This is a genomic window from Methylobacterium sp. D48H, from assembly GCF_053345715.1.
Genome location: NZ_JBKFAP010000003.1, coordinates 111,941 through 219,376 on the forward strand (window position 1 = coordinate 111,941; position 107,436 = coordinate 219,376).

Genomic DNA, 107,436 nt, shown 5'->3' on the forward strand with positions numbered 1-107,436 from the left:
GGACAATTCGCCGGCGAGGTTCCGACGCTTCCACTTCGCAGATCTTCGTGATCCAATACGCTTCGAGCGCATCGCGAAGTCCCTTCATGGCCGCCACACGCCGCCCGCCCGTTCCGAGGTCGAGGGTCCGGAAGTCCCGCACCGTGCCTGGGACGGGATGGGGACGCGCGATGCTGGCGGCGCTCCTCGGAGGCCTGCTCGCGGCGCCGTTCGCCCACGGACAGGGCGCCGATGATCTGGAGGCCGAGATGCGGGCGCGGGTCGCCGCGGCCTTCCCGGATGCGGGCCTCGTGAGATTCCGCAAGATCCGACCTATCCCCGCCGAGGCGGAGTCCGCCGTGGCGTTCTGCGGCCAGGTCAGCAGCGGCCCCGTCGGGCAGGGGCGGTCGGATTTCCAGGTGTTCCTGTACGACCGCACCGCGTCGGCCGAGACCGTCCGCATCCTCGGATCGGAATCCCTCAACGGCTACCGCGTCGGCCGGAAGCTGATCGGCGCCCTGCGGCGGGTCGGCTGCCTGTGAGGCGTGCGGCCGGGGTGGTCTGTCTCACACGTGACGAAAATGTGGCAGAAGCTTGACTATTGCTTCAAGGTCGGTTTATAGCTTGACCGTGGCGTTGCGGTTACATCCCCGAGTCCCATGGAGGTTCGGATGTGCGCGCGGAAGACCTTCTACATTTTCATCTCGGCCTCGGACGGGGAACAGTTCTGCGCCGTCCGACAGGACCAGCCCATCCCGTCGCTCATCGACGGTGTCCGATGGATGTATGTCGGCTGCATCGATACGACCCGGGACAGGCCGTACGGATTCGACGTGGACGCGGCGCACGCGGCGATGCGGCACCGCGGCGTCTACTTCTACCGGCGCGAATTGATGTTCCGCCGGGCCAACTTCCTCCTCGAAGCCGCCTGATGGTGGCTGCCCCCGGACCGATCCTGGCCGGCGCCCTGTTGGTCGCCGGTCTCGGGTTCGCGTCCGCCGCCGAGGCGCAGGTGCCGACGCGGGTCGGCACCTGCGCGGCGACCACCATCGCGCGGATCGGGACCCGGTTCAGCGACACGCTCGTGAAGCCGAAGGGCGACGGGATCGGGGACGGGACGAGCGTCGATCTCAAGAACGGCGTCTACGGCGTCTCCTACGCGTATGTCGAAGCGGTCGCGCGGTCGCGGGTCGGCGACCGGGTCATGACCTGCCTCGTACTTCTGCCGACGGGCTGCCCCAAGGGCGACGATCGCGGCAAGATGTACACGACGACCAACCTGCGCACGCTGGATTCCTGGACTTTGCCCGACTCCCAGCACATGTGCGGCGGGGCCTGATCGGGCGTCCGTGAACCCGCCGCCCGGAGGGGCGTGCTGCCTCAGGGGGTGGGATCCGGGTCTCGGTGAAGAGGAGAGGGATCCGTGTCGCTCAGGAACGCTCTTGCCGCCCTCGCGCTGGCGGTGGCGGGCTCCGCGCCGGTCCCCGCCTGGGCGTGGGGCGTCCCCGGATGCATCAACCTTCCCGAGTACAACCGCGCCCTGGGCGCCCTGCAGGGCATGACGAGCGCCTGCGACATGAGCGTCGAGGAAGCCCGCCGGATCGTCGCCGCCCGTGACGGCTTCGTGCCCGGGCCCCCGGTCGCCGCCGCGGAGCCGCCGGCGCCGCCGCGGGTCGCGCCGCGGCACCGCAGGGCGCGGGCCCACCCCAGCGCGCGGCCGCGGCATCACCGCTGAGCCGGCCGACCGGCGCTCAGGTCCCGTCCTCCGGCGCCCCCGGGGGATCCGCGCGGGTGCGCGCCCAGTCCCGGTCGCGCTCCGCCTGCCGGGCGCGCTGCTCCGCCACGTAGGCCTCCTGGTCGGCGCGCTCCCGCTTCCGGCGGCGGTCGGCGGCGGCCGCGCTGCGCTTGCGCCACGCCTCCGTCTCGGCCTTCTGGCGCAGCAATTCCTCGACCGTGACGGGTGTCACCGGTTCCTTGGGTTGCGCCCAGGGATAGGACCGCCGGGGCGGGGGCGGGCGGGTCGCCCGATCGGCGGAGGCCTGCCCGCTCCGCCGGAGCGCCTCGGCCGCCGCCGCGAGGGTCAGCCCGGCACCCCGGGCGATGCGCTCGGCCGCCGCCCGGGCAGCCGCGCGCTCGCCCGCCGTGGCGCCCTGGTCGGCGAGCGCGAGGCACTTCTCGAACCGGTCCCGGTCGGCGGGCGTCATGGGCGACGTCATGGGCAGCGTCTTATCGCCGAGTCGACCCGCCTGTCCCGTCGCACCGGATCCGTCGATCCGGTTTCGCGCCAGCCTCCGTGCCGGTCGGGCCGCCGCGGCCGCGCGTCTCGCCGGCCGTCCGGCGCCGCGACCCGCGCGGCTACGTCTGGGCGCGTCCGTTCCCGCCCGGACCGATCGCCGGCAGTCCGGCCCCGTCCGGCAGGCCGCCGAGCACCACGAGGATCCGTCCCAGGAGCACCCGCGAGTGCCGCGCACCGCTGCCGATGGCCGTGAGGTCCGGCCGGCCCGCGCGGGCCTCGTAGGCCGCGCGCAGCCGGTCGAGCTGCCGCCTGCGCGTCTCGGGATCGCTGGAACCCATGGCCCATCCTCCCGGCGGGCCCTGGCTCGCGGTGCGCCCCCGCGAGCGAGCCTTCGACCATCCCGAGTCGGGGAGTTGGAAAACCGTGTCTGAACGGTCCCTACGACCTTTAGCGCCGGAACGCCTGGACATACGCCGCAGGCTCCCCGACCGTGTGGCCAAGGATACGGGTGCCGTTGTGGTCGGCACCGACCATCAGACAGGGGGTTCCACGCCCCAGGGCCGCGCGTACGGCCCCGCTGGCCTTCTAGTCGCCTCTAGGAAGGAAATCCAGCCCGGCGTGCCGCGCCGCGCTCGAGTCGGCGGAAACCGCCGTCGATCAGGAGCGCCAGCGCGGACACGACGAGGCCGCCCTGCAGGACGTAGGCGGTGTTGCCGGTCAGCAGGCCGGAGATGATCACCTCGCCGAGGGTGCTGGCGGCGACCGTCGAGCCGATGGTCGCCGTCGCCAGCCCGATGATCGCGGCGAGGCGGATCCCCGACAGGATCATGGGCAGCGCCAGGGGCAGCTCGACGCGGACGAGTCTCTGCCGGTCGGTCAGCCCCATGCCGCGGGCGGCCTCCATCAGCGCCGGGTCGAGATCCTCGAGCCCGGTGAGCGCGGTCTCGAAGATCGGCAGCAGCCCGTAGAGGACGAGGGCGATCAGGGTCGGGACCGCGCCGAACCCGAGGATCGGCACGGCCAGGGCCAGGACCGCGACGGGCGGGAAGGTCTGCCCGATTCGGGCCACCGACCGGGCGAAGGGCAGCACGTCGCGGCCGGCCGGCCGCGTGGCCGCGACCGCGAGGCCGAGGGCGATCACGGCCGCGGTCACGGTCGCGGCGGCGGCGAGCAGGAGGTGGTTGACGGCGAGCGTCAGCAGCGGCGTCTGGGCGTAGATCGGCGGCGTGTCGCCGGGGGCGAAGGGCCGGAACAGGGGCGCGAACCACCCCGGGGCGACCAGGAACGCCCCGAGCAGGGCGAGGAGCGCGGCCCGGGCGATCTGCGGGGCGCGGATCACGGCCGGGCGCCCCGCGCCTCGAGGGCCTCCCGCGTCACCCGGCCCAGGACGACGCCGTCGCGGCTGACCGGCAGGGCCGGGCGCCGGGACCACAGGCTCTCGGCGAGGGCGGCCCGCACCGTGGTTCCGGCCGGGATGGGCGGGCCCGGCGCCGGGCCGGGCTCGATCAGATCGTCCACGGCGCGCAGGGCCATGAGCTGGAAGGCCCGGTCGCCGCTGCCGAGGAGGGCGCCGACGAAGGCGGTGGCGGGCGCGCCGACGAGGTCCGCCGGGGCGGCCTCCTGCACGAGGCGCCCGCCATCCATCACGGCGACCCGGTCGCCGAGATGCAGGGCCTCGGTCATGTCGTGGGTCACCAGCACGATCGTGGTGCCGTAGCGCGCCTGGATCGCCAGCAGATCCGCCTGCGCCCGCCCGCGGATGATCGGATCGAGGGCGCCGAAGGGCTCGTCCATGAGCAGGATCGGCGGCTCGGCCGCGAGCGCCCGGGCGACGCCGATCCGCTGCTGCTCGCCGCCAGAGAGCGCCGCCGGCAGGCGGTCCCGGTAGATCGCCGGATCGAGGTTGAACAGGCCGAGGAGCTCGTCGACCCGCGCGGCGATCCGCCGGCGGTCCCAGCCGACGAGCCTCGGCACCACCGCGATGTTCTCCGCGACCGTGCGGTGGGGGAACAGCCCGTGGCCCTGGATGGCGTAGCCGATCCCGCGCCGAAGCAGGTGCGGCGGCACCTCCCGGACGTCCCGGCCGGCGATCCGGACCGTCCCGGCGCTCGGCTCGATCAGGCGGTTGATCATCCGCAGCAGGGTGGTCTTGCCCGATCCCGAGGTGCCGACCACCGTCAGGATCGCCCCGGTCTCGACCCGCAGGGTGACGTCCGCCACCACCGTGCGCCCCTCGAAGACGCGGCTCACCCCGGCGAGGTCGATCATGGGATCCGCTCCGCCGCGCGGCCGCGGCTCAGGTCGATGACGGCGTCGAGCAGCACCGCGGCGCCGGTCGCCATGGCGACGGTCGGCAGCGCGCCGAGCAGGACGAGGTCGCCCGCGTTCTGGCTGATGCCCTGGAAGACGAACACGCCGAGGCCGCCGCCGCCCACGAGCCCCGCGATCACCGCGAGGCCGATATTCTGGACGAGGACGATCCGGATCCCGGTCAGGATCGCCGGCAGGGCGAGGGGCAGGTCGACCTGGAACAGCCGCTGGCGCGCGGTCATGCCGACGCCCCGGGCGGCGTCGCGCACCGGCCAGGGCACCGCGTCGAGGCCCGCGACGGTCGCGGCGGCCACGGGCAGGAGCGCGTAGGCGAACAGCGCCACGAAGGCCGGCGCGGCGCCGATCCCCGCGATGCCGAGGGCGGCCGCACCCGGCACCTCCCGGCCGATCCAGGCCAGGGGCGCGATCAGCATGCCGAACAGCGCCATGGACGGGACGGTCTGCACGACGTTGAGGCCCGTGAGCAGGCCCGTCCGCGCGGGCGCGACCGGGCGGGCCAGCACGGCCGCCGGGATCCCGACCAGGGCGGCGGCCGCCACCGAGGCGAGGGCGAGGGCGGCGTGGGTCCTCAGCTCCCGGCCGAACGTGTCGGAGCGACTGGCATATTCCCGCAGGACCGAGAGGTTGTCCCAGAAGCCGGTGCGCAGGGCGAGCCCCGTCGCGGCGACCAGCAGGGCGAGCGCGGCGATCCGCATGACCGGTCCCGGCCGCAGCCGCGCCAGCCCGTCGCCGGCCGCGAGGGCCGCCGTGACGAAGGCGAGCCACCAGCCCGCGTCCGGCGAGACCCGGCCGTACCGGTCGCCCGGCGCGGTCAGGTGATCGGCCGCCCAGCCGGCCGCGAGGCCGAGCAGCAGCAGGATCGCGGCGGCGGCGGCCAGCCGCAGGATCGGCGCCGACCGCAGGACCAGCGGCGGCAGCGCGAGGGCGACGACGCCCCCGAGGAGGAGCGCCGCGCCGGGGGGGAGCGCCGACCACGCCGTCAGCGCGGTGCCGGCCGCGATCCGGTTCGGCCGGGTCGTCATCAGCGGCAGGGCGAGCAGGCTCAGTGCCAGGACGGCCGCGAAGGCCGCGCCCAGCGGATCGACGCCCGGGCGAAACCGCCCGGTCGCGAGGGATTCCCCCATCCTCACGCTGCGGCGGCGCCCGGGGGCGCGACGATGGACGGAAATGCGGCGGGTCTCATGAGGCGGGTCACCGGCGTCGCGACGCTCTCGGGCGCCCCGCCGCGCATCCTTGCCGGCGGAGCCCCGGCTTGTCGACGCGGGATCCCGCGGGCCGCGGACGGCTCCGCCGGTGAGGGCGCGTCGCGCCGCGCTGTCCGCGCGGCCGGCTCACCGCACGAACCCGTTCCGCCGGAGGAAGTCCGCCGCGACCGCGGAGGCCGGCTCGCCGCCGATCTGGACCCGGCCGTTGAGATCCCGGAGCGTGGCCAGATCGAGCTTGCGAAAGATCGGGTCCAGCACCGCGGCGATCTCCGGATGGGCCTTGAGGACCGCGCCGCGGACCACCGGCGCCGGCTGGTAGACCGGCTGGACGCCCTTGTCGTCGTCCAGCATGACGAGGCGCGCGACCGCCATGCTGCCGTCGGTGCCGAACACCATGGCGGCGTTCGTGCCGGAGGTGCCCCGCGCCGCCGCCGCGATCGTCGCGGCCGTGTCGCCGCCGGCCAGGATGACGAGCTGGTCCGGCCGGAGGGTGAAGCCGTAGGCCCGGCCAAAGGCCGGCAGCGCCCCCGGGCTGGTCACGAATTCCGATGAGGCGGCGAGCTTGATCGCGCCGCCGCCCGCCACGTAGCGGCCGAAGTCGCTCATGGTCCTCAGGCCCGCGGCCCGCGCGATCTCCTCGCGCACCGCGATCGCCCAGGTGTTGTTGGCCGAGGCGGGCGTCAGCCAGACGAGGTCGTTGGCCGCGCGATCCAGGTCCCGGGCCGTGCGGTAGGCCGCCTCCGGGTCCTTCCAGACCGGGAGATCGGCCTTCCCGAAGAAGAACGCCGCGTTACCGGTGTATTCGGGATAGATGTCGATCTGCCCCTCGATCAGGGCCTGGCGGACGATCGCGGTCGCGCCGAGCTGGATCTTATCGACGGTGGGCAGGCCCCGGGCCTGGAGCGCCTGCAGGATGATGTTCCCGAGCACCCCGCCCTCCGTGTCGAGCTTGGAGGCGACGACGATCCCGGCCGCCGGCGCGCCGGGCGTGGGCGCGCACTGGGCTGTCAGCAGCGCGAGCCCTGCCGCGACGAGCCCCGCCCGGATCCGCTTCACCATGGCCTCCGGCTCTGCCCTGCGCCCCGTCGGTCCGGTCGGGCGCCCGCTTTCCGACATCTAGGGCCGGTCCCGGTCAAGTTGAGGCGGAGGCGCACCGAGCCTGTGCCGCACGGGAGAGGGGGCAGGGCGCGACTGACTCCGCCCGAATCGTCGTCCGTCGAGACCGCTGCGACACGATCGGGAACAGCTCTCGGGCCGGCGCCGCAGCGTGATTCGGTGCCCGAACCCGGTCGACAGCCGCGTCTCCCGAACCGGACCGCTCCGGCGTCGCGGGCCGCGCGACCCCCGCGAAGACCTGCGCGCCCGGCGAGTCCAACCGGGGCCGTATCAAATCAACACATTCCCGTTAACGTTGTTTAACCTTTACACGATCCTTCCGCGAACGATCCTGGCTTTGGCGATATAATCTTGAGTACATGCTTTGTGTCGAAAGGAGGGGGGATATGTCGTATTCGATTCTGGTTCGCGATCTCACCCGCGAGACCGACGGTACTCCCAAACTTCTGGCCTACGACATTCACGACCGCTCGGCGGCCGAGACTCTCGTGTCGGTGATCGCCACTTCGTACCAGGATCACGGTTTCAATCCAGCGACCCGCGTCCACTGGTTTCGCCACGCGGGCGGGCTGCGCGAGATCTTCACGTGGCCGCGGTCCTGACCGGCGGCGCGCGGGCTCAGGTGCCGCAGAAGGTCCGGTAGCCGACGCCGCCGCCCGCGGGCGCCTCCGCGAAGGCGGCGTGGTCCGGCTGGTCGTCGTAGGGGCGGGCCAGGACGGCGAGGAGCGTCGCGAACGGCGCGAAGTCGTCCCGCTCCACGGCGGCCTCGATCATCGCCTCGACCCGGTGGTTGCGCGGGATGAAGGCCGGGTTCTCCCGGCGCATCGCGGCGGCGGTCTCGCCCGGGTCGCGTGCCTCCTGCGCCAGCCGCGCGCGCCACGCGGCCGACCAGGCATCGTAGCGCGTCGGGTCGACGAACAGGTCGCGCACGGCCGCGTCGGCCTCAGGCCGCGCCGCCGCGTCGCAGAGCCGGCGGAACGTCAGGGTGAAGTCGGCCTGGTTCTCGGCCATGCCCTTGAGGAGGTCGCCCGCCAGCTCGGCGTCGCCGTCGCGGGTCTCGGCGAGGCCGAGCTTGCGGGCGAGGCCGCCGTGATAGGCCGCCTCGAAGCGCGGCGCGTAGGTGGCCAGCGCCGCCTCGGCCTCGGCGACCGCGGCGTCCTCGCCCTCGGCGAGGAGCGGCAGCAGGGTCTCGGCGAGGCGGGTCAGATTCCAGAGCGCGATCCGCGGCTGCTGGCCGTAGGCGTAGCGGCCGTTGCGGTCGATGGAGCTGTAGACCGTCCGGGGATCGTAGGCGTCGAGGAACGCGCAGGGCCCGTAATCGATCGTCTCGCCCGCGACCGACATGTTGTCGGTGTTCATCACCCCGTGGACGAAGCCGACGTGCAACCAGCGGGCGACGAGGGCCGCCTGGGCCGCGACGACGCCCTCCAGCAGCGCCCGGTAGGGATTGCCGGCCCCGGCCGCGTCCGGATGGTGCCGGGCGACGACGTGGTCGGCGAGCGCCCGCAGGCCCTCGACGTCGCCCCGCGCCGCGAAGAACTGGAAGGTGCCGACCCGGATGTGGCTCGCCGCCACGCGCGTGAGGACCGCGCCCGGCAGGAGCGTCTCGCGCACCACCGGCTCGCCGGTCGTCACGGCGGCGAGGGCCCGGGTGGTCGGGATGCCGAGCGCCGCCATGGCCTCGCTGACGAGGTACTCGCGCAGGACCGGGCCGAGCGCCGCCCGCCCGTCGCCCCGCCGGGAGAACGGCGTCGGGCCCGCGCCCTTCAGCTGAATGTCGCGGCGGCGCCCGTTCCGGTCGACGACCTCGCCGAGCAGGACCGCGCGGCCGTCGCCGAGCTGGGGCACGAACTGGCCGAACTGGTGCCCGGCATAGGCCGCGGCGATCGGGTCGGCGCCGTCCGGGACCGCGTTCCCCGCGAGCGCCGCGACGCCGTCCGGGCCGGCGAGCCAGTCCGGATCGAGACCGAGCTCCTCGGCGAGCGCGCGGTTCAGCCGGACGAGGCGCGGCGCCGCCACGGGCGTCGGCGGCCGGCGGGCGTAGAAGCGCTCCGGCAGGCGGGCGTAGCTGTTGTCGAAGGGGAGTGCCGTCATCGTCGGGATCTATGGAGCGCGGGGTTGGGGGGCAAGCGGGGCCGTCGGGGCCGCTGGATCCGGGCGGTGCCGTCGGCGCCCGTGGGCGTCTCGGACATCGACCGGAGCCGCGCGGCGGCGACGGAACCGCGGATCGTCTACCGGGTCCGGGTCATCGTCGCGCCTTCCCCGCTCCCTGGCCCATCCGCCGGGCGCGGGGATGTTCGCGGCCCGACTGGTTCTCAGGCGTCGGCGGGCCGGATCGCCTCGAGCGCGTCGATCCTCCGGGTGGCGGGATCGCGCGCGGCGGGATCGGCCGTCGACCCGCGCCGCCGGGCGCGGCAGGCCAGGGCCGCGAGGGCCAGGAGGCCGCCCGCCAGCACGTCCGGCAGGTAGTGACCGCCCGACCCGACGGTCGCGACGATCACGGCGGCGTTCAGCAGGACGGCCAGGGGGCCGAGGAGCGGCACCGGCGCCAGCGCCCAGGCCGTGAGGACCGCGAGGCACACGTGGAAGGACGGGAAGGTCGCGAGGCCGCGCAGGTCACCGAGCGCCAGCGTGTGCAAGGTGCCGGCCCGCAGCCGCGCCACCGGCTCCAGGTGCCAGAGCGCGCCGACCGTCTCCAGGGGCTCGGACGGGACGACCCGCGGGGCGTAGTGGGCGTAGGGGCCGAGGGCCGGCAGCAGGGCGGCGAGGACGATCACGCACAGCAGCGTCGCGGAGAACAGCCGGATGTAGGTCCAGAGCCGGCCGAGGCGGCGGGTCGCGCTCAGCGCGATCACCACGAGCCCGACCTGCGGGCCGCTCGAATGGTAGGCGAGCGCCAGCCACCACGACAGCGTCGGGTGCCGCGCCAGGAACGCCACGTGACCGGTCCAGTCGAAGCCGAGGGCGGTCTCGATGCGGGCCAGCGCGGGATCGACGAAGGGCAGCCCGATCCCGGCGGCGAGGAAGTGCAGGACCGCCACCGGCACCGTGAAGGCGATGAGGAACGCGCTCGCCAGGGCCATGCCGCGCAGGGGCGGGTCGGACTTCACCGTGCTCAGGCAGGCGGCGGCGCTCAGCAGGACGAGGGCGGCGAGGCCCGCGAGCGCGAAGCCCAGGGGCGCGGCGGCGATGCCGGACGCGGCCATCCAGACGACGTCGACCGCGACGATCGCCAGGGTCAGGACCCAGAGACGCGGGTCCGGCGCGGCGATGCCGGTGCTGTGCCGGCGCAGCAGGCGCCACCAGGGACGTGCCGGGTTTCGAGCGCGGACGATGGGCGCGCGGCCGGCGTGAACGGCCCGGTCTGGACGCATGATCCGGCTCACCTCGCCCGACAGGGCCGATGCGCGGCCGGGACGAGGCTCGGCCGCGACGGGGATGCGGCCGCCGGCCGGGGGTGGCGGCGGGCGGACAGGGTTGGGGGTGCGGGGGCGGACTCTACCGGCCGGTCGTCGGGGCGTCGCCCGTGGCCGGGGGCTTGCCGGTACCGACCGCGCCCTCCGTCGGCGGCACGGCGGAGGGATGCGTGACGGCCTCCGTCGCGGTCTTGCCCGGGTCCTTCGTGTCGGCTGCCGGCTTCGGCGCGGTCTCGGCCGGTGGCGCCGCCCCGGGGCCGGGCCGATCCTGCGCCCGGGCCGCGGCCGGAAGGGCGGCCAGCGTGGCGGCGGCGAGGACGAGGGCGGGGATCGATCGGGTCAAGCGTGGCTCCGTCGGGCGGTCGGGTGTTCAACCGGCCCAACGGCTGGCCGCTGGGGTCGTTCCGACGCGCGCCGGTCCGGGACCGGCCGGGAGGTGACGGGTGGGTCCGGCGAGGCCGTACCCGGTCCCGTCATCTCAGGTCCTGACGCGCGGGGCGCCGGCAGTGCGCGCCGGAGCGCGCGGCCGGGGCCTCACGCCTCCGCGGCGGCCTTCCGGGTCTTGCGGCTCTTGGGAGCCTTCGTGCCGGCGCCGGCCTCCGCCGCGACGGTCTCCGCGGGCTCGCTCCGCTTGGCGGCCGGGCCGCGGCGCTTGTGGCCGAGGCCGGCGTTGCGGGCGAACTCGGCGCGCATCGCCGAGTAGTTGGACGCGGTCGTCGGGTAGTCCGGCGGCAGCCCGTAGCGCTGCCGGTACTGCTCGATCGTCATGCCGTTGCCGGTGAGATGCCGCTTGAGCGTCTTGTACGGCTTGCCGTCGATGAAGCTGATCAGGGCGTCGGGCGTGATCGACTTCTTGATCTGCGCGGGCGTCGCCTTCTTGAATTCGGGCTCCGACGTGACCGTCGCGTGCCCGAGACCGGCCAGCGCGGCGTGGACGCCCGACAGCAGCGACGGGAGGTCGGGAACCGGAACGGAGTTGTTGGCGACATAAGCCGAAACAATATCGGCGGTCAGCTCGACGAAATCGATCGGGTCCTGATGCGGTGCAGGATTGCTATCTTCCATGGGCGCCTCTCACGTGGGAGTGATCCATGAACGTGCATTCGCTTCTCGACAGTCAAGTCCTTATCTGCACGAAGATAACCCATTATGCCTGTTATCTACCGAATGGAGTCGCGAATACCAACATAGATCAGTGACGCATTTCGTGCCGGATCTTTCGCCCGCCGGCACCCCGACTGCCGGATCCTCGGGCGCCTCCGGCCGCAGCCGACCAGCCGGACCGGGCGGGGCTCTTCACAAAGCGTTAACCCTGACCGTGGTCACTGACAGGGTCGCTCCGGCTTTGGGGGTAAGAAGCCGAACGACAGGCGGGCCGAGCCCTGCCCCTCCATGCTCGGCCCGCGCCCTCGCGCCGCGGCGACGCTCAGGCGTTGGCCGCGGTCCCGATCGGCGTGGCGATCGCGCCGCGCGTCCCGGGCGGGATGACGGCCTGCAGGACCCGCGCGGGCCCGGCCGCGTAGTCGGCGCGGTAGCTGCGCTCGAGGGTCATCAGGGTGCGCATCGGCGCCTCGGCCAGGTCGAGCAGGCGGGCGTCGCGCCAGCGGAGCTTGGTGAGGCCGGTGCGGCTGAACCACCGCGGCCTCTCTTCCTCGACGAGCAGGACCAGCTTGCCCGTCCACGTCTTGCGGAACCAGAACCGTCCCGTGAGCTTGGCCGCGCCGAACATGCAGCACCTCGCGTGAGAGCCCCTTCAAGGCAACGCGGGTCAAGCTCGGCGGTTTCCGCGCGCGGCCCGTCGTCCGGCACCGGACCGGCGCCGCGGCCATGCGCCGGCGGCATGGGCGGGACGGCGCGACGCGGCTCAGCCGCAGGTGCGGTCGCCCAGATCGCGGCCGGCCAGGGTGGTGCCGGCCGCGGTGCTGCCGGCGAGGGCGCGGTCGGCCAGGATCGCGAGCGGGCGGCCCGCCAGGGCGCCGACGAGCCCGGCGGCGGCCTTGATCAGGAAGTCGTCGAACCGGCCGTGGCGGGTCCCGGTGAGGGTCTGGCCGGCTTCCAGACCGCCGGCCAGGACGACGCTGCCCGCCAGGATCCAGAGCCAGTGCCGCGGGTAGGCCACCGTCATGAGCAGCCCGGCCAGTGCGTAGGCCGCGACGCGCTCGTAGCTGGGATTGGCCGTGACCACCGGGCGGAGGCCGATCGGCACCAGCGTGATCGCGGCGATCAGCGCCACCAGGATCCAGGCCGCGACCCGTATCAGGCCGTGCCACTGCGCGTTCGATCTCAGCATCGCGGAAACGTAACCTCGCGGCGACGGCGGCCGCGTACAACGATGGCGCGCCGCCCGACGTATCATAACGCCGGCCGGGGACCGGAACATCTGATCATGCGTGGTACTCTGGTCGTCGCGACCCTTCTCGCCTTCTCGGTGATGCCGGCCGCCATCGCGGCCAATCCGGTGCGGGACGTGCTCTGGGTGGCGCTGCAGGGCTGCGTGCTCGCCAAGAAGGCCGCGGGCCGGAGCTTTCCCTGCCTCGCGGTCGATCTCGGAGACGCGGCGCGCCCGGGAACGGCGGTGCTGCGGGCGCCGGGCCAGCCCACCCACACGGTGGTGATGCCCACCGACAGCGTCTCGGGCATCGAGGCCCCCGTGCTCCAGGGCCCGCGGGGAGCGGCCTACTGGCGGGCGGCGCTCGCGGCCCGGCACTACGTGTCGGACGCGCTGCAGGGCCGCCTGCCCCCCTCCGCGGTGGGCCTGGAGGTGAATTCCGTGGGCGGCCGCAGCCAGGATCAGCTGCACATCCACCTCGACTGCATGCGCCGGAGCGTCACGGCGGCCCTGAAGGCCCATGGCGACGCCGTCGGCGACAGCTGGGCTCCGTTCCCGGTGCCGCTGGCGGAGGTGTCCTACCTCGCCATGCGGGTCCCGGCGGACGCGGTCGCGGCGTTCAACCCGTTCGCCGCGCTGGCCCGCGTGCCCGGCTGGCAGGGCCACCTGCACGACGCGAGCTTCGCGGCGGTGGAGGCCGATCCCGGGGATCCGCGGGGCGGGATGATCCTGCTCGCCTATCGGGAGCCTGAGGCCAGCGCCGAATACCTGATGGATCACGGCTGTCGGGTGGCGAGGCACGGCCGGGCCGGCTGACCGGCCGCCGAGCCGAGCCGAGCCGGGGCCACTGTTGCTGCTACGTTCTATCCCTCGGGGGCACGAATCGGGCATAGAGCGAGCATGCGCATGCCGGTGTTCAGCTTGTCCGCGATGCTCCTCCTGACCACCGGACCTGCGGTTGCGGGGCCGGCCGCCGGAGCCACCGATCCGGCCGAGCTGGAGCGCGCGTGGCACCGCTGCCTGCGGGACGCCACGGGGCATCAGCCGACGGGGCAGAGCCGCGCCGGCGACGAGCGCAACGCCCTCGACGAGTGCAAGGCCCGCGAGGATGCCCTGGTGGCGGCCCTGATGTCCGGCGCGCGCCCGGCGGACGCCCGCACCGGCACGGTGTGGTCACGGACCTGGGCGGCGTTCGTGGAGCCGCTCACCGCGTGGATCGGCGCGCTGCGGCGCTGAGCGCGTCGCGGTCCCCGCGCCGATCGTGCCGGGTGATACGGCGTCAGGCGCCGCCGATGCCGGTCGTCACCGTGCCGCTGCCCCGGCAATCGGAGCACTGCGCGTCGGCGACCTTGCCGGTGCCGCCGCAGGTCCGGCACAGGTTCTCGCTGGTGCCCGGCGTGCCGGGCGGGGCCTCGTCCTCGGGTTTGGGCGGATCCGCCTCGGCCATCGACAGCCCTCTCCGGACGCCCGTTCCTGACCGGCAAACCGTGTCGGCCCGGCGCTGTTCCCGGTCGCGTGCGTCGTCGAGGCTCGGTGCCGTCCGCGGCGTCGCACCGCGCACAGCCCGGCGAACCGCGGCCCGCGCGGGCCGTTGGCCGACCATGAGCGATCAGACCTCCAAGCCGCACCCGGATCCCGTCACCGAGGCGCGCCGGCGCGAGATGGCGACCGAGCATCTCCTGTTCGGGACGATGCGGTTCCTGGCGCGGCAGAACCCGGAACTGCTGGACGAGCTCGAGGGCAGCCTCGTCCACCTGTGGGATACGGTCGAGGGCGAGGCGCGGGACGATGAGGCCGTGCGGACCATCGCCCGGCGCATGCTCAAGGGGCTGCGGGCCGAGCGATGATCGGCCCGGCCCGGCTCACCGCTGGGCGGCGTCGGTCACCTTGATAGTCGGGATCATCGCCACGGCCTGCGCGGTCACGCGGTCGAACGTCTCCCCGGTCAGGCCCCGCTCCGTCGCGAGCTTCCGGATCCGGTCCGCGTGCTGCGAGAGGGTCAGGCCGAAATAGGTCTTCTCTGCCGCCTGTTCGACAGACTCGTTTGCCACGTGTTCACTCCTGTTCATGGTCGGTGAGGCGCGCTGATTTGGGCCAGGGCCGCCGGGGCTTCAACCCCCGGCCGCGGCCACCGCACCCCGGCCATGAACCGCGGTCATGGCCGGGGCGCCGTCAGGACTACCGTCTTGCCGACGCCCTGCCGCCGCCGGGCCACCTCTCAGCGGTTGCAGCCGATGCAGATGCCGCGGGTGATCGCGTCGTTGCGCTCCTCGACGGCGTCGCGGCGCTCGATGCTGCCGGTCTCGTTCGGGCCGAGGGCGCCGGGATTGGGCACCGTCTGGCCGGTCGCGGCGGTATGGGGCGCCTTGGCGGTGGTGGCGGGCCCGCCGCCGGTGCCCGTCTGGCTCACCGGGTCGGCCCAGGCGGTGACGGAGGCCAGGGTCAGGGCGGCGGCCATGGCGAGAGTCGCGGATCTGCGCATGTGAAGCTCCCAGCACTGCGTGCGTCGGTCTGTGCGAAACTGACGCACGCGCGCGCGAGAAGTTCCCGCCTTCGCGCGCGATCGGCACCCCGGCGCGAGTCGTTCGGCGGCTGAATGCGGCCGTTCACCTTCGGGCGTAACGGCTAAGCCATTTTGAGAACTGTCTTCGCTTCCGAATTCGGGAATCGTGGTGCTGTAACATTCGGAGGCGTACGTCATGAACCCGACCGTCAAGGCCGTGCTGCTGAACGAACGGGCCTCTGTGCTCTCGGCGATCGCGGCGCGTCAGGGCACCGTCTCCGACCTCCTCGTGCAGATCAACGGCGTCGAGAACGATATCTGGCGGCTGCGCCACCGCCTCATCGACATCGAGGCGTACCTAGTCGGGCATCGTGTCGAACTGCCGGATCTCGGCGAAGGGCAGACGGAGAGTGCGAACGGGACGGAGGTTCTCGTTCCGCGCAATGCGGCGCCGCAGGCCCCGACCCGGTCGGTCGAGGTGATCGGCCTGCCGACCTGCAAGCCCCTCGGCGATTTCGTCCGCCCGAAGACGTCCGCGCGGAAGGCCCAGGCGGCCGCCGGGCCCCGCCAGGTCGAGACCGCCTGAGGTCGTCCGGGGATCACGCCCATGCACCGCATCCGCCTCGCCCTTCGGCGGAGGGCCCCCGTGCCGCCGGCGCCGGCGCTGCCCGAGAGCCTGACCCGCTACGTGTCGCCGCCGGCTCCCGAGGCCGGCTTGATCACCGCGCCGCTCCGGGACATCGGCATGGCGCTGCTCGTCGGTGTCGTCGTCGCGCTCGTCGGCGGCCGGATTCTCGAAGCCTGGTAGCCGGTCCTGACTGTGTCCCGGCCATGGCCTATGAGGATCGGTGAGGATCCCGAGGGGGTGGACGGATGGGCAACGGCGACGGCAGCGGCGCGCCGAGCGCGAAGATCGCGGAGGTTCAGCGCCTGGCCACGGCGCTCGCGGCGCGCGTGCGCTACGCGCAGCTGGTAGGCCGGCCGGTCTACGAGGCGCAGATCTCCGCGCTGGTCGGCGCGGCCCGCCTGATGGATGAGGAGAGGGCCCCCTGGCCGCCGATGGTGGAGGAGGTGCTGACCGAGCTCGCCCGCGCGATCGAGGGGACCGAACCCGCCGCGGAAGGCGAGGTGGACGATTCTGGGGGAGACCCGGCGAAGGACGCGCCCGGACATCCCTGAGCGCACTGCTCCCGTCGCCACACCCCCATCGCCACCCCCGTCGCCACCCTTGTACCGGTCATCGCGCGATCGCGCCGGACCTCCGGCCGGGATCGCCCGGAGATGGGCCGCGCCTGTCGCGCGCCCTCAGCCAGATGGCGGCATCCAGCATGACGACGGGCGCCACCGCCAGGGCCGCGGCCAGGGTACGGTTGCGCCGCGGGTTCGAGGGCGTGGCGCGGGCCGCCAGCAGGCCGGCATCGAGGAGATCCCCGCCCACCCGCAGGCCGAGATGCCGCTCCGGCTCGGCGGCAGCCAGGATCGCCGCGCCCGAGGCGATCTCGCGCAGGCCGTAGAGCTGGATCAGGCCCTCGTGGCCGTCGAGGCCGGTCGCGGCGGCGACGCGCCGGGGCGCGAAGGTCTCGGCGAGGCCGAGCCCGATCCCGAACCAAGCCAGCCCGCGGGCCATCTGCCTGTCATCCATCTGCGATCCTGCTCCGCGCGGCCACCGGTCCATGGTTGGCCAACCGGGCGGTCCCGGCCGTGTTCCGGACCGCCGCGAAGCCGGAACTTCGGGGCGAAGGGCTGATTGATCAGTGTGCCGGCACGGAGATCCGCGCCGTCGCCGCGGTGCGACGATCGCCTCCGGTCGCACGCCCTCAACCCGCTCGCGTCGTGAAGGCGATGGCCGCATGATCCTGAGCCTGCAGGCCGTGCAGGTCGCGACCGGCAGCGACGATGCCGAGAGTCAGCTCGTCTTCGCCGACGGGTTCCTGGTCGCGGTCCTGGTCCGTCTCTCGGCGCAACACGGGGCCGATGCCGGGAAGTGGTTCCTCGAAGCCGGGTTCGGCCCGATCGATCCCCTCGCGCCGCCGCTGTTCGCGGACCTGCCGGCGGCCCGGGCCTGGATCATGCGGAAGCTGATCGCCGCGGCCTGACGGCGGCGACGGCGATTCTCGGGGCGATCCTCAGGACGGCGTCCCGAGCCAGCGGAGCGAGCGTCTCAGCCGGGCCGCACCGTCCGCGGCGAACCAGAGTCCGTGCGCGAACACGACCCGTTCCGGCGCCAGGCCGACGAGCTCCGCGGCCGCCCGCGCGGCGTCGCGCCGCCGGAGCCTGATCACGAGGCGCAGGTAGGGCGGCGTCTCGCCGTGCGGCGGCGTCATGCGGGCGAGGCGCAGGAGCGGACGCAGCAGCGCCGGCATCTTCGCGGGCTCCAGGTTGAGGACGAGGTCGGTCAGGATCAGCGTGCGGCTCGCGCCGTGGAAGAACGCGACCTCCCGGAAGCCGAACCCGCCCGGCACGACGACCTGACGCAGGTCCGCCGCCCAGTCGGGCGGCGGCGCATCCTCCAGGACCCGGTCGACGCGCAGGCCGGCGCGGCGGACCTGGCGACGCTCGCGGAGGTTGGGGGCTGCCCAGGTCAGGGCCTCCGGACACTGGGTCTGCCAGTCCTTCAGGAAGGTCCAGTGGGCGATGTTGGGCGCGACCAGGTGGCGGATCGGTCCGAGCGCGGCGATCGCGCGGTGCAGGCCCGCGTCGTAGCGCGTGGGGGAGTGCAGCCAGACCGATCCGTCCCCGAGACGGACGACGGTCATCCGGACGGGCAGGGGGATGCCGAGGGCGCGGAGCGGCCCGCTGTCGACGATCCAGACGCCCTCGGCCACCGGCTTGAGCACGTCGAGGGGTGGATAGGTCGCGTCCGGCAAATCCCGCTCTCTTCCTCGGCCGCGGAACGTCACGCGCCCGCACTTGTGCAACGGCGGGGCCGCGGCGGATTTCCCGGATCGATCGCCGCAGGGCCGGGGCGTCTCACGCCCGCGCGCAGTCGGGCGCGATCGGCTCCATCGGCGGGACCGGGGCGGCGCGCAGCAGCGCGATCGCGAGGCCGAGGATCGTCAGCACGTCGCAGGTCAGTCCGAAGACCGAGCCGACCAGGAGATTGTGCCCGGCCCAGCACAGCGAGGCGCCGAGGAAGAGCTGGCGCATCGCCTGCGGCGCCGCCTGGAGCCGCGCGCCGGTGGCGAGCAGCGAGCCCGCGGCCGCGCAGGCCGACGGCCAGCCGTTCCACGTGGCCGCCGTCAGGCACGCCGCCGCGAGGGTGCTCGCGGCGAAGACGGGCGGCACCCAGCCGCCCCGGCCGGGCGCGCCGACGCAGCGGAGAGAGACGAGGCTCTGCAGCACCGAGATGGCGCACATCGCCGTCCCGGTGAGCGCCCCGAGCGTCAGGTAATGCGCGCCGAAGCAGGCGGCACAGGCCGCCGAGGCCGCGAGGATCCAGGCGCGCCGCGGCATCACCCCCGCTGTAAAGCCCAGGATCAGGCCCAGCGACCCGAACAGATCGAGGTGCGTCGCGGCGGCGGCGGACCAGGAATACAGGAATGATGCGGCGTTCATCGTGCGCGACCGGCCGGCGCGGGGGCGCCGTTTCAGTCGATCGCGCTAGGATCGCACGGTAATCGGATGGTTAACGCCGCCTCCGGCGACGATCGCGACCCGGCGAGCGTGGCCGCGCCGCCGCACCGCGGTCCCGCGCGGCGACCCGCCGTGCCCGCATGTCGGTGGGCCCGATCATCGGTCATTCCGTGTGTTGATCGGCATCATGTGAGTATTCAATCAAAACAAGATGTTTGAACTCCGGGATTAACATAGATCATGGGCCGATTCGCGCGTATTGCGAAGGGAACAATGCCTGCGGCTTCCGGTTCTCCGGGCATTCGAGTCGGGACGACACCGCGGCCGGTCGGGCGGGGGTGCGCGCGCCCGCTACCGGTGGTGTGAACCGACGCTCAGATGCAGCTTCCCACGTATGACGATCATCATCCCGTCGCCGCGCGGTTCCGGGACTTCATCGGGCTTGGACGACGCCCGCATCTACCTGGCCCTGCTCGCCTTACTCTGTCGGTACCGCGCGGTACCGCGCGCAGCCGGGCCTGTTCCGGATCTTCGCGGTGCTGTTCGATTTGGGACGTCCGGCAGGTCGCCGCCGGTCGCGCGTCGGGCGCCTTCGTGATGCGCCGGATGGACAGCTGAGGGCCGACCGATGACGCGTTCCGTTCCGATTGCCGTTCCGTTTCCCGAGGACGAAGAGGCGGTGCTGGCGCTGGCGCGCGCCCTGCGCGAGACCGGCTACACCTTCACCACCGTGACCCCGGCCACCCACGCCCACGTCAATGCCCGGCCGCGGCACGCCGAGGCGCGCAGCCTGCGCGACGTGTTCGGCTGGAGCCGGCCGTTCCGCGCCGACCTGGTCCCGGAGCCGATCCTGCGCCTGATGCGGGCAGCCGGCGCCGTGATCGAGGACGGCCCGCTGCTGCGGCCGACGCTGCGCGTCTCCAGCCTCGACGGCGAGCTGTTCGCCCATTCCGCGTATCCCCCGAGCGCGGCCGACGCGGTGTTCTTCGGGCCCGACACGGCGCGCTTCGCCGCGGCGGTGATCGCGCATCTCGAGGCGCGGTCGCGGCCGGTGCGCCGCGCGGTCGATATCGGCTGCGGCTCGGGCGCGGCGGGGATCTGCGTCGCCAAGCGGGCGCCGGGCGCCGAGGTGGTGCTCGTGGACATCAACCCGGCGGCCATGCGGGCGGCGCGCGTCAACGCCCGGCTCGCCGGGACCGACGGGGTCGATGTCCGCCGCAGCGACCTGCTGCGCGACGTCGAGGGCCCGTTCGACCTCATCGTGTCGAACCCGCCCTTCATGATCGACACGGCGGAACGGGCCTACCGGCACGGCGGCGGCCCTCTCGGGGCCGGGCTGCCGCTCGCGGTGGCCGAGCAGGCGGCCGGGCGGCTCGCGCCCGGCGGCAGCCTCGTCCTGTTCACCGGCGCGGCCATCGTCGACGGGGCGGACCCGTTCCGCGACGCCGTGGCCGACCTCTGCGACCGGGCCGAGCTGGAATGGACCTACCGCGAGTTCGACCCGGACGCGTACGGCGAGGAACTCGCGACGCCCGCCTACGACGCGGTCGAGCGGCTCGCCCTCGTCGTCCTGACCGCCACGCGCCCGGTGACCCGGCCATGACCGACAGCATGACCGACAGCTCGACCGACAGCTCGACCGACACCTTCCTCCGGGACGCCCTCGCGGGCCTCTCCGCCGAGCCGAAGACGCTGCCTGGAAAGTATCTCTGGGACGAGACCGGCTCGGACCTGTTCGACAGGATCTGCCACAGCGCCGACTACTACCCGACCGCGCAGGAGATGACCGTCCTGCCGCAGGTCGCCGCCGACGTGGCGCGCCGGGTGACGCCGGGGGTGACCGTCGTCGAGTTCGGCAGCGGCGCGAGCCGCAAGATCCGCACGCTCCTCGACGCGCTGCCCGAACCGGCAGCCTACGTGGCGATCGACATCTCCGGGGCGTACCTGGAGGCCGCGATCCGGCGGCTCGCCGCCGATTACCCCGGCATCCCGATGATCCCGGTCTGCGCCGACTACTCGCAGCCGGTCCAGCTGCCGCGAGGTGCCGGGCCGGGGGGCATCCTGGGCTTCTATCCGGGAACGAGCATCGGCAACTTCGACCCGCGCGGGGCCCGGCAGTTCCTCGAGCGCGCGCGCGCCACGCTCGGGCCGAGCCTCTTCCTCGTCGGCGCGGACGGCACCGCCGACCCGGACCGCCTGCAGCGCGCCTACGGGCGCGCCGACGGCCTCATGGCCGCGTTCCACCGCAACATCCTGACGCGGCTGAACCGGGAACTCGGCGCCGATTTCGACAGCGACAATTTCCGACACGCCGTGCGGATCTGCCCGGACCCGCTGCGGGTCGAGGCCCACCTCGTCGCGACCCGGCCGGCGACCTACCGGCTGGGGGGCCGGACCATCGCGTTCGCGGCCGGGGAGAGCGTCCGGACCGACACGTCGCACAAGTACCCGGCGGACGCCTTCCGGGCGCTCGCGGCCGAGAGCGGCTGGCAGCCCCGCGCCCTGTGGACGGGGGAGGGCGGAGATTTCAACCTCCACCTGCTGCAGGCGGAGGCCTGACCCGGCGCGGAACTCTTCTCGCGACACGCTCGCGCGCGCCGGGCCAGTAGTTAATCCGGCGGCGGGCGCTCTAGACGGCCTCGATCGGCGCGTGCTTGCCGTCGTGGGCGGAGCCCGACTCCATGCTCCGCGTCTCGCCGGCCTGCCGCTGATCCCGGGCCGGCGGCGGGTAATCCGTCAGCGGGCGCCAGGGGGCGGACGGAGTGCCGAGGCGCGCGCCGGACGGCCGCATCGACATCCAGATCGCGACGGCCATCCACGGGACGACGAAGAAGACGAAGGCGGCGAGCCCCACGGCGATCCTCCTTAGGTACGGTGACGCCGGGAGAACGCCGGAACAGCGGCCGCGGATCCGACGCGATCGGGCCTGGAGCCCGGCGCGGTCAGAACCTACAAGGATGGGCCGCTCGGCCGGGCCCACCGGACCTGATCGGCGGCCCCGCCGGGCGCGGCCCGGTCCGGACGCCCGCGCGGCGCCGCGCAGCCTGCTGGAGCGAGCAATGGCAGATCTTTCCGGAAAGACGGTCCTGGTCACGGCGGCGGGTCAGGGGATCGGGCGCGCCAGCGCGCTCGCCTTCGCCCGCGCCGGGGCGCGGGTCCACGCCACCGACATCAACGCGGACGCCCTCGCCGACCTGCGCGCCGACACCCTCAGCACCGCGACCCTCGACGTGCTGGACGCGGAGGCGGTCGGGGCCCTGGTCGCGCGCATCGGCGCGGTCGACATCCTGTTCAACTGCGCCGGCACCGTCCACGCCGGCACCATCCTGGAGATGCGCGACGACGAGCTCGACTTCGCCCTCGACCTCAACGTCAAGGCGATGATCCGCACGATCCGGGCGGTCCTGCCCGGCATGCTGGAGCGCCGCGACGGCGCCATCGTCAACATGGCCTCGGTGGCCTCCTCGGTGAAGGGCGTGCCCAACCGCTTCGCCTACGGGGTGACGAAGGCGGCGGTGATCGGCCTGACCAAGGCGGTGGCCGCCGACTATGTCGGCCACAACATCCGCTGCAACGCCATCTGCCCCGGTACGGTGGAGAGCCCGTCGCTGCAGGAGCGCATCCGCCAGCAGGGCGACTACGAGCAGACCCGCGCGGCCTTCATCGCGCGCCAGCCGATCGGCCGGCTCGGCACGCCCGAGGAGATCGCCGAACTCGCCGTCTACCTCGCGGGCGCGACCTACACGACCGGCCAGGCCGTCGTGATCGACGGCGGCTGGACGATCTGATCCGCCGGGGCGGGCCTCAGAACCGGGCGACCAGCGCCACGCCGCCGATCATCAGGGCGCCGCCGAGGATGCGCCACAGGCCGGTCTCGTGGACCTTGAAGCCCACGAGGCCGAAATGGTCGAGCAGGATCGACGTGACGACGCCTGCGGTCACGATCAGTCCGAGAAAGGTGGCGGCCCCGATCCGGGCGGAGACGGAGAGCTGCGCCATCGTCAGGCCCGCGCTCATCACGCCGCCGAGCCACGCCTACCAGGGTACTTGCGCGAGGCGTTCCAGCGTCGGCCACCCGTACTGCCCCGTCACCAGCATGGCGACGCAGATCGCCGCGACGCTGACGACGAGGCTCACCACGCCGGCGAGCAGCGGCCGCGCGAGGGACTTGGCGAGGCCCGCGTTCTGGCCCGGTTCGATCGCGGTGGCGATGCCCGCGAGCAGCGCGAAGCCGTACAGGAAGAGCATGCTGGGATCCTGAGGGTGCGAGGCGTTCGGATCGACGGTCCCGTTAGAACGCCGCCACGAGGGTGACGCCCGCGACCATCAGCGCGCCGCCGAGGATGCGCCAGCGCCCGGCGCGGTGGCGCGCGAAGCCCACGAGGCCGTGATGGTCGAGGAGGATCGAGCCGACCACGCCCGCGGTGATCACGCAGCCCAGGAACGGCGCCGCGCCGACTTTCTCGGAGATGTAGAGCTGCGCCAGGACGACCGCCGCCCCGAGCACGCCGCCCGGCCAAGCCCACCAGGGCACGGGCGTGGCCGCTTCGGCCTGGGAGCGGCCGCGCAGCCGGGCGACGGCCATCGCGGCGAGGAAGCAGGCGATCGCGAGGCCGAAGCAGAACAGGCCGGCCAGCATCGGCTGCCCCGTGACCTTCGCCAGCGTGGCGTTCTGGCCCGGCTCGATGGCGTTCGCGACGCCGGCCACGAGGGCGATGCCGTAGAGATACCACTTGGACAAGGCGGCGCCTTCCCGTCGAGGAGCGGATCGCACCCGGACGGGGCGGTCTGTTGCCAAACCCGCCGCCGCGCCGGGTGACTGCATCACAGGCCCGGTCGGCGCCGGGACAGATCGCCCCAGGGCGGGGCGGGGCAGGGTGAGGCCGGGCGGGCCGGGCGCGGCGCGGGAACGTTTCCGGCCCCTCGCGTGCTGTGCCTGTGGCAGCCCGAGTGGACGATGGACGCCCGCAGCCCGACGATCACGCCGACGACGCAGGACCGTCAGGCCGAACTCACCCTGCGGGGGATCGCGCTCGGCGCGGCCATCACGGTCGTGTTCATGGCCGCCAACCTCTACATGGGCCTGAAGACCGGGATGACGTTCTCGTCCTCGATCCCGGCCGCGATGATCTCGATGGGCGCGTTCCGGCTGATGGGCGGCGCCGGCATCCTCGAGAACAACATCGTGCAGACGCAGGCCTCGGCGGCCGGCACCCTGTGCAACGTCATCCTGGCGCTTCCCGGGCTCGTCCTCGTCGGCCACTGGCACGGCTTCCCGTTCTGGCAGACCACGGCGGTCTGCCTGTTGGGCGGCCTGCTCGGCGTCGCCTTCTCGATCCCGCTCCGCCGCGCGCTCGTGTCGGGCAGCGATCTCCCCTATCCCGAGGGCATCGCCGCCGCGGAGGTGCTCAGGACCGGCCACGAGGAGCAGGGCGGCCACGGCCTGCGGGACCTGCTCGGGGCCGCCGCGGCCGCCGGGACGATCGGGCTCGCCACCACGGGGCTGAAGGTCCTGGGCGAGGGGCTCAACGGCGCGGTCAGCCTCGGCGGCGCGGTGTTCCGCACCGGGACCGGCTTCTCGCTGGCGCTGGTCGGCGTCGGCTACCTCGTGGGCATCGGCGCCTGCCTCGCGCTGCTGACCGGCGTCCTGATCGCCTGGGGGATCGCGGTCCCGATCCTCACCGCCCTGTCGCCCGATCCCGCCAAGTCGGCGGGCGCGGCCGCCGAGGCGGTCTGGTCGGGCCAAGTGCGCCTCATGGGCGCCGGGATCATCGCGGTGGGCGGGCTCTGGACCGTGGGATCGCTGGCGCGCCCGATCCTCGGGAGCATCCGCGCCGCCCTGTCGGGCAGCGGCGGTCTCGGCAAGGATCACCCGCGCGAGGACCGCGACCTGCCGATCACCTGGGTGGCCGCCGCGACCCTGGGCCTGTGCGTGCCGCTCGCGCTGCTGTTCTGGGCCTTCGCCGGGGCCGCCGACCTCGGCGGCCTGACGATCGTGCTGGCGGTGGCCGCTACCCTGTTCACCGTCCTGTTCGGCTTCCTGATGGCGGCGGCCTGCGGCTACCTCGCGGGCCTGCTGGGCTCCTCGTCGAGCCCGATCTCGGGGATCGGCATCCTGACCACGATGGCGACCGCGCTGCTCCTGCCCCTGGTCCTGGGGCATTCCGCCGGGCCGGAGGGAGACCGGTTCGTCACCGGCATGGCGCTGCTGCTGACGTCGGTCATCATCACCACCTCGTCGATCGCCAACGACAACCTGCAGGACCTGAAGACCGGGCAGGTGCTCGGCGCCACGCCCTGGCACCAGCAGGTCGCGCTCATCCTCGGCGTCGGGGTCGGCGCCGTGGTGATCGCCCCGCTCCTGTCGCTGCTCTACGAGGCCTACGGCTTCGTCGGTGCCCCGGCGCGGGACGGGCAGGACGCGGGGAGCGCCATGCCGGCGCCCCAGGCGGCCCTGATGACCCAGATCGCCAACGGCATCACGCACGGCGAGTTGCCCTGGACCATGGTGCTGATCGGCGCCGGGCTCGGGGTGGTCCTGGTGGCGGCCGAGACGTGGCTGAAGCGGCGCGACCTCACCTTCCCGGCCCTGACGGTCGGCATCGGCATGTACCTGCCGCTCTCGGTGGAGATGACGATCGCCATCGGCGGCATCCTCGGCTGGGTCGCCGAGCGCCGGCTGCGCGCCCGGGTCGGCGCGAAGGGCGACGCGAAGGCCGACAGGACGGTCGGCACCGCCCGCCGCCGGGGTGTCCTCCTCGCGTCCGGGTTCCTCGTCGGCGAGAGCTTCGTGGGCGTGCTGCTCGCCGGCACCGACCTCCTGGCGGGCCACAGCTCGGCGATCGCCGTCGCAGGCAAGGATTTCGCGCCCTACGCCACCGGGCTCGGACTCGCGGTCTTCCTGGCGGGGCTCGCCGTCTACCTGCGGATGGTCTCGCGACCGGAAGCGGTCCCGCGGGAGGCGTGACGGATCCGCCGGCGCCCCGGGCGGGTTCCCCGCAGGACGCCGTCGCCCGCGCGGCCGCGGCCTCCGCCACGCCGGAGTTGCGCATGAGAGCGGCTGACAGAGCGGCTGACAGGGCGGCTGAGAGAGCGGCCGACACCCGGGAGCGCGTCTTCCCCGTGAGCGCCGGCATCCTGTTCGGGCTCGGCCTCGGCGGCTTCTTCGACGGGATCGTGCTGCACCAGATCCTGCAATGGCACCACATGCTGAGCAGCTGGTACCCGATCGACACGATCCCGAACCTCGAGCTGAACACCCGCTGGGACGGCCTCTTCCACAGCGCGACCTACGTCTTCGTGGTCCTCGGGCTGTTCCTCCTCTGGCGCGCCGCGCACCGCACGCACCTCTACTGGTCCAGCAAGCTGCTCGCCGGGTCGCTCCTGATCGGCTGGGGCCTGTTCAACCTCGTCGAGGGCCTGATCGACCACGAGATCCTCGGCGTGCACCACGTCAACGAGCGGGCACCGCCGGAGCAGTGGCTCTACTGGGACATCGGCTTCCTGCTCTGGGGCGGCGCCATGCTGGCCGCGGGCCTGGGCCTCGTGGTGGTCGGCAAGGGCGAGGAGGCGTCGCTGGCGCGGAATCCCGCGTGAGGGCCGCCGGTCCCGGCCTGCGCCCGGTCCTGCCCTGGCTCGCCCTGGCGGCCGGCCTGATCCTCGCCACCCTGCCGGCCTGGCGGCCCCTGGTCTTCGGGACCGCGCTCACCGTCGAGGATCTTCTCACGCTCCGCTGCCTGACGCGCTGAATCCCGCGTCCCGGCCCGTTCCGTAGGCCCCTTCTCAGGCCTCTTTTCACGCCCCTTCGGCCGCCTCGCCGAGCAGCGTCCGGACGAACCGGCGGGTGCGCGGGTCGGCCGGCCGGGCGAAGACGTCGGCGGCCGCGCCCTGCTCGACGATATGCCCCCCTTCCAGGAACACCACCGTGTCGGCGACGCGCCGCGCGAGGCGCAGGTCGTGGGTCGCCATCAGCATGGTCGTGCCCGCGTTCGCGAGGCCGGCGAGTACGTCCACCACCTCGGCGGCGAGTTCCGGGTCGAGGGCCGAGGTCGGCTCGTCGCAGAGCAGCAGGCGCGGGGACGGGGCCAGCGCCCGGGCGATCGCCACCCGCTGCTGCTGGCCGCCCGACAGGCTGGCGGGCCAGTCCGCGGCCTTGTGGGCGAGGCCGACGCGCTCCAGCAGTTCCAGGGCCCGCGTCCGCGCCCGATCCTGCGGCCACTTGCCGACGGTGACGAGCCCCTCGGTGACGTTCTCCATCACGGTCCGATGGGGGAAGAGCTGGAAATTCTGGAACACCATGCCGGTCTGCCGGCGCACGGCGAGCACGTCCCGCCGCGCCGGCGGGCTGCCGGGCCGGAAGGTGAGGCGTATGTCGCCGAGGGTCAGCGTCCCGGCCTGCGGGACCTCCAGCAGGTTCACGCAGCGCAGGAGCGTCGACTTGCCCGAGCCCGACGGGCCGATCAGCGCCGTGACCCGCCCCTCCGGCACCGCGAGGTCGACGCCCCGCAGGACCGGGTTGTCGCCGAAGCGCTTCTCGATGGCCGACAGGGCGATCACGCGCGGGCCTCCAGGTAGCCGCCGTAGCGCCCGAGGCGCCGCTCCAGCAGCGTCTGGAGCCAGGACAGCAGCGTCGACAGGACGAGGTAGATCAGCGCCACCTCGATGTAGAGGATCAGCGGCTCGTAGGTGACGGCGACGATGCGCTGGGCCGCCTGGAACAGCTCCGGCACCGTGATGGCGGCCGCGAGCGACGTGTCCTTCACCAGGGCGATGAAGGAGTTGGCGAGCGACGGCACCGCCACCCGCGCCGCCTGGGGCAGGATCGTGCGGCGCAGGGCCTGGACCGGTGTCATGCCGGTGGCGTAGGCCGCCTCCCACTGGCCCTTCGGGATGGAGGCGATGGCGGCGCGGACGATCTCCGACGTGTAGGCGCCGACGTTGAGGGTGAACCCGATCACGGCGGCCGGGAAGGCGTCGATCAGGATGCCGGCGCTCGGCAGGCCGTAAAAGATCACGAACAGCTGCACGAGGAGCGGCGTGCCCCGGAAGATCCACACGTAGAACCACGCCAGGGCCGCCAGGGGCCGGGGCGCGAACAGGCGCACGAGGGCGGTCCCGAGCCCCAGCGCGAGGCCCAGCACGAAGGTGATGAGCGTCAGCGGCACGGTGAAGCGCAGGCCGGCCGCGAGCAGCGGCCCCAGCGACTGGAGCATGAGGTCGAGCCAGTGCGGCACGGGGTGGCGTCTCCTACCGGGCGATCGAAGCGTGGGGCTGTACGGGGCGGCGCCCGGGCGGGATCCGTCCGGGCGGGCCCTCTGCGGACGGTCTACTTGGAGACGTCGGCCCCGAAGTACTTCTGGGCGATCGCCGCGTAGCTGCCGTCGGCCTTGATCGCCTCCAGCGCCTTGTCGATCGCCGCCTTAAGGGCCGGGTTGTTCTTGCGCATGATGATCCCGGAGGCGTCCGCGTCGGCCTGCTCGGCGGCGATCTTCACGGGGGCGCTCGGCTTCTGCTTGTGGAAGTCCAGGAACGACAGGCTGTCGTTGACGGTGGCGTCGGCGCGGCCGGTGAGGACGAGCTGGATCGACTGGTCGAAGCCGTCCGTCCCGACGAGCTCGGCGCCGGACTGCTCGGCGAGGCGCGCGAAGTTGCTGGAGAGGCTCTGGGCGGCCTTCCTGCCCTTGAGATCCGCGAAGGACTTGATGTCGGACCGGTCCGCCCGGGTGATCAGCACGGCCCGCGCGCGGATGTAGGGCTCGGAGAAGTCGAACTTCGCCTGCCGCTCCTTGGTGATGCCGACTTGGTTGATCACCACGTCGTAGCGCTTGCCGTCGAGGCCGGCGATCAGCCCGTCCCACTTGCCCTCGAGGAATTGCGGCGTGACGCCCAGCTGCTCGGCGACCTTGCGGCCGATCTCGACGTCGAAGCCGACGAGCTGCCCGGACGCGTCGTGGAACGTGAAGGGCGCGTAGGTGCCCTCGGTGCCGATGCGCAGGGTCTTGGCGGCGCGAATCGCGTCGAGATCGTCGGCCCGCGCCGGCGCGCCGGCGATTGCGCCGAGGAGCGTCGCCGCGACGAGCGCCGCGACGCGGCTCGCAGAGAAGAATCGCATTACAGTAGCTCCGAAAAGAAAACGCCGTTCTCGTGCGGCCGCCGCGCCCGATCTCGGCTGTCGATGGACAAAGCAAAGAAGATCTCGGCCGTACAGGAAAGCCGGTGGGCTTGTCGACAGCGCGTTGCGCGCCCCGAACGCGCCAGGATCGCGGCCGCGTGCTAAGAGGCGGCCGGATCCCGCCCGCGGACACGGTCGTCCGCCGGGATGCGCGATCCCGGCAGAAGGACCGCGCATGACCTCGTCCGTCCCCGCCTATCGCGGCGTCTTCCCGGTCGCCCCCACGGTCTTCGACGCGTCGGGCGCCCTCGACCTCGACGGGCAGCGCCGGGCCGTCGACTTCATGATCGACGCCGGAAGTCAGGGCCTGTGCATCCTGGCCAACTTCTCCGAGCAGTTCGTCCTCACCGACGACGAGCGCGAGCGGGTGATGCACGCCGTGCTGGAGCACGTGGCCGGCCGCGTTCCGGTGATCGTGACGACGACGCACTTCGCCACGCAGGTCTGCGCCGAGCGCTCGCGCCGCGCCCAGGAGGCCGGCGCCGCGATGGTGATGGTCATGCCGCCCTATCACGGCGCCACGATCCGGGTGCCGGAGCTCGGCATCGTCGACTTCTTCCGCGCGGTCTCGGACGCGATCGCGATCCCGATCATGATCCAGGACGCGCCGGTGGCCGGCACGCCGCTCTCGGCACCGCTCCTGGCGCGCATGGCCCGGGAGATCGCGAACGTCGCCTACTTCAAGATCGAGACCACGGGCGCCGCGGCCAAGCTCCGCGAGCTGATCGCGCTCGGCGGCGACGCGGTCGTGGGCCCCTGGGACGGCGAGGAGGCGATCACCCTGATGGCCGACCTCGACGCCGGCGCGACGGGTGCGATGACCGGCGGCGGCTACCCGGACGGCATCCGCCAGATCACTGACGCCTACGCGGCCGGGCGTCGCGACGAGGCGATGGACGCCTACGCGCGCTGGCTACCGCTCATCAACTACGAGAACCGGCAGTGCGGCCTGCTCGCCTGCAAGGCGCTGATGGCCGAGGGCGGGGTGATCGCGAGCGAGACCGCGCGGCTGCCGATCCAGCCCCTGCACCCGGCGACGCGGGCCGGCCTGATCGAGCTCGCCCGGCGGAACGACGCGCTGGTCCTGCGCTGGGGCCGCTGAGCCGCCCCCGCCCGACTCAGTGCGCCGCCGCGGCCGGCGCCCGGGTCCCGAGCACGCCCGCGAGCCGGCGCACCGCCTCCCGCGCCAGGTCCGGGCTGATGGCGAAGCACATCCGCACCAGGCCCTCGCCCTCGGGTCCGAAGGCGGTGCCGGGCGCCACGCCGACCTTGGCCTCTCGCAGCAGACGCAGCGCCAGGTCGAGACTCGGCTCGTCGCCGCCCATCCGGGCCATGAGGTAGAACGCCCCGTCCGGCGGCGCGACCGTGACGCCCGGCAGGCGCGACAGCCCCTCCACCAGGATCGCCCGGGCCTCGGCGCAGCGGTCCACCATCGTGCGGATGAAGCCGTCGCCCTCCTCGAGGGCCGCGATGCAGGCGTGCTGGACGAAGGTCGGGATCGAGGTGGTGCTGTACTGCCCGAGCTTGGCGAAGGTCGGCGCGAGGCCGCGGGGATAGATCACCCAGCCGGCCCGCCAGCCGGTCATCGCCCAGTTCTTCGAGAAGGTGTTGGTCACGATCAGACGGTCGTCCTCCGTGCAGATCTGCAGGAAGGACGGCGCGATCCGGTTGCCGTAGGTGAAGTGGGCATAGACCTCGTCCGAGAGGATCCAGAGGCCGCGCTCCCGGGCGAGGTCGCGCAGGGCCGTCATCTCGGCCAGCGGCATGGTCCAGCCCGTCGGGTTCGAGGGCGAGTTCACCATGATCACCCGGGTGCGCGGCGTGATCGCCGCCGCGATGTCGGCGAGCGGCAGCGCGAAGCGCCCGTCCGGCAGGCGGCGGTACGGCACCGTCACGGGCACGCCGCCGGCGATGCGGACCGCCTCGCCGAGATTGGGCCAGGCCGGGGAGGGGATGATCATCTCGTCGCCCGGCTCCAGCAGCACCTGGGCCGCCTGCATGATCGCGTTCATGCCGCCCGCCGTGACGCCGAACCGGTCCGGCGGAATCTCCACGCCCCAGTGGCGGGCGTGGTAGGCGCCGAGCGCCGCGCGCAGCGCCGGCAGCCCCAGCGACGTGGTGTAGCGGGTGTGCCCGTCGAGCATCGCCCGGTGCGCGGCCTCGACGATGAAGGGCGGCGTCGGCAGGTCGCCCTCGCCGATCCACAGCTTCACCACCTCCGGGTCGTCCCGCCCGCGATCCGCCACGAGGCCGATCTGGCTCGTGCCGATGCCGCGGATGCGCGCCGACAGCGCGGCGGCGAGATCGACGGGCGCGGCGGAGACGAGGGTGTCGGCCATGGCGGCGCGTGCTCTCCGTGCGTCGGGACGCGGCGTCCCGTCGCGCGGCGCGCGTCCAGGGGCCCGCGTGGTCCCGACCTGTGAGGAATCCGGCGACCCTGACGCGTTCGGGCGCGGACGTCCAGACCCCGAGGCCGGATCGACCCCGGACGCCGGCGCATGACCGGGGCGCCGCACTGGCGACACAGGATGTTTTGACTTTTCAGAAATTTCTGAAATTGCTATACGCCGAGTCGCGCACAGAGCCGGAGGCACGACGTGCTCGCCAACCTCGATCCCCTCATCCTCGCCCGCATGCAGTTCGGGTTCACGGTGGCCTTCCACATCGTGTTCCCGGCCTTCTCGATCGGCCTCGCGAGCTTCCTCGCCGTCCTGGAGGGGCTCTGGCTCGCCACCGGGCGCCAGGTCTTCATGGATCTGTTCAAGTACTGGCTGAAGATCTTCGCCATCGCCTTCGCGATGGGCGTCGTGTCCGGCCTGGTGATGTCCTACCAGTTCGGCACGAACTGGTCGGTCTTCTCCGACAAGACCGGCCCGGTGCTGGGGCCGATGATGGCCTACGAGGTGCTCTCGGCCTTCTTCCTGGAGGCGGGCTTCCTCGGCGTGATGCTGTTCGGGATGCGCAAGGTCGGGCCGCGGCTGCACTTCGCGGCGACGCTGATGGTGGCGGTCGGGACCTGCTTCTCGGCGTTCTGGATCCTGGCGGTGAACTCGTGGATGCAGACGCCGGCGGGCTACGGCACGAATGCCGAGGGCCAGTTCGTGCCGCTGGACTGGTGGGCGATCGTGTTCAACCCGTCCTTCCCGTACCGCCTCGTGCACATGGTCCTGGCCGCCTACCTGACGACGGCGCTGGTGGTGGGCGCGGTCGGCGCGTGGCACCTGCTGCGCGACCGGGCCAACCCGGCGGCCCGGACGATGTTCTCGATGGCGATGTGGATGGCCGCCCTGGTCGCGCCGGTCCAGATCCTCGCGGGCGACGCGCACGGCCTCAACACGCTGGAGCACCAGCCCGCCAAGGTCATGGCCATGGAGGGGCACTTCCAGAGTCACCCGGACGGCGCGCCGCTGGTGCTGTTCGGCCTGCCCGACCAGGAGGCCGGCACCGTGCGCTACGCGGTCGAGATCCCGAAGCTGTCCTCGCTGGTGCTGAAGCACGCCCTCGACGCGCCCCTGAAGGGGCTCGACAGCCTGCCGCGGTCGGAATGGCCGCCGGTGCCGATCGTGTTCTGGTCGTTCCGCATCATGGTCGGCCTCGGGATGCTGATGCTGCTCCTGGGCGCGCTCAGCCTCCTCGCCCGCTGGCGCGGCGCCCTCTACGCGTGGCGCCCCCTGCACCGGTTCGCGGTGGCCATGGGCCCGGCGGGCTTCGTGGCGGTGCTGGCCGGCTGGATCACCACTGAGGTCGGGCGCCAGCCCTACACGGTCTACGGACTGCTGCGCACGGCGCAGTCGGCCTCGCCGCTGCACGCGCCGGCGGTGGCGGCCTCGCTCACCGCCTTCGTGGTGATCTACTTCGCGGTCTTCGCCATGGGCACCGGCTACATGCTGCGCCTGATGGGCCAGCCCCCGCATGCCGGCGAGAGCGGGATCGAGCCCGGCGCGCCGATCCGGACGGCGGGCATCACGCCCGCCCCGGCGATCGATCCCGACCGCCACCTCCAGCCGGCCGAGTGAGGGACCCATGGCCTACAGCGTCGATCTCACGGTGGTCTGGGCGCTCGTGATCGCCTTCGCGGTCTTCGCCTACATCGTCATGGACGGCTTCGACCTCGGCATCGGCCTCCTGTTCCCGGTCCTGCCGCCGGGCGCGGAGCGCGACACCGCCATGAACTCGGTCGCGCCGGTCTGGGACGGCAACGAGACCTGGCTGGTGCTGGGCGGCGGCGGCCTGTTCGCCGTCTTCCCGCTGGCCTACGCGGTGATCCTGCCGGCGCTCTACGCGCCGATCATCGCGATGCTGCTCGGGCTGATCTTCCGCGGCGTCGCCTTCGAGTTCCGCTGGCGCGACCCCCGCCACCGCGCCGCCTGGGATGTGGCCTTCGCGGGCGGGTCGCTGGTGGCGGCCCTCGCCCAGGGCATCACGCTGGGCGCCCTCCTGCAGGGCATCGCGGTCGAGGGGCGGGCCTATGCCGGCGGCTGGTGGGACTGGCTCACGCCCTTCAGCGTCCTCGTCGGCGCGAGCCTGGTCGTCGCCTACGCGCTGCTCGGGGCGACGTGGCTGGTGATGCGCACCGAGGGCCTGCTCCAGCTGCGGGCCCGGCGCCTGGCCCTGCGCCTCACCGCGGCGACGGTGGCGGCCATCGCCCTCGTCAGCGCGGTGACGCCGTTCCTCCAGGGCCGCTACTACGAGCGCTGGCTGGCGATGCCGAACGTGCTCGTCACCGCGCAGGTGCCGCTGCTCGTGGCGCTCGCGGCCTACGCCCTGTGGCGCACCCTGCGGGGCGGCGCCGAGCGGGCGCCCTTCCTGATCGCGCTGGGGCTGTTCGCCCTGACCTTCCTGGGGCTCGGCATCAGCATCTTCCCCGACATCGTGCCGGGCCGGATCACGATCTGGCAGGCGGCCGCCCCCGAGGCGAGCCAGATCTTCCTGCTGGCCGGCGCGTCGGTTTTGATCCCGATCATACTGGCCTACACCGCGTACGCGTACTGGGTCTTCCGCGGCAAGGTCGACGCGCACGGATATCACTGATGGCACCCGCAGCAGCACAGCCCCTCTGGAAGCGCCTCGCGTGGTTCGCGGGGCTCTGGGCCTCCAGCATCGTCGGCCTCGGCTTCGTCGCGACGGTCCTGCGGTATTGGCTCAAGAGCTGATAGACCGGGGCGGCGCCCGCCCGATTATTGCCCGCGTCGGATCCCTGCCGTGCAACTGCCCCCGCTCGTCCAGACCTTCGTGCTGCATTTCGGCGAGATGGGCTCGCGCTGGGGCATCAACCGGACCGTGGGGCAGATCTACGCCCTGCTGTTCGTGGCCGAGCGGCCCCTCAACGCCGACGAGATCGTCGAGCGGCTCGGGGTGTCGCGCTCCAACGTCAGCATGGGCCTGAAGGAGCTCCAGGCCTGGAACCTCGTCCGGCTCCAGCATCGGCCCGGCGACCGGCGCGACTACTTCACGACGCCCGAGGATATCTGGCAGATCGTCCGCACGCTGGTCGAGGAGCGCAAGAAGCGCGAGGTCGACCCGACCTTGACCCTCCTGCGCGAACTCCTGATGCAGGAGCCGGCGACCGAGGAGGAGCGGCACGCCCAGGCGCGCCTGCGGGAAATGCACGACCTCTTCGAGCTGTTCGCCGGCTGGTACGCGGACGTGCGCCGCCTCGACACCGAGCGCCTCGTCCAGCTCCTCACGCTCGGCTCGAAGGTCCAGAAGGTCCTGGAGATGAAGGATCGCCTGACCCGCCTGCCGGGCCGGATCGGCGGCCGGTCGGCCAAGTCGGACTGAGCCGCCTCGCGGCCGATCAGGCCTCGGCGAGCGCCCCCCGGTAGAGGGCGATGAGCGAGGCGCCGACATGCTCGATGTGGCGCCGCAGGCACGCGGCCGCCGCCTCGAACGTGCGGTCCTCGCACAGGGCCAGGATCTGCGCGTGCTCGCTGACTGCGCGGGTCGCGTCCTCGGAGGTCGCGATCTGCAGCCGCGTCGGCCGCTCGCAATCCTGCAGCAGCGCGGAGACGATCGCCAGCGACCGCGGCCGGCCGGCGTGCCGGATCAGGTCGAGGTGGAAGCGGCTGTTCAGGTCGCCCCACCGGAGGACCTGACCGGTCTCCAGCGCCGCGCCGTACTCCTTCGAGAGGGCGTCGAGATCGCGGATGTCGTCGCGGGTCAGGTGCGGGGCTGAGAGCAGGAGCAGTTCCGGCTCGAGCTGGACGCGCAGCTGGAAGATGTCTTCCACCTCCTGCAGCGAGAGGCCCGTCACGACCGCCCCGCGATGCGGCACGATCCGCACGAGCTTGCTGGCTTCCAGCTGGAGCAGGGCCTCGCGCACCGGGATCCGGCTGATCCCGAACTCCTCCGCCAGGGCGTCCTGGCGCAGCTGCACCCCCGGCGGCAGTTCACCGTTCAGGATCTGCTCGCGGAGCGAGTCCGCCACGGCCGCCGCCACAGTCTTGTGCCGCAACCGGTCGGGTGCGGGGCGTCCGGGAACCAAAGGGGACATCGACGCCTCAACAGAATCGTATACATGTATACAAGGCGCCTTACTGCCCGGAAAATGCGCCGCTGTCCAATGCCAGATTGTCCTGGATAAACTTGAAGTTTGCTTGGCCGAGATTCCTGGCCACGCGGCAAGTCGCGGCCGTTCTCCGACAGATGCACCAGCAAGGAGCAGGCCGTCTTCGGAGGCACGGTGCTCGCCGGTAACGCAGGTTCGCGTAGACGGCATTGATCCAAGTGAATGACGCGCCCGGATCGCGCGCGCCGGCGCGGGACTCACCGGTCCGCCGCGTGGCCTCGCGGCGGTGGCGCGGCCCAGGGCGCCTGGCCGAGGGTCTGGGCGAGATGGGCGATCAGCGCCGTCACCCGCGCCGGCCGCGGATCGCCCGGCGGCATGACGAGGTGCAGGGCGATCGGCGGCGGCGACCAGGCCGGCAGCACCCGCTCGAGACGCCCGGCTTCGAGGTCGTCCCAGATCATGAAGTCGGGCTGCAGGGCGAGGCCGAGGCCGGCCCGCAGCGCCGGCGCCAGCGCCTCGGCGTTGTTCGCCCGGAGCTGGCCCGCCGGCACCACGACGGCCTCCGCGCCGCTCCGGTCCACGAAGCGCCAGCGGTCCGGCGTCGGCAGGTAGGCGTAGCCGAGGCAGGTGTGGTGGACGAGGTCGTCCGGGTGCTCGGGCCGGCCGTGCCGGTCGAGATAGGCGGGCGTGGCGACCAGCGAGCGCCGGATCTCGCAGAGCCGGCGCGCGCGCAGGGAGGAATCGGGCAGGGCCGCGATGCGCAGCCCGATGTCGAACCCGCCGCCGACGAGGTCGACGACCGCATCCGACAGGTGGAGATCCACCGACACGGCCGGGTAGTCCCGGAGGAAGGCCGGCAGGATCGGGGCCACGTGCATCACCCCGAAGGTCATCGGCGCCGCGAGCCGCACCAGCCCGCGCGGCTCCGCGGCGCCCGCCGTCGCCAGCGCCTCCGCGGCCTCGCCCTCGGCGAGGATGCGCGCGGCACCGTCCTTGGCGGCCTGCCCGGCCTCGGTGAGGGCTAGCTTCCGCGACGTGCGGTTGAACAGGCGGGCGCCGATCCGCAGTTCGAGCCGGCTCACCGCCTTCGAGACCGTGGCCTTCGACAGACCGAGCTCCGCGGCGGCGCGGCCGAAGGAGCCGGTCTCCACCACCTTGGCGAACACGGCCCAGGCCTCGAAATCGGGCAGTCTCATCGATCAGATCCGGAAACGATAGGTTTCCACCGTTTCTATTTTCGCCGCCCATGGCAAGGGGCACATTCCCGTCATCGCAACAGGCCGCCCGCCGCGGCCTTCCGTCGGGAGACATCGCCATGGTTCAGACCGGCCTCCACCACGTCACGGCCTTCTCCGGGCCGGCCCTGCGCAACCTCGACTTCCACACCCGAATCCTCGGGCTGCGTCTGGTGAAGAAGACCGTCAATTTCGACGATCCGGGCACCTACCACCTGTACTACGGCGACGCGGCCGGCCGGCCCGGCACGATCCTGACCTTCTTCCCCGTCGAGCACGCCGCGCCCGGCCGGGTCGGGATCGGCGAGACCCAGGAGACGGCCTTCCGGGTTCCCCGCGCTTCCATCGGCTGGTGGACCCACCGGCTCATCGAGAAGGGCGTCGCCCACGAGCCGCTGGTCCAGGTCTTCGGCGCGCCGACGCTGCGCTTCCGCGACCCGGACGGCATGATGCTCGCGCTGGTGGGCGTCGATGTCGGCGACGCGGAGGGCTGGGCGTCGAGCGAGGTGCCGGCCGAGCACGCGATCCGCGGCCTGCACGGCGTCACGCTCCTCCTCGACAGGGCCGAGGCGACCGCCGCGATCCTCACGGAGGTGCTCGGGCTGGAGGAGGTCGGCCGCGAGGGCAACCTGATCCGCTTCGCGGGCAGCGCCGAGCTCGGCGGTCTCGTCACCCTGCGGGCCGTCGGCGGGTTCCTGCCCGGCCGTCCGGGGGCGGGCTCGGTCCACCACATCGCGTTCCGGGCGGCGGACGACGCCGCGCAGGCCGCGATGGGCCGGGCGCTCGCGGCGCGGGGGCTCCACGTCACCGAGCAGCGCGACCGGCAGTACTTCCGCTCGATCTACTTCCGCGAGCCCGGCGGCGTGCTGTTCGAGATCGCCACCGACGCGCCCGGCTTCGCGGTCGACGAGCCGGTCGAGGCCCTCGGCCAGGCCCTCAAGCTCCCCGCCGGCCTGGAGCCGCACCGGGCCGAGATCGAGGCCGTGCTGCCGAAGTTCGCCTGATCCGCGACCTCCACGCCCGCCCCGCGCCCGCGCGGGGCGGGACCTCTCCCCGTCACCCGTGAGGCCATCATGACCCAGGACACCGCCGGCTTCATCCACCGCTTCGAGCCCGGTCCCGACACCGCCCGTCCCCTGCTGCTCCTGCACGGGACCGGTGGCGACGAGAACGACCTCCTGCCCCTAGGCCGCACGGTCGCGCCGGAGGCCGCCCTGCTGGCGCCCCGCGGCGCCGTCAGCGAGAACGGCATGCCGCGATTCTTCCGGCGCCTGGCGGAGGGCGTCTTCGACGAGGCGGACCTGCGCCGCCGCACCGGTGACCTCGCGGCCTTCGTGGCGGCCGCCCGGACGCGGTACGGGCTCGGGACGCCGGTGGCGCTGGGCTTCTCGAACGGCGCCAATATCGCCGCGTCGCTGCTGCTGCTGCGGCCGGAGACCCTGGCGGGCGCGGTCCTGATCCGCCCGATGGTGCCGTTCGCCGAGCCCCCGGCCGCGGATCTCGCCGGTCGGCCGGTCCTGATCCTCTCCGGGGCGATGGACCCGATCGTGCCCGCCGAGAACGCGCGGCGCCTCGCGCAGCAGCTCACCGCGGCCGGAGCCCGCGTCGAGCACCGGATCCTGCCGACGGGCCACGGCCTGTCGCAGGCCGATATCGGCTTGGCGCTGAACTGGCTTCGCGGCCTCACACTTCCCGAAGCGGCCTGAGCCGGCCGCGCACGACAGGACGGAGCGTTCGACGATGCCCCCGATCTATTCTTCCAGCGCGACCGCCCTGCTGCCGGTGACCGGCCGGATCCTGATGAGCGCGATCTTCCTCGTGAGCGGCGCCGGCAAGCTCGCGGCTCCGGCCGCGACGCTCGCCACCATCGAGGCCGCCCACCTGCCGCTGCCGCCGCTCGCCTACGCGGCGGCGACCTCCGTGGAGGTCGTCGGCGGGCTGCTGCTCGTCGCCGGCTACCGCACGCGGCTGGTCGCCCTGGCCCTCGCGCTCTTCGCGGTGGCCACCGCGGTGACCTTCCACGCGGCCCTCGGCGACCAGAACCAGATGTTCCACTTCCTGAAGAACCTCGCCATGGTCGGCGGCTTGCTTCAGGTCGCGGCCTTCGGGGCCGGCCCGCTCAGCCTCGACGCGCGGCAGGGCCGGTACTGACCAGTCCGTCGGTCCGCGCGACCCCTGCTTCTCGCCCTCTGCCTTCTCGACCCTCGGGAGACCACGATGCCCTACTTCACCGCGCAGGACGGCACCCAGATCTACTACAAGGACTGGGGCGCCGGGCAGCCGGTGGTCTTCAGCCACGGCTGGCCGCTCAACGGCGACGCCTGGGAGGACCAGATGCTGTTCCTCGCGGAGCGCGGGTTCCGGGTCATCGCCCATGACCGGCGCGGGCACGGTCGCTCCGGGCAGCCCTGGTCGGGCAACGACATGGACACCTTCGCGGACGACCTCGCCGGGCTGATCGCCCATCTCGACCTGCGCGACGCGGTGCTGGTCGGCCACTCCACCGGCGGCGGCGAGGTCGCCCGCACCATCGGGCGGCACGGGACGGCGCGCATCGCCAAGGCGGTCCTGGTCGGGGCCGTGACGCCCCAGATGGTCCGGACCGATGCGAATCCGGGCGGCCTGCCCCGGGACGTGTTCGACGGCATCCGCGACTCGGTCCTGCGCGACCGGTCCCAGTTCTTCAAGGACCTGAGCGGCCCGTTCTACGGCGCGAACCGACCCGGCGCCGCGGTCAGCGAAGGCGTGCGGGACACGTTCTGGATGCAGGGCATGATGGCGGGCCTGCGGAACGTGCACGCCTGCGTGGCGGCCTTCTCGGAGACCGACTTCACCGAGGACCTGAAGCGCATCGACGTGCCGACCCTGCTCGTGCACGGCGACGACGACCAGATCGTGCCGATCGACGCCGCCGCGCGCGCCGCCGTCAAGCTCGTGCCGGGCGCCGTGCTGAAGGAGTATCCGGGCGCCCCGCACGGGCTGGCCGCCACCCACAAGGACCGGCTCAACGCCGACCTGCTCGCCTTCATCCAGGGCTGAGATCCCGGGTCGGGTTGACCGGCGGCCTTCCCCACGCCGGTTCGGGCTCCTAAAGCCTGCGACGGGCCGCGCCCCGCGGCCCGTCAGACGCCAGAAGCCGCACGGATCCCCGCATGCCGACCTCCGACGCACCGCTCACCATCGGGATCATCGGCGCGGGAATCATGGCCGAGCGCCTGCTCGGTGCGATCCACGGGGCGGCGGACTCGCCCGTGCGGGTCGCGGCGATCTGGGATCCGGCCCCGGCGGCCCTGGACCGGATCGGCGCGGCCTTCCCGGCGGTGCCGCGGGTGGCCGATTCCGCCGCCGTCGTGGCGGCGAGCGACTGCGTCTACGTCGCCTCGCCGCCCGCCTCGCATCTCGGCTACGCCCGCGCCGCCCTGGCCGCCGGCCGGAGCGTCTTCTGCGAGAAGCCGCTGGCCATCGATCGCGCCGATGCCCGCGCCTTCGTGGCGGAGGCGAGGGGCGCGGGCGCGGTCAATTTCCCGTTCGCCTCGTCGCCGGGCGTCGCCACCCTCGAGCGCTGGATCGCGGCCGGCGCGGTCGGCACGCCCCGGGCGCTCACCGTCGCGGTGGAATTCGCCCGCTGGCCCCGGCCCTGGCAGGCCGACGCCGCCCGCTGGCTCGACGCGCGCGGCGAGGGCGGCTTCACCCGCGAGGTGGTCTCGCACTTCCTGTTCCTGGCCCGCCGCCAGCTCGGCCCGCTCGCGATTCTCGCCGGACGGATCGCCTTCCCGGAGCCGGGCCGGTCCGAGCGCGCGATCGACGTGACGCTCACGGCGGGCGCGATCCCCGTCACCCTGACCGGCCGGGTCGGGGGCGTCGCGGCCGACGACCACAACACGTGGACGCTGGAGGGCGACGCGGGCGCCGTCCGGCTGCGCGACTGGGCCATCGCCGAGCGGCGGGGCGCCGACGGGCGCTTCGAGCCGGAGCCCGACGCGATCCCGAACGAGCGGCTGCGGCCGATCACCCTCCGGCGCCAGCTCGAGGGCGTCGTCTGCATGGCGCGCGGCGAGCCCCACCACCTCGCCACCTTCGCGGAGGCGCTCGACGTGCAGGAGGTCGTCGAGGCGATCCTCACCCTGTGAGGGCGGCCCGCGACGGCGTCAGGAATCCAGCAGGTCGACCAGGAACGGGATCAGCGGCGCGTCGGCGGGCGGCATCGCGAGGTCGCGCAGGGCCTTGGGGCGCACCCACTTGAGCGCCTGCCCCTCCATCGGGCGCGGCGTCCCCGTCCAGCGCCGGCAGATGTAGAGCGGCATCAGCAGGTGGAAGTCCGGGTAGGCGTGGCTCGCGAAGGTCAGCGGCGCGAGACACGGCTCCTCGACCTGGATGCCGAGCTCCTCCGCCAGCTCGCGGATCAGCGTCTGCTCGGGGCGCTCGCCGGGCTCGACCTTGCCGCCTGGGAACTCCCACAGGCCGGCGAGCTGCTTGCCCGCCGGGCGCTCGCTCACGAGGACGCGGCCGTCGACGTCGACGAGGGCGACGGCGACCACGAGGAGCAGGCGCAGGGGCGCGGCAGCGGGGGCGCCGTCGGGGGCGTTCACGGGCGCGCTCACTGCGCCACCGCGAAGGTGGCCGAGACCTCGGAGGACATCGGGATCGTGCCCGCCTCCAGCGGCACCCGCCGCCCCTTGGCGGCCATCGGCGCCGCGCGGGCCATCTCCAGCGCCGGGCGGTACGGCGTGCCGGCCGCGGCTGTGCTCAGCGTGCAGAGCGGGCCGAGCTTGGCGCCGACCGCCTCGGCGAGGGCCTCGGCGCGGCTCCGCGCGTCCCGTGTCGCCGCCACCTGGAGGGCCGCCTCGCTCTTGTCCGGGTCGCGCAGCCCGAAGCTCACGCCGTCGATTCTGTTCGCGCCGGATTCGAGGGCCTGCCGGAGCAGGTCGCCGAGGCGGTCCATGTCGGCGAGCCGGACGGTGACGAGGTTGCTGGCGCGGTAGCCGTCGGGCTCCTCGGTGACGGCGCCCCCCGGCCGGGCGACGGTGCGGGTCGCGGTCTGCAGGGTGACGGCGGCCGTGCCGAGATCGGCGGGCGGGACCCCGAGGGCGCGGGCCTGCGCCGAGACCCCGGCCACCGCCTTCGAGGCCGCGTCGAGGGCGGCCGCCGCACTCGCGCCGCGCGCCTCGATGCCGATCGTCACCTCGGCGAAGTCCGGCGCCCGCGTCTCCGACGCGCGCCCGACGACGCTGATGTGGCGCTTGCACGCCGCGTCGTCGGCCCGCGCCGCGGTCGCCAGGCTCAGGACGAGGAGGGCGCCGGACAGGACCGCCCTCACGAGCGGTAATCCCCGTTGATCTCGACGTAGGCCTTGGTCAGGTCGCAGGTCCAGACGCGGGCCGCGCCGTCGCCCAGGCCGAGATCGACCCGGACCGTGATCTCCGGCTCGCGCATCACGGCGCTCGCCGCCGCCTCGCTGTAATCGGGGTCGCGGGCGCCCTGGACCGCCACCCGCACGTCGCCGAACCAGATCGCGAGCCGGTCGCGGTCGGCGGGCTCGCCGGCCTTGCCCACGGCCATCACCACACGGCCCCAGTTGGCGTCCTCGCCGGCCACCGCGGTCTTCACCAGTGGCGAGTTGGCGATCGACATCGCGATGCGGTGCGCGGAGGCGTCGCTCTCGGCGCCGGTGACCCGCACGGTGACGAACTTGCGCGCGCCCTCGCCGTCCTTGGCGACGAGCTGGGCCAGCTCGACCAGCAGGTCGTCGAGCGCCTCCCGGAAGCCGGCGAGGCGCGGGTCGGCGGGATCGCTGATCGCCGGGTTGCCGGCCCTGGCGGTGGCGAACAGCATCAGCGTGTCGGAGGTGGAGGTGTCGCCGTCCACGGTCACGCAGTTGAAGCTCGTCTTCGTCCCGGCCGAGAGGAGCGCCTGCAGCACGTCCTGCGGCAGGGCCGCGTCGGTGAAGACGAAGGACAGCATCGTCGCCATGTCGGGGGCGATCATGCCGGCGCCCTTGGCGATGCCGTTGATCGTCACGCGCACGCCGTCGATCTCGGCCGTGCGCGTCGCGAGCTTCGGGAAGGTGTCGGTGGTCATGATCGCCCGGGCCGCCTCGGTCCAGGCGGCCGGCCCGTCCTCGGCGCGGGCCGCGCAGTCCGCCAGCACGCCCGCGAACCGCTCCGCCGGGAGCGGCTCGCCGATCACGCCGGTCGAGGCGACGTAGACCTCGCGCGCGCCGCAGCCCGCCGCCTCCGCGGCGATCTCGACGGTGCGCGCCACCGCGTCGCGCCCGAGCCGGCCCGTGAAGGCGTTGGCGTTGCCGGAATTGACCACGAGCGCCCGCGCCGACCCGTCGGCCAGGGCGTCGCGGCACCAATCCACCGGCGCCGAGGGACACTTCGACCGGGTGAACACCCCCGCTGCCCGGGTCCCGGCCTCCAGCGCCACGTAGAGCACGTCGGTGCGGCCGCTGTAGCGGATCCCCGCCTGGGCGGTCGCGATTCGCACGCCCGGCAGGGGCGGCAGATCGGGCATCGCGGTGGGCGCCAGCGGGGAGACAGGAGGGGCTTTCGCGGACGACATCGGCTCGGGCTCCGGCAGCGCGCGGCTCAGGTCCCGCGGCGGCCCGGTGTTGCCCGCGCGACCCCGCCGGCGTCAACTCCGTGCCCAGCCTATGATCAGGCCGCCGGAGTGCTTCGCCTTTGTGCAACGGAGGCGCCGAATGCGGCGCGATGACGGCGCCGGGCTTGCGTGTGGATTGCATCCCAGCTTAGCATGCTGCATCGCAAAGCCAGCGCGAAGTCGAGTGCGGAATGCCCCCAGCCGACGACGAGACTGCCTCGAGCAGCCTTCCCCAGGGCAGCTGCTACCGGATCCAGGTTCTGGTCGTCGGCCGCCACAAGCGCTGGCGCGACGAGGTCTCGGCCCAGGTCCGGATGCTGGGCTACCAGGTCACCGCCTGCGACCGCGGCGTCGATGCCATGACGGTGCTGGCCCTGGGCCTGCCGGTGGACGTGCTGGTGGTCGATACCGCGCTCCAGGGCGGCCTGTGCTGCGCGCAGCTGGCCGTCGAGGCCCGGGCCCTGCGCCCGGCCCTGCGCATCATCCTCGCCAGCGACCCGGTCGACGCCATGGGGCCGGAGGCGTCGGTCCGCGTGCCCGACGCGCTGCTGGTCCCGCGCGACCAGTTCCAGAACGGGATGATCGCCACGACCATGCGCGAGGCGCTGGCGAGCCGCGCCGCCTGAACTCCGGCGCGAGGCCTGATCGACCCGGACGGCCCGCGAGCCGAGGGTCTGCGCGACCCGTCGATCGAATCGCGGCCGACGCGCTTCAGGCCGTCGCCATGTCTCCCCGAAGGTCGGAACTGTAGCGCGGGTCTTCCTGCCCGATGTCAGCAACGCGGGCCGGACCGTGCCGCAATGCAAGTGCATCGCCCGCGTGATCCAGCGCGAGCGTGTACCGCGGGAAGTCTCGACGCCGCTCGGCAGCGGACACGCGCAGGGCGAAGCTTCCGGGCGGACCGGGAGGCGCCGTCAGAACTGATCCATCGCGACGAGAACGCACCGATTGCCGTTTGCGCGCGCAGCCCGGCAGGTTTGGTCACCTCGAGCGCCCGAGATATCGGGTCTGTCTCTAAGTATTGTCGTCTATCATCTATAATACAAGTTGAACTTGATCGCGCGACACGATGTTGTCATGATCGTATCGTCTATCGTAAGGCCGAAAGTCTGGCCTCTTCTGTGGAAGATACGTCTGTGAGAACTGGGATACGCGCTCGTCTCTACGCGGGATTTGCGATGCTCGTCATGATCACGGGCATCATCGGCGCATTCGCGATCTACCAGCAGGCTGTCATCGGCGCGGACCACGCGCTTCAGGAGCGCGTGGAGCGGGGGGCGCAATCGGTCCTGATGATCGACGGTCACGCCGCACGCCTCGTCGGGACGGCCGAACGGTACCGGCTCCAGCCGGATCCCGACCTGATCGCCGCGATGGAGCAGGCCCGACAGGCGATCGAGCAGACCTGCGACCGGTACTTCTCGCTGGCCATGACGGACGGGGGGCGGAAGCTCTACGACGACGTGCGGGAGGCCGCCCGCGCGATGAAGCCGGAGCTGGAACGCCTCGCGGCGTCGGGGGCGAGCCTGCGCGAGGCCAGGACGAAGCTCTACGAGACCGGCAACGCGCTCACCACCCTTCTCGCGAGCCTGCTCGCGGACGTGCGCGCCCGGGCCGGCGAGGCGATGCTCGCGCGGGTCGAGCACGTCGAGAACGCCGTCCTGCGGTCCCGCATCGCGTCGGCCCGCTTCGTGATCGGCCTGGACGCCCATGACCGCGACGCCTTCGAGCAGCGGGTCGAGCAGGCTCTGGCGGCCCTGGATGCGTTCAAGGACGCGCAGGGCGGCGCAGTCTTCGGGCAGCAGGTCAGGGCCGTCCGCGACGCGCTGATCGCCGCCGCGGCCGGCTTCCGCGCGTACGATCGGGCGGTGGCGTCGGCGAAGGCGACGTTCGAGACCGGGATCAAGCCCCACGCCGACACGATCGAACGGCTCGGCCTCGCGCTGCGCGACCGGATCGTGGCCGCCGGGGAGACGATTTCCCGGGAGACCGCGCGGGCGGCGAGGCGGGCCCGGTATGTCCTGATCGGCCTCGTCGCCGCGGCGCTCCTTCTCGGGGGCGTCCTGGCCTTCGTGCTGGCCCGCAGCATCATCCGGCCGGTCGCCGGCATGACGGAGGCGATGACGCGGCTGGCCGGCGGCGACCTGCAGGTCGTGGTGCCGTACCGCGACGCGGCCGACGAGATGGGCGCGATGGCCAAGGCCGTCGACATCTTCCGCCAGAACGCGGTCGCGCGGGCGGAGCTCGAGGCGGCGCAGGCCGCCGAGCGGGAGGCCCGCCTGCGCCGGGCCGAGCGGGTCGAGCAGCGCGTCCACGCCTTCCAGGCGAAGATCGCCGCCTCGCTCGACATCGTCACGGCGGCGACCAGCGAACTCGACGCGACCGCGCAGGCGATGACCCGGGTGGCCGACAACACCAACAGCCAGGCCGTGACGTCGAGTTCGGCCGCCGCCCAGACCTCGGCCAACGTCCAGACCGTCGCGGCCGCCGCCGAGGAGATGGTCTCCTCGCTCCAGGAGATCGAGCGGCAGGTCGTGCGCTCAAACGCGGTGGCCGGTCACGCCGCCCACGAGGCCGAGGCGACCAACGCCGCCATGGCGAGCCTGCACGCCGCCGCCGAGCAGATCGGGGCCGCCGTGATGATGATCTCCGGCATCGCGAACCAGACCAACCTGCTCGCCCTCAACGCCACCATCGAGGCGGCGCGGGCCGGCGAGGCGGGACGCGGCTTCGCCGTCGTGGCCTCCGAAGTGAAGGAGCTCGCCGCCCAGACGGCGCGGGCGACCGAGGAGATCGGCGGCCAGATCGCCGCGATCCAGGCGGCCTCCGGGCAGGCCGCGGAGGCGATGGCGCAGATCGCCCGCACGATCGCCTCCGTGAACGAGATCAGCGGCGCCATCGCGGCGACGGTGGTGCAGCAGACGGCGGCCACCGGCGAGATCTCGCGCAATGCCGGCGAGGCGGCGCGGGGGACGGAGGGCGTCTCGGCCAACGTGGCGCGCGTATTGGCCGCCGCCCGGGAGGCCGGGAGCGCCGCCGCGCAGGTTCAGAGCGCGGCGGCCGAACTGGCGACGCAGTCCCTGACGGTCAAGCGCGAGGTCGACAGCTTCCTCAGCGACATCCAGGCCGCGTGAGCGACCGGTCTAGATGGCGGCAGCGGGGTCGCTCTCGTCACCGTCGCCGTCGCGGCTTCGCCGCTCGCGCGGCCGCCGGTCCAGGAACGAGCGGCCGATGGCGCGCAGGGGCGCCGTCAGGCGGCGAACGTCCTCGGCCCGCTCCATGATGCGCTCGCCATTGCGGATCTCCTTATCGAGCCGCGCCATCGTCCGGGCGAGCGCCGGATCGTCGTCGTCCAGCCAGACCTGGGTCACGCGGGCGAAGGCGATGACCACGCCCTGCAGCTTGAGCTGCCCGAGCGACCCCTCGGTGTCGATCCCGGCCGCCGCCAGCATGTAGCGGTGCGAGTTCAGCATCACGCCGTTCAGCGCCAGCATCGAGAGCGGCTCGCCCCGGAGCGCGTAGGCGATCCGGCGCAGCGCCGGCTTGTAGGGCTCCATGGCGTCGAGGCGGCGCATCAGCACGTCGAACAGCCGCTCGCGGGTCGGCTCCTCCTCGAGACCCGTGAGATCGCCCTCCAGAACCTTGCGGTCGATGATGCGGGTCAGCCCGCCGAGGACCGCCCCCTTCGACGGGAACAGGTCGCGCAGCTCGGCGAGCGTCAGGTTCGCCTCCCGGGCGATGTCGCTGACCTCGATGTCGTTCCAGGGCTGCTCGGCGGCGAGGCGCATCAGGGCCTCGACGGCGGCCTCCCGGGGCGACAGCTTCGGCGCCCCGCCCTGCGTCCCCGAGTCGTCGGCCCCGGTCTTGTCGCTCTCCTGCGCGACGCTCGCGTGGGCAGCGGTCTCTCGGGCAGCGCCTTCTTGCGCGTCGCCCGCCTTGGCGGGGCTCGAGGCCTTGCGGGGCCGCTTCGAGGGGGCTTTGCTGTCGGTCATGGATCGGTCGCCCGGTCTGATCGGTCGTGTGGCCTCATGTAGGCGGGCGGGCCGCGAAGGGCAGGTCCGTCGCGCGGCCATGCCGCACGGACGCCGCCCGATGTCAGCCCTTGATGCCAACGCCCGATGTCAGCCGGACAGTTCCCCCGCCCGCCGACGGGCCGCGGCCACGGCCTCGCGCATCAGCGCGCTGAGGCCGTCCTCCCGCATCAGCACGTCGAGGGCCGCCGCGGTGGTGCCGCCGGGCGACGTGACGTTGCGGCGCAACTCCGCCGCCTCGGCCGGGCTGGCATCGAGGAGCGCGCCGGCTCCCGCCACGGTCGCCCGGGCGAGGCGGCGGGCGACGTCGGGCTCCAGGCCGGCCGCGATGCCGGCCTCCGCCAGCGTCTCGGCCAGGAGGAAGACGTAGGCCGGTCCGGAGCCCGAGACCGCCGTCACGGCGTCGATCTGCGCCTCGTCGGCGAGCCACGCCACGGCGCCGTTGGCCGCGAACAGGGCCTCGGCGGCCGCCCGCTGCGCGGGGGTGACCTCCGAGCTCGCACAGGCACCGGTGGCGCCCCGGCCGATGCTCGCCGGCAGGTTGGGCATCGCCCTGACGATCGCCCGCGCCCGCGGCAGCCGGCCGCGGAGATCCGCGACGGTCTTGCCCGCCAGGATCGAGACGAGGAGCGTGTCGCGGCCGATGAGCCGATCGAGCCCGGGGGCCGCCGTGTCCAGGCCCTGCGGCTTGATCCCGAGGACCAGAACGTCGCCGGGCTCGGGATCGGACGGGTTCAGGGCGATGCCCCGCTCGGCGCAGAGATCCACGATCGGGCGCACGGGTACCGGGTCGATGATGGTGGTGCGGCGGGGATCGAGGCCCGCCTCCAGCCAGCCCGCCAGCATCGCGCCGCCCATCTTGCCGGCCCCGGCCAGGACCAGGGAGGCGGGCATCCGCGCCGTGGAGGCGCCGGGGGCGGTCACGCCTCGCCTTCGGTCTCGAACAGGACGGCGTCGAGGGCCTCGCGGGCGCTCTTGCCGGCCCAGAGGACGAACTGGAACGCCTGGAAGTATCGCTCGCAGGCGTCGACCGCCGTCTTCATCATCGTGGCGCATTGCGGGTGGGTCGGGACGGCGCCGCCGGTCAGCAGGAGCGCGTGCCGGAACATCACCACGCTGTCGGTCGTCCAGAGGTCGAAATGGCCGACCCAGAGCTGCTCGTTGATCAGCGCGATCAGGCGCATCACCTCGGTGCGCTGCCGCTCCGGCACCTTGAGGTCGAAGGCGCAGGCGACGTGGAGCGCCTCGACGTCCTCGATCCACGTGAAGGCGACGTTGTAGTCGGTCCAGCGACCGGGGCTCGTGACCGACATCTCGTCGGTCTCGGCCCGGTCGAAGATCCAGTCGCGCAGGGAGGCCAGCCGCTCGACGACGTCGAGCGGATGCTCGTTCCGGTCCGGGTCGTGGAAGTCGACGTTGAGAAGCGGCATGACGATCCAAAAGGACGACCCGGACGAGATCCGGCCCGACGTGGCGGTGACGCGAAACCGGAGCGCGAGAACACTCCGAGAACTGGAACGACCGGCAGATCTAGGCCGGCGGTGACGCGATCGACTGTCGAAGCTCTGCGGACATCGCCCCGCAGCCCCCGAATCACCCTATGCCCGACTATAGACCGGCCGTGACTCGCGACACAAAGTGCAGGTCACATTCAGTGAACAGGAAACCGGATCGTCGACGCCGCTTCCTGTGTAAAAGCCCGCGGCGTTGCCGCGGAGACTCAGACCACCTCGCTCAGGCCCGCGGCGCCCGCTCCGGCGCTCCCGGATCGCGCCTCCAGGGCCGCCACGCGGGCCGTCAGGGCCTCGTTCTGCGCCTGGAGCTGGGTCACGAGGTCGCGGAGCACGTCGAGCTCTTCGCGGGAGGCGATGTCGAGGTCGCGGACGACGCGCTCGAGCTGCGCCCGGACCACGGTCTCGGCCTCGCGGCGGACGCCCTGGGCGGCGCCGGCGGCGTCCGTCATGAGGCGGGCGAGGTCGTCGAACAGTCGATTGGAGGGGGGCATCGGGGTCTCCCGGATCGGCCGGCTGCCGCGGCGGCCGCCTGACGGCGCGATTCGAGACGACGAGATAGGAATCTTCGGAACGGGGAGCAACGCCCGGTTCCGGCCGGGCGAGCGGAGCGGGGACGGAAGACCCCACTCCGCCGTTCAATCACATGCGGTGCATGCGGCGGTGCATGCGGTGATGCATCATCCGGCGCTCCATGCGGCGGTGCATCATGCGGCGCTCCATGCGGCGATGCATCATGCGCCGCTCCATGGGAGTCATCCGGACATGCGTCACCGCGTCGGGCGCCGACACGGCGCCGGGCATCGTGGGGGCGGCCGAGGCCGGCTGGACGAGGGCGGCGCCGCCGAGCGAGGCCAGCACGGCGAAGGCGAAGGTCAGTTTCCTCACGAGGAGACTCCAGTTCTCTGAAGGCCGGGCTCGGCGCCCGGTTCATCCTCCCGAAAGGGAGGTGCGGAGAGTCGTCTCGTGCCGGGGGACGGCACGGCGGGTCTGCGAGGACCCGCCGCCATCAACTTCCGATTTAGAGATTCGTTTCCTCGAACGCCTTCACCCACTCGGCGCAGATGCCGGAGCGGACGATGTCGTTGCGGGTGAACTCCACCACGGGGATCGGCATCATCCGGCTCTTGACCATGTGCATGACGGTGCGCAGGCCCGAGGTCTCGCGGAGGTCCGTCTGCGAGACGTCGCCGTTGATGATGACTTGGCAATCGTCGCCGATCCGGGTCAGGAACATCTTGATCTCGTTGATCGTCGTGTTCTGCGCCTCGTCGAGGATCACGAGGCAGTTCTTGAAGGTTCGGCCGCGCATCACCTCGAAGGGGACGATCTCGATGTCGCCGGTCTTCAGGGCGATCTCGAAGGCGGCGGCGCCCATGCGCTCCTTCATGGCCTCGGTGAGCGGGGCGACCCAGGGGGCGATCTTCTCTTCCAGGGTGCCGGGGAAGTAGCCCAGCGACCGGCCCGAGGGCACGTTCGGGCGGGTGATGACCACTTTGGAGATCCGGCGCTGGCGGAGCTGGTCCGCCGCGCGGGTGCCGGCGATGAAGGTCTTGCCGGTGCCGGCGGGCCCCAGGACGATGACCTGCGGCGAGCGGGCGAGGGCGTCGAGGTACTCGGCTTGGCGTTCGGTGAGCGGCTGGATGGGAGCGAGATTGCGTTCTTCGTCGAAGCGTGTGCGATGAATGCGGGACGTGCGGTCTTCAACCAGTTCAAGTCGTGCGCGGCGTCTCTTCATGGATGTACACTCCAACGGGACTTGCCAACCTGGATCTGTTTCTGAACTGCCGTTTACCTGCTTGCTCCCGGTTCTACTCGCTTGCGGAACTTAATACCGGCCCAAGGCCGAAGGTTCCGCCCCGCGCTCGTCCGCCTGTGGAGAGCGTCACGACGTTCCGTGCGCGGCCGAATACGCGATGCAACTGGCGCACCAGTGCGATTCGCGCCCGACGATTGCGCGCCGGGTGTGACTAAGGGGTGACGGTCGGTGAAGGGGCTTCGAAAAAGCCGCGCGGCTGGCGCGGATGCATCAGGTTCGGGACGGTGGTGTCGCGGTAACGCGGCATCCGGCACGGTCGCCATCCTCCCCGCCCGCGCGGGCGAAGCCGGCCGACCCTGCCGCCCTGACACGTCCGGGCTTGGTCGGCGGGACTAGCTCGATCCGGCCTGGACGAAGCTGTCGAGGACCATCTTCCGGCCGGCCTTGTCGAAGTCAACGGTCAGCTTGTTGCCGTCGACCGCCGCGACCGTTCCGGGGCCGAACTTGGTGTGGAAGACCCGCTGGCCGCCCTGGAAGGCCGAGGGCGCGCCCGTCGACTTGGCGATCAGCTCGCCGTCGATCTGGCGGGGGCCACCGGACTGGCCCCCGGACCGGCCGCCCGGGCCCGCCGAGCGGAAGCCGCCTCCGGACCCCGATCCGAACCCGGACCGACCGCCCGGCGCGGTGTTGGCCTGCGCGCGCTGCCAGCCCGGCGTGCCGTAGCTCGATCCGAACGGCGTCGGGTTGCGGTCGAACCGCGAGGCGCCGGCGGAGAAGTGCGCCGGGGCCTCGACCACGTCGACCGCCGTCTCGGGCAACTCGTCGATGAACCGGGACGGGATGGTCGAGGACCAGAGGCCGTGGATGCGCCGGTTGACCGCGAAGGACAGCTTCGCGCGCTTGCGCGCCCGGGTCAGCCCGACATGGGCGAGGCGCCGCTCCTCCTCCAGGCCCGCCCGGCCGCTCTCGTCGAGCGCGCGCTGGTTCGGGAACAGGCCGTCCTCCCAGCCGGGGAGGAACACAGTGTCGAACTCGAGCCCCTTGGCGGCGTGGAGGGTCATCAGCGAGACCCGCTCGGCGCCCTCGGCCTCGGAGGCCTCCATCACCAGGGAGACGTGCTCCAGGAAGGCCGCGAGGTCAGGGAACTCCTCCATCGAGCGGACGAATTCCTTCAGGTTCTCCAGCCGGCCGGCGGCGTCGGCGGAGCGGTCCTTCTGCCACATCTCGGTGTAGCCGGACTCCTCCAGGATGGTCTGCGCGACCTCGCTGTGCGGCTGCGTCTCCGCGAGCCGCGCCCATCGCGAGAAACTCTCGGTCAACGCCCGCAGGGTCGAGCGGACCCGGGGCTTCAACTCGTCGGTCTCGCACAGGCGCGCGGCGGCGATGCGCAGAGGCAGCCGGTTGGCGCGGCCGTAGGTGTGGAGCTGCTGCAGGGTGGCGTCGCCCAGGCCGCGCTTGGGCGTGTTCACGATCCGCTCGAAGGCGAGGTCGTCGCTGACGTTCACGGTGGCGCGCAGGTAGGCCAGCGCGTCGCGGATCTCGGCGCGCTCGTAGAAGCGCGGGCCGCCGATGACCCGGTAGGGCAGCCCGAGCTGGACGAACCGGTCCTCGATCTCGCGCATCTGCGCCGAGATCCGCACCAGCACGGCGATCTCCGACAGGGGATGCTGCTTCGACTGGAGGGACTCGATCGATTCGGCGAGCATCCGCGCCTCCTCTTCCGAATCCCACGCGCCCGTCACGGTGACGCGCTCGCCCGGCTCGTCGTCGGTGCGCAGGGTCTTGCCGAGGCGGCTCTCGTTCCTGGCGATCAGCCCGGAGGCGGCGGCCAGGATGTGGCCCGTGGAGCGGTAGTTGCGCTCCAGCCGCACCACCACCGCGCCCGGGAAGTCGTGCTCGAAGCGCAGGATGTTGTCGACCTCGGCGCCCCGCCAGCCGTAGATCGACTGGTCGTCGTCGCCGACGCAGGCGATGTTCTTCCGGGACTGCGCCAGCAGGCGCAGCCACAGGTACTGGGCGACGTTGGTGTCCTGGTACTCGTCGACGAGGATGTAGCGGAACCGGTCCTGGTAATTGGCCAGGACGTCGGGGTTCTCCCGCCAGAGCTTGAGGCAGAGCAGCAGGAGATCGCCGAAATCGACGGCGTTCAGCGTCGCGAGCCGGGCTTGGTAGGCGGTGTAGAGGGCGCCGCCCTTGCCGAACGCGAAGGCCGAGGCCTCGCCCGGGGGCACCTGCTCGGGGCCGAGGCCGCGGTTCTTCCAGCCGTCGATGGCGTGGGACAGGGCGCGGGCCGGCCAGCGCTTCTCGTCGACGTTCTGGTCGGCGATGACCTGCTTCATCAGCCGGAGCTGGTCGTCGGTGCCGAGGATGGTGAAGTCGGATTTCAGCCCGACCAGCTCGGCGTGGCGGCGCAGGATCTTGGTGCCGATGGCGTGGAAGGTGCCGAGCCACGGCATGCCCTCGCCGGCCGGCCCGATCAGCGCGCCGATCCGGTGCTTCATCTCCCGGGCGGCCTTGTTGGTGAAGGTCACCGCCAGGATGTCGAAGGGGCGCGCCCGGTTGGTGGCGATCAGGTGGGCGATGCGGGTGGTCAGCACCCGGGTCTTGCCGGTGCCGGCCCCGGCCAGCACCAGGACCGGGCCCTCCGTGGTCTCGACGGCGCGGCGCTGCTCGGGGTTGAGCCCCTCGAGGTAGCCGGCCGCGTCGCGCCGGAGGGCGCCCATGGCGCGGGCGGCGATGGACGTGGCGGGCGCGCCGTCCCCGGTGGGTTGCGGATGCGGGCGGTTCTGCATCCCGCTTCCCTGGACCAAATCGCGAACGGCGTCGAGGCCGTTCGCGCCGCGGCGGGCGCGCGGAGCCATGAAGCGCGGCTTTCCGCACCGGGGTGATCCGCGTCCTCCGGGCTCGTCGCGCTCCGCGGCCGGCCGCGCGATCCGGAGGCCGCGGGCCCGGCATGCCCGAGGAACCTCGCGCGTGCTCCGACCGCCGCTCGGGACCGTGGCATCGCCGCTGGCGCCCCCGGCGGCTTATCGTGCTATGGCCGTGGCGACTGACTCGCGGGGGCACGCGGGGCACGGCGGCCCGGTGAGGTCGCGGCCTCGCGCAGAGATGGTGCGGAACGGGACCATTGCGTGATCTTCTGACCGCGCTGGCGTGCGCCGTCATCCTGGTTCTCGTGGCGGCGCTCGCGGTCCCGCCCTTCGTCGACTGGCAGGCCCATCGCGGGCTCGTCGAGCGGGCGCTCGCCCGGTCCCTGGGCGTTCCGGTCCGGACCGACGGCCGGATCGAGGTCCGCCTGCTGCCCTCGCCGCGGCTGCGCGTCGACCGCCTCCACCTCGGCGCCGATCCGGACCGCCCGAGCCTGGATGCCCGGTTCGTCAAGGCCGAGATCGCCCTCGCGCCGCTCCTGAAGGGCGAGTTCCGCTTCACCGAGACCCGGATCGGCCGGGCCGAGATCAAGCTCCCGGTCGCCGGCCCGGACACGCTGAAGCTGCCGCCCGATTTCGGCGGGGCCCTGCGCGACCGCGACCTCGCCATCGAGAACCTGCAGATCCAGCAGTTCCTCGTCACCACGCAGGTCGCCGCCACCGGGCGGACCGACCAGCTCTACGTCCAGGACCTGCGCCTGCAGGCGCCGGCCCTGGTCGGGCCCTGGCGGATCGAAGGGACGAGCGGCGGCGTCCCGTTCCGGGCGGTCAGCGGCACGCCGGGACCGGACGGGCGCCTCGCCGCCAAGATCTCCGGCGGCGGCGACGCGGCGCCGCGCTTCGAGGCGGACGCGCGGTTCGGCCTCGTCCCCGCCGAATCCGGCGGCGCCCAGGTCGAGGCCGAGGGCTCCGCCCGCCTCGTCGTCGGGCCGCCGACCCAGGCGGCCGGCGCCTACCTGCCGTTCTCGCTGGCCGGCACCTTCAAGGCCCGGGGCACGCAGGTGCGCTTCGAGGCCGTCGACCTCGCCATCGACCCCGGCGGCCGGGCCCTGCGGCTCGGCGGCACCGGACGGCTCGACCTGCGCCAGTGGCGCGCCGGCCTGACCCTGGACGCCCGCCGCCTCGACCTCGACGCCTTCCTGGCCTCGGCGGAGGGGCAGAACCTGATCGCCCGCGGCCTGCCGCGCTCGACGGGCAGCCTGCCGGCGATGCTCGACCTCGACCTCACGGTGGGCAGCGCCGTGCTGGGCGGCGAGGAATGGTCGAACCTCGCCCTCACCGGCACCCTGGAGCGGGCCGGCGGCCTGCTGCTGCGCCGCTTCGCGGTGACCGGCCCGGCCGAGTCCACCGTCACGGCGAGCGGGCAGGTCGAGACGGCGCCGCTGCGCTTCTCCGGCCCGGTGGCGCTCGCCGCCCCCGACTCGGAGGCGCTCGGCCGCTACCTGCGCCGCCTCGGCGCCGAGGGGCCACTCGTCGCGCTGCTCGACGGGCGGAAGATCGAGGCCGCCGCCGACCTGTCGGCTGCCGGGACCGGCCTATCCCTGCGCAACATGCGCCTCGGCCTCGGGCCGGCGCGGATCACCGGGAACGCCCGCTACACCGCCGCCGAGGGCGCCGAGCGCGGGCGGTTCGAGGCCCAGATCCGCGCCACCGGCCTCGACATCGCCGGCCTGCCGCCCCTCGGGACGACCCTCGGCACCCTGCGCGACACTGACCTCGCCCTGACGCTCGAAGCGAAGGACGTCCGGTTCGGCACCGCGGGCTCCGGTACCGGCACGATCGCGGCGCGGATCCAGTCGGACGGCGCCGGCCTGACGGTCGACAGCCTCGACGTCACCGACCTCGCCGGCGCCAGCGCCCGGCTGTCCGGGCAGATCGGCGCGGACGGGACCGGCCGCGTCTCCGGGCGCCTCAAGGCGCCGGCGGCGGCGCCGCTGCTCGGCCTGCTCGAGCGGGTCTGGATGGGCGAGATCCGCCTGCTGCCCGCCTTCCTGCGGGACGCGCCCCTCGACCTCGCCGTCACCCTCGACCGGGAGGGCGGCGCGGCCGCGGCCCTGCGGACCCAGGCCCGGGGCAGCGCCGGCGGCGGCACCCTCGACCTGACCCTCGCGAGCCGCGGCGCGCGGATCGAGGGCGGCACCGCCACCCTCACGGCGCCGCGGGCGGGGGCGTGGTTCGGCCGCACCGACCTCGCCGGCCTGCAGCAACCTGCCGAGCTGCGCCTGACAGCCGAGCGGCCGGAGGGCCAGACCCTCGCCCTGACGGCGAGCGGCACGGTCGCGGGCCTGCGCCTCGCCACGGGCCGCCCGATCCTGGTCGGTCCAGACTTCGTCCCCACCGGCGGCACGCTCCGCGCCGAGACGGCCGATCTGGCGCCGTTCCTGACGCTGGCCGGCGCCGCGACCCTGGCACCGGGAGCGTGGCCGGCCGACCTCACCGTCACGCTGTCGCGGCAGCAGGGCGAGGCCGCCGCCGCGCTCGCCGGCACGGTCGCGGGCGCGGGGGTGAACGGGACGCTGCTGCGGTCGGCGGGCGGTGCCCTGCACGGCCGCCTCGCCCTCGACCGGCTGTCGATCCCGCAGCTCGCGGCCGCCCTGGTGATTCCGCCGGGGGCGAACGGCGCGTTCGGCCCGCCGGCCGTTCATCCGGCCCTGTCCCTCGACGCCCGCGTCGCCAGCCTGGATCTCGGCCGCGGCCTCGTCGCCACCGACGCGACCGCTGCCCTCGGCCTCGCCGACGCGGGCCTGATCCTGCGCGACCTGACCGGCAAGCTCGCCGGCGGCCGCTTCGCGGGCTCGGTGACGATCGCCCGGCTCGGGGCCGGCGCCTCGGTCTCGGGCTCGGGCAGCCTCGACGGCGCGGCGCTCCCCACCCTGGCCGGCGGCCCGTTCGGCGGCCGCCTGAGCGCCGACCTGCGCTTCGCCGCCACGGCCGAGACCCTGCCGGGCCTCGCCGACAGCCTCTCGGGCAGCGGCGCGCTCACCCTGACGGACCTGAGCCTGCCCGCGGCCGATCCCGCAGCGCTCGGCCGCGCTCTCGCCCGCGCGGCCGAGATGGACGACCCGCTCCGCGAGGGCCGGCTCCAGGCGCTCGTCACCGAGGAACTCGCCCGGGGCGGAGCGCAGGCGCGCGGATCCACCCGGGCCGCCGCCACGATCGTGGGGGGCGTGCTGCGGGCCGGGCCGTTCGACCTCGATCTCGGGCCGGCCCGCTGGGTCGGCACCGTCGGCTACGACCCGCGCGCCGGGCGCCTCGACGCCCGCGGCACGCTCGCGGGCGGCCCGGTGCCCCGCGGCTGGAATGCCGGGCCGCCCGCGGTCCAGTTCGGCCTGACCGGGCCGCTCGGCGCGCCCGAGCGGGTGCTCGACGTCGGCACCCTGTCGAACGGCCTCGCGGCCTTCGTGCTGCAGCGCGAGCTGGAGACGATCGAGCTGACCGAGGCCGACCAGGTGGAGCGGCAGCGCCGCCGCGCCCGGATCGAGATGGATCGGGCCCGCGCGGCGGCCCTCAAGGCCGCGTCCGAGAAGGCCGCTGCGGACAGGACTGCCGCCGACAAGGCCGCCGAGGAGGCGGCGAGGCGGCCGCGCAACCCGGAGGAGGGTGCTGCCCAGCCACCGGCGCCGGCCGAGGCCCGGCCGTGAGGCCGGCCGCGTCCTGAGGGCGGGGGTGGGGCTGGCCAGCGTGACGGCCTCAGGCGCAGCACCCCTTGGAGCGCCGCGCCCGCACGGGCGGCGGCTCTACGCCTTCCCCACCGCCATGAGCGCGAAGGCGTAGATCAGCGCCACCTCCTCCAGCCGGTCGAACCGGCCGGCGGCGCCGCCGTGGCCGGCCTCCATGTTGATCCGCAGGAGCACCGGCCCGCCGCCCGTCATGGTGGCGCGCAGCCGCGCGACCCACTTGGCCGGCTCCCAGTAGGTCACCCGCGGATCGGTCAGCCCGCCGAGCGCCAGGATCGCCGGGTAGTCCTTGGCGGCGACGTTGTCGTAGGGCGAGTAGGACAGGATCGTCCGGAAGGCGGCCTCGCTCTCGCCCGGGTTGCCCCATTCGGGCCATTCCGGCGGCGTCAGCGGCAGCTCCGCGTCGAGCATGGTGTTGAGCACGTCGACGAAGGGCACGTCGGCGACGATGCCGGCGAACAGCTCGGGCGCGAAGTTGGCCACAGCCCCCATCAGCATCCCGCCCGCCGACCCGCCATGGGCGACGATGCGTTTCTCGGACGTGTAGCGCGCGTCGATCAGAGCGCGGGCGCAGGCGATGAAGTCCGTGAAGGTGTTGGGCTTCTTCTCGCGCTTGCCGTCGAGGTACCAGCGCCAGCCCTTCTCGGTGCCGCCGCGGATATGGGCGATCGCGTAGACGAAGCCGCGGTCGACGAGGCTCAGCAGGTTCGTGCGGAACGCCGCCGGCATCAGCGTGCCGTAGGAGCCGTAGCCGTAGAGCAGCAGCGGCGCGCCGCCGTCGAGGGTGAGGTCACGGCGGTGCAGCAGCGAGATCGGCACCTGCTCGCCGTCCGGCGCGGTGGCGAAGAGCCGCCGGGTCACGTAGGCGGCCGGGTCGTGGCCGCTCGGCACCGCCTGCCGCTTGCGCAGGAGCCGGGTGCGGGTCGCGCAGTCGTAGTCCCAGGTCTCCGACGGGGTCGTCATCGACGAGTAGACGAAGCGGATCGTGGCCGTGTCGAAGGCGAGCCCGGCCCGCAGGCCGAGGGAGTAGGCCTCCTCGGCGAAGGCGACGACGTGCTCGGTGCCGTCGGCGAGGTCGCGCACCACGATCCGCGGCTTGGCGTTCTCGATCTCCAGCCGGACCAGGTGGCCGGCGAGCAGGTGCAGGTGGCGGATCATCACCCCGGGCCGGTGCGGCACGAGGTCGGTCCAGTTGGCGCGGCCCGGATCGTCGAGCGGCGCGGTGACGATCTTGAAGTCCTCGGCGCCGTCCGCGTTGGTGCGGATGAACAGGCGGTCGCCGCGGTGCTCGACGCCGTAGATCAGCAGCGGCGTGCGCGGCTCGACGAGGCGCAGGGGGGCGTCTTCCGCGTGCCGGTCGAGCAGCCGGACCTCGGAGGTCTCGTGGTCGCTCACCGTCACGTCGAGGAAGGCGCCGGACTGCGTCTTGCCGATGTGGACGAAGTAGCCGGCATCGGCCTCCGTGTAGACGGTCTCGTCCTCGCTCTGCCCCGTGCCGACGCGGTGGCACATCACCTTGGCGGGGCGGTGGTTGGCGTCCACCGCCACGTACCAGAAGCTCGCGCCGTCCGCGGCCCAGACCGCCTCGCCGGAGGTCGCCTCGACCCGGTCGTCGAGATCGAGGCCGGTGGCGACGTCGCGCACCCGGATCGTGTAGAGTTCCGAGCCCTTGGTGTCGGCGCTCCAGGCGAGCCGGGCGTGGTCGTCGGAATGCACCGCGGCGGCGATCTCGAAGAACGGCAGGCCCTCACCCTCGCGGTCGCCGTCGATGAGGATCGTCTCGTCCGGGTCCAAGCCCGACTCGGGCACGTCGGGTGATGTGGCCGGCCGCCGGCAGATCAGCGGGTGCTGCCCGCCCTCGCGGTGGCGGGTGTAGTAGGCGAAGGGCCCATCCGGCTCGGGGACGCCGCTCTCGTCCTCCTGGATCCGCCCGCGCATCTCGGCGACGAGCTGCCGCCGGAGCTCCGCGCTCCCGGCGAGCGCCGCCTCGGCGAAGGCGTTCTCGGCGTTCAGGTAGGCGGCGATGTCCTCCGGCAGCGCGGCCGGGTCCTTCAGGACCGTCTGCCAGTTCTCGGCCTTCAGCCACGCGTAGTCGTCGGTGATCTCCTGCCCGTGGACGCTGAAGCGTCGCGGCCGGGCCTCGGCCACCGGCGCGCCGGTTCTGTGAGCGAGCAAGCCGTGGCCGATCTCCGTCATCGTCTCTCCCGTCGGGTCCCGTCGCGCGCGGGTGTCGCGTCCGGGTGAGGGGATGTGTCCCGCCGGGCGCGCGGATGCAAGGCGTCCGGGGGCGCGGCCGGGGCGGGCGGCGCGTATCGCCGGCCGGGACGGCGCGGCCGCGGGACCGGGGCCGATCCGTTGCTTTCCGGCATCGGTGGCGCGGGAAACGGTCCGGCCGACGACGCGATCCGCCGGCGCGGTCCCGCGCCGGAGCGGCGTCTGGAGCCGCGCCGGGGCGGCCCGATCGTGCGGTCTCGGCGAAGGCCCCGAACCCGCCAGGGACTTGGCGCAGCGGCCGATTTCGGCCTCAACGCGGCACCTGAACGCCGCGGGTGCGCCACAGATCCTGACAAGTCGAGCCGAGCACAGGGCCGAGAAAATCGCTCTGGGATTATCCGGCTCCGCGATCCGTCCGACATGAAGGGGGACTTGCGGATGGTGGAATGGCCGATTCGATGCATGTTTTGTGTGCGGAGTACCGGAAACATCGTACGAAGCGGGGGACAACGGGCGTACTGGCGGGTGTTGCGGGGTTGCTGAGTCTGCCGGTGGAGGCGGCGGAACTTCCCGATCGGCGAAAATCGCAGCTCATCGAGCACGTGCGGATCTGCTCGGCCTACGGCCAGGCCTTCTTCTTCATCCCCGGCACCGATACCTGCCTGCGCCTCTCCGGCCGCGCGCGCTACGAGTACGCCTACCAGCCTTCCTACAGCCGTTCGGGGAGCGCGACCGCCACCCCGGGGGATTACAGCGGCTACCAGGGCCGCCTCCGGATCAACCTCGACGCCCGGTCCCAGACGTCCTACGGCACCCTGCGCGCCTTCCTCCGCCTCGACGCCGGGAGCCGGACCGGTTTCGCCACCATGCATGCCGGCGCGCTGAACCGGATCGGCGGCGCCTTCCCGGCCCTGGGCGTCGATCAGTTCGGGCGGGCCCAGCAGCAGTTCAACGTCGACAAGGCCTTCATCCAGTTCGCCGGCATCACCGCCGGCCGCGCCTCCTCGTTCTTCGATTTCTACGCTCACGACTTCGAGTTCATCGTCGCCTCCATCGGCTCGGACAATCCCTCGACCAACCTCGCTGCCTACACGGCGACGCTGGGCAAGGGCCTGTCCGCATCGCTGTCGATGGAGGACCCGGTATTCCGCCGCACGCCCGTCTACTCGTCCCAGAACGCCGCGGCCTCGGCGTTCCCGAATCCCGGTGCGATCCTCTCGCCCGGGAACCCCGTCGCCCCGGTCTTCGTCGGCTACGACGCCGCCGGCCGCCCGACCGGGGTGGGCTTCGTGGACACGGTCCAGCGCAGCCGCATGCCCGACATCGTCGGCGTGCTGCGCTCCGACCAGTCGTGGGGCTCCGCGCAGCTCTCGGGGGCCGTGCACGAGGTCAACCACGGCCTGCTCAGCAGCGTCTCGTTCGCCGGCACGAACCTGGGCGCGCCCGTCTCGGTGGGCAACAACCGCACCCCGGGCGGCGCGGCCTCCGCCCTCGGCTGGGCCGTTCAGGGGGGCGTGAAGATCAACCTGCCAGCGATAGCAACCGGCGACACGCTCTACCTGCAGGGCGCCTATGGGGAGGGCACCGCCCTGTATACCGGCCTGCCGGCCTATAACGGCCCCTGGGCGCAATCGGCCACCGCGGTGCAGGGGGCGGCCTTCTCCCAGTTCTTCAGCGACGGCGTGATCAACCCCTTCACCCAGCGCCTGGAGCTGTCGACGAGCTACTCGTTCACGGCGGCGATGCTGCACTACTGGACGCCCGCGGTCCGCTCCGCCTTCTTCGGCTCCTACGGCGCTCTCAGCTTCGCTCGCGGCGCCCGCGCGGCGCAGGGCGCCTATTTCGGCGTGACCGGGACCGGGCCGGGCACCCCCGGCACGCGGTTCTTCGACCTGAGCCAGGTCCTGCGGGACAGCTACCGCTTCGTGGTCGGCGGCAACCTGATCTGGTCGCCGGTGAAGGAGTTCGATATCGGCGTCGAGGCGATCTACACGCGCTACGGGCCGCAGAGCGGCCGCATCCTCGACCTGGGCCGGTATCCCAACCAGAACGCGGCCTACGTCAACAACCTCGCCAACCCGGTCTCGACCGCCCGCCACGTCGACGTCATCCAGGTGCGCGCGCGCGTGCAGCGGGACTTCTGAGGACGGCTGCGGATCCGGGGCGATCCGGGACGGCGGGCGGCGATGCCGGCTCGGCCGGGAGCCGGTTCCGGCCTGGGGCGTTGAACCGCGGGCCGTGGCGTCGACCACGGTCGCCGGTTCGATCCCGAGGTGCCGACATGGACGCGATCCCCGATCCGCAGCCGGATCCGCAGGACGATCACCCCGCCGCGGACCTGGAGCGGGTGAACGACATCCTCGCCGTCTGGGCGGCGCGCTCCGCCACCGAGAGCGCCGCGCTGATCGACCGGTTCGAGGCGATGGGCTACGAAGTCCGCGGCAAGTCGGAGGGCGAGATCGCCGACATCCTGCACCAGCCGCCGACGCGCGCGGCCGTCGCTAGATAGATGTGGGTTGTAGGTAAAAAAGCCTTGATCTTCTGATTTTTCCTGAGAAACTGGAGGCTTCGCACGTCCGTCGTAGCACACACGGAACAAAACATGAACATGCGAGTGAAGGGCGGCCGTTCCGCCTCCGTGGGGACGCGTCACCGCGGCGCCGCTCCGGGGGATCTCCCGGCGGAGGCGGTGCGCCTGCTGGCGCGGCTCGGGGAGCCCGGCGCCTACGCGCGGCCCGACCCCCTGGTCGAGGACGCGCTGGTCGCCCGGCGCGGCGGCGACGGGATCTCGGTGGGGAGCGGCCGCTTCGCGGCCGCCTCCGGGCGCGCCCTGGCGGTGGCCGATCTGGCGACGTGGAACGCGGCCGGCACACACCTGACGATCAGCGAGGCCGGGCGGGCGCGCCTGCGCCGGGAGGCCCGGCCGGGCGACCTGGCCTTCGCCAACCAGCACCGCGAACTCGCCGTCGTGGAGGGCGGCGCCGGCCCGACCCTGCGCAACGCCGCCGAGAATCCCCTGGCCTGGATGGTGCGCCGGCGCGACCGGGACGGCGCGCCGCTCATCGACGCGGCGGCCTTCGAGGCCGGGGAGCGGCTGCGGCGGGACATGACCGCCGCCGCCCTGCTGCCGCGGATGGGCGCGGATCTCGGGGCGCCCCGGATCGACGGCGGCGGCCCGCGCGACCCAGCCTCCGCGGCCGACCACGTGATCGCGGCCCGGCAGCGGGTGCGCGGTGCCCTCGACGCGGTCGGGAGCGACCTCTCGGGCCTGCTGATCGACCTCTGCGGATTCCTGAAGGGCCTGGAGCGGATCGAGGCCGAGCGGCGCTGGCCGGCCCGGTCCGCCAAGGTCGTGGCCCGCATCGCCCTGGGGCGGCTCGCCGAGCATTACGGGCTGGAACGGGAGGCGACCGGTCCGGACCGGGCCCGCCTGCGCCTGTGGCGGGGGTGAGGCGGCCCGAGCCGCTCAGGCCTCGGCGGCGAGCCGGACCGCGTCGCGGTGGATGCGCTCCGCCATCGCCCGGACGCCGTTGGAGCGCTTCGACGTGACGTGGGCGCCGAAGCGGAGCTGCCGGAACAGGTCGAGGCCGTCGGTCTCGGCGGCCTCCTGGGGCGTCTTGCCGGTGTAGAGCGCGATCATCAGCGCCACGAAGCCGCGGACGATGAACGAGTCGCTGAAGCCGTGCAGGACGAGGCGCGGCGTGCCGTCCGCCGGCTCCGCCCGCGTGTCGATCCAGACCTGGCTCTCGCAGCCGTGGACGCGGTTCGCCTCGGTCCGCTCCGATTCGGGCATCGGCGGCAGGGCGCGGCCGAGCTCGATCAGGTACTCGAGCCGCATGTCGTCGTCTTCGACGATCTCGAAATTCTCGATGATGGTGTCGATGGGAGGGAGCATGCTCGGCCGGGTCCGGAAAGGTCTGGGCCGCTATAGGCCGGCCGCGCCGTTGTGGCGACGGGGTCCGGCGCCGCGGGCGCTCATTGCGGGCCGGGGCGCGCCGCCGGCAGGGTCAGCCACAGGGGGTCGCCCGGGCTGGCATCGCCCGCGACGCTGATCTCCGCCTGGGCCGCGTAGGCGGCGATGAGGCGGGGGCCGAGCTTCGGGACGTTCGGTCGGCCCGACTCGGCCGTGTCGCTCACCTTCGAGACGATCGAGAGGCGCAGCGGCGCGGCGGCCTCGATGTCGATGGCGATGGCGCAGGCGACGTGCTCGGCGGTGGCGTCCAGGCACTCGGCCACGATCTCCGCGACGATCATGCCCAGGGCGTTGGCGGTGCGCGGCTCCACGAGACCGTTCCCCGAGCCGCCGACCTGGACGCCGATCCGCCCGGCCCGCCGGAGCTGCCCGAGCCCGGAGGCGAGGCGGTGCAGGTAGTCCTTGAGGTCGATCGACGCGATGTGCGGCGCCTCGTGCAGGTGCTGCTGCACCAGCGCGATCGCCCGGACCCGCTGGCCCAGCGCCTCGAAGCTGCCGCGGCAGGGGTCGGGGGCAGCCCGCCCGTAGAGGCCGATCAGGCTGACCATCACCTGGAGGTTGTTGCGGACCCGGTGGTAGACCTCGGCCAGCAGCGCCTCCTTCTCGGCCAGCGCGTGCTCGATGTGCTCCTCCGCGTGCTTGCGGTCGGTGATGTCGAAGCAGGAGCCGAGATAGCCCTGGAACCGGCCGTCCTCCACCAGGGGGCGGGCGGTGTCGAGCAGCCAGCGGTACTCGCCGTCGTGCCGCCGGAGGCGGAACTCGACGGTGAAGGGCGCCCGCGCCTCGAACGCCTCGGCGACGATCCGGGCGTGCCGCTCGAAATCCTCGGGATGCAGCCCGCTGCGCCAGCCCAGGCCGAGCTCCGCCTCCAGGGGGCGCCCGGTGAATTCCAGCCAGCACTCGTTGTGGTGGATCGCCTGACCGGCCTCGTCCGAGCGCCACATCATCAGCGGCACCACGTCGGCGAATCGCCTGAAGCTGTCGCTGAGGGCTGCGGCTTCCGCGGTGCCCTGCGCCGGGCCCCGACCAGGATCCCCCGCGGGGCCGTTGCCCAGCGGGTCTTCCGCGCCGGACCCTGGTGGCTCACCGACCATTCTGTACCCGATTCACTCTGACGAACTGCGTGAAAGGCGACGCCTGCGTGCGGATGGCGCCGGTCAACGTGTCGACCGGACGGCCGTTCCGGTCCTGAACCGCGTTCAGATCTGCCATTCACCGGGACATTAGCGGCAATACCTTTCGAGCCCGTTCAGCATCCCGCCGACGTGCGGGGCCGCACCGGGCGCGCGGACGCGGCGGAGAGCCGGTCGGGCGACCCCGGCCGAGGTCCGGCCCGCGCGCAGCCCGTGACCCGCGTGCACAACCTGTAGCTGGCTTCTGGTTAACCACAGATAGTTCGTGACGCCCCGACCCGGTTGTGTCTCTTGGCAGATGATACAACCTTGAGGGTGCCGTGCTGCCTGTCCCGACCGCGACGAACGCCGCCCGCTGGCCGGTGCTCGCCGGCCTCGTCCTCCTCGGCCTGTCGGGCGGCGCCGTCGCCCGGCCGTTCTCGGAGCCCGACGACCGGAACCTCGACCGCCACGGCCATTACCGCAGCCGGGACGGGTCCGACGTCCACCGGCCGGCCAAGAGCCTCGACGGCAGGAAGCCCGCGGGCGCCACGGCCAAGTGCCGGGACGGCACGTGGAGCTTCAGCCACACCCGTCGAGGCACCTGCTCGAGTCACGGCGGCGTGGCGCACTGGGAGGGCTGAGACCGAACGATGTCTTAAGTCCTATATCGGCCGAGAAATAGGAATTTGCGCTTGACACCGGCGCGCTGCCGGGGTATCAACCAGGCACGGTCGAGACGTGTGCGGAGAGACCCCGATGTGGCCACCTCCTCCGAGCAGGGCGGACAGCCGCGCCGAGGCCCTGACGCTCCTGCGCGAGACCGACCTGACGTGCGACGCGATCGCGGCCCGTCTCGGCGTCCACCCGAAGACCGTGCACACCTGGAACGCCCGGGCCGGCTGGCCGAGGCCGCGGCAGCACCGGCCGCGGCTCCTGACGGGGCGCTGGCCGGCGGCGCGCCGGGCCGCCCTGATCCGCCTGCTGTGCACGCCGGGCGCCGATCCCGGCGACGTCACCGAGATCCTCGGTCTCGGCCGGCTCGACCCGGCGATGATGGCCACGGCCTTCGGGGCTGACCTGCCGCCGGCGGTCACCGGGCGCGGCGACCCCGCGGCCGACCCGGCGACCCTGCGGGCGCGTCTGCGCGCCCACATTGCCCGGCAGATCGCCGCCTTCGACGCGGCTCTGAGCGGGGTGGGGGCGGGCGCGGGCGACTCCGCTCGAATCCTGCGCGACCTCGGCGGCCTCAAGCGGCTCCTCGACACGGTGGATGCGGAGGGCGCGCGCGGCGCCGCGGGGGAGGGGGGCGATGGCACCGGACGCGATACCGAACCCGGCACCGAGCCCGACACCGAACCTGACCTGCCCGCCCTGCGCGCGGAGATCGCGCGACGCGTTGCTGGCTTTGTCGGCGGCCGGGCGGCTGCCTAACTTCCTCGAGACGCTGTCGCCGGACCTCCTCCGGGCCCTCGCGGGCGACTGGCTGCACCAGGCCCGGCCGGACCAGCTGCCGCCGCCCGACGCGGCGCCCTGGACCACCTGGGCGGTGATCGGCGGCCGCGGCAGCGGCAAGACCCGCACCGGGGCCGAGTGGGTCGACGCCCTCGCGCGCGGCGACCCGGCCTTCGCGGGCGCGCCGGTCGGGCGGATCGCCCTGGTGGGCGAGACCCATCTCGACGTGCGCGACGTGATGGTCGAGGGGCCCTCCGGCCTCCTCGGCCTGCCGGCGCGGGGACGGGCCCGGCCCACCTGGTCGCCGAGCCGCCGCCGGGTGGAGTGGAGCAACGGCGCCGTCGCGCTCGCCTTCTCGGCGGAGGAGCCCGACGCGCTGCGCGGCCCGCAATTCGGCGCCGCGTGGTGCGACGAGGCCGCCAAGTGGCGCCGGCCCGAGGCGGCCTTCGACATGCTGCAGTTCGGCCTGCGCCTCGGCGCCCGGCCGCGCAACCTCGTGACGACGACGCCCCGGCCGGTGCCGCTGATCCGCCGCCTGCTCGCCGACCCGCGCACGGTGGTGAGCCGTGCCCGGACCCACGACAACGCCGCGCATCTCGCGCCCGACTTCCTCCAGCAGGTGGTCGGGCGCTACGCCGGCACGCGGCTCGGCCGGCAGGAACTCGACGGCGAACTCATCGCCGACCGGGACGACGGCCTGTGGACGCGCGCGGCCCTGGAGGCCGGCCGCCTCGCCGCGGCGCCCGATCTCGGGCGGATCGTCGTGGCGGTGGATCCCCCCGCCACCTCGGGCGCGCGCTCGGACGCCTGCGGGATCGTGGCGGCCGGGCGCGCGGGCGGGCACGCCTACGTGCTGGCCGACGCGAGCCTCGCCCGCGCCACCCCGCAGGCCTGGGCGGCCGCGGCGCTGGCGCTCTACCACCGGCTCCGGGCCGACGCCCTCGTGGTCGAGGTCAACCAGGGCGGCGAGATGGCCGCCGCCGTGCTGGGCCAGTGCGACCCCGCCGTGCCGGTGACCCGGGTCCACGCCACGCGGGGCAAGTACCTGCGCGCCGAGCCGGTCTCGCTGCTCTACGCCCGCGGGCTGGTCCACCACGTCGGCGCCTTCCCGGCGCTGGAGGACGAGCTGTGCGATTTCGGCCCGGACGGCCTGTCCGGCGGGACCTCGCCCGACCGTCTCGATGCCCTGGTCTGGGCGCTCACGCACCTGATGCTGGAGCCCCGGGCCGAGCCCCGGATCCGGCGGTTGTGACAGCGGTCGCCGGAAACAATTCGGCGCGCTTCGGGTGAAGCGCGCCGGAGTCGGTTCGTGGTCTCTGGAACGAACTGCATGCTGTATACACAATGTCGTGCGCCAAATCTGTAGCGATCAGGCCACGGCACGCGGTCCTGAGCTGGGAATCCCCACCGTAATTCTCCGTATTGCGCGGCGACGGCGGGCGGATTGAGCGGCGCATCTGTCGGGTTGATCCCCGCCGTCCTTCCCGGGCGCCGCGGCCCGGCTCCGATTCCCGAACCGTCGTCGCTGCCCGACCCCGGCACATCGGCATGCCGGGTTCTTGAGCGTGCCGGGTTCTTGGGCGTGCCGGGTTCCTGGGCGTGCCGGGCTCCTGGGCGTGCCGGGCTACTGGACGCCCGAGCGGTCGCTCAATCGCCGCCGCCACCGCCATCACCGCCACCGCCGCCGTCGCCGCAGCTGCCGCCGTCGCTGCCGTGGCAGCCGCCATCGCCGAAGATCGCGCCGCCGTCGCCGCCGGAGCCCGAATCGTAGCTGAGGGAGCCGGAGCGGCGGGGCCCCCGGGAGCGCGTCGCGGAGGGCATGAGGCAGCGGAGGAAGGGGACGAGCGCGATGACGAAGATCGCGAGTTCGAGGGCCTGCTTCCTGTCCATCGGAACCTCCATCGGTTCGTCGGTCCGGACAGTCTAGCACAGGTCGGCGCCGGGCCGGTCAGGGCGGCGCGGTCAGGCTCCGCAGGGCGGCCCGGACGTCGGCGAGGGTGCCGACCAGGGCGTAGCAGGCGAAATCGTGCGCGCCGGCGGCGGCGTTCGCCAGCCGGAAGCGGCAGCTCAGGCGGTTCGCCCCGGCCTCGGGCGCGACCGCGAAGCCGGGCCGCGGCGCGTCGGGCTCCTGCTCCGGCGGACCCGGGGCCCAGACCGCGAGGGCGTGCGAGCCCTCCGGCGTCGCCAGGATCACCGGGTCCGGCCGCTCCCCCGCTCCGAGGACGAGGGGCGCGAGCCCGCCGGTCGACGGGTCGAAGCGCCAGGCCGCGGAGAACTCCGCCGGCACCGCGACGGCGAGGGGTTCGAGACGCAGCGCCCCCGCGGGCTCGGTCAGGACGAAGCTCGCCTGCACCTCCACGGCGTTGCCGAGGCCCGGCAGGCCGAGGGCGACCCGCTTGCGCAGGAGCGGGGCCGGGGCCGGGATCGCGGGGCTCGCGGAGGCGGTCGGGCAGTCCGCGGGCGGCTCGTCGGCCGGGTCGGCGGGGCCGTCCCAGGCCATGCGGGTCTCGGTCTCGGCCCAGCTCCGGCCGGCGCGCAGGGCGCGGAGCCGCCGGGCCGCGGGCGCGCCGGACCCGTCCTGCGGGGTGCCGGCCTCGCTCGCCCGGCGGCAGGCGGCGCCGGAGCCGATCTCCGCCCGCGCCTGCAGGGCGTCGCCGGGCTCGGTGTCGGCGAGGAAGGTGACGCCGTCCCAGGTCAGCGTGTCCACCGCCCCGGCGACCCGCCGGGACAGGCGCAGGCTGATCTCGGACCGGCCGAAGGGGCGCGCCAGGATCAGGGTCCCGTCGGGCTCCGGCCACAGGGGCGCGGGTGCGGGCGCATCCGCGGCCCGGGCCGGCGCGGCCGGGGGCGCGGCCAGGGGCCCGGCCAGGGGCCCGGCCAGAGGCCCGGACAGAGGCCCGGACAGAGGCCCGACGACGAGCGCTGGGACCAGAGCCGCGACCCGCGCCGCGACGCGGGTCCCTGCCCGGACCCGTCCCCGGACCCGTCCCCCGAACCGCGCCTGGGGCCGCGCCTGGGGCCGTGTGGGGATCCGGGGCTGCATCGCGTGACCATAGCTCAGGAACGGACCGGCATGTCGACCCTCCTCGAACGCCTGGCGCGGGTCGCGCGCCGCGCCGCCGGCGGCCCGGCCCTCGCCACCAAGGCCGCCGCGGCCCCGGCCTTCGCCCTCTACGCCGAGGGACGGGCCAGCTGGACGCCCCGCGATCCGGCGGCGCTCGCCCGGGCCGGCTACCAGGCCAACCCGGTCGTCCACCGGGCGGTGCGGCTCGTCGCCGAGAGCGCCGCCGGCCTGCCGCTGATCGCCACCGGCCCCGGCGCCGAGCGCGCGGGCGACCTGCTCGCCCTGCTGGCGCGGCCGAACCCCCGGGAGAGCGGGCCGCACCTCTTGGAGACGCTCTACGCCGACCTCCTCCTCACCGGCACGGCCTACCTGGAGGCGGTGAGCCTCGACGGGCGGGTCGCCGCGCTCCAGGCCCTGCGTCCCGGACGGATGCGGGTGCTGCCGGGCCCGGACGGCTGGCCGGCGGCCTATCTCTACACGGCGGGCGGGCGCAGCCGCCGGTTCGACCTGCCCGAGCCGGGGATCGCCGTGGCGCCGATCCTGGCGCTGACGCTGTTCCACCCGGAGGACGAGACCGGCGGGCTCGCCCCGATCGCGGCGGCGGCCGCCGCCCTCGACATCCACAACGCCGCGAGCGCCTGGAACAAGGCGCTGCTCGACAACGCCGCCCGGCCGTCCGGCGCCCTGGTCTTCGCCGGGGCGACGCTGTCCGAGCCGCAATTCGACCGGCTGAAGGCGGAGCTGGAGGCGAACTACCAGGGCGCCGCCAATGCCGGCCGGCCGCTGCTGCTGGAGGGCGGCCTCGACTGGAAGCCGCTCGCGCTCTCGCCGCGCGACATGGATTTCGTGGCGGCCAAGGACGCGGCCGCCCGGGAGATCGCCCTGGCCTTCGGCGTGCCGCCGCTGCTGCTCGGCCTCCCCGGCGACAACACCCACGCCAACTACGCCGAGGCCAACCGCGCCCTCTACCGCCAGACCCTGATCCCCCTCGCGGCCCGCACCGCCCGGGCGCTGGCCGGCTGGCTGGAACCCGCCTTCGGGGCGATCGACCTGGAGCCCGACCTCGACCGGATCGAGGCGCTGGCCGGCGAGCGGGAATCCCTGTGGCGTCGGGTCCAGGCCGCGGACTTCCTGTCGGTGGCGGAGAAGCGGGAGGCCGTGGGCTACCCGCCCGCGATGCCGGGGGCGCGGGGCACACCCTGAGGCGCGGGGCGCGCCCTCACTGTCCCATCCGAGGATCCCCCATGGACGGCCACTTCTCCGGCTATGCCAGCCTGTTCGGCGTGCCCGATCTCGGCCGCGACGTGGTGGTGCCGGGCGCCTTCGCGGCGAGCCTCGCCCGCCGCGGGGCCGCGGGCGTGCGGCTGCTGTTCCAGCACGATCCGGCCGAGCCGATCGGCCGCTGGCTCGCCCTGCGCGAGGATGGCCGCGGCCTGTTCGCGGAGGGCGCGCTCAACCTCGCGGTGCAGCGCGCCCGCGAGGTCGACGCCCTGATGCGCGGCGGCGGCCTCGACGGGCTCTCGATCGGCTTCCGCACGCTGCGCGCCCGGAAGGGCGCCGGCGGCGAGCGCCGGCTCCAGCAGGTCGATCTCTGGGAGATCTCGCTCGTGACCTTCCCGCTGCAGCCGGGGGCCAGGGCGAGCCCCGCGTCGATCCCGGCTCCGGACCCGGAGGCCGACGCGATCCGCGGCCTCGCCGGCCTGATCGCGCCGCCGGGCGCCCTCGGACCCGCCGCGAGACCCGCCGCCAGACCCGCCGCTTGGCCGCTGCCGGCCGCGCGGTCCTGACTTCCACCCCCGACGAGGCCCATCATGGACGCCCAGACCCCGATCGCCGATCCCGCCCCGCTGGGCGGCCTGCCGCCGCTGGAGAACAAGGCCGCCCATTCCGACGGCGGCCCGGTCCGCTCCGCCCTGGACGAGCTCGCCGCCGCCTTCGCGGCCTTCAAGGAGACGAACGACGCGCGGATCGACCGGATCGAGGGCCGCCTCGGCGTCGACGTGCTCACCGAGGAGAAGCTCGCCCGGATCGACGCGGCCCTCGACGCCGCCCGCACCCGGCTCGACCGGATCGCCCTGGAGCGGGCGCGGCCGCCCCTCGGGCAGCCGGACGTCCGGGAGACGGGGGCCGCGCACGAGCACAAGGCCGCCTTCGACCTCTACGTCCGGGCGGGCGAGAGCGTCGGGCTCAAGCGCCTGGAGGCCAAGGCGCTCTCGGCCGGCTCCGGGCCGGACGGCGGCTACCTCGTCCCCGACACGATCGAGCGGACCGTGCTCGCGCGCCTCGGGCAGGTCTCGCCGATCCGGTCGATCGCCAGCGTGCAGCCGATCTCGGGCGCCCAGTACAAGCGCGCCGTCTCGGTGGGCGCGCCGGTCACCGGCTGGGCCGCCGAGACCGCGCCGCGCCCCGAGACCGCCGCGCCGGCCCTGTCGGAGATCGCGTTCCCCGCGATGGAGCTCTACGCGATGCCGGCCGCCACCCAGACGCTCCTCGACGATTCCGTGGTCGATCTCGACGCGTGGCTCTCGGCCGAGGTGGAGACGGCCTTCGCCGAGCAGGAGGGCGTCGCCTTCGTCTCCGGCAACGGCGCGAGCCGCCCGCGGGGCTTCCTGAGCTACGACACGGTCGCCAACGCCGCCTGGGTGCCGGGCAAGATCGGCACGGTCGCCACCGGGACGGCCGGGGCCTTCCCGTCGGCGAGCCCGGGGGACGCGCTGTTCGACCTGATCTACGGGCTCCGGGCGGCCTACCGGCAGAATGCCGGCTTCGTCATGAACCGGCGCACCCAGAGCACGATCCGCAAGTTCAAGGATTCGGAGGGCAACTATCTCTGGCAGCCGCCCCTCGCCGCCGGCCGGTCCGCGACGCTGGTCGGCTTCCCGGTCACCGAGGCCGAGGCGATGCCGGACCTCGCCAAGGACAGCCTGTCGGTGGCCTTCGGCGACTTCCGCCGGGGCTACCTCGTGGTCGACCGGACGGGGATGCGGGTGCTGCGCGACCCGTACTCGGCCAAGCCCTACGTGCTGTTCTACACCACCAAGCGCGTCGGCGGCGGGGTGCAGGATTTCGACGCGCTCAAGCTCCTGAAGTTCTCCTGACGCGCGGCGGCGACCCTAGCCGGGGCAGCCCGCGCGGTCGCCGCAGCCCGCGAGCCGCCCGGCCTGCTGCTTGGCCCGCTCGAGATTGGTGCGGGCGGTGACCAGCCGCTCGCTGGCCTCCCGGCGGATCCGCACCGAGGTGCCGGGCTTCGCCTCGCGGACGTCCACGGCCTCCCAGTAGGCCATCGCGGCCTGCAGCTCGGCCTGCGCCTCCTTGAGGGTCGGGACCGGCGGCTGCGGCATCTCGGGCATCTCGGTGAGGCGGCCCTCCAGCACGGCCCGCGCCACGGCGATCTCGAACCGCCGGTCGACGCCGAACTGCGCCATCCGCTCCAGGTTCGGCTCGATCATCTCGAGGAGCGCCAGGGTCGGGACGACCAGCGCGTGCGCGTCCCCGCCCCAGCCCGGATCGCATTTCTCGCCGTTGACCGCCCAGAAGATCCCGCGCGCGGTGGCGATGCGGCCGTTCCGCACCTCGCGGACGCGCAGGAAGAAGAAGCGCTCGCCGTAGATCGGGTCGAGCGAGCGAATACAGGCCAGACTGCCGGTTCTGGCCGCCTGATAATATGTCTCAAGATCAATTTCCACTGACGTCTCACAATTTCAAGGGCTGCATGACGCGGATCCGCTCGGGCGGACGCGCGGAAATCATGGAAACGCTGAAACGGTACGCGGACGACTCGGGCGTGGGACGGGATGAAACGAAGCGCTGCGCATGGGCGGCTCGCCTAGGGCCGATCGGCCGTGCCGGTCGACCCGATGGGGTGAGAGGGGACCGGGACCCCGGCGCCGCCTCTCGATACCGAGCAGTCCGGGTCCGGTCCCGTCGGCAGACGTCCGTCGCTGCGGGGCCCGCGCACCGCCCGGCGCGGCGCCATCCTGCAGGGCGATCGGATCCGCATCCGAGCCGGCCCGTGAGGGCTCGACGGCCGAATACCCCTTCGTTTCCGGTAGATCAATACGATCTTTCAGGGAAGTACAGTGTTTCTGCTAGAAACATGGTCTGTTAGTGCGCTTTCCAGCCGAAACGATCGTGCCGTGTCTGTTTCCGTCGGACAAACAAGATCATTTTTATGTGGCCGCGTGGCCACCGAATACATCGGCACGGGTGGCCGTTCCGATTTGGGATTGATGGCTGCGGCCATTTGCGGGAACTTATTCGAACAAGAGCTCGAAAGAACCAGAGCTCATCGGCAAGACGAATTAATTCGGCCGAAACAAATAATAGCAGCGCGGCCTGCGTGGCTGAATGCTGTCTCCAATATGGGTCTCGACGTTTTGGGGAAATCGATGAGGATCTTGAAGCACACGCTCCTCTGTTCCGCCGCGGCTCTGTCCGCGGCGAGCGCAGCGCAGGCGGCTGATCTGCCGGTCAAGAAGGCTGTCCCGGTCGAGTACGTCCGCGTCTGCGGCGCGTACGGCGCCGGCTTCTTCTACATCCCCGGCACCGACACCTGCCTGCGTCTCTCCGGCCGCGCCCGGTTCGAGGGCGGCTACATGACCAGCTACTCGCGGCAGAACGGCTCGAACGTCGGTGATACGTCGGGCTACCAGGGCCGGATGCGCATCAACCTCGATGCCCGCACGCAGACCGCCTACGGCACCCTGCGCGCCTTCGTCCGCCTCGATGCCGGCTCCCGCACCGGCTACTCCGGCGTCGGCCAGTCGGGCACCCAGCAGCGCATCGGCCAGGCCTTCCCGGCTCTCGGCATCGACCAGTTCGGCCGCGCCTCGCAGTTCGTGAACGTCGACAAGGCCTTCATCCAGTTCGCCGGCATGACCGCCGGTCGCGCCTCGTCGTTCTTCGACTTCTACGCCCACGACTTCGAGTTCGCCGGCGCCACGCTCGGCTCCGACATCGCCTCGACCAACCTGCTCGCCTACACGGCCACGCTCGGCAACGGCCTGTCCGCCACGATCTCGGCCGAAGACCCGGTCTTCCGCCGCAGCCCGATCTTCTCGCAGACCAACAATCCGGCCGGCGTGACGAACAACTCCAACATCGTCAATTTCGCTCAGACGAACGCTCCGGCCGAGGTGTTCATCGGCTACACCAACGGCGTGCCGACCCGGTACAGCTTCGTCGACGTGATCCAGCGCTCGCGCATGCCCGACGTCGTCGGCGCCCTGCGCCTCGACCAGGCCTGGGGTTCGGCGCAGCTGTCGGCGGCCGTCCACGAGCTGAACGTCGGCAACGTGGCCAACGGCGCCGGCACCGGCACCGGCTCGAACATCAGCATCCCCCACACCAGCAACTCGTACGGCTGGGCGGTGCAGGGCGGCCTGAAGATCAACACGCCGTTCATCGCGCCGGGCGACGCCCTCTACCTGCAGGGCGCCTACGGCTCCGGCTCGCAGATGTACACCGGCTACTGCGCGTTCAGCGGCTGCTACTCGCAGAACCCGACGACCATCCAGGGCCAGAAGTTCGCGCAGTACTTCAACGACGCCACGGTGAACCCTTTCACGGGCCAGATGGAGCAGTCGACGAGCTTCACCGCGACGGCCTCGTACCTCCACTACTGGTCGCCGGAGTGGCGCTCGGCCTTCTTCGGGTCGTACGGTGAGATGAGCTACGGCAGCGGCGCTCGTCTGGCGCAGGGCGCGGCCTTCGCGCTGTCCAACCCGGCCGGTGCCAACTCCTTCGGCGTGAACGCCGTCGGCGTGCCGGGCACCCGGTTCTACCAGCTCAGCGAGGCGCTGCGCGACACCTACCAGTTCGTGGCGGGCGGCAGCATCATCTGGTCGCCGGTCAAGGACCTCGATATCGGTGTCGAGGGCTTCTACACCCAGATCGGCGTCAAGAACGGCCGCGTGATCGACCGCGACAAGAGCCCGACGGCCTACGCGAACGTCGCCGGCATCAACAACGGCACCTTCGTGCCGCGGACCACGACGGCGGACAGCGTCTCCACCTTCCGCTTCCGCGTCCAGCGCGACTTCTGATCTCCGATCGGGACCGGTTCGCCCTCCAAAGCTTCCCGGTCCTGATGTCCCCGTGCAAAGGGACCCCACTGAGCCCGGCCTCGCGGCCGGGCATTTTCGTTTCCCCGATCGCGTCGGGTCGCGCCCCGCCCGAAGGCGGGGCGCCGCGCTCAGCGGCCCGCGTTGCCGTCGCGCAGGGTGCCGGTCGGCTCCTGCACGTGCGCCTCGAGGAACCAGAGGTGCTTGTCGACCGCCCGCGAGATCTCGGTGAACAGGTCGGCCGTGTCGGGGTCGCCCGCCTCGTCGGTCTCGTCGATGTTCTGCCGGACCGCGTTGGCGTAGGCGGCGTAGCTGTCGATCAGCGCGGCGATGTGGTCGGCGATGGCGTAGATGCCGGTCGGGTAGGCCGGCAGCTTGGTGCGCTCGGCGACCGCCTGGGTCGAGCCGAAGGCCGTGGCGCCGAGCTGGACCGCGCGCTCGGCGACGCTGTCGTTCAGCTCGTCGAGCTGGGTGCGGAACCCGTCGAGCATCTCGTGGACGCCGATGAACTGCGGCCCCTTGAGGTTCCAGTGGGCCTGCTTGATCGCCAGCGCGAGGTCGATGCCGTCCGCGAGCCGGGCGTTGAGCGCCTCGATCGAGACCTTCTTGGCGTTCGAGTCGGTGTTGTTGCGGGTCTTGTGCGTCCGCGGGGTGTTGCTGGTGCCGGTGTCGGCCATGCTCTCGCTCCGTGAGCCGGGAAGGTTCGGATGCGAAAAGTGCCGATCGGCCCCCGGGTTCCCGCAGGCGCGAAGGATCCGGGGGCGGGCAGCGGCTTTGCCGCGGTCGGGCCGAGGTCGGGCCGCGGTCAGGCCCCTCAGCGGCGGCGGCCCGGGCGGGCCATCCAGTCGGACCGGTTGCCGCGGGGCAGGGCGTCGCCGACCTGGATGCGCGACAGTTCCGCCGTGCGCGCGGCGATCCAGCCGGCATGCTCGGCCACCGGGGTCACGGCGGTGAAGCCGCCGCAGGCGGTCCGGCGCGCGCCCTGCTGCAGGGCGCCGCTCGACCAGCTCACCACGCCGACGATCCGGTAGCCGCCGGGGCCGCCGGTCAGGATCGGGCCGCCCGAATCGCCGAGGCAGGCGCCGGCGCCCGAGGTCTCGGCCATGCGCCGCCGGTCGGTGACGACGGTCACCCGGTTGGCGACCTGGAGCGAGCCGATCGACACGAGGTGGGCGAGCCGCAGGATGCGCGCCGAGTTCCGCCGGTTCTCGGCCACCACGCCGAAGCCCGCGATGTCCACGGGCTGCCCGTCGGTGATCGAGCCCGCGCCCCGGGGATCGAGGGGCACGTAGTCGTCGCCGAGCGGGCGCTCGAGCTTGAGCAGCGCCAGGTCGACGCCGGGCTGGTCCTCGGGGGTCGTCCCGGGCACGAAGTCTGGGTGCATGGAGGCGGTGATCACCGCGGTCCGGTGCTGGCGGAAGTTCCGGTCGACGCTGATCACCGTGTAGCCGGCCGGCCGCATCACGCAGTGGGCCGCGCTCAGCACGAGGTCCGGGGCGATCAGGGTGCCCGAGCAGATCTCGCCCTCGGTGCTCTCGATCCGCACCACGAAGCTGCGCGCCCCGTTCGGGTCCCGCGTCGTCGTGCCGTTGATCACCGCCGCCGCGGGCGTGGGCAGCAGGCCGCCGAGGGCGCCGAGCAGCGACAGGCCCAGGAACCCGCCCCACAGGCCGCCGCGCAGGCTGCGCTCGCGGGGGCCGGCCTTCCGGATCGGGCGAGGGGACATCGGGAACTCCGGGCGCGCGCGGGCGCGGGTGGGGGACGCCGGAGGCGGCGCCGAGGGAGCCTGGGGCGAGGGGCCCCAGATCGAGTGAGCCTAGAGCAAGGCAATAGCCCGGCCAAGCTGAGGTTCCCTGCGCACGCGGTGCCGCGCCGCTACTGCGCCCAGCGCGCCGTCCGGTCCCAGCCGTCGAGCACGCGGTCGATCCAGCCCCGCTGCGGCCCCACCAGGACGCCCTGGGTGAGGCCGCCGCAGGCGCCCCCGATCCAGGCCGACAGGGCCAGCACCGCCCCGTCCGGTCCCGCGATCGGGCCGCCGGAATCGCCCTGGCAGGCGCCGCCGCCCGCGCCCTTCAGCCAGACCAGGATGCGGCTCGGCCCGTAGGGCTCGATCACCGGCAGGCCGAGGCTGCGGTAGGTGCCGGTGGAGCGCGGGTCGTCGGGCTTGGCCGCGCCGTAGCCCGACAGGGTCAGGGTCTCGCCCGCCCGCGCCGGGGCGGCGCTCAGGGTCACGGGCGCGAAGCGCGGCGGCAGCGGCGTCTCGGTGCGCAGCAGCGCGAGATCGACGGAGCGCCGCCGGGAAGCGGCCGCGCCGGCGTCGTAGCCCGGATGGACCGCCTGGGCGGTGACGTCGACGAGCACCGGCGCCCCGGCGGCGTCGCGGAAATGGACGCGGTGCTCCTTGGCGTCGGCGAGGCAGTGGCCGGCGGTCAGCACCGTGTCGGGGGCGAGCACCACGCCGGTGCAGACACCGCCCTTCGACGACAGGACCATCACGGCCCCGCCGGCCGGCGCCTCGGTGCCGCCGACGATCGCCCGCGCCGGGACGGCCGCGAGCGCCGGGATCGCCATCAGGATCGCCGTGACGGTCGCTACCCGCGCGGCGCGGGCCGCCGGGCGGCGCTTCGAGATCGGCATCGGACCACCTGCAGAGAGACGCGCGATGATCCCGTTACGCATCGCCGCCGCCGCCGTCGAGCCGGTGAGCGTGCCCGACCTGCGCGCCTACCTGCGCGTCGACTCCGACGCGGGCGCCGACGAGGACGGCCTGCTCCAGGCCCTGATCGCGGCGGCCCGCGCGAGCCTGGAGATCGAGACCCGGCGGATCCTGGTCCCGGGTCGGTACCGGATCGCCCTGACGGCCTGGCCGCCGGACGGGCAGGTGCCGCTGCCCCTGAGCCCGCTGGTCGCGATCCTCCGCGCCGGCCTCGCGGACCCGTCCGGAGGCGTCACCGACCTCGACGCCGGGCTGGTGCGCCTCGGCCCCGACCCGGACGGGGCGCCGTCCCTGCAGGTGGATCCGGCCGCGCCGGATCCCGCCGGCCGCACCATCCTGATCGAGGTCGCGGCCGGGTACGGCGGCGACGGGCCGCCGCTCCCCGAGCCTCTGCGCCTCGCGATCCTGCGCCTCGCCGCCGCCCGCTACGAGCGTCGCGGCGACGAGCCCGACGCCGCCCGCACCGACGCCGCCGCGCTCGGCGCGCCGTTCCGGCGCCTGCGGCTGTGATCCTCGCACCCGGAGCTTCCCCGATGGCGACCTCGTTCCAACGCCCGCCCCTCGGCGCGCGGCGGCGCCGCTTCGTGCTCGAGCGGCCCCTGGAGGAGCCCGACGGGTTCGGGGGCGTGCTGCGCCGTTACGTGGCCGGCCCGGTCCTGTGGGGCGCGATCGCCCCGGCGGGACTCGCCGACCGAACGGCCGGCGGCCGCACCGACACGCGGCCCGCCTACCGCGTCACCCTGCGGAGCCGGGCCACGCTCGACCCGACCATGCGGCTCGCCGCCGGGCCGCGCCGCTTCGCGATCCGCGCCGTCGCCGAGCCCGACGCGCGGGGCCGCGACCTGATCTGCCACGTCGAGGAGCTGCCCGGGGAGGGGCGGTCGTGAGCGATCCGGGCCCGCTCCTGGCGCTCCGCGCCGGCCTGATCGCCCGCTTCGCCGCCGACGCCGCTCTGGCCGCGCTGCTGGGCGGCCGCGTCCGGCTCTACGACGAGCCGCCGCGGGGCACGCTCCCGGTCTACGCGGTGTTCGGCGACGCCGAGATCGCGGACGAATCCGTCGACGGCGCCGAGCGCCACCGGCACAGCCACGCGATCGCGGTGATCGCCCAGGCGGGCTCGGTGCGTACCGCCCTCGACGCCGCTTCGCGCATGGCGGCGCTCCTCCGGGACGCCCCGACGCCCCTCGTCCTGCCGCTGGCTGGCTGCCGGCTCGTGACCCTCCGGGTGCGGGCCGTCCGCGCCCGGCGCGACGCCCGGACCGGCGAGGCCAGGGTGACCCTGACGGTCGAGGCCGTCACCGAGAACCTGTGAGGAGGGTGCCGATGGGCGCGCAGAGGGGCAAGGACCTGCTGATCCGGGCCGGCGACGGTGCGGGCGGCTTCGCGGCGGTGGCGGGCCTGCGCAGCCGCCAGATCACCCTCAACGCCGAGACCGTCGACGTCACCAACGCCGATTCCGCCGGGCGCTGGCGCGAGCTGCTCGCCGGGGCCGGGGTGCGGCGGGCCGCGATCGCCGGCTCGGGCGTGTTCCGCGACCAGGCCTCGGACGCGCGCCTGCGCCTGCTGTTCTTCGAGGGCGCGGTCGAGGTGTTCCAGATCGTGATCCCGGCCTTCGGGATCCTGGAGGGGCCGTTCCAGATCGCGAGCCTGGAGTACCGGGGCGACCATGCCGGCGAGGTCACCTTCGACATGAGCCTCGAATCCGGCGGCGCGCTCGCGTTCGCGGCGGTCTGAGCGCCGTGGCCAACCGGATCCGCGGCGAGGTGCCGCTCACCCTCGGCGGACGGCGCTACACGCTCTGCCTCACCCTCGGCGCGCTCGCCGAGCTGGAGACCGCGCTCCAGGCCGGCGACCTCGCGGGCCTCGCCGCGCGCTTCGCCGGCGGGCGCGTCTCGGCCCGCGACCTGATCGCCCTCCTGGGCGTCGCCCTGCGGGGCGGCGGCCACGACCTCGACGACGCGGCGGTGGCGCGGCTGCCGCTGGCGGGCGGGCTCGACGCCGTCTCGGCCGCCCTGGGCGACGTCCTGGCGGCGGCCTTCGGGGAAGCGCCGGGCGGGGAGGCGGCGGGCGGGGAGGTGCCGGGCCCGGCAAACCCTCCCTAGGGCCGGACGCGGAGCCGCCGCCGCGTCCGGCCCCGGAGCGCTTCCCCTGGGACGACGCCCTCTCCCTCGGCCTCGGCGCGCTGGGTTGGCGGCCCCGCGACTTCTGGTCGGCGACCCCGCGGGAGTTCGCCGCGGCGCTCGGCCGGCGCGCCGGCCCGGAGCCGCTGTCCCGCGCCGCCTTCGCGCGGCTCCTCGCCGCCCATCCCGACCCACCGTGAGGCACCGCCATGGCCGAGACCGACCCGCAGGCCGACTCGCTGTCCGACGACCGGATCCGGCAGCTCGAGACCCTGGACCGACTGGCGCAGAGCTTCGGCCGCAGCCTCGACACTGCCCTGACCCGCGGGGCCGCGTCCGGCCGCAGCCTCGACGGCGTGCTCGGCACCATCGGGGCGCGCCTCGCCGGCGTGGCGGCGCGGGCGGCGGCCGGGCCGATCCAGTCGGGCCTCACGGGCCTGATCGGCGCGATGCTGGGCTCCGGCGCGGAGACGGGCTTCGCCCGCGGGGGCGTGTTCCGGGGCGGCCGCGTCCAGCCCTTCGCCGCCGGCGGCGTCGTGGCCGCGCCGACCTACTTCCCCATGGCGGGCGGCGCCGGCCTCATGGGCGAGGCCGGCCCGGAGGCGATCCTCCCCCTCGGCCGCGGGCCGGACGGCCGCCTGGGCGTCGCCGCAGGCGGAGCCGCGGCGCGGCCGGTCTCCGTGACGGTCAACATCGCGACCCCCGATCCGGGGGCGTTCCGCCGCTCCGAGGCGCAGGTGACCGCGAGCCTCGCCCGGGCGGTGGCGCGCGGCCAGCGAGCGACCTGAGGCGCGCGCGGCCACAGCTCACGCCGCCCTGCGCGCCTCCGTCTCCCGCGCCCGGCTGGTGCGGCCGTCGACGCTCACCGGCGCGACGCCCTGGATCGTCACGCGGCGGACCACGCGGGGCGCCTCGCCGTAATCGTCCACCGCCCGGTGGACCGTGGCGCGGTTGTCCCAGATCGCCACGTCGCCCGTCCGCCACGACCAGCGCACGGTGTTCTCGGGCCGGGTCGCGTGGTCGTGGAAGATCGCCAGCAGGTGCTGCGAATCCGCGGTGGTCAGGCCCAGGATCCGCTGGATGAAGTGGCCGACGATCAGCGAGCGCTCCCCGGTCTCCGGGTGGACGTGGACCAGCGGGTGCTCGGTCTCGAACACGGTCCTGGTGAACACCTCGTCGTAGCGCCGCCGCCCGGCCTCCGACACGTTCACCCGGCCGCCGACATAGTCGTAGACGTTCGAGTGCAGCGCCCAGAGCTTGTCGGCGAGGTCGCGCAGGGGCTCGGGCAGGTCCGCGTAGGCCGCCGCCGTGTTGGCCCAGAGCGTGTCGCCGCCGTGGGGCGGCAGCGTCACGGCCCGCAGGATCGAGAGCGCCGGGTAGGCCGGCACGAAGGTCACGTCGGTGTGCCAGGAACTCGCCCGCTCGCCCCGGCTGCCGTCGATGTCGAGGATTCCCGCCGTGCCGGCGAGGGAGGGCACGGTCGGATGCGGGACGAGGTCGCCGAGGCGCCGGCCGAACGCCTCCTGCCCGGCCTCGTCGAGGTCCTGGTCGCGGAAGAACACCACCTTGTGGGTGTTCAGCGCCTGCCGGATCGCCGCGACCGTCCCGTCGTCCAAGTCACCCGAGAGGGTGACGCCGCGGATCTCCGCGCCGATGCGGCCGGCGACGCGGCGGATGTCGAGGGCGGTAGCAGACGCGTGGAGGGGCTGGGGGATGGCGCTCATCGGAAGGTTTCCCTGGCAGAACGGCGCCGCGTCGTGCGGATCGCGCGGTGAACCGAGATGTGCGGGCCGAGAGGACTTCGGAGAACATCCGCTTCGGTGCGGCGATCTTCGATCAACTGCCGTACCGTGTCGATGAACTGCGCTTTTGATTTTCCGGCGCCTCTCGGAAGACTTTTTTGAGCTGCTCCGATCCGGCAGCGATACCGTTCCCCGGGCGTCACGCGGGATCTGCGGCCCGGCCTCCGTACTCGCGAGCGGAGCGAAGCGATCCCGGAGCGCCACGGTCACGGATGTCGCGCTGCCCTGGGTCGCGTCGCTGCGCTCGCGAGGACGCCCCGGAAGACCGGCGCGGCCCTGTCGCCACCCGAACCGGAGAGGCCCGACATGGCCGACGATTTCCACGAGGTGCTGTTCCCACTCGACGTCTCGCTGCGCGCCGGCGGCGGTCCGCAGCGGCTCACCGAGATCGTGACCCTGGCCTCGGGCCGGGAGCACCGGAACGGCCGCTGGGCCGATTCCCGCCGCCGCTACGAGGCCGGGTTCGGGCTGCGCGGCCTCGACGCCCTGCACGCCGTGCTGGCCTTCTTCGAGGAGCGGCGCGGGCGTCTCTACGGCTTCCGGTTCCGCGACCGGATCGACGGCCGCTCCGGGCCGCCGGGCCGGCCGGTCGGCCCCCTCGACCAGCCGCTCGGCACCGGCGACGGCGTCACCGCCACCTTTCCGCTGGTGAAGACCTACGGCGCCGGCTTCGCGCCCTATCGCCGCCGGATCGCCAAGCCGGTGTCCGGCAGCGTCCGGGTGGCGGTCGGCGGCCGGGAGGTCGGGCCCGAGGCCTTCGCGTGCGACCCGACGACCGGCCTCGTCACCTTCGCGGCGGGCCGCGTCCCACCGCCCGGCGCCGCCGTGACGGCGGGCTTCGCCTTCGACGTGCCGGTCCGGTTCGACACCGACGCGCTGACCATCGACCTCGCCGCCTTCACGGCCGGGGAGATCCCGAAGGTGCCGCTCGTCGAGATCGTGCCCTGAGGAGGCGTGACGCCATGCGCGACATCCCGGAGGCCTTCGCGGCCCATCTCGCCGGCGGGGTGACCACCCTGTGCCGCTGCTGGTCCCTGCGGCGGCGGGACGGGCTCGCCCTCGGCTTCACCGACCACGACCGCGACCTGACCGTCGCGGGCCTCGTCCACGCCGCCCGCACCGGGCTGGAGGCGGCCGAGGCCAGTGCCGAGCTCGGCTTCGCGGTCTCGGGCGGCGACGTGGCCGGGGCGCTCAGCGGCCTCGGGCTCACCAAGGCCGACATCGCCGGCGGCCTCTACGACGGCGCCGCCGTGGAGACCTGGCTGGTCGACTGGAGCGACACGGAGACCCGGCTCCTCCTCGACGTCGCCACGATCGGCGAGGTGCGCCGGGACGGCGACGCCTTCGTGGCCGAGCTGCGCGGCCTCGCGCACCGGCTTGGCGCCGAGCGGGGCCGCACCTACCGGGCGACCTGCGGCGCCGATCTCGGCGATGCCCGATGCCGGGTGGACCGCGCCGCGTGGACGACGGCCGGCCGGGTGAGCGGCGTCCCGGAGCCGGCCACGCTCGCGGCGGCGCTCGCCGGGTCCTTCGCGGACGGCCTGTTCACCGGCGGGCGCCTGACCTGGACGACGGGCGCCAATGCCGGGCTCGCGGCGGACGTGCGCCTCCAGCTCGGGCCCCTGATCGAGCTCTGGACGGTGCCGCCACGGCCGGTCGCCGCCGGCGACGGGTTCAGCCTGACGGCCGGGTGCGACAAGCGCCTCACCACCTGCCGCGACCGCTTCGCCAACGCGGTCAACTTCCAGGGCTTCCCGCACATGCCCGGCAACGACGCGGTCATGCGGGCGGTCCCCGGTTCGGACCCCATCCTCGACGGCGGGAGCCTCTTCCGATGAGCGCGATGCGGCGCGAGATCGGCCGAGATATCGGTGTTGCGGCGCTCGGCGAGGCGCGGCTCTGGCTGGGCACGCCCTACCGCCACCAGGCGTCGCTGCGCGGCGTGGGCTGCGACTGCCTGGGCCTGCTGCGCGGGGTCTGGCGCGGGCTCTACGGCGCCGAGCCGGAGGTGCCGCCGCCCTATTCCGGCACCTGGGCGGAATCGGCCGCGCCCGGGACCGACCCGCTCACCGAGGCGGCCGCCCGCCACCTCGTGCCGGTGCCCGGACCCCTGGCGGAGCTGGCGCCGCGGCCGGGCGACGTCCTGCTCTTCGCCTTCCGCCGCCACCTGCCGGCCCGCCACTGCGCCATTGCCACCGGCGCCGGCGCGATGATCCACGCCCACGACGGGGCCGCCGTCACCGAGGTCGCGCTCACCGGATGGTGGCGGCGGCACGCGACGGGGGTGTTCCGGTTTCCGAAGCGCTGCGGCGCCTACGAGGAACGCGTCGATACGGTGAGCTTGACGCCGAGCACGTCCATGACCTTGCGGACCGTCTCGTAGCGGAGCTTCGAGCCCGGCGTCAGCGCCTTGTAGAGGCTCTCTCGACCGACACCCGCTTCCCGGGCGATCTGCGCCATGCCGCGTGCCTTCGCGACATCGCCCAGGGCCGCGATGAACAGCTCGGGGTCGGGGTCGTCGAGCGCTGCCGCCAGGTATTCGGCAATCGCCTCCTCACTGTCGAGGAATTCCGAGGCGTCGAACGGTGTGAAACGCATCAGGTGATTCCGTCGAGAGAGGCGGCCATGGACTTGGCCCTCTGAATGTCCCGGGTCTGGCTGGACTTATCGCCGCCGCACAGGAGCAGGTACGTTACCTCGCCGCGTCGGACATAGTAGACGCGAAAGCCGGGGCCATACGGGATCCGCATCTCGAACACACCTGCCCCGACCGGTTTGGCATCCCTGAAATTGCCGAGCCCCACGCTGCGGATACGTGCCGCGATGCGCGCCCTGGCGCGGTGATCCTTCAGGCCCGTGAGCCAAGTCCGGAAGGTGTCGGACAGCAGGATCGTCGTCACAGGTCGAACGTATCCGATCGGATACGGACCGGCAACCCGTCCACGCGATACCGCCATCAGATCCGGAGCCCCGCCATGGCGACGCTGATCCTGTCCTCGGCCGGCGCGGCGGTCGGCACCGTCCTCGGAGGCCCGATCGGCGGCCTGGTCGGGCGCGCGCTCGGCTCCGTCGCGGGCGCGGCCCTCGGCGGCGCCCTGTCGGGGGCCGGGCGGCACGCGCGCTTCGTCGAGGGGCCGCGGCTCGCCGACGTGGCCGGGCTCACCTCCACCGAGGGCGATCCGATCCCGCGGGTCTACGGGCGGGCGCGGATCGGCGGCACCCTGATCTGGGCGACCCGTCCGCTGGAGGTCGCCAACACCACCGTCGCCCGCGCGGCCGCGCCCGCCAAGGGCCTGGGCGGGCTCGCGGGCGGCCCGAGGACCGTCACCACCCGCTACAGCTACTTCGCCAACCTCGCGGTCGGGCTGTGCGAGGGCGAGATCGCCTGCGTCCGCCGGATCTGGGCGGACGGACGGGAGATCGACCAGGCCGGCCTGACCCTGCGGGTCCATACCGGCGGCCCCGGCCAGGAGCCGGACCCGCTGATCGTCGCCAAGGAGGGCGCCGAGAACGCGCCCGCCTATCGCGGCCTCGCCTACGCGGTGTTCGAGAACCTGGCCCTCGCGGCCTTCGGCAACCGCGTCCCGCAATTCGCCTTCGAGGTGATCCGCCCGGTCAACGGCCTGTTCGCGCGCGTGCGCGCCGTCGACCTGATCCCCGGCGCCAGCGAGTTCGGCCTCGATCCGGACCGCGTCACGGTCGATCTCGGGCTCGGCCGCACCGAGGCCGCCAACCGGCACCAGCTCCAGCGCGGCACCGACGTGATCGCCTCCCTCGACGCGCTCCAGGCGCTGTGCCCGAACCTGCGCCGGGTCGCCGTGGTGGCGACGTGGTTCGGCACCGACCTGCGGGCGGGATCCTGCCGGGTCGTGCCCAAGGTCGAGGCCGCCGACAAGCGCGCCCGGCCGGAGGATTGGCGCGTCGCCGGGATCGCCCGCGACCGGGCCGAGACGGTCTCGACCCTGCCGGACGGCAGCCCGGCCTACGGCGGCACGCCGGCGGATGCGGGCCTGACCCGGCTGGTCTCCGAGCTGGCGCGCCGGGGGCTGGCGGTGTCGCTCTACCCGTTCGTCATGATGGACGTGCCGGCCGGCAACGCGCTCCCCGATCCGCACGCCCCCGGCGCCGCGCAGCCCGCCTATCCCTGGCGCGGCCGCATCACCTGCGATCCGGCCCCGGGCCTTCCGGGGAGCCCGGACGGGACCGCCGCGGCCGACGCGCAGGTCGCGGCCTTCTTCGCGGGTGGCTACCGCGACGCGGTCCTGCACTACGCCGCCCTCGCGGCCGGCTGGGCGGCCTCGGGCACGCCCCTCGCGGCCTTCGTGATCGGCAGCGAGCTCGTCGGCCTGACCCGGGTGCGCGGCGCGGCCGGCTATCCGGCGGTGCGGGCCCTGCGCGACCTCGCCGCCGCGCTTCGCGACCGCCTCGGCCCGGCCGTCACCCTGGTCTACGCGGCGGACTGGACCGAGTACGGCGCCCATGTGGGCGACGGCGGCGCCACCGTCCGCTTCCCCCTCGACGACCTGTTCGCCGACCCGCATATCGGCGCCGTCGGGATCGACTGGTACCCGCCCGTCTCCGACTGGCGCGACGACCCGGACCACGCCGACCTCGCGGTCACGGGCACCATCGCCGACCGGGCCTATCTCAAGGCCCGGGGCGCGTCCGGCGAGGCGTTCGACTGGTACTACGCCGACGCGTCCGACCGCGCCGCCCAGCGCCGCCGGCCGATCACCGACGGCGCCGCCGGCAAGCCCTGGATCTACCGGGCCAAGGACCTCGTCGCGTGGTGGTCGAGCCCGCACGTGGAGCGCGACGGCGGCGTCGAGACCCGCACCACCGCCTGGGTGCCGGCCGGCAAGCCGATCTGGCTCACCGAGATCGGCGTTCCGGCGGTGGACAAGGGCACCAACGGCCCCAACGTCTTCCCGGACCCGAAATCGTCCGAGAGCGCCTTCCCGCCGGAATCCCGGGCCCTGCGCGACGAGCTGATCCAGCTCCGCGGGCTGGAGGCGGTGATCGCGCGGTTCGACCCTTCCGTGCCGGGCTTCCGGGAGGCCGACAACCCGGTCTCGCCGGTCTACGGCGGCCGCATGGTCGATCCCGGCGGGATCTTCGTCTGGGCCTGGGACGCGCGGCCCTTCCCGGCCTTCCCGACGGTGCGGGGCGTCTGGGCCGACGCCGCCAACTGGCGGGTCGGCCACTGGATCACCGGCCGGATCGAGGGCTGCGACCTCGACCTGCTGGTCCTGAAAATCCTCGCGGATTTCGGGTTCGACGCGCCGGTTTCCGTGGAGGCCGCCGCCTATCTCGACGGCTACGTGATCGACCGGCCGCTCACGGCGCGGGGCGCCCTGGAGACCCTCGCGGAGGTCTACGGCCTCGACGTCTCGGCGGTGGCCGGGACCCTGCGGCTGCGCGGTCCCCGCCGCGACCGGCCGGTCGTGCTGGCCGAGGCCGACCTCGTCCGGCTGTCGGAGGAGCGGCCGGTCCTGCACCAGGTCCGGGCCGAGGAGAGCGCCCTGCCGCGCTCCGTGGAGCTCGGGATCACCGATTCCGAGAGCCCGGATTACCGCCGCGCCGCGGCCTCGGCCGTGCGGCCCGCCGGCCTGCGGCGGCGCGAGACCCGGATCGAGGCGGCGATCGTCACCCGCCGGGAGACCGCCGACGGCTTGGCCGAGGCGCTGCTCGACCGGCTGATCGCGGCCCGCGACACCGCGGTGTTCACGCTGAGCCCGCGCCGGGTCGAGCTGGAGCCCGGCGACCTCCTGGCGGTCCCGGCCGACGTGCCCGGCGGCGCGGTCCTGCGCCGGATCGACCGGATCGACGACGCGCCCACGGGCCGCCGGATCGAGGCGAGCGGGGTGCCGCCCCGGGCGGGGCCCGGGCGCGGGCTGCCCCGCGCGATGGCCCAGGCGGCGGCGGCGCCGCCCGCCTTTCCCGGACCGCCGCTCGCCGTCGCCCTCGACCTGCCGGTCGACCGCGGCGACCCCACGGTCCTTCAGTCCTGCGCGGTGGCGGCCGAGCCCTGGCCCGGCGCGGTCGCGATCTGGCGCGCCGCTGGTGACGGGCCGCTCGCCCTGCACCGCCTCGTCGACTACCCGGCCTGCCTCGGGCGCACCCTGTCGGCGCTACCGCCCGGCCCGCTCTGGCGCATCCAGCGGGGCGCGCATCTCGACGTCGCCCTGCGGCGCGGCGCGACGCTGGCCTCGATCGGGGCGGGCGCGATGCTGGCCGGGGGCAACCTGTTCGCCCTGCTCGGCGCGGACGGGACCGTGGAACTGCTCTGCGCCGCGTCCGCGGTCCTGACCGGGCCCGACACCTACCGGCTGTCCGGTTTCCTGCGCGGGCTCGCGGGCAGCGAGGCGGCGGCGGGGCGGGTCTGCCCGGCGGGGAGCCTGATCGTGCGCCTCGACGACGGCGCCGTGGCGCCCCTGGTCGACCGGTTGGACGAGGTCGGCCGCGCGTTCCGCTACCGGATCGGGCCGGCGGATCGCGATCCGGCCGACCCGGCCTTCGCCGAGATCACCGCCACGGCCGGCGTCGCGGCGCTGACGCCGCTGCGGCCGGTCCACCTGCGGGCGCGGCGCGCGGCGGACGGCGTGCGGCTCTCGTGGATCCGGCGGGGCCGCCGCGACGGCGACGCCTGGGAGCCGGCCGAGATCCCGCTCGACGAGCCGGAGGTCTACGCGGTGACGGTGTTCTCGGCCGCCGGCACGGCCCTGCGCACGCTCCGGGCCGAGGCCCAGCACTGTCTCTACGCGGACGAGGCGGCCGATTTCGGCGGCGCCCAGACGCATCTCGACGTCGCGGTGGCGCAGATCGGTCTCGTCGCCGGCCCCGGACCCGCCCGCCGCGCCCGTATCCCCGTCCGCTCGGCCTGACCGCTCGACCTGACCGCCCGGGAGCCGCCCCATGTCCGACGCCACGCCCCATCTCGGCCTGCCGCTGATCGCCGCGAGCCAAGCGCAGAAGCACGTGACCCACAACGAGGCGCTCGGCCTGCTCGACGCGCTCGTCCAGCTCGCCTGCCTGGACAAGGATCTCGCCGCGCCGCCACCGGGCCCCGCGGAGGGCGACCGCTACCTCGTGGCCGCCGCCGAGCCCGGGGGCGCCTGGGCGGGGCTCGCGGGCCAGGTGGTGCGCTACGCCGACGGGGTCTGGACCGGCGCCGCGCCGCGGGCCGGCTGGCTCGCCTGGCTGATCGACGAGGCCGACCTCTACGTCTTCGACGGCGCGGCCTGGACGAGCCTCCGCCGCGCGCTGACGGCGCTCCAGAGCGTCGGCCGCCTCGGGATCAACACGGCGGCCGACGCCACCAACCGTTTCGCGGTGAAGTCCGATTCCGCGCTCCTGACCTGGGACGACGCCACGCCGGGCACCGGCGACATGCGGGTCTTCGTCAACCGGAAATCCGCCGCCCGCGACGCCGCCCTGGTCTTCGAGACCGGCTACGCGGCGCGGGCTCTGCTGGGCACCCTGGGGAGCGACGACTTCACCCTGAAAGTCTCGCCCGACGGGGCCGCCTTCGCCACGGTGCTCACCGCCTCGGCCCGGACCGGCGGGATCGACTTCGCCTCGGCCGAGACCGCCCTCGCGGCCGCCCCCACCACCGACCTCGGCGCGGCCGGCACCCGGCGGGTGCTCGTCACCGGCGCGGCGCGGATCGCGAGCTTCGGCGCCGACGTCGACCGGGAGCGGTTCGTGCGCTTCTCGGGCGCCGCGACCCTGGTCCACGATCCCGAAGTGCTGGTGCTGCCGACCCGCGCCGATCTCGTGACGGCCGCCGACGATACCTGTATCGCCACCTCGGACGCGGCGGGCCGCTGGCGCGTGCGCCACTACCAGCGCGCCGACGGGACGCCGCTGGCGACCGGCGCGCAGGTGCTCGGCGCGAACGGGTCGATCCGGCTCCCGGGCGGCCTGATCGCGCAATGGGGGCTCGTCACCGCCGCCGACGCCGATGTCGCGGTGGCTTTCGGCATCGCCTTCCCGGGGAGCTGCCTCGGCGTCTGGGCGCAGCCGGTCGCCGGCGCCGGCGACGCGCTCCACGCCGCGCAGGTCAGCGACGTGGCGGCCACCGGGTTCACGCTCCGCACCCGCCGCGCGACGGCCGGCGCGGTGGCGGGGGTCGGGTCGGTGCCGACCTACTGGCTGGCGCTGGGCGCGTGAGCGCCCGACCCCGCGGCCGCCGTCATTCCGGGCCTGCGCCGAGGGCCCGCAGCATCGCCGGCTCCACGGCCGCGTAGCCCGCGCCGTTGAGGTGGATGCCGTCGTCGGTGAAGTCCCGCCGGAGCGCGCCCGCCTCCGTGGCGAGCGGCGGCCCGTAATCGACGAGGCGGGCCGGGCCCGCCGCGCAGTAGGCGCGCAGCCACCCGTTCAGGGCGCGGATCCGCGCCACCGGCCGCAGCTCGGGGCGCCAGCCCCAGAAGTCGCTCGGCATCACGGTGCCGATCGTGAGCGGCAGCCCGGCCGCGAAGGCCATCTGCCCCATGGCCATGATGTTCCCGGCGATCGCCCGGTCCGGCACCGGGCCGCCGATCTCCGCGATGTCGTTGATCCCGCAGAGCAGATGCACGGCCCGGGCGCCGGCCGTGTCCCGCAGGAAGCGCGCGCGGATCTGCCCGCTCGTCTCGCCCGGGACGCCCCGAGCGACGAAGCCGTGGCGCGCGAAGGTCTCGGCCCGCACCGCGCCCCAGGCGGCGGTGATCGAGTCGCCGATGAACACGAGCGGCCGGTCCTGTCCGCGTCCCACGCATCCCCCTCGGCGCCGCCCACGGCGCGGGCCGCCTTAGCCCGGCGCGTCCGGGCACGCCAGCTTCCGGAGCACGCCCATGCCGCCATCCGACCCCGCCGCGCGGGAGCCCTTCGCCGCGGCCTGCCGCCGGCTCGGCCCGCGGCTGATGCGCGATCTCGGCCTGAGCGACGTCCAGGCCGCCGGCCTGCTCGGCAATCTCGGCCACGAGACCGGCGGGTTCCGCCACCTCCAGGAGGTCGCCCCCGCGGTGCCGGGCTCCCGCGGCGGCTGGGGGCTCGCCCAGTGGACCGGGCCCCGGCGCGTCGCCATGGAGGCGTGGTGCCGGGCGCGCGGCCGCGATCCCGCCGACCCCGAGGCGGGCTACGGCTACCTCTGCGCCGAGCTGCGCGGTCCCGAGGCGCCGGCCCTCGCGGCCCTGCGGGCCACCACCACCCTCGCTGCCGCCACCGAGGCGGTCTGGCGCCGCTACGAGCGGCCCGGCGTCGTGGCGCCCGCGCGCCGCCTCGCCTGGGCCCGCCGGGCCCTCGCCGCCCTGCGCGACGGTCCCGCCGCGATGCCGGCTCAGCCGCCGGGCCGGCCCTGACCCGTCGTCACCCGATCCCGAGCCGGCCGGGTCCGCCGCGCGCTGAGAAGGAGTTCCACGATGATGCACCCGATCCGGGCGGCCGTCGCCCTGGCCGTCACGGGCCTGCCGCTCGCCGCCCTCGCCGCGCAGGCCGGCGGTGCCGCGCCCGCCGTCGCTCCGGTCGCGGCTTCCTTCGCCGGACCGGCGCTGCCGTGGGGCGACTGGCTCTCCGGCCTGCTCCAGCCGGTGACGGCCGCGCTCGTTCCGCTCGCCGCCGCCGCCGTCACCGCCGGCATCGCCCGGGTCGCGCCCTGGGCCGCCTCGGTGCTCACCCGCGACCGGATCGAGGCCGCGATCCGCGCCGGGGCCGAGTTCGGCCAGAACGCCGTGGCCGGGGCCGCCCGGGGCCGGACCGTCAGCGCCGACCTCGGCGCCGCGGTGGTGGCCGCCGGCGCCCGGCACGTGCTCGCCACCGCCCCCGCGCACGTCGTGCGGAAGGCGGGCGGCCCCGAGGGCGTGGCCGCGCGGATCTTCCGGGCGCTGCCCCTCGATCCGCAGGCGAGCGCCGCCAACGTCCTCGCCCCAGCGCTCGCGCAGCTGCGCGGGGCGGACAAGCACCCGGCCTGAGGCCGGGCCTCGCCGCCTCGGCGGCGCGGGGGCCGTGTAACAGGGATCGTCACCATGAAGCCCCTCCGCACCGAGGCACGGCAATCCGCGCCCCCCCAGGACGCCGAGGGCGCGGGTGTCGCCCTCGGCGGGCGGCCTCGGACGATCCGCTTCCCGCCCGTCTGGCACGCGTGGTTCGCCCGGCAGTCCGAGCCGCGCCTCGCCGCCCTCGACGAGCTGGTCGACGCGCATCTCGAGCGCCGCGCGCTGCGCCGCTACCTGCGCCGGCTCAAGCACGCGACGGTGCTCGCCTTCGTCGCCGCGGCGGCGGCCGCACACTGGTTCTCCGACCAGGTCGCGTGGCTCGCCGCGCATGTCCCGGCCCTGCGGGCCCTCTGGAAGCTGCTGACGGGAGGGTGAGATGCGCCTGCTCTGGGACAGGGTTCTCGACCGGGTGTGGCTCGGCCTGGCGGCCGCCGCGGCGGTGACGGTCGCCGTCCACGAGGGTGCGGCGGTCGGCCGGCTTGCCTGGACGCTGGGGTCCGGCGGCGCCGCGCAGGCCGCGCAGGCCGCGCCGGCGGGGACTGGCCGGGCCGGGCCGCCGGCCCGCGCCGCGGCCTGCGGTCCCGCCGCAGCGCCGGCACCGTGAGACCGGCCGCGGCGCCTGTGGGAAGCGGCGCGCGGCGTGGAACCGGGCGCCGCCTCGGCCGTCATGTCCGCACGATGCCGCCCGCCACCGAATCGACCGCGAAGGGACTGTCCGGACCGCCGCCGACGACCGCCGGGGGCGACGCACGGCCACGTATTCAGGACGCATTCAGTGCCCTGGGCTCACATCGTCTGCCAATGCGCTACGCCATCGCCCTCGTCGCCATCAGCCTGACCGCCGCGGCCCTCGCCGCGGGCGGCCTCGGCTCCATGGCCGACGACGGGCCGGCCCCTCAGACGGGCGCGGTGTCGAGCCAGCCGCCGCTGCGGATCGAGAGCTGCCTGTCCCCCGCGGACCTGCGCGAGGAGGTCGGCGAGCGCCGGGTGATCCCGCCGGTCGCGGCGATCCGCGCGGCCCGGACGGTGATCCCCCGCGCCGAGATCCAGCGGGCGAGCCTCTGCCGTCACGCGGACGGCCTCGTCTACATGCTCACCGCCTTGCGCCGCGACGGGCATTTCGTGCACGTGATCGTCGACGCGCGCACCGGCACCGTGGCGGGACAGTATTGAGCGGGCGCGGATACCGTTTCGGAGGGGAGTGAGCCGTGCGTCTGCTGGTCGTGGAGGATGACAAGGACATCAACCGGCAGGTCGTGGCCGCGCTGGAGGAGGCCGGCTACGTCGCCGACAAGGCCTATGACGGCGAGGAGGGCGGCTATCTCGGCGAGAGCGAGCCCTACGACGCCATCATCCTCGACATGGGCCTGCCCAAGGCCGACGGCGTCACGGTGCTGCAGAAGTGGCGCCGGGCGGGCGTGAAGACCCCGGTGATCATCCTCACGGCCCGGGACCGCTGGTCCGACAAGGTCGACGGCTTCGACGCCGGCGCCGACGACTACGTCACCAAGCCCTTCCACATGGAGGAGCTGATGGCCCGGGTGCGCGCCCTGCTGCGCCGCGCCGCCGGCCACGCCACCAGCCAGATCGCCTGCGGGCCGGTGACCCTCGACACCCGCTCCGGCAAGGTGTTCGTCGACGGCGCCCAGGTGAAGCTGACGAGCCACGAGTACCGGCTGCTCTCCTACCTGATGCACCATACCGGCCGGGTCGTGTCCCGCGCCGAACTCACCGAGCACCTCTACGACCAGGATTTCGACCGCGACTCGAACACGATCGAGGTGTTCGTGGGCCGCCTGCGCAAGAAGCTCGCGGTGGACCTGATCCAGACCGTGCGCGGCCTCGGCTACCTCGTGGACCCCAACCAGCCGCCGGCGCGGATGTGAGCGCGGCCGCGCGTTCCGGCACGCTGCCGGCCGTCTTCATGCGCGGCGGCACCAGCAAGGCGCTGATGCTGCACCGCCGGGACGTGCCGGGGGATCTCGCCGCCTGGGAGCCGGCCTTCCTCTCCGCCATGGACAGCCCCGACCCGTTCGGGCGGCAGCTCAACGGCATGGGCGGGGGCGTCTCGTCGGTGTCGAAGATCTGCGTGGTGGAGCGCTCCGCGCGGCCGGACGCCGACATCGACTACACCTTCGTGCAGGTCGTGGTCCGGGACGGCCGCATCGACCTCTCGGGCAATTGCGGCAACATGCTCGCCGCCGTGGGGCCGTTCGCGGTCGACGAGGGGCTCGTCGACGTCCCGGACGGCCCGGTGCGGCTGCGGATCTTCAACACCAACACGCGCAAGCTGATCGTGGCGGGCTTCGCCGCCGCGGGCGGCCGCAGCGTCTACCGCGGCGACCTCGCGATCCCCGGCGTCACCGGCACGGGCGCGCCGATCCAGCTCGACTTCCTGGATCCGGGCGGCGCCACGACCGGCCGGCTGCTCCCGACCGGCGCCGTCCGTCAGTGGCTCGACGTGCCGGGCCTCGGCGCGATCGAGGCCTCGCTGATCGACGCCGCCAATGCCTGCGTGTTCGTCCGCGCCGCCGATCTCGGCCTCGCCGGCACCGAGCTGCCCGCCGCCCTGGAGGCCGTGCCGGGCCTCCTCGACCGGCTGGCGCGGATCCGCCGGGCCGGCTCCGTGGCGATGGGCATCGCGCCCGATCTCGAGGCGGCGGCGCGCGTCGTCCACGTGCCCTTCGTCGGCCTCGTGGCGCCGCCGCAGGATTCCGGCAGCCTCTCCGGCGCCACGATCCGCGCCGCCGAGACCGACCTGACCGCCCGGGTCATCTCGAACGGCGTGCCGCACCAGGCGCTGCCGCTCACCGCCACCCTGTGCCTCGCGGTCGCCGCCCGGCTCGAAGGCAGCCTCGTCCACGAGGCCGCACGCCCCACCGAAGCGGTCCTGCGGGTCGGCATGCCGTCGGGCATCCTCACCGCTGACGCCGCCGTGACCCGCGGGGCCGACGGCTGGCGGGCCGAGCGCGGCGCCTTCTTCCGCACGGCGCGCCCGCTGATGCGCGGCGCGGTGTTCTACGATGCGCCGCCGCACGTCTGAGCGACCGACGCATCCATGATCGACCTCATCGGCCTCTTCTCCCTGCGCCGCCGCTCCATCGCGGTGCGGCTCGCCGTGTCGGCGTTCCTCTCGAGCTCCGCGATCCTGCTGATCGCGGCCTGGATCCTCACGACCCTCTACCGCGAGAACACCGAGCGCTCCTTCGACAGCCGGCTCCTCGTCTTCGCCAACAATCTCGCCACCGACCTCGTCTCGCCCAACGACCCCGAGAGCCGGACCTTCTCGCTCGGCGACCCGCGCTTCGACCTGCCCCTGTCCGGCTGGTACTGGCAGGTCGGCAAGCCCGACGCGAAGCCGCGCGACGTGCGCACCTCGCGCTCCCTCGTGGGCGTGCCGCTGCCGGCCGCGACCGATTCCGACGGGAAAGTCGGGGTCGGGCAGATCCGCCAGGGCTACGGCAAGGGGCAGGACGGACGCCTCCTGCGCATCATGGAGCGCGACGTCGATCTCGGCGAGGAGGGCCGCTACACGGTCCGGGTCGCGGGCCCCGCCGACGAGATCGTCAACGACGTCGACCGGTTCCGGAACTCGCTGACCATCACCTTCGGCCTGCTCGGCCTGTCGCTTGCGATCACCACGCTGCTGCAGATCCGCTTCGGCCTCGCGCCCCTCAAGAAGATGCGCGCCGCGCTCGGCGCCGTCCGCCGGGGCGAGGCCGACCGCATCACCGGCACCTATCCCCGCGACATCGCGCCGCTCACCGGCGAGGTGAACCTCCTGATCGAGACCAACCGCGAGATCCTGGAGCGCGCCCGCACCCAGGTGGGCAACCTCGCCCACGCCCTGAAGACGCCGCTCTCGATCATCGTCAACGAGGTCGGGGCCTCCGACGCCCCCGAGGAACTCGCGCAGAAGATCCGCGAGCAGGCTGCGGTGATGCGCGATCAGGTCAACTACCACCTCGACCGGGCCCGCGCCGCGGCGCTCGCCGGCACGCTCGGCACCTCCACGGAGGTCGAGCCGGCGCTCGCCGGCCTCGTGCGCACCTTCGGGAAGATCTACCGGGACAAGGACATCGCCTACGACGTCCACGTCCCGCCGGGCCTGCGCTTCCGCGGCGAGCGCCAGGATTTCGAGGAGATGGTCGGCAACCTCGTCGACAACGCGTCCAAGTGGGCCCACGGGCGGGTGGCGATCCGGGCCGAGGCGGTGAGCAAGGACGATTATCCCCACCTCGTCGTCGCCATCGAGGATGACGGTCCGGGCCTGCCGCCGGAGGCCCGGCAGGCCGTGCTCGGCCGGGGGCGCCGCCTCGACGAATCGAAGCCCGGCTCGGGACTCGGCCTGTCGATCGTGGCCGACCTCGCCGCCCTGTACCGGGGGCGCTTCACCCTGGAGCAGGCGGCGCTCGGCGGCCTGCGCGCGGTGCTGGAGGTGCCGGGGGACCTGCCGGTCGGCACGGCCGCCCACTGAGGCCGTCGGACGCGTCCGGGCACGTCCGGCCGCGTCCGGGTACTGGCCGGGAGGCGGCGCGCGGCCTCATGGCTCCCGCCCGGGGCCTTGTCATCGCAACAGAGTTGCGTGACACCGAGCCGCCGCCGGGAGGCGTCGTGGCATCACGCCGCCGGCTCCACAGGGCGTGGGGAGGGGCGGGCCGGTGCGGCCCGTTGGCGATAAGGTCCATGACGGCGATCTGGTTCATCCTGGCGGCCATGACCGCGGCGGCCGTGCTCGGCCTGCTCTGGCCGATGTCGCGGCGCGCCGCCGTGCCGACCGGCGAGGCCGGCGGCAGCGGGCTCGCCACCGAGACGGCGTTCTACGAGGATCAGATCGCCGAGATCGACCGCGACCTCGAGCGCGGCCTGATCGCCCCCGACGAGGCCGAGACCGCCAAGGCCGAGGCGGCGCGCCGCCTGCTCCGGTCGAGCCGCGAGGCGCAGCGCGAGGCCGAGGATGCCGGCATCGCCGAGGCCGCGCGCCCGGCCGAGCCGCGCCTGCGCCGCCGGCGCGCCGCCTCGGCCTTCGCGCTCTCCACCATCCCGCTCGTGGCGCTGATCGCCTACGGGCTCTACGGCTCGCCCGAGGTGCCGGCGCAGACCGAGGCCGACCGGCAGGCCGCCCGCGGCGGCGCCGACGAGCTGATGAAGGCCGTCGGGCAGATCGAGGCGCGCCTCGCCCGGGACCCGAACGATGCCCGCGGCTGGGCCGTGCTCGCCCCGGTCTACATGCGCACCGGCCGATTCGACGCCGCCGCCCGCGCCTACGGCCACCTCGCGCGGATCAAGGGCGAGACCGCCGACCTCCTGGCCGACCAGGGCGAGGCGCTCACGGCGGCCGGCGACGGCACCGTGTCGCCCGAGGCCAAGGCGCTGTTCGAGAAGGCGCAGGCCGAGGAGCCGAACGCGCCCAAGCCGCGCTTCTACCTCGCCCGCGCGGCCGAGCAGGCCGGCGACACCGGCGAGGCGATCCGCCAGCTCACCGAGCTCGAGGCCAGCAGCCCGCCGAACGCCCCGTGGCTCGGGATCGTCAAGCAGAGTCTCGCCCGCCTCAAGGGCGAGCCGCCCCCGCCCGCGACGCCCCAGGCCGCTCCCGAGATCCCGGCCGAGCAGCAGGCAGCGATTCGCGGCATGGTCGACGGGCTCGACGCCCGCCTCAAGAGCGGCGGCGGCACCCCCGACGAGTGGCTGCGGCTCGTCCGGTCCCGGATGGTCCTCGGCGAGCGCGCGCAGGCGACCGACGCCCTGGCCCGGGCGCGCACGGCCCTCGCGGGCGACCCGCAGGGTCTCGCCCAGGTCGAGCAGGGCGCCCGCGCCGTGGGTCTCGGCGCCGAGGGCGCGGCGCCCGCGACGGTCGAATCGGGCCGGGCGGGACCGGGCGTCCAGGCCGAGAAGGAGGCCGCGATGGCGGCCGTGCGCGCCATGCCGCAGGCGGAGCAGCAGGCGGCGATTCGCGGGATGGTCGAGGGACTCGACCGGCGCCTCGCCGCCCGGGGCGGCACGCCGGACGAGTGGATGCGGCTCGTGCGCTCCTACAGCGCGCTGGGCGAGCGCGACCAGGCGGTGAAGGCCCTCGACCGCGCCCGGATGGCGCTGGCCGCCAACAGCGAGGCGGTGGCGCGGCTCGACGGTCTCGCCCGGGAGCTGGAGCTTCCTGCCAAGCCGAATCCCTGACGCGCCGAACCCCTGACGCATCGAACTCTTGGCGCACCGAACCCCTGGCGCGCCCGTTCCCCGGCGCCACGAAATCGCGAGCCCGCCTCCGCGGAGCGGTCCGTACGACAATCGGTCCCGACGCCCGCCCTTGACCCGCGGGCGCCTGGAGCCGACACCCTCAAGACTAGAATGAGAACGGTTCCGGTCGACGCGGGTCTCCGCGCGCCGGACCGCGGGGTGGAAGTATCGTGACGCGTAAGAAACGCCGCCTGATCCTGATCGCCACCTGCGGCAGCGTCCTGGCGCTCGCCGTGGGGCTGATGCTGTACGCCATGAGCGGCTCGATCGTGTTCTTCCGCTCGCCCACCGACATCGCCAAGCAGGCCATCGCCCCGGGCACGCGCCTGCGGCTCGGCGGGTTGGTGAAGGACGGCTCGCTCAGGCGCGGCCCCGACCAGACGGTCGATTTCGCCGTCACCGACACGAACGAGACCGTCGAGGTCCATTACAAGGGCCTGCTGCCGGACCTGTTCCGGGAAGGGCAGGGCGTGGTCGCCGAGGGCGTGCTGGAGCCGGGCGGGCAGTTCCGCGCCGACACGGTGCTGGCCAAGCACGACGAATCCTACATGCCCCGCGAGGTGGCCGACGCGCTGAAGGCGCAGGGGCGCTGGCAGGAGGGCGGCCCGAACAAGGGCGGCCCGGCGCCGAAGCCCGCCACCGCGGCGGCGGACAGCACCCTCGGTCCCCGCAGCGAGCGGTGAGGGAACCCGCATGATCGTCGAGACCGGCCACTTCGCCCTCGCGCTCGCGCTGGCGATCTCCCTCGTCCAGGTGGTGATGCCGATCTGGGCCGCCCGCTCGGGCGATCCGGCCCTGCGCCAGACCGCCTCGCAGGCGGCGCTCGGCGCCTTCGCCTGCGTGCTCTTCGCCTTCGCGGCGCTCACCTACGCGCACGTCACCTCGGACTTCTCGGTCCAGAACGTCGTCGAGAACTCGCACACGCAGAAGCCGCTGATCTACAAGATCTCCGGCGTCTGGGGGAACCACGAGGGCTCGATGCTCCTCTGGGTCCTGATCCTCACCCTGTTCGGCGCCTGCGTGGCGGCGGCCAAGAACTCGGTGCCGCCGCGGCTGCGGGCCAACACCCTGGCCGTGCAGGGGCTGATCACCTTCGTGTTCGTGCTGTTCATCATCACGACCTCGAACCCGTTCACCCGGGTGATCCCGGCCCCGCTCGAGGGCAACGACCTCAACCCGCTGCTGCAGGATCCGGGTCTCGCGGTCCACCCGCCGCTCCTCTACGTCGGCTATGTCGGCTTCTCGATCAGCTTCGCCTTCGCGGTGGCGGCGCTGATCGACGGGCGGATCGACGCCGTCTGGGCGCGGGCGGTGCGGCCCTGGACCCTCGCCGCGTGGTGCTTCCTGACGCTCGGGATCGCGATGGGCTCCTACTGGGCCTATTACGAGCTCGGCTGGGGCGGCTGGTGGTTCTGGGACCCGGTGGAGAACGCCTCCCTGATGCCGTGGATCGCCGGCACGGCGCTGCTGCACTCCACCGTGGTGATGGAGAAGCGCGACGCCCTGAAGGTCTGGACGGTGCTGCTCGCCATCCTGACCTTCTCGCTCTCGCTGATCGGCACCTTCCTGGTCCGCTCGGGCGTGATCACCTCGGTGCATTCCTTCGCCACCGACCCGACCCGCGGCGTCTTCATCCTGGCGATCCTGATCCTGTTCATCGGCGGCTCGCTAACGCTGTTCGCGTGGCGGGCGCCGCTGCTGCGGCAGGGGGGCTTGTTCGCGCCGATCTCCCGCGAGGGCTCGCTCGTCCTCAACAACCTGTTCCTGGTGGCGGCCTGCGCCACCGTGCTGGTCGGCACGCTCTACCCGCTGGTGCTCGAGATGCTGACGGGCGAGAAGATCACGGTCGGTCCGCCCTTCTTCAATTCCACCTTCGTGCCGCTGGCGATCCCGCTGCTGTTGATCGTGCCCATGGGGCAGGCGCTGGCCTGGAAGCGCGGCGACGTGCTCGCCGCCGCCCAGCGCCTGTTCGCCGCGCTGGCGGTCGCCCTGGTGGTCGGCTTCGCGGTGCTGGCGCTGACCTGGGGCGGGCCGGTGCTGGCGCCGGTCGGGATCGGCCTCGGCGCCTACCTGCTGATCGGGTCCGCCCTGGAGATCGTCACCCGCGCCCGCGGCTACGGGGCGAGCCGCGCCCGGTCCCTCGGACAGATCGGCCGCCGCGCCGTCGGCCTGCCGCGCTCGGCCTGGGGCACTGCCATCGCCCATGCCGGGGTCGGCGTGGTGGTGCTGGGCATCGCCGCGCAGGGCTGGGCCACCGAGGGGTTGGCGACCCTCAAGCCCGGGGAGAGCCTCGCGACGGGGCCCTACGTGGCGACCCTGGACCGGGTCGCGCCGCGCAAGGGACCGAACTACGAGGAGGCCGCCGCCTACCTGACGATCCGCACTCGCGGGGGCGACGAGGTCGGGAAGGTCGAGACCGGCAAGCGCTTCTACCCGAGCCGCAAGATGGCCGTGACGGAATCGGGGCTGCTGACCAACGGTGTCAGCCAGGTCTACGCGAGCCTCGGGGAGATCGGGCAGGACGGCGGCGTCGGCCTGCGCCTCTACTACAAGCCGCTGGTCCTGCTGATCTGGCTCGGGGCGGTGGTGATGGCGCTGGGCGGCGGCCTGTCGCTCACGGACCGGCGGATGCGCGTGGGCGTCCCCGCCAAGGCGAAGGCGCGGTCGCTCCCGGTCGCGGTGCCGGCCGAGTGATGGCGCGCCGTTCGCTCCGGCCGGCGCTGGCCGCGCTCGCCCTGCTGGCGTCTCTGCCGGCCCTGGCGGTGCAGCCCGACGAGGTGCTGAAGGATCCCGCGCTGGAGCACCGCGCCCGGGAGATCTCGGCCGAACTGCGCTGCCTCGTCTGCCAGAACCAGTCGATCGACGATTCCGACGCGCCGCTCGCCAAGGACCTGCGCCTGATCGTCCGCGAGCGGCTGGAGAAGGGCGACAGCGACACGGCGGTGCTCGACTACGTCGTGGCCCGCTACGGCGAGTTCGTGCTGCTGCGCCCGGTCTTCGCGCTGCACACCCTGCTGCTGTGGCTGACCCCGGTGCTCGCGGTGCTGCTCGGCGGGCTCGGCATCTGGCGCCTCGCGCGCCGCCGCCCGCCCGCGCCGGCCCGGAACCTGTCGGCCGCCGAGCAGGCGGAGGTCGCGGCGCTGCTGCGACGGGAGTAGAATCGCCGCCGGAAGCGATTCGCCCGCCCCGTTCGGCACGAGTCTTGGATCGGGCCTCGCAGACCGCACGATCGGCGACGCGCCCGGGGCAGGACGATGACGGCCGCTACGCTCACCATCTCGAGCCGCAACTACTCCTCGTGGTCCCTGCGGGGCTGGCTGATCTGCCGGATGGCCGGGCTCGACTTCCGGACGGAGGTCCTGTCCGGCACCGACGCCACCACCCGGGCGGAGCTGCTGCACCTGTCGCCCTCGTTCCTGGTGCCCCGCCTGCGCCACGGCGACGTGGTCGTCTGGGACACGCTGGCGATCGCCGAGTATCTCGCCGAGACTTTCCCGGAGGCCGGCTTCCTGCCCGGCAACGTGGCGGAGCGCGCCCATTGCCGGTCGATCTCGGGGGAGATGCATTCCGGCTTCGTCAATCTGCGCTCGGCGCTGCCGATGAACCTGCGCGCCTTCCACCCCGATTTCCGCGTGTTCAACGGTGCCAAGGCCGATATCGAGCGCATCGTCACGATCTTCGACGATTGCCTGGATCGCTACGAGGGGCCGTACCTGTTCGGCGCGCGGCCGTGCCTCGCCGACGCGATGTTCGCCCCGGTCTGCACCCGCTTCCGCACCTACGACGTCGCGTTGCCGCCCCGCGCCGCCGCCTACCGCGACACGATCCTGCACTGGCCGCTGATGGTCGAGTGGGCGGAGGCCGCCGCCGACGAGCCGGACGAGATCGAGGAACTCGAGATGGAGTTCTGACGCGGCCGAGGCTCAGGTCTCGGAAAGCGCCACCGTCCTTGCGAGCGGAGCGAAGCAATCCAGTCGCGCCACGCTTGCCGAGGTCGCGCTGCCCTGGATTGCTTCGCTCCGCTCGCAAGGACGGAGGGCTCTGAGCGGACGTTGCGGACCCGACGTGGCGGAATGCAGTTTCTTGCAGGGCACAAATTTATGTTGCGACGCAAGCGACAAATCCTGACTGCCGATCGGATCTGAAAAATCGCGCTGTGGCAACAGGTTAAGGAACTGGCTCCGCTCCTCAGGCCTGCGCGTTACAGCTCGACAAACGTCCTTTGTCGCCCGACCGGACAGCGCGATTGATGCCATTCGGCATTTCTGTTCCTCTTCGCATTAGAACAGGAACAGACTGGGCTGGAAACCATGGCGCGTCACGAGCCCTGGAGCGCGGAGCGCGCATCCGGGATCATCGCCGAGCACACCCATCTCGAAGGGGCCACGCTGCCGATCCTGCACGCGCTGCAGGAAACCTTCGGCTACGTGGATTCCGGTGCCGTGCCGCTGATCGCGGACGCGCTGAACCTGTCGCGCGCCGAGGTCCACGGCTGCATCACCTTCTACCACGACTTCCGAGCGCACCCCGCGGGCCGCCACGAGGTGAAGCTGTGCCGGGCCGAGGCCTGCCAGGCCATGGGCTCGGACAAGCTGCACCGCGAGATCCTGGGCCGCCTCGGCTGCGGCTGGCACGAGACCACCGCCGACGGCAGCGCCACGGTCGAGCCGGTCTACTGCCTCGGCCTCTGCGCCAACGGCCCCGCCGCGCTGGTGGACGGTGAGCCCGTCGCGCACCTGACCGCCGACGCCCTCGAAGCTGCCCTGACGGAGGTGCGCCAGTGAGCGTCACGCTCTACGTTCCGCGCGACGCCGTCGCCCTCGGGCTCGGCGCCAACAAGGTCGCCCGCGCCCTCTTCGCCGGCGCCGAGCGCCGCGGCCTGGACGTCACCATCGTCCGCACCGGCTCCCGCGGCCTGTTCTGGCTGGAGCCGATGGTCGAGGTCGGCACCCCCGAGGGGCGCGTCGCCTACGGGCCGGTGACGGTCAAGGACGTCGATGCCCTGCTGGATGCCGGCCTGACCGCGGGCGGCGACCACGTCCTGCGCCTCGGCGATCCGGAGAAGATCCCCTACCTCGCCCGGCAGCAGCGCCTGACCTTCCACCGCTGCGGCGTGGTCGACCCGGTCTCCGTGGACGATTACCGGGCCCATGGCGGCTACCGCGGCCTGGAGGCCGCCCTGAAGCTCGATGCCGAGGGCATCGTGGCGGCGGTGCGCGATTCCGGCTTGCGCGGCCGGGGCGGTGCCGGCTTCCCGGCCGGCATCAAGTGGAACACCGTGATGCTCGCCAAGGCGGACCAGAAATACGTGGTCTGCAACGCCGACGAGGGCGATTCCGGGACCTTCGCCGACCGGATGATGATGGAGGGCGACCCCTTCAACCTCATCGAGGGCATGACCATCGCGGGCGTCGCGACCGGCGCCACCCGCGGTTACATCTACCTCCGCTCCGAGTACCCGCAGGCCTTCGCCACCCTGAAGGAGGCGATCGCCAACGGCGTGACGGCCGGCGTGCTCGGCGACAACATCCTGGGCTCGGGCAAGACCTTCCACCTGGAAGTGCGCCTCGGCGCCGGCGCCTATATCTGCGGCGAGGAGACCTCGCTGCTGGAGAGCCTGGAGGGCAAGCGCGGCATCGTGCGGGCGAAGCCGCCGATCCCGGCGCTCAAGGGCTTCCTGGGCAAGCCGACGCTGGTCAACAACGTCATGACCTTCACGGCCGTGCCGTGGATCCTGGAGAACGGGGCCAAGGCCTACGCCGATTACGGCATGGGACGGTCGCTCGGCACCCTGCCGATCCAGCTCGCCGGCAACGTCAAGCACGGCGGCCTGATCGAGATGGCCTTCGGCATCACCCTCCGGCAGGTGATCGAGGATTTCGGCGGCGGCACCCGTTCGGGCCGGCCGGTCCGGGCCGTGCAGGTCGGCGGGCCGCTCGGGGCCTACTTCCCCGACCATCTCCTCGACACGCCCCTCGACTACGAGGCGATGGCGGCCAAGAAGGGCCTCGTCGGCCACGGCGGCATCGTGGTGTTCGACGACACCGTCGACATGGCCTCCCAGGCCCGCTTCGCCTTCGAGTTCTGCGCCACCGAGTCGTGCGGCAAGTGCACCCCCTGCCGCATCGGCGCGACCCGCGGCGTCGAGACCATGGACAAGGTGATCGCCGGCATCCGGCCGGACGCGAATCTCAAGCTAGTCGAGGATCTCTGCGAGATCATGACCGACGGATCGCTCTGCGCCATGGGCGGGCTGACGCCCATGCCGGTGATGAGCGCGATCACCCATTTCCCCGAGGATTTCAGGCGCGCCGGCGATCTGCCGGCCGCGGCCGAGTGAGGAGACGTCGATGGGCCTGATCAAGGAGATCGACTACGGCACGCCGATCCGCGTCAGCGAGCAGACGGTGACGCTGACGATCGACGGCATGTCGGTGACGGTGCCGGCCGGCACCTCGGTGATGGCGGCGGCGATGCAGGCCGGGACGCAGATCCCGAAGCTCTGCGCCACCGACTCGCTGGAGCCGTTCGGCTCCTGCCGCCTCTGCCTCGTGGAGATCGAGGGCCGGCGCGGCACCCCGGCCTCCTGCACGACCCCGGCCGAGAACGGCATGGTGGTGCACACGCAGAACGAGAAGCTCGCCAAGCTCCGCAAGGGCGTGATGGAGCTCTACATCTCCGACCATCCCCTCGACTGCCTGACCTGCGCGGCCAACGGTGACTGCGAGTTGCAGACCCAGGCGGGCGTCGTCGGCCTGCGCGACGTGCGCTACGGCTACGAGGGCGACAACCACGTCCGGCCGAGCTCCGAGAAGTACCTGCCGAAGGACGAGTCGAACCCGTACTTCACCTACGACCCGTCGAAGTGCATCGTCTGCAACCGCTGCGTCCGCGCCTGCGAGGAGGTGCAGGGCACCTTCGCGCTGACCATCGCGGGCCGCGGCTTCGACAGCCGCGTGGCGGCCGGCCCGACCAATTTCTTCGAGTCCGAGTGCGTCTCCTGCGGCGCCTGCGTCCAGGCGTGTCCGACGGCCACGTTGCAGGAGAAATCGATCCACGCGTACGGCCAGCCCGAGCACGCGGAGGTGACGACCTGCGCGTATTGCGGCGTCGGCTGCTCGTTCAAGGCCGAGATGCAGGGCGAGCGCGTCGTGCGCATGGTCCCCTACAAGGGCGGCAAGGCCAACGAGGGTCATAGCTGCGTGAAGGGCCGCTTCGCCTACGGCTACGCCACCCACAAGGACCGCATCACCAAGCCGATGATCCGCGAGAAGATCACGGATCCGTGGCGCGAAGTGTCCTGGGAAGAGGCGATCGACCGCGCGGCTTCCGAGTTCAAGCGGATCCAGGCCAAGTACGGCAAGGATTCGGTCGGCGGCATCACCTCGTCGCGCTGCACCAACGAGGAGGCCTACCTCGTCCAGAAGCTCGTGCGCGCCGCCTTCGGCAACAACAACGTCGACACCTGCGCCCGCGTCTGCCACTCGCCGACCGGCTACGGCCTGATGTCGACGCTCGGCACCTCGGCCGGCACCCAGGACTTCAAGTCGGTCGAGAAGTCCGACGTGATCCTGGTGATCGGCGCCAACCCGACCGACGGCCACCCGGTCTTCGGCTCGCGGATGAAGAAGCGCCTGCGCGAGGGCGCCAAGCTGATCGTCGCCGATCCGCGCAAGATCGACCTCGTGAAGTCGCCCCACATCAAGGCCGACTATCACCTGCCGCTGAAGCCCGGCTCCAACGTCGCCTTCATCAACGCGCTGGCGCACGTGATCGTCACCGAGGGGCTGATCGACGAGGCCTATGTCCGCGAGCGCTGCGACCTCGCCGAGTTCGAGTCCTGGGCCCGGTTCATCGCCGAGGAGCGCCACTCCCCGGAGAACCAGCAGTCCTTCACCGGCCTCGACCCCGAGCAGGTCCGCGGGGCGGCCCGGCTCTACGCGAAGGGCGGCGCGGCCGGCATCTACTACGGGCTGGGCGTCACCGAGCACAGCCAGGGCTCGACCATGGTCATGGGCATGGCCAACATCGCCATGGCCACCGGCAACATCGGCAAGCTCGGCGCCGGCGTGAACCCGCTGCGCGGCCAGAACAACGTCCAGGGCTCCTGCGACATGGGCTCGTTTCCGCACGAGCTCACCGGCTACCGCCACGTCTCGGACGACGCGACCCGCGAGAGCTTCGAGGCCCTCTGGGGCGCCAAGCTCGACAACGCGCCGGGCCTGCGCATCACCAACATGCTGGACGAGGCCGTCGAGGGCACGTTCAAGGGCATGTACATCCAGGGCGAGGACATCGCCCAGTCGGATCCCGACACGCACCACGTGACCTCGGGCCTGATGGCGATGGAGTGCATCGTCGTCCAGGACCTGTTCCTGAACGAGACCGCCAAGTACGCCCACGTCTTCCTGCCGGGCGCCTCGTTCCTCGAGAAGGACGGGACCTTCACCAACGCCGAGCGCCGCATCTCGCGGGTCCGCAAGGTCATGGCCCCGATGGGCGGCTACGGCGACTGGGAGGGCACGGTGCTGCTCTCCAACGCGCTGGGCTACCCCATGAACTACAATCACCCGTCCGAGATCATGGACGAGATCGCCTCGCTCACCCCGAGCTTCACCGGCGTGTCCTACGCCAAGCTCGACGAGCTCGGCTCGGTGCAGTGGCCCTGCAACGAGAAGGCGCCGCTCGGCACGCCGATGATGCACGTGGACCGGTTCGTCCGCGGCAAGGGCCGGTTCATGATCACCGAGTTCGTGGCCACCGAGGAGCGGACGGGGGCGAAGTTCCCGCTGATCCTGACCACGGGCCGGATCCTCTCCCAGTACAATGTCGGCGCGCAGACCCGGCGCACCGAGAACTCGCGCTGGCACGAGGAGGACGTGCTGGAGATCCACCCGTTCGACGCGGAGCTGCGCGGCATCGTCGACGGCGACCTCGTCGCCCTGGAGAGCCGCTCCGGCGACATCGCCCTGAAGGCCAAGGTCTCCGAGCGGATGCAGCCGGGCGTGGTCTACACGACCTTCCACCACGCCAAGACCGGCGCCAACGTCATCACCACCGACTACTCGGACTGGGCGACCAACTGCCCCGAGTACAAGGTGACGGCGGTGCAGGTCCGGCGGACCAACCGGCCCTCCGACTGGCAGGCGAAGTTCTACGAGGAGGACTTCTCCCTGACCCGGATCGCCCAGACCCTCGACGCGGCAGAGTAAGAGTACCCGATGAGCGCCGTGACGCAGGCGGACAAGCTCGTCCGCATGGCCAACCAGATCGCGACCTTCTTCCGGTCCTACCCGGAGGAGGAGGCGGTGGCCGGGATCCAGAAGCACATCAAGGCGTTCTGGACGCCCAAGATGATCGCGCATCTCGAGGCCGCCCTCCCGGAGCAGGGCGACCGGGTCGACGGCTACGTGCGGCGGGCCCTGCAGGGCGACGAGCCGGCGGCCGACAGCCCGGTGCGGCCCGCGACCCGGAATCCGCAACTCGCGGGCGCGGGCGCCAGCGACGCGGGCTGAGCCGCCCGAGGCCGGGCGGGACCCACAGCCCACGCCACGCCTGGCTGGCGCGCAGTCACGCGAAGCACCCCTGTCCCGACTGGGA

At 73.4% G+C, this 107,436-nt stretch carries 119 protein-coding genes and 2 pseudogenes (1 of these 121 running past the window's edge); 70 read left to right on the top strand and 51 right to left on the bottom strand.

The window, feature by feature from the left end; all coding sequences use genetic code 11:
* On the bottom strand, positions 1-88 hold the start of the coding sequence (locus tag ACLBX8_RS09160; protein ID WP_447715008.1) for a hypothetical protein. 146 nt of this gene lie to the left of the window's left edge; 88 of the gene's 234 nt are visible here — the first part of the coding sequence; its start codon is at positions 86-88; the stop codon falls past the left edge of the window.
* A gap of 55 nt (positions 89-143) precedes the next feature.
* On the opposite strand from ACLBX8_RS09160, the gene ACLBX8_RS09165 reads away from it, so the two are divergent.
* The 4 genes from ACLBX8_RS09165 to ACLBX8_RS09180 all read left to right on the top strand — a co-directional run bounded on the left by ACLBX8_RS09165 (position 144) and on the right by ACLBX8_RS09180 (position 1,714).
* Entirely contained in the window at positions 144-521 is a 378-nt protein-coding gene (locus tag ACLBX8_RS09165) for a hypothetical protein (RefSeq protein WP_447715009.1), read from the top strand.
* A 129-nt stretch (positions 522-650) separates the two neighbouring features.
* Positions 651-911: a hypothetical protein gene (locus tag ACLBX8_RS09170; RefSeq protein ID WP_056523187.1), complete on the top strand. Its 261-nt coding sequence runs from the start codon at positions 651-653 to the stop codon at positions 909-911.
* On the top strand, positions 911-1,318 hold the full coding sequence (locus ACLBX8_RS09175; protein WP_447698205.1) for a hypothetical protein: 408 nt from the start codon (positions 911-913) through the stop codon (positions 1,316-1,318). The genes ACLBX8_RS09170 and ACLBX8_RS09175 overlap by 1 nt, the downstream gene beginning before the upstream one ends.
* A gap of 84 nt (positions 1,319-1,402) precedes the next feature.
* A complete protein-coding gene (locus ACLBX8_RS09180) occupies positions 1,403-1,714 on the top strand; it encodes a hypothetical protein (RefSeq protein WP_447715010.1) in 312 nt (103 codons plus the stop codon).
* A 16-nt stretch (positions 1,715-1,730) separates the two neighbouring features.
* On the opposite strand, the gene ACLBX8_RS09185 is transcribed toward ACLBX8_RS09180, so the two are convergent.
* The 6 genes from ACLBX8_RS09185 to osmF all read right to left on the bottom strand — a co-directional run bounded on the left by ACLBX8_RS09185 (position 1,731) and on the right by osmF (position 6,810).
* Positions 1,731-2,195, bottom strand: coding sequence for a hypothetical protein (locus ACLBX8_RS09185; protein ID WP_244534877.1), 465 nt, complete (start codon positions 2,193-2,195; stop codon positions 1,731-1,733).
* Positions 2,196-2,334: 139 nt separating this feature from the next.
* A complete protein-coding gene (locus ACLBX8_RS09190) occupies positions 2,335-2,553 on the bottom strand; it encodes a hypothetical protein (RefSeq protein WP_020090998.1) in 219 nt (72 codons plus the stop codon).
* A gap of 257 nt (positions 2,554-2,810) precedes the next feature.
* Positions 2,811-3,554, bottom strand: coding sequence for an ABC transporter permease (locus tag ACLBX8_RS09195; RefSeq protein WP_447715011.1), 744 nt, complete (start codon positions 3,552-3,554; stop codon positions 2,811-2,813).
* Positions 3,551-4,483, bottom strand: coding sequence for an ABC transporter ATP-binding protein (locus tag ACLBX8_RS09200; RefSeq protein ID WP_447715012.1), 933 nt, complete (start codon positions 4,481-4,483; stop codon positions 3,551-3,553). Before ACLBX8_RS09200 ends, ACLBX8_RS09195 begins: the two co-directional genes overlap by 4 nt.
* Positions 4,480-5,670, bottom strand: a complete 1,191-nt coding sequence (locus tag ACLBX8_RS09205) for an ABC transporter permease (RefSeq protein WP_447715013.1) — start codon at positions 5,668-5,670, stop codon at positions 4,480-4,482. The genes ACLBX8_RS09200 and ACLBX8_RS09205 overlap by 4 nt, the downstream gene beginning before the upstream one ends.
* A gap of 207 nt (positions 5,671-5,877) precedes the next feature.
* Positions 5,878-6,810, bottom strand: a complete 933-nt coding sequence (gene osmF / locus ACLBX8_RS09210; RefSeq protein WP_447715014.1) for a glycine betaine ABC transporter substrate-binding protein OsmF — start codon at positions 6,808-6,810, stop codon at positions 5,878-5,880.
* A gap of 443 nt (positions 6,811-7,253) precedes the next feature.
* Here osmF and ACLBX8_RS09215 point away from each other — a divergent pair, with 443 nt between their 5' ends.
* A complete protein-coding gene (locus ACLBX8_RS09215) occupies positions 7,254-7,469 on the top strand; it encodes a hypothetical protein (RefSeq protein ID WP_056522883.1) in 216 nt (71 codons plus the stop codon).
* 16 nt (positions 7,470-7,485) lie between these two features.
* Here ACLBX8_RS09215 and ACLBX8_RS09220 read toward each other — a convergent pair whose 3' ends face one another.
* The 6 genes from ACLBX8_RS09220 to ACLBX8_RS09245 form a co-directional block, all read right to left on the bottom strand.
* Positions 7,486-8,961 carry a protein adenylyltransferase SelO gene (locus ACLBX8_RS09220; protein WP_447715015.1) on the bottom strand — a complete coding sequence of 492 codons (1,476 nt, stop codon included), beginning with the start codon at positions 8,959-8,961 and terminating at the stop codon, positions 7,486-7,488.
* A 221-nt stretch (positions 8,962-9,182) separates the two neighbouring features.
* Positions 9,183-10,241: a phosphatase PAP2 family protein gene (locus ACLBX8_RS09225; protein ID WP_447715016.1), complete on the bottom strand. Its 1,059-nt coding sequence runs from the start codon at positions 10,239-10,241 to the stop codon at positions 9,183-9,185.
* Positions 10,242-10,365: 124 nt separating this feature from the next.
* The gene (locus ACLBX8_RS09230; RefSeq protein ID WP_020090990.1) at positions 10,366-10,626 is read right to left on the bottom strand and encodes a hypothetical protein; all 261 of its coding nucleotides are present in this window, start codon (positions 10,624-10,626) and stop codon (positions 10,366-10,368) included.
* A 191-nt stretch (positions 10,627-10,817) separates the two neighbouring features.
* Positions 10,818-11,348, bottom strand: coding sequence for a MucR family transcriptional regulator (locus tag ACLBX8_RS09235; RefSeq protein ID WP_100251589.1), 531 nt, complete (start codon positions 11,346-11,348; stop codon positions 10,818-10,820).
* Between the two features lie 361 nt (positions 11,349-11,709).
* Positions 11,710-12,012 carry a hypothetical protein gene (locus ACLBX8_RS09240; RefSeq protein WP_020090988.1) on the bottom strand — a complete coding sequence of 101 codons (303 nt, stop codon included), beginning with the start codon at positions 12,010-12,012 and terminating at the stop codon, positions 11,710-11,712.
* A 135-nt stretch (positions 12,013-12,147) separates the two neighbouring features.
* Positions 12,148-12,573, bottom strand: coding sequence for a hypothetical protein (locus ACLBX8_RS09245; RefSeq protein WP_447698213.1), 426 nt, complete (start codon positions 12,571-12,573; stop codon positions 12,148-12,150).
* Between the two features lie 96 nt (positions 12,574-12,669).
* Between ACLBX8_RS09245 and ACLBX8_RS09250 the strand changes: the two genes are divergently transcribed.
* Together ACLBX8_RS09250 and ACLBX8_RS09255 are read left to right on the top strand one after the other, a co-directional pair.
* Positions 12,670-13,428 (top strand): CDP-diacylglycerol diphosphatase, encoded by a 759-nt coding sequence (locus ACLBX8_RS09250; protein ID WP_447715017.1) that lies wholly within the window; start codon positions 12,670-12,672, stop codon positions 13,426-13,428.
* 84 nt (positions 13,429-13,512) lie between these two features.
* Positions 13,513-13,848 carry a hypothetical protein gene (locus ACLBX8_RS09255; protein WP_447715018.1) on the top strand — a complete coding sequence of 112 codons (336 nt, stop codon included), beginning with the start codon at positions 13,513-13,515 and terminating at the stop codon, positions 13,846-13,848.
* 43 nt (positions 13,849-13,891) lie between these two features.
* Here ACLBX8_RS09255 and ACLBX8_RS09260 read toward each other — a convergent pair whose 3' ends face one another.
* Positions 13,892-14,059 carry a hypothetical protein gene (locus tag ACLBX8_RS09260; RefSeq protein WP_447698216.1) on the bottom strand — a complete coding sequence of 56 codons (168 nt, stop codon included), beginning with the start codon at positions 14,057-14,059 and terminating at the stop codon, positions 13,892-13,894.
* Positions 14,060-14,213: 154 nt separating this feature from the next.
* On the opposite strand from ACLBX8_RS09260, the gene ACLBX8_RS09265 reads away from it, so the two are divergent.
* Positions 14,214-14,459, top strand: a complete 246-nt coding sequence (locus ACLBX8_RS09265) for a hypothetical protein (protein ID WP_170868072.1) — start codon at positions 14,214-14,216, stop codon at positions 14,457-14,459.
* A gap of 15 nt (positions 14,460-14,474) precedes the next feature.
* Here ACLBX8_RS09265 and ACLBX8_RS09270 read toward each other — a convergent pair whose 3' ends face one another.
* Positions 14,475-14,663: a hypothetical protein gene (locus tag ACLBX8_RS09270; protein ID WP_020090982.1), complete on the bottom strand. Its 189-nt coding sequence runs from the start codon at positions 14,661-14,663 to the stop codon at positions 14,475-14,477.
* A 167-nt stretch (positions 14,664-14,830) separates the two neighbouring features.
* Positions 14,831-15,094 carry a hypothetical protein gene (locus ACLBX8_RS09275; RefSeq protein WP_026604594.1) on the bottom strand — a complete coding sequence of 88 codons (264 nt, stop codon included), beginning with the start codon at positions 15,092-15,094 and terminating at the stop codon, positions 14,831-14,833.
* 217 nt (positions 15,095-15,311) lie between these two features.
* Here ACLBX8_RS09275 and ACLBX8_RS09280 point away from each other — a divergent pair, with 217 nt between their 5' ends.
* From ACLBX8_RS09280 to ACLBX8_RS09290, 3 genes are all read left to right on the top strand, one after another.
* Positions 15,312-15,701 carry a hypothetical protein gene (locus ACLBX8_RS09280; RefSeq protein WP_447698217.1) on the top strand — a complete coding sequence of 130 codons (390 nt, stop codon included), beginning with the start codon at positions 15,312-15,314 and terminating at the stop codon, positions 15,699-15,701.
* Positions 15,702-15,722: 21 nt separating this feature from the next.
* Positions 15,723-15,923, top strand: a complete 201-nt coding sequence (locus tag ACLBX8_RS09285) for a hypothetical protein (protein WP_020090979.1) — start codon at positions 15,723-15,725, stop codon at positions 15,921-15,923.
* A gap of 65 nt (positions 15,924-15,988) precedes the next feature.
* On the top strand, positions 15,989-16,294 hold the full coding sequence (locus tag ACLBX8_RS09290; RefSeq protein WP_447698218.1) for a hypothetical protein: 306 nt from the start codon (positions 15,989-15,991) through the stop codon (positions 16,292-16,294).
* A 58-nt stretch (positions 16,295-16,352) separates the two neighbouring features.
* On the opposite strand, the gene ACLBX8_RS09295 is transcribed toward ACLBX8_RS09290, so the two are convergent.
* The gene (locus ACLBX8_RS09295) at positions 16,353-16,757 is read right to left on the bottom strand and encodes a hypothetical protein (RefSeq protein WP_020090977.1); all 405 of its coding nucleotides are present in this window, start codon (positions 16,755-16,757) and stop codon (positions 16,353-16,355) included.
* A gap of 208 nt (positions 16,758-16,965) precedes the next feature.
* Here ACLBX8_RS09295 and ACLBX8_RS09300 point away from each other — a divergent pair, with 208 nt between their 5' ends.
* Entirely contained in the window at positions 16,966-17,211 is a 246-nt protein-coding gene (locus ACLBX8_RS09300) for a hypothetical protein (RefSeq protein WP_447680759.1), read from the top strand.
* 30 nt (positions 17,212-17,241) lie between these two features.
* On the opposite strand, the gene ACLBX8_RS09305 is transcribed toward ACLBX8_RS09300, so the two are convergent.
* Positions 17,242-17,982 (bottom strand): DUF4336 domain-containing protein, encoded by a 741-nt coding sequence (locus tag ACLBX8_RS09305; protein WP_447715019.1) that lies wholly within the window; start codon positions 17,980-17,982, stop codon positions 17,242-17,244.
* A 103-nt stretch (positions 17,983-18,085) separates the two neighbouring features.
* Positions 18,086-18,670, bottom strand: a complete 585-nt coding sequence (locus ACLBX8_RS09310; protein WP_447698220.1) for a YgjV family protein — start codon at positions 18,668-18,670, stop codon at positions 18,086-18,088.
* A 646-nt stretch (positions 18,671-19,316) separates the two neighbouring features.
* Here ACLBX8_RS09310 and ACLBX8_RS09315 point away from each other — a divergent pair.
* Both ACLBX8_RS09315 and egtD read left to right on the top strand, forming a co-directional pair.
* Positions 19,317-20,291 carry a methyltransferase gene (locus ACLBX8_RS09315; protein WP_447715020.1) on the top strand — a complete coding sequence of 325 codons (975 nt, stop codon included), beginning with the start codon at positions 19,317-19,319 and terminating at the stop codon, positions 20,289-20,291.
* Positions 20,288-21,247, top strand: coding sequence for an L-histidine N(alpha)-methyltransferase (gene egtD, locus ACLBX8_RS09320; protein ID WP_447698222.1), 960 nt, complete (start codon positions 20,288-20,290; stop codon positions 21,245-21,247). The genes ACLBX8_RS09315 and egtD overlap by 4 nt, the downstream gene beginning before the upstream one ends.
* A gap of 70 nt (positions 21,248-21,317) precedes the next feature.
* On the opposite strand, the gene ACLBX8_RS09325 is transcribed toward egtD, so the two are convergent.
* Positions 21,318-21,542, bottom strand: a complete 225-nt coding sequence (locus tag ACLBX8_RS09325; protein ID WP_020090971.1) for a hypothetical protein — start codon at positions 21,540-21,542, stop codon at positions 21,318-21,320.
* Between the two features lie 205 nt (positions 21,543-21,747).
* Here ACLBX8_RS09325 and ACLBX8_RS09330 point away from each other — a divergent pair, with 205 nt between their 5' ends.
* A complete protein-coding gene (locus tag ACLBX8_RS09330; protein WP_447715021.1) occupies positions 21,748-22,476 on the top strand; it encodes an SDR family oxidoreductase in 729 nt (242 codons plus the stop codon).
* 16 nt (positions 22,477-22,492) lie between these two features.
* On the opposite strand, the pseudogene ACLBX8_RS09335 reads toward ACLBX8_RS09330, so the two are convergent.
* Positions 22,493-22,936, bottom strand: a pseudogene (locus ACLBX8_RS09335) (DMT family transporter).
* Between the two features lie 43 nt (positions 22,937-22,979).
* The gene (locus ACLBX8_RS09340; RefSeq protein ID WP_132368039.1) at positions 22,980-23,429 is read right to left on the bottom strand and encodes a DMT family transporter; all 450 of its coding nucleotides are present in this window, start codon (positions 23,427-23,429) and stop codon (positions 22,980-22,982) included.
* A 216-nt stretch (positions 23,430-23,645) separates the two neighbouring features.
* Here ACLBX8_RS09340 and ACLBX8_RS09345 point away from each other — a divergent pair, with 216 nt between their 5' ends.
* The 3 genes from ACLBX8_RS09345 to ACLBX8_RS09355 all read left to right on the top strand — a co-directional run bounded on the left by ACLBX8_RS09345 (position 23,646) and on the right by ACLBX8_RS09355 (position 26,436).
* A complete protein-coding gene (locus ACLBX8_RS09345) occupies positions 23,646-25,655 on the top strand; it encodes an OPT family oligopeptide transporter (RefSeq protein WP_020090967.1) in 2,010 nt (669 codons plus the stop codon).
* 155 nt (positions 25,656-25,810) lie between these two features.
* Positions 25,811-26,284, top strand: a complete 474-nt coding sequence (locus ACLBX8_RS09350; RefSeq protein ID WP_091676107.1) for a DUF2243 domain-containing protein — start codon at positions 25,811-25,813, stop codon at positions 26,282-26,284.
* Complete coding sequence (locus tag ACLBX8_RS09355; RefSeq protein ID WP_020090965.1) at positions 26,281-26,436, top strand: hypothetical protein; 156 nt, start codon at positions 26,281-26,283, stop codon at positions 26,434-26,436. Before ACLBX8_RS09350 ends, ACLBX8_RS09355 begins: the two co-directional genes overlap by 4 nt.
* Positions 26,437-26,482: 46 nt before the next feature.
* Here ACLBX8_RS09355 and ACLBX8_RS09360 read toward each other — a convergent pair whose 3' ends face one another.
* The 3 genes from ACLBX8_RS09360 to ACLBX8_RS09370 form a co-directional block, all read right to left on the bottom strand.
* Complete coding sequence (locus ACLBX8_RS09360) at positions 26,483-27,244, bottom strand: amino acid ABC transporter ATP-binding protein (RefSeq protein WP_447698225.1); 762 nt, start codon at positions 27,242-27,244, stop codon at positions 26,483-26,485.
* Entirely contained in the window at positions 27,241-27,921 is a 681-nt protein-coding gene (locus ACLBX8_RS09365) for an amino acid ABC transporter permease (protein ID WP_091926432.1), read from the bottom strand. The genes ACLBX8_RS09360 and ACLBX8_RS09365 overlap by 4 nt, the downstream gene beginning before the upstream one ends.
* A 92-nt stretch (positions 27,922-28,013) precedes the next feature.
* Entirely contained in the window at positions 28,014-28,799 is a 786-nt protein-coding gene (locus ACLBX8_RS09370; RefSeq protein ID WP_447715022.1) for an amino acid ABC transporter substrate-binding protein, read from the bottom strand.
* Between the two features lie 235 nt (positions 28,800-29,034).
* On the opposite strand from ACLBX8_RS09370, the gene ACLBX8_RS09375 reads away from it, so the two are divergent.
* The gene (locus tag ACLBX8_RS09375; RefSeq protein ID WP_447715023.1) at positions 29,035-29,961 is read left to right on the top strand and encodes a dihydrodipicolinate synthase family protein; all 927 of its coding nucleotides are present in this window, start codon (positions 29,035-29,037) and stop codon (positions 29,959-29,961) included.
* Positions 29,962-29,977: 16 nt separating this feature from the next.
* Here the strand turns inward: ACLBX8_RS09375 and ACLBX8_RS09380 are convergent, their stop codons facing one another.
* On the bottom strand, positions 29,978-31,198 hold the full coding sequence (locus tag ACLBX8_RS09380) for a pyridoxal phosphate-dependent aminotransferase (protein ID WP_091977879.1): 1,221 nt from the start codon (positions 31,196-31,198) through the stop codon (positions 29,978-29,980).
* Between the two features lie 258 nt (positions 31,199-31,456).
* Between ACLBX8_RS09380 and ACLBX8_RS09385 the strand changes: the two genes are divergently transcribed.
* The 4 genes from ACLBX8_RS09385 to ACLBX8_RS09400 are packed head-to-tail and all read left to right on the top strand — an operon-like array spanning position 31,457 to position 34,640.
* Positions 31,457-32,875, top strand: a complete 1,419-nt coding sequence (locus ACLBX8_RS09385) for a cytochrome ubiquinol oxidase subunit I (RefSeq protein ID WP_447698228.1) — start codon at positions 31,457-31,459, stop codon at positions 32,873-32,875.
* A gap of 7 nt (positions 32,876-32,882) precedes the next feature.
* Positions 32,883-33,890, top strand: a complete 1,008-nt coding sequence (gene cydB / locus ACLBX8_RS09390) for a cytochrome d ubiquinol oxidase subunit II (RefSeq protein WP_100251598.1) — start codon at positions 32,883-32,885, stop codon at positions 33,888-33,890.
* Complete coding sequence (locus ACLBX8_RS09395) at positions 33,890-34,012, top strand: DUF2474 family protein (protein WP_012321840.1); 123 nt, start codon at positions 33,890-33,892, stop codon at positions 34,010-34,012. The genes cydB and ACLBX8_RS09395 overlap by 1 nt, the downstream gene beginning before the upstream one ends.
* 49 nt (positions 34,013-34,061) lie before the next feature.
* Positions 34,062-34,640 (top strand): GbsR/MarR family transcriptional regulator, encoded by a 579-nt coding sequence (locus ACLBX8_RS09400; RefSeq protein WP_020090956.1) that lies wholly within the window; start codon positions 34,062-34,064, stop codon positions 34,638-34,640.
* Positions 34,641-34,656: 16 nt separating this feature from the next.
* On the opposite strand, the gene ACLBX8_RS09405 is transcribed toward ACLBX8_RS09400, so the two are convergent.
* Positions 34,657-35,352 carry a GntR family transcriptional regulator gene (locus tag ACLBX8_RS09405; protein WP_447698230.1) on the bottom strand — a complete coding sequence of 232 codons (696 nt, stop codon included), beginning with the start codon at positions 35,350-35,352 and terminating at the stop codon, positions 34,657-34,659.
* A gap of 272 nt (positions 35,353-35,624) precedes the next feature.
* Positions 35,625-36,563: a LysR family transcriptional regulator gene (locus ACLBX8_RS09410; protein ID WP_447715024.1), complete on the bottom strand. Its 939-nt coding sequence runs from the start codon at positions 36,561-36,563 to the stop codon at positions 35,625-35,627.
* Between the two features lie 119 nt (positions 36,564-36,682).
* On the opposite strand from ACLBX8_RS09410, the gene ACLBX8_RS09415 reads away from it, so the two are divergent.
* From ACLBX8_RS09415 to ACLBX8_RS09435, 5 genes are all read left to right on the top strand, one after another.
* Positions 36,683-37,606, top strand: a complete 924-nt coding sequence (locus tag ACLBX8_RS09415; RefSeq protein ID WP_447698232.1) for a ring-cleaving dioxygenase — start codon at positions 36,683-36,685, stop codon at positions 37,604-37,606.
* Between the two features lie 69 nt (positions 37,607-37,675).
* Entirely contained in the window at positions 37,676-38,308 is a 633-nt protein-coding gene (locus ACLBX8_RS09420; RefSeq protein ID WP_091676133.1) for an alpha/beta hydrolase, read from the top strand.
* A 34-nt stretch (positions 38,309-38,342) separates the two neighbouring features.
* The gene (locus ACLBX8_RS09425; protein ID WP_447715025.1) at positions 38,343-38,753 is read left to right on the top strand and encodes a DoxX family protein; all 411 of its coding nucleotides are present in this window, start codon (positions 38,343-38,345) and stop codon (positions 38,751-38,753) included.
* Positions 38,754-38,819: 66 nt separating this feature from the next.
* On the top strand, positions 38,820-39,641 hold the full coding sequence (locus tag ACLBX8_RS09430; RefSeq protein WP_447698233.1) for an alpha/beta fold hydrolase: 822 nt from the start codon (positions 38,820-38,822) through the stop codon (positions 39,639-39,641).
* A gap of 113 nt (positions 39,642-39,754) precedes the next feature.
* Positions 39,755-40,732, top strand: a complete 978-nt coding sequence (locus tag ACLBX8_RS09435; protein WP_447698234.1) for a Gfo/Idh/MocA family protein — start codon at positions 39,755-39,757, stop codon at positions 40,730-40,732.
* Positions 40,733-40,750: 18 nt separating this feature from the next.
* Here the strand turns inward: ACLBX8_RS09435 and ACLBX8_RS09440 are convergent, their stop codons facing one another.
* The 3 genes from ACLBX8_RS09440 to argJ are packed head-to-tail and all read right to left on the bottom strand — an operon-like array spanning position 40,751 to position 43,166.
* Entirely contained in the window at positions 40,751-41,191 is a 441-nt protein-coding gene (locus tag ACLBX8_RS09440; RefSeq protein WP_447698235.1) for a (deoxy)nucleoside triphosphate pyrophosphohydrolase, read from the bottom strand.
* 8 nt (positions 41,192-41,199) lie between these two features.
* Positions 41,200-41,919 (bottom strand): SIMPL domain-containing protein, encoded by a 720-nt coding sequence (locus ACLBX8_RS09445; protein WP_447698236.1) that lies wholly within the window; start codon positions 41,917-41,919, stop codon positions 41,200-41,202.
* Positions 41,916-43,166, bottom strand: a complete 1,251-nt coding sequence (argJ, locus tag ACLBX8_RS09450; RefSeq protein ID WP_447698237.1) for a bifunctional glutamate N-acetyltransferase/amino-acid acetyltransferase ArgJ — start codon at positions 43,164-43,166, stop codon at positions 41,916-41,918. The genes ACLBX8_RS09445 and argJ overlap by 4 nt, the downstream gene beginning before the upstream one ends.
* A 230-nt stretch (positions 43,167-43,396) precedes the next feature.
* Between argJ and ACLBX8_RS09455 the strand changes: the two genes are divergently transcribed.
* A complete protein-coding gene (locus ACLBX8_RS09455) occupies positions 43,397-43,831 on the top strand; it encodes a histidine kinase (RefSeq protein WP_020090945.1) in 435 nt (144 codons plus the stop codon).
* 561 nt (positions 43,832-44,392) lie between these two features.
* A complete protein-coding gene (locus ACLBX8_RS09460; protein ID WP_447698559.1) occupies positions 44,393-46,339 on the top strand; it encodes a methyl-accepting chemotaxis protein in 1,947 nt (648 codons plus the stop codon).
* A gap of 9 nt (positions 46,340-46,348) precedes the next feature.
* Here the strand turns inward: ACLBX8_RS09460 and ACLBX8_RS09465 are convergent, their stop codons facing one another.
* The 7 genes from ACLBX8_RS09465 to ACLBX8_RS09495 all read right to left on the bottom strand — a co-directional run bounded on the left by ACLBX8_RS09465 (position 46,349) and on the right by ACLBX8_RS09495 (position 53,298).
* On the bottom strand, positions 46,349-47,197 hold the full coding sequence (locus tag ACLBX8_RS09465) for a TetR/AcrR family transcriptional regulator (protein ID WP_447698238.1): 849 nt from the start codon (positions 47,195-47,197) through the stop codon (positions 46,349-46,351).
* Positions 47,198-47,326: 129 nt separating this feature from the next.
* Positions 47,327-48,130, bottom strand: a complete 804-nt coding sequence (gene proC, locus ACLBX8_RS09470; RefSeq protein WP_091926573.1) for a pyrroline-5-carboxylate reductase — start codon at positions 48,128-48,130, stop codon at positions 47,327-47,329.
* A gap of 26 nt (positions 48,131-48,156) precedes the next feature.
* Positions 48,157-48,666, bottom strand: a complete 510-nt coding sequence (locus tag ACLBX8_RS09475; protein WP_020090942.1) for a type III secretion system chaperone family protein — start codon at positions 48,664-48,666, stop codon at positions 48,157-48,159.
* A 290-nt stretch (positions 48,667-48,956) separates the two neighbouring features.
* Positions 48,957-49,241, bottom strand: a complete 285-nt coding sequence (locus tag ACLBX8_RS09480) for an accessory factor UbiK family protein (RefSeq protein ID WP_020090941.1) — start codon at positions 49,239-49,241, stop codon at positions 48,957-48,959.
* A gap of 148 nt (positions 49,242-49,389) precedes the next feature.
* Positions 49,390-49,635, bottom strand: coding sequence for a hypothetical protein (locus tag ACLBX8_RS09485; RefSeq protein WP_447698239.1), 246 nt, complete (start codon positions 49,633-49,635; stop codon positions 49,390-49,392).
* Positions 49,636-49,768: 133 nt separating this feature from the next.
* The gene (locus ACLBX8_RS09490) at positions 49,769-50,485 is read right to left on the bottom strand and encodes a PhoH family protein (RefSeq protein ID WP_447698240.1); all 717 of its coding nucleotides are present in this window, start codon (positions 50,483-50,485) and stop codon (positions 49,769-49,771) included.
* Positions 50,486-50,898: 413 nt separating this feature from the next.
* Positions 50,899-53,298: an ATP-dependent helicase gene (locus ACLBX8_RS09495; protein WP_447698241.1), complete on the bottom strand. Its 2,400-nt coding sequence runs from the start codon at positions 53,296-53,298 to the stop codon at positions 50,899-50,901.
* A 335-nt stretch (positions 53,299-53,633) separates the two neighbouring features.
* On the opposite strand from ACLBX8_RS09495, the gene ACLBX8_RS09500 reads away from it, so the two are divergent.
* Positions 53,634-57,074 carry an AsmA protein gene (locus ACLBX8_RS09500; protein WP_447698242.1) on the top strand — a complete coding sequence of 1,147 codons (3,441 nt, stop codon included), beginning with the start codon at positions 53,634-53,636 and terminating at the stop codon, positions 57,072-57,074.
* Positions 57,075-57,170: 96 nt separating this feature from the next.
* Here ACLBX8_RS09500 and ACLBX8_RS09505 read toward each other — a convergent pair whose 3' ends face one another.
* A complete protein-coding gene (locus tag ACLBX8_RS09505) occupies positions 57,171-59,306 on the bottom strand; it encodes a S9 family peptidase (protein ID WP_447698243.1) in 2,136 nt (711 codons plus the stop codon).
* 464 nt (positions 59,307-59,770) lie between these two features.
* Between ACLBX8_RS09505 and ACLBX8_RS09510 the strand changes: the two genes are divergently transcribed.
* From ACLBX8_RS09510 to ACLBX8_RS09520, 3 genes are all read left to right on the top strand, one after another.
* Positions 59,771-61,468: a porin gene (locus ACLBX8_RS09510; protein WP_447698244.1), complete on the top strand. Its 1,698-nt coding sequence runs from the start codon at positions 59,771-59,773 to the stop codon at positions 61,466-61,468.
* Between the two features lie 137 nt (positions 61,469-61,605).
* Positions 61,606-61,833, top strand: a complete 228-nt coding sequence (locus tag ACLBX8_RS09515) for a hypothetical protein (protein ID WP_447698245.1) — start codon at positions 61,606-61,608, stop codon at positions 61,831-61,833.
* A gap of 99 nt (positions 61,834-61,932) precedes the next feature.
* Positions 61,933-62,775 carry a DUF6456 domain-containing protein gene (locus ACLBX8_RS09520; protein ID WP_447698560.1) on the top strand — a complete coding sequence of 281 codons (843 nt, stop codon included), beginning with the start codon at positions 61,933-61,935 and terminating at the stop codon, positions 62,773-62,775.
* Positions 62,776-62,790: 15 nt separating this feature from the next.
* Here the strand turns inward: ACLBX8_RS09520 and ACLBX8_RS09525 are convergent, their stop codons facing one another.
* Both ACLBX8_RS09525 and ACLBX8_RS09530 read right to left on the bottom strand, forming a co-directional pair.
* Positions 62,791-63,219, bottom strand: a complete 429-nt coding sequence (locus ACLBX8_RS09525; protein WP_020090933.1) for a SufE family protein — start codon at positions 63,217-63,219, stop codon at positions 62,791-62,793.
* An 80-nt stretch (positions 63,220-63,299) separates the two neighbouring features.
* Complete coding sequence (locus ACLBX8_RS09530) at positions 63,300-64,391, bottom strand: sensor histidine kinase (RefSeq protein WP_026604585.1); 1,092 nt, start codon at positions 64,389-64,391, stop codon at positions 63,300-63,302.
* A gap of 359 nt (positions 64,392-64,750) precedes the next feature.
* Between ACLBX8_RS09530 and ACLBX8_RS09535 the strand changes: the two genes are divergently transcribed.
* From ACLBX8_RS09535 to ACLBX8_RS09545, 3 genes are all read left to right on the top strand, one after another.
* Positions 64,751-65,053, top strand: a complete 303-nt coding sequence (locus ACLBX8_RS09535) for a DUF3761 domain-containing protein (protein WP_447715026.1) — start codon at positions 64,751-64,753, stop codon at positions 65,051-65,053.
* A 115-nt stretch (positions 65,054-65,168) separates the two neighbouring features.
* Positions 65,169-65,843 carry a helix-turn-helix domain-containing protein gene (locus ACLBX8_RS09540; RefSeq protein ID WP_447715027.1) on the top strand — a complete coding sequence of 225 codons (675 nt, stop codon included), beginning with the start codon at positions 65,169-65,171 and terminating at the stop codon, positions 65,841-65,843.
* The gene (locus ACLBX8_RS09545; protein WP_447715054.1) at positions 65,818-67,116 is read left to right on the top strand and encodes a DNA-packaging protein; all 1,299 of its coding nucleotides are present in this window, start codon (positions 65,818-65,820) and stop codon (positions 67,114-67,116) included. The genes ACLBX8_RS09540 and ACLBX8_RS09545 overlap by 26 nt, the downstream gene beginning before the upstream one ends.
* 395 nt (positions 67,117-67,511) lie before the next feature.
* On the opposite strand, the gene ACLBX8_RS09550 is transcribed toward ACLBX8_RS09545, so the two are convergent.
* The gene (locus ACLBX8_RS09550) at positions 67,512-67,754 is read right to left on the bottom strand and encodes a hypothetical protein (RefSeq protein ID WP_234081909.1); all 243 of its coding nucleotides are present in this window, start codon (positions 67,752-67,754) and stop codon (positions 67,512-67,514) included.
* Between the two features lie 58 nt (positions 67,755-67,812).
* Positions 67,813-68,907 (bottom strand): hypothetical protein, encoded by a 1,095-nt coding sequence (locus ACLBX8_RS09555; protein ID WP_447715028.1) that lies wholly within the window; start codon positions 68,905-68,907, stop codon positions 67,813-67,815.
* A gap of 30 nt (positions 68,908-68,937) precedes the next feature.
* On the opposite strand from ACLBX8_RS09555, the gene ACLBX8_RS09560 reads away from it, so the two are divergent.
* From ACLBX8_RS09560 to ACLBX8_RS09570, 3 genes are read left to right on the top strand one after another with little or no spacing between them, the layout of a single operon-like run.
* Positions 68,938-70,131, top strand: coding sequence for a phage portal protein (locus ACLBX8_RS09560; RefSeq protein ID WP_447715029.1), 1,194 nt, complete (start codon positions 68,938-68,940; stop codon positions 70,129-70,131).
* A 41-nt stretch (positions 70,132-70,172) separates the two neighbouring features.
* On the top strand, positions 70,173-70,715 hold the full coding sequence (locus ACLBX8_RS09565) for an HK97 family phage prohead protease (protein WP_447698251.1): 543 nt from the start codon (positions 70,173-70,175) through the stop codon (positions 70,713-70,715).
* Positions 70,716-70,739: 24 nt separating this feature from the next.
* A complete protein-coding gene (locus ACLBX8_RS09570; protein WP_447715030.1) occupies positions 70,740-72,026 on the top strand; it encodes a phage major capsid protein in 1,287 nt (428 codons plus the stop codon).
* A gap of 15 nt (positions 72,027-72,041) precedes the next feature.
* Here ACLBX8_RS09570 and ACLBX8_RS09575 read toward each other — a convergent pair whose 3' ends face one another.
* Positions 72,042-72,614 (bottom strand): hypothetical protein, encoded by a 573-nt coding sequence (locus ACLBX8_RS09575; RefSeq protein ID WP_331300226.1) that lies wholly within the window; start codon positions 72,612-72,614, stop codon positions 72,042-72,044.
* A 702-nt stretch (positions 72,615-73,316) separates the two neighbouring features.
* Between ACLBX8_RS09575 and ACLBX8_RS09580 the strand changes: the two genes are divergently transcribed.
* A complete protein-coding gene (locus tag ACLBX8_RS09580; RefSeq protein WP_447715031.1) occupies positions 73,317-74,972 on the top strand; it encodes a porin in 1,656 nt (551 codons plus the stop codon).
* A 149-nt stretch (positions 74,973-75,121) separates the two neighbouring features.
* On the opposite strand, the gene dps is transcribed toward ACLBX8_RS09580, so the two are convergent.
* The 3 genes from dps to ACLBX8_RS09595 all read right to left on the bottom strand — a co-directional run bounded on the left by dps (position 75,122) and on the right by ACLBX8_RS09595 (position 77,627).
* Entirely contained in the window at positions 75,122-75,667 is a 546-nt protein-coding gene (gene dps / locus ACLBX8_RS09585; protein WP_012321876.1) for a DNA starvation/stationary phase protection protein Dps, read from the bottom strand.
* A gap of 137 nt (positions 75,668-75,804) precedes the next feature.
* The gene (locus tag ACLBX8_RS09590) at positions 75,805-76,716 is read right to left on the bottom strand and encodes a S1 family peptidase (RefSeq protein WP_091676180.1); all 912 of its coding nucleotides are present in this window, start codon (positions 76,714-76,716) and stop codon (positions 75,805-75,807) included.
* 149 nt (positions 76,717-76,865) lie between these two features.
* Positions 76,866-77,627, bottom strand: a complete 762-nt coding sequence (locus ACLBX8_RS09595; RefSeq protein ID WP_447715032.1) for a S1 family peptidase — start codon at positions 77,625-77,627, stop codon at positions 76,866-76,868.
* Between the two features lie 25 nt (positions 77,628-77,652).
* Between ACLBX8_RS09595 and ACLBX8_RS09600 the strand changes: the two genes are divergently transcribed.
* The 7 genes and pseudogenes from ACLBX8_RS09600 (at position 77,653) to ACLBX8_RS09630 (ending at position 80,614) form a co-directional block, all read left to right on the top strand.
* Positions 77,653-78,216, top strand: a complete 564-nt coding sequence (locus tag ACLBX8_RS09600) for a head-tail connector protein (protein ID WP_091977959.1) — start codon at positions 77,653-77,655, stop codon at positions 78,214-78,216.
* Between the two features lie 23 nt (positions 78,217-78,239).
* Positions 78,240-78,593, top strand: a complete 354-nt coding sequence (locus tag ACLBX8_RS09605; RefSeq protein WP_100250516.1) for a head-tail adaptor protein — start codon at positions 78,240-78,242, stop codon at positions 78,591-78,593.
* Positions 78,590-79,018 carry a tail completion protein gp17 gene (gp17, locus tag ACLBX8_RS09610; protein ID WP_447715033.1) on the top strand — a complete coding sequence of 143 codons (429 nt, stop codon included), beginning with the start codon at positions 78,590-78,592 and terminating at the stop codon, positions 79,016-79,018. The genes ACLBX8_RS09605 and gp17 overlap by 4 nt, the downstream gene beginning before the upstream one ends.
* Positions 79,019-79,029: 11 nt before the next feature.
* On the top strand, positions 79,030-79,440 hold the full coding sequence (locus tag ACLBX8_RS09615) for a phage major tail protein, TP901-1 family (protein WP_447680790.1): 411 nt from the start codon (positions 79,030-79,032) through the stop codon (positions 79,438-79,440).
* A 5-nt stretch (positions 79,441-79,445) separates the two neighbouring features.
* Positions 79,446-79,808, top strand: a complete 363-nt coding sequence (locus ACLBX8_RS09620) for a gene transfer agent family protein (RefSeq protein WP_020090916.1) — start codon at positions 79,446-79,448, stop codon at positions 79,806-79,808.
* A 53-nt stretch (positions 79,809-79,861) separates the two neighbouring features.
* Positions 79,862-80,026 (top strand): annotated as a pseudogene (locus tag ACLBX8_RS09625) (phage tail assembly chaperone); the annotation flags it as partial.
* Positions 80,027-80,035: 9 nt separating this feature from the next.
* Positions 80,036-80,614, top strand: a complete 579-nt coding sequence (locus ACLBX8_RS09630; RefSeq protein WP_020090915.1) for a phage tail tape measure protein — start codon at positions 80,036-80,038, stop codon at positions 80,612-80,614.
* A gap of 18 nt (positions 80,615-80,632) precedes the next feature.
* On the opposite strand, the gene ACLBX8_RS09635 is transcribed toward ACLBX8_RS09630, so the two are convergent.
* A complete protein-coding gene (locus ACLBX8_RS09635) occupies positions 80,633-81,550 on the bottom strand; it encodes a TauD/TfdA dioxygenase family protein (RefSeq protein WP_447698256.1) in 918 nt (305 codons plus the stop codon).
* A gap of 384 nt (positions 81,551-81,934) precedes the next feature.
* Between ACLBX8_RS09635 and ACLBX8_RS09640 the strand changes: the two genes are divergently transcribed.
* From ACLBX8_RS09640 to ACLBX8_RS09650, 3 genes are read left to right on the top strand one after another with little or no spacing between them, the layout of a single operon-like run.
* Complete coding sequence (locus tag ACLBX8_RS09640; RefSeq protein ID WP_447698257.1) at positions 81,935-82,576, top strand: phage distal tail protein, Rcc01695 family; 642 nt, start codon at positions 81,935-81,937, stop codon at positions 82,574-82,576.
* Positions 82,577-82,590: 14 nt separating this feature from the next.
* Positions 82,591-83,466 (top strand): DUF2163 domain-containing protein, encoded by an 876-nt coding sequence (locus ACLBX8_RS09645; RefSeq protein ID WP_447715034.1) that lies wholly within the window; start codon positions 82,591-82,593, stop codon positions 83,464-83,466.
* On the top strand, positions 83,463-84,011 hold the full coding sequence (locus ACLBX8_RS09650) for an NlpC/P60 family protein (RefSeq protein ID WP_447698259.1): 549 nt from the start codon (positions 83,463-83,465) through the stop codon (positions 84,009-84,011). The genes ACLBX8_RS09645 and ACLBX8_RS09650 overlap by 4 nt, the downstream gene beginning before the upstream one ends.
* On the opposite strand, the gene ACLBX8_RS09655 is transcribed toward ACLBX8_RS09650, so the two are convergent.
* Both ACLBX8_RS09655 and ACLBX8_RS09660 read right to left on the bottom strand, forming a co-directional pair.
* Positions 83,942-84,226 (bottom strand): addiction module antidote protein, encoded by a 285-nt coding sequence (locus tag ACLBX8_RS09655; RefSeq protein ID WP_331301767.1) that lies wholly within the window; start codon positions 84,224-84,226, stop codon positions 83,942-83,944. The genes ACLBX8_RS09650 and ACLBX8_RS09655 overlap by 70 nt on opposite strands.
* Positions 84,226-84,528 carry a type II toxin-antitoxin system RelE/ParE family toxin gene (locus ACLBX8_RS09660; RefSeq protein ID WP_447698260.1) on the bottom strand — a complete coding sequence of 101 codons (303 nt, stop codon included), beginning with the start codon at positions 84,526-84,528 and terminating at the stop codon, positions 84,226-84,228. The genes ACLBX8_RS09655 and ACLBX8_RS09660 overlap by 1 nt, the downstream gene beginning before the upstream one ends.
* A 75-nt stretch (positions 84,529-84,603) precedes the next feature.
* Between ACLBX8_RS09660 and ACLBX8_RS09665 the strand changes: the two genes are divergently transcribed.
* Positions 84,604-88,512, top strand: coding sequence for a baseplate multidomain protein megatron (locus tag ACLBX8_RS09665; RefSeq protein ID WP_447715035.1), 3,909 nt, complete (start codon positions 84,604-84,606; stop codon positions 88,510-88,512).
* Positions 88,513-88,543: 31 nt separating this feature from the next.
* Positions 88,544-89,800 carry a DUF2793 domain-containing protein gene (locus ACLBX8_RS09670; protein ID WP_447715036.1) on the top strand — a complete coding sequence of 419 codons (1,257 nt, stop codon included), beginning with the start codon at positions 88,544-88,546 and terminating at the stop codon, positions 89,798-89,800.
* 22 nt (positions 89,801-89,822) lie between these two features.
* On the opposite strand, the gene ACLBX8_RS09675 is transcribed toward ACLBX8_RS09670, so the two are convergent.
* A complete protein-coding gene (locus tag ACLBX8_RS09675) occupies positions 89,823-90,383 on the bottom strand; it encodes a GDSL-type esterase/lipase family protein (RefSeq protein ID WP_447698263.1) in 561 nt (186 codons plus the stop codon).
* A 79-nt stretch (positions 90,384-90,462) separates the two neighbouring features.
* On the opposite strand from ACLBX8_RS09675, the gene ACLBX8_RS09680 reads away from it, so the two are divergent.
* From ACLBX8_RS09680 to ACLBX8_RS09760, 17 genes are all read left to right on the top strand, one after another.
* The gene (locus ACLBX8_RS09680; protein ID WP_447680798.1) at positions 90,463-90,969 is read left to right on the top strand and encodes a phage tail tip lysozyme; all 507 of its coding nucleotides are present in this window, start codon (positions 90,463-90,465) and stop codon (positions 90,967-90,969) included.
* Between the two features lie 60 nt (positions 90,970-91,029).
* A complete protein-coding gene (locus ACLBX8_RS09685) occupies positions 91,030-91,578 on the top strand; it encodes a hypothetical protein (RefSeq protein ID WP_447698264.1) in 549 nt (182 codons plus the stop codon).
* Between the two features lie 54 nt (positions 91,579-91,632).
* Complete coding sequence (locus ACLBX8_RS09690; RefSeq protein ID WP_447698265.1) at positions 91,633-91,977, top strand: hypothetical protein; 345 nt, start codon at positions 91,633-91,635, stop codon at positions 91,975-91,977.
* Between the two features lies 1 nt (position 91,978).
* Positions 91,979-92,206, top strand: coding sequence for a hypothetical protein (locus tag ACLBX8_RS09695; RefSeq protein ID WP_447698266.1), 228 nt, complete (start codon positions 91,979-91,981; stop codon positions 92,204-92,206).
* Between the two features lie 197 nt (positions 92,207-92,403).
* Complete coding sequence (locus tag ACLBX8_RS09700) at positions 92,404-92,775, top strand: PepSY domain-containing protein (RefSeq protein ID WP_020090901.1); 372 nt, start codon at positions 92,404-92,406, stop codon at positions 92,773-92,775.
* Positions 92,776-92,810: 35 nt separating this feature from the next.
* On the top strand, positions 92,811-93,488 hold the full coding sequence (locus ACLBX8_RS09705) for a response regulator transcription factor (protein ID WP_012321897.1): 678 nt from the start codon (positions 92,811-92,813) through the stop codon (positions 93,486-93,488).
* The gene (locus ACLBX8_RS09710; RefSeq protein ID WP_354453649.1) at positions 93,485-94,645 is read left to right on the top strand and encodes a 2-methylaconitate cis-trans isomerase PrpF family protein; all 1,161 of its coding nucleotides are present in this window, start codon (positions 93,485-93,487) and stop codon (positions 94,643-94,645) included. Before ACLBX8_RS09705 ends, ACLBX8_RS09710 begins: the two co-directional genes overlap by 4 nt.
* 15 nt (positions 94,646-94,660) lie before the next feature.
* Positions 94,661-96,079 carry an ATP-binding protein gene (locus ACLBX8_RS09715; RefSeq protein ID WP_020090899.1) on the top strand — a complete coding sequence of 473 codons (1,419 nt, stop codon included), beginning with the start codon at positions 94,661-94,663 and terminating at the stop codon, positions 96,077-96,079.
* 209 nt (positions 96,080-96,288) lie between these two features.
* Positions 96,289-97,776, top strand: coding sequence for a c-type cytochrome biogenesis protein CcmI (gene ccmI, locus ACLBX8_RS09720; protein WP_447698267.1), 1,488 nt, complete (start codon positions 96,289-96,291; stop codon positions 97,774-97,776).
* Positions 97,777-98,006: 230 nt separating this feature from the next.
* Positions 98,007-98,519, top strand: a complete 513-nt coding sequence (ccmE, locus tag ACLBX8_RS09725) for a cytochrome c maturation protein CcmE (RefSeq protein ID WP_447698268.1) — start codon at positions 98,007-98,009, stop codon at positions 98,517-98,519.
* 10 nt (positions 98,520-98,529) lie between these two features.
* On the top strand, positions 98,530-100,530 hold the full coding sequence (locus tag ACLBX8_RS09730; protein WP_447715037.1) for a heme lyase CcmF/NrfE family subunit: 2,001 nt from the start codon (positions 98,530-98,532) through the stop codon (positions 100,528-100,530).
* Positions 100,530-100,994: a cytochrome c-type biogenesis protein gene (locus ACLBX8_RS09735; protein WP_020090895.1), complete on the top strand. Its 465-nt coding sequence runs from the start codon at positions 100,530-100,532 to the stop codon at positions 100,992-100,994. Before ACLBX8_RS09730 ends, ACLBX8_RS09735 begins: the two co-directional genes overlap by 1 nt.
* A gap of 96 nt (positions 100,995-101,090) precedes the next feature.
* The gene (locus ACLBX8_RS09740) at positions 101,091-101,747 is read left to right on the top strand and encodes a glutathione S-transferase family protein (RefSeq protein WP_020090894.1); all 657 of its coding nucleotides are present in this window, start codon (positions 101,091-101,093) and stop codon (positions 101,745-101,747) included.
* 399 nt (positions 101,748-102,146) lie between these two features.
* The gene (locus ACLBX8_RS09745; RefSeq protein ID WP_010684574.1) at positions 102,147-102,620 is read left to right on the top strand and encodes a formate dehydrogenase subunit gamma; all 474 of its coding nucleotides are present in this window, start codon (positions 102,147-102,149) and stop codon (positions 102,618-102,620) included.
* Positions 102,617-104,176: a formate dehydrogenase beta subunit gene (locus tag ACLBX8_RS09750; RefSeq protein WP_447715038.1), complete on the top strand. Its 1,560-nt coding sequence runs from the start codon at positions 102,617-102,619 to the stop codon at positions 104,174-104,176. Before ACLBX8_RS09745 ends, ACLBX8_RS09750 begins: the two co-directional genes overlap by 4 nt.
* Before the next feature lie 10 nt (positions 104,177-104,186).
* Positions 104,187-107,048 (top strand): formate dehydrogenase subunit alpha, encoded by a 2,862-nt coding sequence (gene fdhF, locus ACLBX8_RS09755; RefSeq protein ID WP_447698271.1) that lies wholly within the window; start codon positions 104,187-104,189, stop codon positions 107,046-107,048.
* Positions 107,049-107,057: 9 nt separating this feature from the next.
* Positions 107,058-107,351, top strand: coding sequence for a formate dehydrogenase subunit delta (locus ACLBX8_RS09760; protein ID WP_447698272.1), 294 nt, complete (start codon positions 107,058-107,060; stop codon positions 107,349-107,351).
* Positions 107,352-107,436 lie beyond the last annotated feature (85 nt).

Excerpts from the sequence above, each read along its gene's own strand:
- ccmI (WP_447698267.1), top strand. The coding sequence starts at position 96,289 with ATGACGGCGATCTGGTTCATCCTGGCGGCCATGACCGCGGCGGCCGTG.
- ACLBX8_RS09670 (WP_447715036.1), top strand. The coding sequence starts at position 88,544 with ATGTCCGACGCCACGCCCCATCTCGGCCTGCCGCTGATCGCCGCGAGC.
- ACLBX8_RS09590 (WP_091676180.1), bottom strand. The coding sequence starts at position 76,716 with ATGTCCCCTCGCCCGATCCGGAAGGCCGGCCCCCGCGAGCGCAGCCTG.
- ACLBX8_RS09760 (WP_447698272.1), top strand. The coding sequence starts at position 107,058 with ATGAGCGCCGTGACGCAGGCGGACAAGCTCGTCCGCATGGCCAACCAG.
- ACLBX8_RS09570 (WP_447715030.1), top strand. The coding sequence starts at position 70,740 with ATGGACGCCCAGACCCCGATCGCCGATCCCGCCCCGCTGGGCGGCCTG.
- ACLBX8_RS09345 (WP_020090967.1), top strand. The coding sequence starts at position 23,646 with ATGGACGCCCGCAGCCCGACGATCACGCCGACGACGCAGGACCGTCAG.
- ACLBX8_RS09245 (WP_447698213.1), bottom strand. The coding sequence starts at position 12,573 with ATGCTGAGATCGAACGCGCAGTGGCACGGCCTGATACGGGTCGCGGCC.
- ACLBX8_RS09300 (WP_447680759.1), top strand. The coding sequence starts at position 16,966 with ATGATCCTGAGCCTGCAGGCCGTGCAGGTCGCGACCGGCAGCGACGAT.
- ACLBX8_RS09605 (WP_100250516.1), top strand. The coding sequence starts at position 78,240 with ATGGCGACCTCGTTCCAACGCCCGCCCCTCGGCGCGCGGCGGCGCCGC.
- ACLBX8_RS09395 (WP_012321840.1), top strand. The coding sequence starts at position 33,890 with ATGGCACCCGCAGCAGCACAGCCCCTCTGGAAGCGCCTCGCGTGGTTC.
- ACLBX8_RS09635 (WP_447698256.1), bottom strand. The coding sequence starts at position 81,550 with ATGAGCGCCATCCCCCAGCCCCTCCACGCGTCTGCTACCGCCCTCGAC.
- ACLBX8_RS09595 (WP_447715032.1), bottom strand. The coding sequence starts at position 77,627 with ATGCCGATCTCGAAGCGCCGCCCGGCGGCCCGCGCCGCGCGGGTAGCG.
- ACLBX8_RS09375 (WP_447715023.1), top strand. The coding sequence starts at position 29,035 with ATGACCTCGTCCGTCCCCGCCTATCGCGGCGTCTTCCCGGTCGCCCCC.
- ACLBX8_RS09200 (WP_447715012.1), bottom strand. The coding sequence starts at position 4,483 with ATGATCGACCTCGCCGGGGTGAGCCGCGTCTTCGAGGGGCGCACGGTG.
- ACLBX8_RS09600 (WP_091977959.1), top strand. The coding sequence starts at position 77,653 with ATGATCCCGTTACGCATCGCCGCCGCCGCCGTCGAGCCGGTGAGCGTG.
- ACLBX8_RS09615 (WP_447680790.1), top strand. The coding sequence starts at position 79,030 with ATGGGCGCGCAGAGGGGCAAGGACCTGCTGATCCGGGCCGGCGACGGT.
- ACLBX8_RS09280 (WP_447698217.1), top strand. The coding sequence starts at position 15,312 with ATGAACCCGACCGTCAAGGCCGTGCTGCTGAACGAACGGGCCTCTGTG.
- ACLBX8_RS09510 (WP_447698244.1), top strand. The coding sequence starts at position 59,771 with ATGGCCGATTCGATGCATGTTTTGTGTGCGGAGTACCGGAAACATCGT.
- ACLBX8_RS09495 (WP_447698241.1), bottom strand. The coding sequence starts at position 53,298 with ATGCAGAACCGCCCGCATCCGCAACCCACCGGGGACGGCGCGCCCGCC.
- ACLBX8_RS09700 (WP_020090901.1), top strand. The coding sequence starts at position 92,404 with ATGCGCTACGCCATCGCCCTCGTCGCCATCAGCCTGACCGCCGCGGCC.
- cydB (WP_100251598.1), top strand. The coding sequence starts at position 32,883 with ATGGCCTACAGCGTCGATCTCACGGTGGTCTGGGCGCTCGTGATCGCC.
- ACLBX8_RS09380 (WP_091977879.1), bottom strand. The coding sequence starts at position 31,198 with ATGGCCGACACCCTCGTCTCCGCCGCGCCCGTCGATCTCGCCGCCGCG.
- egtD (WP_447698222.1), top strand. The coding sequence starts at position 20,288 with ATGACCGACAGCATGACCGACAGCTCGACCGACAGCTCGACCGACACC.
- ACLBX8_RS09290 (WP_447698218.1), top strand. The coding sequence starts at position 15,989 with ATGGGCAACGGCGACGGCAGCGGCGCGCCGAGCGCGAAGATCGCGGAG.
- ACLBX8_RS09550 (WP_234081909.1), bottom strand. The coding sequence starts at position 67,754 with ATGGACAGGAAGCAGGCCCTCGAACTCGCGATCTTCGTCATCGCGCTC.
- ACLBX8_RS09310 (WP_447698220.1), bottom strand. The coding sequence starts at position 18,670 with ATGAACGCCGCATCATTCCTGTATTCCTGGTCCGCCGCCGCCGCGACG.
- ACLBX8_RS09410 (WP_447715024.1), bottom strand. The coding sequence starts at position 36,563 with ATGAGACTGCCCGATTTCGAGGCCTGGGCCGTGTTCGCCAAGGTGGTG.
- ACLBX8_RS09405 (WP_447698230.1), bottom strand. The coding sequence starts at position 35,352 with ATGTCCCCTTTGGTTCCCGGACGCCCCGCACCCGACCGGTTGCGGCAC.
- ACLBX8_RS09655 (WP_331301767.1), bottom strand. The coding sequence starts at position 84,226 with ATGCGTTTCACACCGTTCGACGCCTCGGAATTCCTCGACAGTGAGGAG.
- ACLBX8_RS09690 (WP_447698265.1), top strand. The coding sequence starts at position 91,633 with ATGAAGCCCCTCCGCACCGAGGCACGGCAATCCGCGCCCCCCCAGGAC.
- ACLBX8_RS09265 (WP_170868072.1), top strand. The coding sequence starts at position 14,214 with ATGAGCGATCAGACCTCCAAGCCGCACCCGGATCCCGTCACCGAGGCG.
- ACLBX8_RS09650 (WP_447698259.1), top strand. The coding sequence starts at position 83,463 with ATGAGCGCGATGCGGCGCGAGATCGGCCGAGATATCGGTGTTGCGGCG.
- proC (WP_091926573.1), bottom strand. The coding sequence starts at position 48,130 with ATGCCCGCCTCCCTGGTCCTGGCCGGGGCCGGCAAGATGGGCGGCGCG.
- ACLBX8_RS09560 (WP_447715029.1), top strand. The coding sequence starts at position 68,938 with ATGTCGACCCTCCTCGAACGCCTGGCGCGGGTCGCGCGCCGCGCCGCC.
- dps (WP_012321876.1), bottom strand. The coding sequence starts at position 75,667 with ATGGCCGACACCGGCACCAGCAACACCCCGCGGACGCACAAGACCCGC.
- ACLBX8_RS09680 (WP_447680798.1), top strand. The coding sequence starts at position 90,463 with ATGCCGCCATCCGACCCCGCCGCGCGGGAGCCCTTCGCCGCGGCCTGC.
- ACLBX8_RS09170 (WP_056523187.1), top strand. The coding sequence starts at position 651 with ATGTGCGCGCGGAAGACCTTCTACATTTTCATCTCGGCCTCGGACGGG.
- ACLBX8_RS09735 (WP_020090895.1), top strand. The coding sequence starts at position 100,530 with ATGGCGCGCCGTTCGCTCCGGCCGGCGCTGGCCGCGCTCGCCCTGCTG.
- ACLBX8_RS09505 (WP_447698243.1), bottom strand. The coding sequence starts at position 59,306 with ATGACGGAGATCGGCCACGGCTTGCTCGCTCACAGAACCGGCGCGCCG.
- ACLBX8_RS09315 (WP_447715020.1), top strand. The coding sequence starts at position 19,317 with ATGACGCGTTCCGTTCCGATTGCCGTTCCGTTTCCCGAGGACGAAGAG.
- ACLBX8_RS09530 (WP_026604585.1), bottom strand. The coding sequence starts at position 64,391 with ATGGTCGGTGAGCCACCAGGGTCCGGCGCGGAAGACCCGCTGGGCAAC.
- ACLBX8_RS09455 (WP_020090945.1), top strand. The coding sequence starts at position 43,397 with ATGCCCCCAGCCGACGACGAGACTGCCTCGAGCAGCCTTCCCCAGGGC.
- osmF (WP_447715014.1), bottom strand. The coding sequence starts at position 6,810 with ATGGTGAAGCGGATCCGGGCGGGGCTCGTCGCGGCAGGGCTCGCGCTG.
- ACLBX8_RS09185 (WP_244534877.1), bottom strand. The coding sequence starts at position 2,195 with ATGACGTCGCCCATGACGCCCGCCGACCGGGACCGGTTCGAGAAGTGC.
- ACLBX8_RS09205 (WP_447715013.1), bottom strand. The coding sequence starts at position 5,670 with ATGGGGGAATCCCTCGCGACCGGGCGGTTTCGCCCGGGCGTCGATCCG.
- ACLBX8_RS09295 (WP_020090977.1), bottom strand. The coding sequence starts at position 16,757 with ATGGATGACAGGCAGATGGCCCGCGGGCTGGCTTGGTTCGGGATCGGG.
- ACLBX8_RS09525 (WP_020090933.1), bottom strand. The coding sequence starts at position 63,219 with ATGCTCCCTCCCATCGACACCATCATCGAGAATTTCGAGATCGTCGAA.
- ACLBX8_RS09415 (WP_447698232.1), top strand. The coding sequence starts at position 36,683 with ATGGTTCAGACCGGCCTCCACCACGTCACGGCCTTCTCCGGGCCGGCC.
- ACLBX8_RS09250 (WP_447715017.1), top strand. The coding sequence starts at position 12,670 with ATGCGTGGTACTCTGGTCGTCGCGACCCTTCTCGCCTTCTCGGTGATG.
- ACLBX8_RS09490 (WP_447698240.1), bottom strand. The coding sequence starts at position 50,485 with ATGAAGAGACGCCGCGCACGACTTGAACTGGTTGAAGACCGCACGTCC.
- ACLBX8_RS09425 (WP_447715025.1), top strand. The coding sequence starts at position 38,343 with ATGCCCCCGATCTATTCTTCCAGCGCGACCGCCCTGCTGCCGGTGACC.
- ACLBX8_RS09540 (WP_447715027.1), top strand. The coding sequence starts at position 65,169 with ATGTGGCCACCTCCTCCGAGCAGGGCGGACAGCCGCGCCGAGGCCCTG.
- ACLBX8_RS09685 (WP_447698264.1), top strand. The coding sequence starts at position 91,030 with ATGATGCACCCGATCCGGGCGGCCGTCGCCCTGGCCGTCACGGGCCTG.
- ACLBX8_RS09220 (WP_447715015.1), bottom strand. The coding sequence starts at position 8,961 with ATGACGGCACTCCCCTTCGACAACAGCTACGCCCGCCTGCCGGAGCGC.
- ACLBX8_RS09465 (WP_447698238.1), bottom strand. The coding sequence starts at position 47,197 with ATGACCGACAGCAAAGCCCCCTCGAAGCGGCCCCGCAAGGCCTCGAGC.
- fdhF (WP_447698271.1), top strand. The coding sequence starts at position 104,187 with ATGGGCCTGATCAAGGAGATCGACTACGGCACGCCGATCCGCGTCAGC.
- ACLBX8_RS09460 (WP_447698559.1), top strand. The coding sequence starts at position 44,393 with ATGATCACGGGCATCATCGGCGCATTCGCGATCTACCAGCAGGCTGTC.
- ACLBX8_RS09240 (WP_020090988.1), bottom strand. The coding sequence starts at position 12,012 with ATGTTCGGCGCGGCCAAGCTCACGGGACGGTTCTGGTTCCGCAAGACG.
- ACLBX8_RS09285 (WP_020090979.1), top strand. The coding sequence starts at position 15,723 with ATGCACCGCATCCGCCTCGCCCTTCGGCGGAGGGCCCCCGTGCCGCCG.
- ACLBX8_RS09435 (WP_447698234.1), top strand. The coding sequence starts at position 39,755 with ATGCCGACCTCCGACGCACCGCTCACCATCGGGATCATCGGCGCGGGA.
- ACLBX8_RS09715 (WP_020090899.1), top strand. The coding sequence starts at position 94,661 with ATGATCGACCTCATCGGCCTCTTCTCCCTGCGCCGCCGCTCCATCGCG.
- ACLBX8_RS09225 (WP_447715016.1), bottom strand. The coding sequence starts at position 10,241 with ATGCGTCCAGACCGGGCCGTTCACGCCGGCCGCGCGCCCATCGTCCGC.
- ACLBX8_RS09370 (WP_447715022.1), bottom strand. The coding sequence starts at position 28,799 with ATGCGATTCTTCTCTGCGAGCCGCGTCGCGGCGCTCGTCGCGGCGACG.
- argJ (WP_447698237.1), bottom strand. The coding sequence starts at position 43,166 with ATGTCGTCCGCGAAAGCCCCTCCTGTCTCCCCGCTGGCGCCCACCGCG.
- ACLBX8_RS09555 (WP_447715028.1), bottom strand. The coding sequence starts at position 68,907 with ATGCAGCCCCGGATCCCCACACGGCCCCAGGCGCGGCCCCAGGCGCGG.
- ACLBX8_RS09565 (WP_447698251.1), top strand. The coding sequence starts at position 70,173 with ATGGACGGCCACTTCTCCGGCTATGCCAGCCTGTTCGGCGTGCCCGAT.
- ACLBX8_RS09420 (WP_091676133.1), top strand. The coding sequence starts at position 37,676 with ATGACCCAGGACACCGCCGGCTTCATCCACCGCTTCGAGCCCGGTCCC.
- ACLBX8_RS09475 (WP_020090942.1), bottom strand. The coding sequence starts at position 48,666 with ATGCCGCTTCTCAACGTCGACTTCCACGACCCGGACCGGAACGAGCAT.
- ACLBX8_RS09520 (WP_447698560.1), top strand. The coding sequence starts at position 61,933 with ATGCGAGTGAAGGGCGGCCGTTCCGCCTCCGTGGGGACGCGTCACCGC.
- ACLBX8_RS09645 (WP_447715034.1), top strand. The coding sequence starts at position 82,591 with ATGCGCGACATCCCGGAGGCCTTCGCGGCCCATCTCGCCGGCGGGGTG.
- ACLBX8_RS09740 (WP_020090894.1), top strand. The coding sequence starts at position 101,091 with ATGACGGCCGCTACGCTCACCATCTCGAGCCGCAACTACTCCTCGTGG.
- ACLBX8_RS09255 (WP_447715018.1), top strand. The coding sequence starts at position 13,513 with ATGCGCATGCCGGTGTTCAGCTTGTCCGCGATGCTCCTCCTGACCACC.
- ACLBX8_RS09330 (WP_447715021.1), top strand. The coding sequence starts at position 21,748 with ATGGCAGATCTTTCCGGAAAGACGGTCCTGGTCACGGCGGCGGGTCAG.
- ACLBX8_RS09665 (WP_447715035.1), top strand. The coding sequence starts at position 84,604 with ATGGCGACGCTGATCCTGTCCTCGGCCGGCGCGGCGGTCGGCACCGTC.
- ACLBX8_RS09235 (WP_100251589.1), bottom strand. The coding sequence starts at position 11,348 with ATGGAAGATAGCAATCCTGCACCGCATCAGGACCCGATCGATTTCGTC.
- ACLBX8_RS09480 (WP_020090941.1), bottom strand. The coding sequence starts at position 49,241 with ATGCCCCCCTCCAATCGACTGTTCGACGACCTCGCCCGCCTCATGACG.
- ACLBX8_RS09695 (WP_447698266.1), top strand. The coding sequence starts at position 91,979 with ATGCGCCTGCTCTGGGACAGGGTTCTCGACCGGGTGTGGCTCGGCCTG.
- ACLBX8_RS09260 (WP_447698216.1), bottom strand. The coding sequence starts at position 14,059 with ATGGCCGAGGCGGATCCGCCCAAACCCGAGGACGAGGCCCCGCCCGGC.
- ACLBX8_RS09175 (WP_447698205.1), top strand. The coding sequence starts at position 911 with ATGGTGGCTGCCCCCGGACCGATCCTGGCCGGCGCCCTGTTGGTCGCC.
- ACLBX8_RS09430 (WP_447698233.1), top strand. The coding sequence starts at position 38,820 with ATGCCCTACTTCACCGCGCAGGACGGCACCCAGATCTACTACAAGGAC.
- ACLBX8_RS09640 (WP_447698257.1), top strand. The coding sequence starts at position 81,935 with ATGGCCGACGATTTCCACGAGGTGCTGTTCCCACTCGACGTCTCGCTG.
- ACLBX8_RS09275 (WP_026604594.1), bottom strand. The coding sequence starts at position 15,094 with ATGCGCAGATCCGCGACTCTCGCCATGGCCGCCGCCCTGACCCTGGCC.
- ACLBX8_RS09215 (WP_056522883.1), top strand. The coding sequence starts at position 7,254 with ATGTCGTATTCGATTCTGGTTCGCGATCTCACCCGCGAGACCGACGGT.
- ACLBX8_RS09515 (WP_447698245.1), top strand. The coding sequence starts at position 61,606 with ATGGACGCGATCCCCGATCCGCAGCCGGATCCGCAGGACGATCACCCC.
- ACLBX8_RS09580 (WP_447715031.1), top strand. The coding sequence starts at position 73,317 with ATGAGGATCTTGAAGCACACGCTCCTCTGTTCCGCCGCGGCTCTGTCC.
- ACLBX8_RS09190 (WP_020090998.1), bottom strand. The coding sequence starts at position 2,553 with ATGGGTTCCAGCGATCCCGAGACGCGCAGGCGGCAGCTCGACCGGCTG.
- ACLBX8_RS09745 (WP_010684574.1), top strand. The coding sequence starts at position 102,147 with ATGGCGCGTCACGAGCCCTGGAGCGCGGAGCGCGCATCCGGGATCATC.
- ACLBX8_RS09730 (WP_447715037.1), top strand. The coding sequence starts at position 98,530 with ATGATCGTCGAGACCGGCCACTTCGCCCTCGCGCTCGCGCTGGCGATC.
- ACLBX8_RS09630 (WP_020090915.1), top strand. The coding sequence starts at position 80,036 with ATGGCCGAGACCGACCCGCAGGCCGACTCGCTGTCCGACGACCGGATC.